103 protein-coding genes, 3 tRNA genes and 2 pseudogenes (2 of these 108 cut by a window edge) are annotated in these 113,294 nt (G+C 64.6%); 34 read left to right on the top strand and 74 right to left on the bottom strand.

Translation table 11 applies throughout. The annotated features are described in order from the left end of the window. The 5 genes from JQ566_RS20615 to JQ566_RS20595 all read left to right on the top strand — a co-directional run. On the top strand, positions 1-468 hold the 3' portion of the coding sequence (locus JQ566_RS20615) for an HAD family hydrolase (RefSeq protein ID WP_212374944.1). It extends 156 nt beyond the left edge of the window; 468 of the gene's 624 nt are visible here — the last part of the coding sequence; the start codon falls outside the window, past its left edge; the stop codon is at positions 466-468. Between the two features lie 165 nt (positions 469-633). After that, the gene (locus JQ566_RS20610; RefSeq protein ID WP_100230741.1) at positions 634-840 is read left to right on the top strand and encodes a hypothetical protein; all 207 of its coding nucleotides are present in this window, start codon (positions 634-636) and stop codon (positions 838-840) included. 214 nt (positions 841-1,054) lie between these two features. Beyond that, a complete protein-coding gene (locus JQ566_RS20605; protein WP_212374942.1) occupies positions 1,055-2,266 on the top strand; it encodes a molybdopterin molybdotransferase MoeA in 1,212 nt (403 codons plus the stop codon). Positions 2,267-2,442: 176 nt separating this feature from the next. Further along, a complete protein-coding gene (gene lexA / locus JQ566_RS20600; RefSeq protein WP_027574383.1) occupies positions 2,443-3,144 on the top strand; it encodes a transcriptional repressor LexA in 702 nt (233 codons plus the stop codon). 561 nt (positions 3,145-3,705) lie between these two features. Then, complete coding sequence (locus JQ566_RS20595) at positions 3,706-4,140, top strand: hypothetical protein (protein WP_212374940.1); 435 nt, start codon at positions 3,706-3,708, stop codon at positions 4,138-4,140. A gap of 124 nt (positions 4,141-4,264) precedes the next feature. Here the strand turns inward: JQ566_RS20595 and JQ566_RS20590 are convergent, their stop codons facing one another. Together JQ566_RS20590 and JQ566_RS20585 are read right to left on the bottom strand one after the other, a co-directional pair. Further along, positions 4,265-6,544, bottom strand: coding sequence for a ComEC/Rec2 family competence protein (locus JQ566_RS20590; RefSeq protein WP_212374938.1), 2,280 nt, complete (start codon positions 6,542-6,544; stop codon positions 4,265-4,267). A gap of 310 nt (positions 6,545-6,854) precedes the next feature. After that, entirely contained in the window at positions 6,855-7,217 is a 363-nt protein-coding gene (locus JQ566_RS20585) for an SPW repeat protein (RefSeq protein ID WP_212374936.1), read from the bottom strand. A 245-nt stretch (positions 7,218-7,462) separates the two neighbouring features. Here JQ566_RS20585 and JQ566_RS20580 point away from each other — a divergent pair, with 245 nt between their 5' ends. Both JQ566_RS20580 and glnA read left to right on the top strand, forming a co-directional pair. Next, positions 7,463-7,645 carry a hypothetical protein gene (locus tag JQ566_RS20580; RefSeq protein ID WP_212374934.1) on the top strand — a complete coding sequence of 61 codons (183 nt, stop codon included), beginning with the start codon at positions 7,463-7,465 and terminating at the stop codon, positions 7,643-7,645. A 126-nt stretch (positions 7,646-7,771) separates the two neighbouring features. Continuing rightward, positions 7,772-9,202, top strand: coding sequence for a type I glutamate--ammonia ligase (glnA, locus tag JQ566_RS20575; RefSeq protein WP_212374932.1), 1,431 nt, complete (start codon positions 7,772-7,774; stop codon positions 9,200-9,202). Between the two features lie 115 nt (positions 9,203-9,317). Here glnA and JQ566_RS20570 read toward each other — a convergent pair whose 3' ends face one another. Then, the gene (locus JQ566_RS20570; RefSeq protein ID WP_349643340.1) at positions 9,318-9,833 is read right to left on the bottom strand and encodes a YbhB/YbcL family Raf kinase inhibitor-like protein; all 516 of its coding nucleotides are present in this window, start codon (positions 9,831-9,833) and stop codon (positions 9,318-9,320) included. 52 nt (positions 9,834-9,885) lie between these two features. On the opposite strand from JQ566_RS20570, the gene JQ566_RS20565 reads away from it, so the two are divergent. The 3 genes from JQ566_RS20565 to JQ566_RS20555 are packed head-to-tail and all read left to right on the top strand — an operon-like array spanning position 9,886 to position 12,114. Beyond that, positions 9,886-10,890, top strand: coding sequence for a ribonuclease Z (locus JQ566_RS20565; RefSeq protein ID WP_212374931.1), 1,005 nt, complete (start codon positions 9,886-9,888; stop codon positions 10,888-10,890). Between the two features lie 21 nt (positions 10,891-10,911). Further along, positions 10,912-11,592: a phosphoribosylanthranilate isomerase gene (locus JQ566_RS20560; RefSeq protein ID WP_212374929.1), complete on the top strand. Its 681-nt coding sequence runs from the start codon at positions 10,912-10,914 to the stop codon at positions 11,590-11,592. Between the two features lie 36 nt (positions 11,593-11,628). Next, positions 11,629-12,114 (top strand): adenosine-specific kinase, encoded by a 486-nt coding sequence (locus tag JQ566_RS20555; RefSeq protein ID WP_183238967.1) that lies wholly within the window; start codon positions 11,629-11,631, stop codon positions 12,112-12,114. Positions 12,115-12,255: 141 nt separating this feature from the next. Here the strand turns inward: JQ566_RS20555 and JQ566_RS20550 are convergent, their stop codons facing one another. Together JQ566_RS20550 and JQ566_RS20545 are read right to left on the bottom strand one after the other, a co-directional pair. Next, positions 12,256-12,642: an SgcJ/EcaC family oxidoreductase gene (locus JQ566_RS20550; RefSeq protein WP_212374927.1), complete on the bottom strand. Its 387-nt coding sequence runs from the start codon at positions 12,640-12,642 to the stop codon at positions 12,256-12,258. Between the two features lie 8 nt (positions 12,643-12,650). Further along, positions 12,651-14,327: a glutamine--tRNA ligase/YqeY domain fusion protein gene (locus tag JQ566_RS20545; RefSeq protein WP_212374925.1), complete on the bottom strand. Its 1,677-nt coding sequence runs from the start codon at positions 14,325-14,327 to the stop codon at positions 12,651-12,653. A gap of 156 nt (positions 14,328-14,483) precedes the next feature. Here JQ566_RS20545 and gltX point away from each other — a divergent pair, with 156 nt between their 5' ends. Beyond that, positions 14,484-15,911 carry a glutamate--tRNA ligase gene (gene gltX / locus JQ566_RS20540; RefSeq protein ID WP_212374923.1) on the top strand — a complete coding sequence of 476 codons (1,428 nt, stop codon included), beginning with the start codon at positions 14,484-14,486 and terminating at the stop codon, positions 15,909-15,911. Between the two features lie 146 nt (positions 15,912-16,057). Further along, on the top strand, positions 16,058-17,362 hold the full coding sequence (gltA, locus tag JQ566_RS20535; RefSeq protein WP_212374921.1) for a citrate synthase: 1,305 nt from the start codon (positions 16,058-16,060) through the stop codon (positions 17,360-17,362). Positions 17,363-17,549: 187 nt separating this feature from the next. Here the strand turns inward: gltA and lpxB are convergent, their stop codons facing one another. The 3 genes from lpxB to lpxA are packed head-to-tail and all read right to left on the bottom strand — an operon-like array spanning position 17,550 to position 20,393. Next, the gene (gene lpxB, locus JQ566_RS20530) at positions 17,550-18,728 is read right to left on the bottom strand and encodes a lipid-A-disaccharide synthase (RefSeq protein WP_212374919.1); all 1,179 of its coding nucleotides are present in this window, start codon (positions 18,726-18,728) and stop codon (positions 17,550-17,552) included. Beyond that, positions 18,725-19,582: an LpxI family protein gene (locus tag JQ566_RS20525; protein WP_212375067.1), complete on the bottom strand. Its 858-nt coding sequence runs from the start codon at positions 19,580-19,582 to the stop codon at positions 18,725-18,727. The genes lpxB and JQ566_RS20525 overlap by 4 nt, the downstream gene beginning before the upstream one ends. A gap of 19 nt (positions 19,583-19,601) precedes the next feature. Continuing rightward, a complete protein-coding gene (lpxA, locus tag JQ566_RS20520) occupies positions 19,602-20,393 on the bottom strand; it encodes an acyl-ACP--UDP-N-acetylglucosamine O-acyltransferase (protein ID WP_212374917.1) in 792 nt (263 codons plus the stop codon). 177 nt (positions 20,394-20,570) lie between these two features. On the opposite strand from lpxA, the gene JQ566_RS20515 reads away from it, so the two are divergent. After that, positions 20,571-20,915, top strand: coding sequence for a KTSC domain-containing protein (locus tag JQ566_RS20515; RefSeq protein ID WP_212375065.1), 345 nt, complete (start codon positions 20,571-20,573; stop codon positions 20,913-20,915). 6 nt (positions 20,916-20,921) lie between these two features. Here JQ566_RS20515 and fabZ read toward each other — a convergent pair whose 3' ends face one another. The 16 genes from fabZ to JQ566_RS20435 form a co-directional block, all read right to left on the bottom strand. Then, on the bottom strand, positions 20,922-21,383 hold the full coding sequence (fabZ, locus tag JQ566_RS20510) for a 3-hydroxyacyl-ACP dehydratase FabZ (RefSeq protein ID WP_024341283.1): 462 nt from the start codon (positions 21,381-21,383) through the stop codon (positions 20,922-20,924). Continuing rightward, complete coding sequence (gene lpxD / locus JQ566_RS20505) at positions 21,380-22,447, bottom strand: UDP-3-O-(3-hydroxymyristoyl)glucosamine N-acyltransferase (protein WP_212374915.1); 1,068 nt, start codon at positions 22,445-22,447, stop codon at positions 21,380-21,382. The genes fabZ and lpxD overlap by 4 nt, the downstream gene beginning before the upstream one ends. 125 nt (positions 22,448-22,572) lie before the next feature. Further along, on the bottom strand, positions 22,573-25,101 hold the full coding sequence (gene bamA / locus JQ566_RS20500; RefSeq protein ID WP_212374913.1) for an outer membrane protein assembly factor BamA: 2,529 nt from the start codon (positions 25,099-25,101) through the stop codon (positions 22,573-22,575). A gap of 176 nt (positions 25,102-25,277) precedes the next feature. After that, entirely contained in the window at positions 25,278-26,429 is a 1,152-nt protein-coding gene (gene rseP, locus JQ566_RS20495; protein ID WP_212374911.1) for an RIP metalloprotease RseP, read from the bottom strand. Between the two features lie 44 nt (positions 26,430-26,473). Next, a complete protein-coding gene (dxr, locus tag JQ566_RS20490; protein WP_212374909.1) occupies positions 26,474-27,697 on the bottom strand; it encodes a 1-deoxy-D-xylulose-5-phosphate reductoisomerase in 1,224 nt (407 codons plus the stop codon). Positions 27,698-27,701: 4 nt separating this feature from the next. Beyond that, on the bottom strand, positions 27,702-28,544 hold the full coding sequence (locus tag JQ566_RS20485) for a phosphatidate cytidylyltransferase (protein WP_212374907.1): 843 nt from the start codon (positions 28,542-28,544) through the stop codon (positions 27,702-27,704). Continuing rightward, positions 28,541-29,299, bottom strand: a complete 759-nt coding sequence (locus tag JQ566_RS20480) for an isoprenyl transferase (RefSeq protein ID WP_212374905.1) — start codon at positions 29,297-29,299, stop codon at positions 28,541-28,543. Before JQ566_RS20480 ends, JQ566_RS20485 begins: the two co-directional genes overlap by 4 nt. A 12-nt stretch (positions 29,300-29,311) precedes the next feature. After that, positions 29,312-29,875 carry a ribosome recycling factor gene (gene frr / locus JQ566_RS20475; RefSeq protein WP_027575609.1) on the bottom strand — a complete coding sequence of 188 codons (564 nt, stop codon included), beginning with the start codon at positions 29,873-29,875 and terminating at the stop codon, positions 29,312-29,314. A gap of 68 nt (positions 29,876-29,943) precedes the next feature. Next, the gene (gene pyrH, locus JQ566_RS20470; protein WP_212374903.1) at positions 29,944-30,660 is read right to left on the bottom strand and encodes a UMP kinase; all 717 of its coding nucleotides are present in this window, start codon (positions 30,658-30,660) and stop codon (positions 29,944-29,946) included. A gap of 61 nt (positions 30,661-30,721) precedes the next feature. Continuing rightward, positions 30,722-31,645, bottom strand: a complete 924-nt coding sequence (gene tsf, locus JQ566_RS20465) for a translation elongation factor Ts (protein WP_212374901.1) — start codon at positions 31,643-31,645, stop codon at positions 30,722-30,724. A gap of 133 nt (positions 31,646-31,778) precedes the next feature. Next, entirely contained in the window at positions 31,779-32,774 is a 996-nt protein-coding gene (locus JQ566_RS20460; protein WP_212374899.1) for a 30S ribosomal protein S2, read from the bottom strand. 213 nt (positions 32,775-32,987) lie between these two features. After that, the gene (locus JQ566_RS20455; RefSeq protein ID WP_212374897.1) at positions 32,988-35,816 is read right to left on the bottom strand and encodes a caspase family protein; all 2,829 of its coding nucleotides are present in this window, start codon (positions 35,814-35,816) and stop codon (positions 32,988-32,990) included. Positions 35,817-35,969: 153 nt separating this feature from the next. Continuing rightward, positions 35,970-36,497, bottom strand: a complete 528-nt coding sequence (locus JQ566_RS20450; RefSeq protein WP_212375063.1) for a DUF2846 domain-containing protein — start codon at positions 36,495-36,497, stop codon at positions 35,970-35,972. Between the two features lie 143 nt (positions 36,498-36,640). Continuing rightward, positions 36,641-37,384 (bottom strand): carbonic anhydrase, encoded by a 744-nt coding sequence (locus tag JQ566_RS20445; RefSeq protein WP_212374895.1) that lies wholly within the window; start codon positions 37,382-37,384, stop codon positions 36,641-36,643. Between the two features lie 130 nt (positions 37,385-37,514). Next, positions 37,515-41,018, bottom strand: coding sequence for a DNA polymerase III subunit alpha (gene dnaE, locus JQ566_RS20440; RefSeq protein ID WP_212374894.1), 3,504 nt, complete (start codon positions 41,016-41,018; stop codon positions 37,515-37,517). Between the two features lie 464 nt (positions 41,019-41,482). After that, a complete protein-coding gene (locus JQ566_RS20435; protein ID WP_212374892.1) occupies positions 41,483-42,205 on the bottom strand; it encodes an outer membrane protein in 723 nt (240 codons plus the stop codon). Positions 42,206-42,458: 253 nt separating this feature from the next. On the opposite strand from JQ566_RS20435, the gene JQ566_RS20430 reads away from it, so the two are divergent. From JQ566_RS20430 to JQ566_RS20420, 3 genes are all read left to right on the top strand, one after another. Then, positions 42,459-42,767: a DUF3551 domain-containing protein gene (locus tag JQ566_RS20430; RefSeq protein ID WP_212375061.1), complete on the top strand. Its 309-nt coding sequence runs from the start codon at positions 42,459-42,461 to the stop codon at positions 42,765-42,767. 1 nt (position 42,768) lies between these two features. After that, the gene (locus tag JQ566_RS20425; protein WP_212374891.1) at positions 42,769-43,041 is read left to right on the top strand and encodes a DUF3551 domain-containing protein; all 273 of its coding nucleotides are present in this window, start codon (positions 42,769-42,771) and stop codon (positions 43,039-43,041) included. A gap of 132 nt (positions 43,042-43,173) precedes the next feature. Beyond that, positions 43,174-44,478 carry an MFS transporter gene (locus tag JQ566_RS20420; RefSeq protein WP_212374889.1) on the top strand — a complete coding sequence of 435 codons (1,305 nt, stop codon included), beginning with the start codon at positions 43,174-43,176 and terminating at the stop codon, positions 44,476-44,478. A gap of 43 nt (positions 44,479-44,521) precedes the next feature. Here the strand turns inward: JQ566_RS20420 and map are convergent, their stop codons facing one another. Both map and JQ566_RS20410 read right to left on the bottom strand, forming a co-directional pair. Then, the gene (gene map / locus JQ566_RS20415) at positions 44,522-45,271 is read right to left on the bottom strand and encodes a type I methionyl aminopeptidase (protein WP_212375059.1); all 750 of its coding nucleotides are present in this window, start codon (positions 45,269-45,271) and stop codon (positions 44,522-44,524) included. A gap of 307 nt (positions 45,272-45,578) precedes the next feature. Then, the gene (locus JQ566_RS20410) at positions 45,579-46,955 is read right to left on the bottom strand and encodes an FAD-binding oxidoreductase (protein WP_212374887.1); all 1,377 of its coding nucleotides are present in this window, start codon (positions 46,953-46,955) and stop codon (positions 45,579-45,581) included. Between the two features lie 108 nt (positions 46,956-47,063). On the opposite strand from JQ566_RS20410, the gene JQ566_RS20405 reads away from it, so the two are divergent. After that, positions 47,064-47,972 (top strand): LysR substrate-binding domain-containing protein, encoded by a 909-nt coding sequence (locus JQ566_RS20405; protein WP_212374885.1) that lies wholly within the window; start codon positions 47,064-47,066, stop codon positions 47,970-47,972. Positions 47,973-48,081: 109 nt separating this feature from the next. Here the strand turns inward: JQ566_RS20405 and JQ566_RS20400 are convergent, their stop codons facing one another. Next, positions 48,082-48,870, bottom strand: a complete 789-nt coding sequence (locus JQ566_RS20400) for a helix-turn-helix transcriptional regulator (protein ID WP_212374883.1) — start codon at positions 48,868-48,870, stop codon at positions 48,082-48,084. Between the two features lie 110 nt (positions 48,871-48,980). Between JQ566_RS20400 and JQ566_RS20395 the strand changes: the two genes are divergently transcribed. After that, positions 48,981-50,060: a zinc-binding dehydrogenase gene (locus JQ566_RS20395; RefSeq protein ID WP_212374881.1), complete on the top strand. Its 1,080-nt coding sequence runs from the start codon at positions 48,981-48,983 to the stop codon at positions 50,058-50,060. Between the two features lie 94 nt (positions 50,061-50,154). Here JQ566_RS20395 and JQ566_RS20390 read toward each other — a convergent pair whose 3' ends face one another. The 8 genes from JQ566_RS20390 to JQ566_RS20355 all read right to left on the bottom strand — a co-directional run bounded on the left by JQ566_RS20390 (position 50,155) and on the right by JQ566_RS20355 (position 58,963). Beyond that, positions 50,155-50,859, bottom strand: coding sequence for an ABC transporter ATP-binding protein (locus JQ566_RS20390; protein ID WP_212374879.1), 705 nt, complete (start codon positions 50,857-50,859; stop codon positions 50,155-50,157). 7 nt (positions 50,860-50,866) lie between these two features. Next, positions 50,867-52,147 carry a lipoprotein-releasing ABC transporter permease subunit gene (locus JQ566_RS20385; protein ID WP_212374877.1) on the bottom strand — a complete coding sequence of 427 codons (1,281 nt, stop codon included), beginning with the start codon at positions 52,145-52,147 and terminating at the stop codon, positions 50,867-50,869. 73 nt (positions 52,148-52,220) lie between these two features. After that, complete coding sequence (proS, locus tag JQ566_RS20380) at positions 52,221-53,540, bottom strand: proline--tRNA ligase (RefSeq protein WP_212374875.1); 1,320 nt, start codon at positions 53,538-53,540, stop codon at positions 52,221-52,223. 246 nt (positions 53,541-53,786) lie between these two features. After that, on the bottom strand, positions 53,787-54,323 hold the full coding sequence (locus JQ566_RS20375) for a copper chaperone PCu(A)C (RefSeq protein WP_212374874.1): 537 nt from the start codon (positions 54,321-54,323) through the stop codon (positions 53,787-53,789). A gap of 29 nt (positions 54,324-54,352) precedes the next feature. Beyond that, a complete protein-coding gene (locus tag JQ566_RS20370) occupies positions 54,353-54,850 on the bottom strand; it encodes a TlpA family protein disulfide reductase (protein ID WP_212374872.1) in 498 nt (165 codons plus the stop codon). Next, complete coding sequence (locus JQ566_RS20365; RefSeq protein ID WP_212374870.1) at positions 54,847-56,058, bottom strand: sialidase family protein; 1,212 nt, start codon at positions 56,056-56,058, stop codon at positions 54,847-54,849. Before JQ566_RS20365 ends, JQ566_RS20370 begins: the two co-directional genes overlap by 4 nt. 26 nt (positions 56,059-56,084) lie before the next feature. After that, entirely contained in the window at positions 56,085-58,493 is a 2,409-nt protein-coding gene (locus JQ566_RS20360) for a TonB-dependent receptor family protein (RefSeq protein WP_212374868.1), read from the bottom strand. Between the two features lie 95 nt (positions 58,494-58,588). Continuing rightward, on the bottom strand, positions 58,589-58,963 hold the full coding sequence (locus tag JQ566_RS20355; protein ID WP_212374867.1) for a DUF2946 domain-containing protein: 375 nt from the start codon (positions 58,961-58,963) through the stop codon (positions 58,589-58,591). A gap of 742 nt (positions 58,964-59,705) precedes the next feature. Here JQ566_RS20355 and JQ566_RS20350 point away from each other — a divergent pair. Genes JQ566_RS20350 through JQ566_RS20340 form a run of 3 tightly spaced genes read left to right on the top strand, consistent with a single transcriptional unit; the run spans position 59,706 to position 63,288 of the window. Then, the gene (locus JQ566_RS20350; protein ID WP_212374865.1) at positions 59,706-60,728 is read left to right on the top strand and encodes a sugar ABC transporter substrate-binding protein; all 1,023 of its coding nucleotides are present in this window, start codon (positions 59,706-59,708) and stop codon (positions 60,726-60,728) included. 20 nt (positions 60,729-60,748) lie between these two features. Further along, entirely contained in the window at positions 60,749-62,251 is a 1,503-nt protein-coding gene (locus JQ566_RS20345) for a sugar ABC transporter ATP-binding protein (RefSeq protein WP_212374863.1), read from the top strand. An 11-nt stretch (positions 62,252-62,262) separates the two neighbouring features. Next, on the top strand, positions 62,263-63,288 hold the full coding sequence (locus tag JQ566_RS20340; RefSeq protein WP_212374861.1) for an ABC transporter permease: 1,026 nt from the start codon (positions 62,263-62,265) through the stop codon (positions 63,286-63,288). Positions 63,289-63,574: 286 nt separating this feature from the next. Here JQ566_RS20340 and JQ566_RS20335 read toward each other — a convergent pair whose 3' ends face one another. Continuing rightward, positions 63,575-64,276 (bottom strand): L-2-amino-thiazoline-4-carboxylic acid hydrolase, encoded by a 702-nt coding sequence (locus JQ566_RS20335; RefSeq protein WP_212374859.1) that lies wholly within the window; start codon positions 64,274-64,276, stop codon positions 63,575-63,577. 45 nt (positions 64,277-64,321) lie between these two features. Beyond that, entirely contained in the window at positions 64,322-64,714 is a 393-nt protein-coding gene (locus tag JQ566_RS20330) for a RidA family protein (RefSeq protein WP_212374857.1), read from the bottom strand. A 130-nt stretch (positions 64,715-64,844) separates the two neighbouring features. Here JQ566_RS20330 and JQ566_RS20325 point away from each other — a divergent pair, with 130 nt between their 5' ends. Continuing rightward, positions 64,845-65,471 carry a LysR family transcriptional regulator gene (locus JQ566_RS20325; protein WP_212375057.1) on the top strand — a complete coding sequence of 209 codons (627 nt, stop codon included), beginning with the start codon at positions 64,845-64,847 and terminating at the stop codon, positions 65,469-65,471. A 53-nt stretch (positions 65,472-65,524) separates the two neighbouring features. On the opposite strand, the gene JQ566_RS20320 is transcribed toward JQ566_RS20325, so the two are convergent. The 30 genes and pseudogenes from JQ566_RS20320 to JQ566_RS20175 form a co-directional block, all read right to left on the bottom strand. Beyond that, positions 65,525-67,285: a B12-binding domain-containing radical SAM protein gene (locus tag JQ566_RS20320; RefSeq protein WP_212374855.1), complete on the bottom strand. Its 1,761-nt coding sequence runs from the start codon at positions 67,283-67,285 to the stop codon at positions 65,525-65,527. Between the two features lie 297 nt (positions 67,286-67,582). Continuing rightward, the gene (locus tag JQ566_RS20315; protein WP_212374852.1) at positions 67,583-68,626 is read right to left on the bottom strand and encodes an ABC transporter ATP-binding protein; all 1,044 of its coding nucleotides are present in this window, start codon (positions 68,624-68,626) and stop codon (positions 67,583-67,585) included. Beyond that, positions 68,619-69,599, bottom strand: a complete 981-nt coding sequence (locus JQ566_RS20310; protein ID WP_212374850.1) for an ABC transporter ATP-binding protein — start codon at positions 69,597-69,599, stop codon at positions 68,619-68,621. Before JQ566_RS20310 ends, JQ566_RS20315 begins: the two co-directional genes overlap by 8 nt. Then, a complete protein-coding gene (locus JQ566_RS20305; protein WP_212374848.1) occupies positions 69,596-70,417 on the bottom strand; it encodes an ABC transporter permease in 822 nt (273 codons plus the stop codon). Before JQ566_RS20305 ends, JQ566_RS20310 begins: the two co-directional genes overlap by 4 nt. Continuing rightward, a complete protein-coding gene (locus tag JQ566_RS20300) occupies positions 70,414-71,337 on the bottom strand; it encodes an ABC transporter permease (protein ID WP_212374846.1) in 924 nt (307 codons plus the stop codon). The genes JQ566_RS20305 and JQ566_RS20300 overlap by 4 nt, the downstream gene beginning before the upstream one ends. A 54-nt stretch (positions 71,338-71,391) precedes the next feature. Further along, the gene (locus tag JQ566_RS20295; protein ID WP_212374844.1) at positions 71,392-72,981 is read right to left on the bottom strand and encodes an ABC transporter substrate-binding protein; all 1,590 of its coding nucleotides are present in this window, start codon (positions 72,979-72,981) and stop codon (positions 71,392-71,394) included. A 256-nt stretch (positions 72,982-73,237) separates the two neighbouring features. Next, on the bottom strand, positions 73,238-74,527 hold the full coding sequence (gene mtnK / locus JQ566_RS20290; protein WP_212374842.1) for an S-methyl-5-thioribose kinase: 1,290 nt from the start codon (positions 74,525-74,527) through the stop codon (positions 73,238-73,240). A 56-nt stretch (positions 74,528-74,583) separates the two neighbouring features. Next, positions 74,584-74,931, bottom strand: a complete 348-nt coding sequence (locus JQ566_RS20285; protein WP_212374841.1) for a hypothetical protein — start codon at positions 74,929-74,931, stop codon at positions 74,584-74,586. Between the two features lie 247 nt (positions 74,932-75,178). Beyond that, on the bottom strand, positions 75,179-75,454 hold the full coding sequence (locus JQ566_RS20280) for a DUF1467 family protein (RefSeq protein ID WP_100232724.1): 276 nt from the start codon (positions 75,452-75,454) through the stop codon (positions 75,179-75,181). Between the two features lie 9 nt (positions 75,455-75,463). Beyond that, positions 75,464-75,868 carry a methylmalonyl-CoA epimerase gene (gene mce, locus JQ566_RS20275; RefSeq protein ID WP_212374839.1) on the bottom strand — a complete coding sequence of 135 codons (405 nt, stop codon included), beginning with the start codon at positions 75,866-75,868 and terminating at the stop codon, positions 75,464-75,466. 42 nt (positions 75,869-75,910) lie between these two features. After that, a complete protein-coding gene (locus JQ566_RS20270; protein WP_212374837.1) occupies positions 75,911-77,581 on the bottom strand; it encodes a ribonuclease J in 1,671 nt (556 codons plus the stop codon). Continuing rightward, complete coding sequence (locus JQ566_RS20265) at positions 77,581-78,387, bottom strand: biotin--[acetyl-CoA-carboxylase] ligase (RefSeq protein WP_212374835.1); 807 nt, start codon at positions 78,385-78,387, stop codon at positions 77,581-77,583. The genes JQ566_RS20270 and JQ566_RS20265 overlap by 1 nt, the downstream gene beginning before the upstream one ends. Before the next feature lies 1 nt (position 78,388). Further along, complete coding sequence (gene nuoN, locus JQ566_RS20260) at positions 78,389-79,825, bottom strand: NADH-quinone oxidoreductase subunit NuoN (protein ID WP_212374833.1); 1,437 nt, start codon at positions 79,823-79,825, stop codon at positions 78,389-78,391. A 22-nt stretch (positions 79,826-79,847) separates the two neighbouring features. After that, positions 79,848-81,353 carry an NADH-quinone oxidoreductase subunit M gene (locus tag JQ566_RS20255; RefSeq protein WP_212374831.1) on the bottom strand — a complete coding sequence of 502 codons (1,506 nt, stop codon included), beginning with the start codon at positions 81,351-81,353 and terminating at the stop codon, positions 79,848-79,850. Continuing rightward, on the bottom strand, positions 81,354-83,447 hold the full coding sequence (gene nuoL / locus JQ566_RS20250) for an NADH-quinone oxidoreductase subunit L (protein WP_212374829.1): 2,094 nt from the start codon (positions 83,445-83,447) through the stop codon (positions 81,354-81,356). A gap of 7 nt (positions 83,448-83,454) precedes the next feature. Beyond that, positions 83,455-83,763 carry an NADH-quinone oxidoreductase subunit NuoK gene (gene nuoK / locus JQ566_RS20245; RefSeq protein WP_008547737.1) on the bottom strand — a complete coding sequence of 103 codons (309 nt, stop codon included), beginning with the start codon at positions 83,761-83,763 and terminating at the stop codon, positions 83,455-83,457. Beyond that, positions 83,760-84,398: an NADH-quinone oxidoreductase subunit J gene (locus JQ566_RS20240; protein ID WP_212374827.1), complete on the bottom strand. Its 639-nt coding sequence runs from the start codon at positions 84,396-84,398 to the stop codon at positions 83,760-83,762. The genes nuoK and JQ566_RS20240 overlap by 4 nt, the downstream gene beginning before the upstream one ends. A 9-nt stretch (positions 84,399-84,407) precedes the next feature. After that, a complete protein-coding gene (nuoI, locus tag JQ566_RS20235; protein ID WP_157283556.1) occupies positions 84,408-84,902 on the bottom strand; it encodes an NADH-quinone oxidoreductase subunit NuoI in 495 nt (164 codons plus the stop codon). Positions 84,903-84,910: 8 nt separating this feature from the next. After that, positions 84,911-85,978 carry an NADH-quinone oxidoreductase subunit NuoH gene (gene nuoH / locus JQ566_RS20230; protein ID WP_212374825.1) on the bottom strand — a complete coding sequence of 356 codons (1,068 nt, stop codon included), beginning with the start codon at positions 85,976-85,978 and terminating at the stop codon, positions 84,911-84,913. 10 nt (positions 85,979-85,988) lie between these two features. After that, entirely contained in the window at positions 85,989-88,064 is a 2,076-nt protein-coding gene (gene nuoG / locus JQ566_RS20225) for an NADH-quinone oxidoreductase subunit NuoG (RefSeq protein WP_212374823.1), read from the bottom strand. A 5-nt stretch (positions 88,065-88,069) separates the two neighbouring features. Then, a complete protein-coding gene (gene nuoF, locus JQ566_RS20220) occupies positions 88,070-89,395 on the bottom strand; it encodes an NADH-quinone oxidoreductase subunit NuoF (RefSeq protein WP_183238902.1) in 1,326 nt (441 codons plus the stop codon). A gap of 15 nt (positions 89,396-89,410) precedes the next feature. Beyond that, the gene (locus JQ566_RS20215) at positions 89,411-89,617 is read right to left on the bottom strand and encodes a hypothetical protein (RefSeq protein ID WP_212374821.1); all 207 of its coding nucleotides are present in this window, start codon (positions 89,615-89,617) and stop codon (positions 89,411-89,413) included. Next, positions 89,617-90,228, bottom strand: a complete 612-nt coding sequence (gene nuoE / locus JQ566_RS20210) for an NADH-quinone oxidoreductase subunit NuoE (RefSeq protein ID WP_061877839.1) — start codon at positions 90,226-90,228, stop codon at positions 89,617-89,619. The genes JQ566_RS20215 and nuoE overlap by 1 nt, the downstream gene beginning before the upstream one ends. 12 nt (positions 90,229-90,240) lie before the next feature. Next, a complete protein-coding gene (locus JQ566_RS20205; protein ID WP_212374819.1) occupies positions 90,241-91,218 on the bottom strand; it encodes an FkbM family methyltransferase in 978 nt (325 codons plus the stop codon). Continuing rightward, a complete protein-coding gene (locus JQ566_RS20200; protein WP_212374817.1) occupies positions 91,218-92,414 on the bottom strand; it encodes an NADH-quinone oxidoreductase subunit D in 1,197 nt (398 codons plus the stop codon). Before JQ566_RS20200 ends, JQ566_RS20205 begins: the two co-directional genes overlap by 1 nt. Positions 92,415-92,416: 2 nt before the next feature. Continuing rightward, positions 92,417-93,028 carry an NADH-quinone oxidoreductase subunit C gene (locus JQ566_RS20195; protein ID WP_212374815.1) on the bottom strand — a complete coding sequence of 204 codons (612 nt, stop codon included), beginning with the start codon at positions 93,026-93,028 and terminating at the stop codon, positions 92,417-92,419. A gap of 11 nt (positions 93,029-93,039) precedes the next feature. Continuing rightward, positions 93,040-93,627, bottom strand: coding sequence for a NuoB/complex I 20 kDa subunit family protein (locus tag JQ566_RS20190; protein ID WP_212374813.1), 588 nt, complete (start codon positions 93,625-93,627; stop codon positions 93,040-93,042). After that, positions 93,618-93,983: an NADH-quinone oxidoreductase subunit A gene (locus tag JQ566_RS20185; RefSeq protein ID WP_008136158.1), complete on the bottom strand. Its 366-nt coding sequence runs from the start codon at positions 93,981-93,983 to the stop codon at positions 93,618-93,620. The genes JQ566_RS20190 and JQ566_RS20185 overlap by 10 nt, the downstream gene beginning before the upstream one ends. A gap of 756 nt (positions 93,984-94,739) precedes the next feature. Then, on the bottom strand, positions 94,740-96,986 hold the full coding sequence (locus JQ566_RS20180) for a TonB-dependent siderophore receptor (RefSeq protein ID WP_212374811.1): 2,247 nt from the start codon (positions 96,984-96,986) through the stop codon (positions 94,740-94,742). A gap of 177 nt (positions 96,987-97,163) precedes the next feature. Continuing rightward, positions 97,164-97,421, bottom strand: a pseudogene (locus JQ566_RS20175) (MarR family winged helix-turn-helix transcriptional regulator); the annotation flags it as partial. A gap of 163 nt (positions 97,422-97,584) precedes the next feature. Here JQ566_RS20175 and JQ566_RS20170 point away from each other — a divergent pair. The 10 genes from JQ566_RS20170 (at position 97,585) to JQ566_RS20125 (ending at position 107,298) form a co-directional block, all read left to right on the top strand. Beyond that, entirely contained in the window at positions 97,585-97,788 is a 204-nt protein-coding gene (locus JQ566_RS20170) for a hypothetical protein (RefSeq protein ID WP_027575321.1), read from the top strand. 160 nt (positions 97,789-97,948) lie between these two features. After that, a tRNA-Asp gene (locus JQ566_RS20165) sits at positions 97,949-98,025 on the top strand. Positions 98,026-98,219: 194 nt separating this feature from the next. Beyond that, complete coding sequence (locus tag JQ566_RS20160) at positions 98,220-98,534, top strand: HU family DNA-binding protein (protein ID WP_212374809.1); 315 nt, start codon at positions 98,220-98,222, stop codon at positions 98,532-98,534. A gap of 117 nt (positions 98,535-98,651) precedes the next feature. Beyond that, positions 98,652-99,902: a peptidase T gene (gene pepT / locus JQ566_RS20155; protein WP_212374807.1), complete on the top strand. Its 1,251-nt coding sequence runs from the start codon at positions 98,652-98,654 to the stop codon at positions 99,900-99,902. A gap of 160 nt (positions 99,903-100,062) precedes the next feature. After that, positions 100,063-100,299, top strand: a complete 237-nt coding sequence (locus tag JQ566_RS20150; RefSeq protein ID WP_212374805.1) for a hypothetical protein — start codon at positions 100,063-100,065, stop codon at positions 100,297-100,299. 120 nt (positions 100,300-100,419) lie between these two features. Further along, positions 100,420-100,782 (top strand): hypothetical protein, encoded by a 363-nt coding sequence (locus JQ566_RS20145; protein WP_212374803.1) that lies wholly within the window; start codon positions 100,420-100,422, stop codon positions 100,780-100,782. A gap of 55 nt (positions 100,783-100,837) precedes the next feature. Continuing rightward, entirely contained in the window at positions 100,838-102,112 is a 1,275-nt protein-coding gene (ihpA, locus tag JQ566_RS20140; RefSeq protein ID WP_212374801.1) for a divalent metal ion exporter subunit IhpA, read from the top strand. Continuing rightward, on the top strand, positions 102,109-103,086 hold the full coding sequence (ihpB, locus tag JQ566_RS20135) for a divalent metal ion exporter adaptor subunit IhpB (protein ID WP_212374799.1): 978 nt from the start codon (positions 102,109-102,111) through the stop codon (positions 103,084-103,086). Before ihpA ends, ihpB begins: the two co-directional genes overlap by 4 nt. Next, a complete protein-coding gene (locus JQ566_RS20130; protein WP_212374797.1) occupies positions 103,079-106,333 on the top strand; it encodes an efflux RND transporter permease subunit in 3,255 nt (1,084 codons plus the stop codon). The genes ihpB and JQ566_RS20130 overlap by 8 nt, the downstream gene beginning before the upstream one ends. 2 nt (positions 106,334-106,335) lie before the next feature. Next, positions 106,336-107,298: a cation diffusion facilitator family transporter gene (locus JQ566_RS20125; RefSeq protein ID WP_212374795.1), complete on the top strand. Its 963-nt coding sequence runs from the start codon at positions 106,336-106,338 to the stop codon at positions 107,296-107,298. 5 nt (positions 107,299-107,303) lie between these two features. On the opposite strand, the gene JQ566_RS20120 is transcribed toward JQ566_RS20125, so the two are convergent. Beyond that, positions 107,304-107,564: a hypothetical protein gene (locus JQ566_RS20120; protein WP_212374793.1), complete on the bottom strand. Its 261-nt coding sequence runs from the start codon at positions 107,562-107,564 to the stop codon at positions 107,304-107,306. A 46-nt stretch (positions 107,565-107,610) separates the two neighbouring features. After that, positions 107,611-108,471: a class I SAM-dependent methyltransferase gene (locus JQ566_RS20115; RefSeq protein WP_212375056.1), complete on the bottom strand. Its 861-nt coding sequence runs from the start codon at positions 108,469-108,471 to the stop codon at positions 107,611-107,613. A 253-nt stretch (positions 108,472-108,724) separates the two neighbouring features. Between JQ566_RS20115 and JQ566_RS20110 the strand changes: the two genes are divergently transcribed. Then, entirely contained in the window at positions 108,725-109,084 is a 360-nt protein-coding gene (locus JQ566_RS20110) for a hypothetical protein (protein WP_212374791.1), read from the top strand. Positions 109,085-109,229: 145 nt separating this feature from the next. Here the strand turns inward: JQ566_RS20110 and JQ566_RS20105 are convergent. Together JQ566_RS20105 and JQ566_RS20100 are read right to left on the bottom strand one after the other, a co-directional pair. Continuing rightward, positions 109,230-109,301 (bottom strand) — tRNA-Val (locus tag JQ566_RS20105). 69 nt (positions 109,302-109,370) lie between these two features. Then, a pseudogene (locus JQ566_RS20100) lies at positions 109,371-109,610 on the bottom strand (methyltransferase domain-containing protein); the annotation flags it as partial. A gap of 64 nt (positions 109,611-109,674) precedes the next feature. Between JQ566_RS20100 and JQ566_RS20095 the strand changes: the two are divergent. After that, positions 109,675-110,769: an acyltransferase family protein gene (locus JQ566_RS20095; protein WP_212374788.1), complete on the top strand. Its 1,095-nt coding sequence runs from the start codon at positions 109,675-109,677 to the stop codon at positions 110,767-110,769. Positions 110,770-110,819: 50 nt separating this feature from the next. Here the strand turns inward: JQ566_RS20095 and JQ566_RS20090 are convergent. From JQ566_RS20090 to lon, 3 genes are all read right to left on the bottom strand, one after another. Beyond that, positions 110,820-110,896, bottom strand: a tRNA-Val gene (locus tag JQ566_RS20090). A 63-nt stretch (positions 110,897-110,959) separates the two neighbouring features. Then, positions 110,960-111,364, bottom strand: coding sequence for a GFA family protein (locus tag JQ566_RS20085; protein ID WP_212374786.1), 405 nt, complete (start codon positions 111,362-111,364; stop codon positions 110,960-110,962). A gap of 68 nt (positions 111,365-111,432) precedes the next feature. Then, positions 111,433-113,294 carry the 3' portion of an endopeptidase La gene (lon, locus tag JQ566_RS20080; protein ID WP_212374784.1) on the bottom strand. 562 nt of this gene lie beyond the right edge of the window, so 1,862 of the gene's 2,424 nt are visible here — the last part of the coding sequence; the start codon falls outside the window, past its right edge; its stop codon occupies positions 111,433-111,435.

The raw sequence follows: 113,294 nt of genomic DNA, 5'->3' as shown, positions 1-113,294 counted from the left end.
TACCGGCTGCACGAGATGGGCAAGATCAGCGACGAGGACTATTTCGCCTCGCTGCGTGCCTCGCTCGGGATCGGCATCTCGGACGCGCAGTTCCTGGAAGGCTGGAATGCGATCTTCGCCGGTGAGATGCCTGATATCGCCGAGTTGCTGCCGCGCGCGGCGAAGCAGATGCCGCTCTACGCGTTCTCCAACACCAATCGGCCGCACGTGGACTATTTCTCGAAGAAATATGCCGATCTGCTCGGCCATTTCCGCGAGCTGTATTTGTCGTCCAGCATCGGCCTGCGCAAACCGGATGCGGAGGCTTTCGACCATGTCGTCGCGGCGATCGGCGTGCCGGCGGAGCGCATTGTATTCTTCGACGACCTCGCCGAGAACATCGAGGGAGCGCGGGCGCGCGGTTTGAATGCCGTGCATGTCACATCGCCGCGCGATGTCGGGAACGCGTTGAAGGCGCTGGGCATCTGAGATTAACCAGCCGCGAGAAGCCCCGCGCGGCGGTTCCCGGAGCTAAATTTTCAAAAAGCCGGGGAACCCAATCACTTTGTGCATTTTTGTACCGAGTTCCGGGGAACGGAAGGCCACCCTTCGGACTCATGAGTCCGTTGGGACTTCTACATCGGGCTAATCGACGTGCTGGGCAAAACCTATCTCACCAAGCAAGCCTCTCTGCTGCTTGAATTCGCCAGAACCACCTCGGATTCTGACCTTTCCGCCAAGCTGATCCGCAAGGCCGCCGACCTGAAATCCCAGGCCGATCCGCTGCCCGACAAGGACCAGGGTCCCAAAGCTCCCGATGTCACGCTGGACGACGGCCCGGACCGACCGAGCGGGAGTTGACCGATGCTGGCCGTGGCGCTCGTTCTTCTCCTGATCGCCATGGCCGTCCTCGTGCCGGTCTGTCTCGCCTTCCGGATCATGCCCCGGCGGACTTGAACTCCTCCGCCACGCGGAGATCACGCAGGATCATCCTGCATGCTGCTTTGCCTCGCGCCTGCACTCGGCTAGAACTCTCGCCGCCCATTTGCCGATGCGCTGAGCAGGAGTTTCCGCCGTGGCCCTGATGCCGGTATCCGACGCGCTTGCCGCCGTGCTCGCCGGCGCAGAGCCGCTGGCCGAAGAGGCGGTCCCCCTCAACGAGGCCTACCATCGCGTTCTCGCGCACGACGTCGCGGCGCGGCGCACGCAGCCGCCGGAGGCCATGTCGGCGATGGACGGCTATGCCGTGCGCGCGGCCGACGCGGCAACGATCGATTCCAGGCTGACGGTGGTCGGTGAGGTCGCGGCGGGCCGGCCATTCGCGGGAACGGTCGGCCCCGGCGAAGCCGTGCGGATCTTCACCGGCGGCGTCGTTCCCGACGGCGCCGACGCAGTCGTGATCCAGGAGGACACGGTCGCAGACGGCAGACACATCACGATCAAGGAAGCCGCGATTCCCGGGCGGCACATCCGCCCCGCCGGCGTCGACTTCCGGGAGGGCGACGAGCTCCTGCGCAAAGGAACCCGTCTCACCGAGCGCGATCTCGCGCTGGCCGCCGCGATGAACCAGCCGCAGCTTGCCGTCTGCCGCCGTCCGAAGGTCGCGATCCTCGCCACCGGCGACGAGCTGGTGATGCCGGGCACCACGCCCGGGCGCGGCCAGATCGTCTATTCCAATGGCTATGCCCTGCACGCGCTCGCCCGCAGCGAGGGGGCAGAGACCGTCGACCTCGGCGTTGCCGCCGATACGCTGGAGGCCACTTCCGCCGGCATCCGCCGCGCCCGCGAGAGCGGTGCCGACATCCTGATCACGACCGGCGGTGCGTCGGTCGGCGATCACGATCTGGTCCAGCAGGCGCTCAGGGGCGAAGGCATCTCGATGGCGTTCTGGAAGATCGCTATTCGGCCCGGCAAGCCGATGATGCACGGACGGCTCGACGCAATGCGCGTGATCGGCCTGCCCGGCAATCCCGTGTCATCATACGTATGCGCCTTCCTGTTCATGGTACCGCTGATTCGCGCCCTGTCGGGCCGTTCGGCGATTCATCATCTCCGCGAGCGCGCCGTGCTGGGCCGCGATCTCGGTGCCAACGACCGGCGCGAGGATTACTTGCGCGCGCGCCTGGAGCTGCGCGGCGACGGCACGCCCGTCGCCGTTCCCGTCAACCATCAGGACTCCTCTCTGCTTGCGAATCTCGCTGCAGCACAGGTACTTCTCGTGCGCGCACCGTTCGCGCCGAAGGCCGAGGCGGGCACGCCTTGCGAGGTGCTGCGCCTCCCCGTCTGAGCCAAGCGGCCACACGCATTCCGCGAGTTTTGCTTTGTTCACCGTAAATTAAGCAGTTGCGGAACACATATCGAACATATAGTGTCCGTTCATGATTTGTTTCGAGGATGTAGCGGCTTATCGCTGAATTCATCGTCTCGGAATCGAACGACATCAACCGGGGGACTTTGGTCGAGATGTTGACGCGCAAACAATACGAGCTTCTGCGGTTCATCAGCGAACGTCTGAAGGAAAGCGGCGTGCCGCCCTCCTTCGACGAGATGAAGGATGCGCTCGACCTGCGCTCGAAGTCAGGCATTCATCGCCTGATCACTGCGCTCGAGGAGCGCGGCTTCATCCGCCGCCTGCCCAACCGCGCCCGTGCCATCGAGGTGATCAAGCTGCCCGAGCTCCAGGCTGCCGCCGGCAATCGCCGCGGCTTCACGCCGAGCGTCATCGAGGGCAATCTCGGCAAGGTGCGCACGAGCTCCAGCCCGCCCGTGGACGAGGGCGAGCGTCCCGTCGCGGTGCCCGTGATGGGCCGCATCGCGGCCGGCACGCCGATCGAGGCGCTGCAGACCCGCAGCCACACCATCAGCGTGCCGCCCGACATGCTCGGCTCGGGCGAGCACTACGCACTCGAAGTGCGCGGCGATTCGATGGTCGAGGCCGGCATCCTCGACGGCGACATGGCGCTGATCCAGCGCAACGAGAGCGCCGATACCGGCGACATCGTGGTGGCACTGATCGACGACGAGGAGGCCACGCTCAAGCGCTTCCGCCGCCGCGGCGCCTCGATCGCGCTCGAGCCCGCCAATGCCGCCTACGAGGTCCGCATTCTTCCGCCGAACCGCGTGAAGATTCAGGGCAAGCTGATCGGGCTTTACCGGAAGTACTGAGCAGTCCTGCGGTCGTTCGACACCTGTTGGAGCGGATCATTTTCCGCTCCGGCCGGGTGATCTTTCCGGTTCTGCTCAGATTATCCGGCCCCTCCTCCGGCGCGACATCCTCGGCACGCCGCGCGAAGCGACATCGCTTCGCGGCCTGAGAGTTCGAGGAGACGCCATGCGCCAGATCGTTTCATGGACAATGATTGCGGCGCTGATCGCAGCATCGGCGTCGCACGCCGGTGCCACACAATCGCACCGCCATGTGTGCAAGCGATCGGCGACCCGCGAGCATATCCGCAACGCGCGGAATGCAATCGCGCCTCTGCAATCGAGCTGGCAATATTCGGGATGGTCGGCACCCGCGGGGCGCTGACATACGCCTACCAAATGCACAGGCGTCGGTTTTGTTCCTATCGAATCCGGGAAAGATAATGTGATCGCGGCTTGTGGAGCCCAGCCGCAGATTTGCCTACAACCAAGCAGAGCGTTGCATACTTTCACCTTGATAGAGGCCTGTGCCTCCAGAGGAGGTGCGGGTCGCTATCTTCATCTTCGCAAGAGGAGCACCCGATGTGTGACTACAGCCTGCATGCCGTCGCGACGCGCCCCGCCGAAGTCGGCGAGACGATCGTCACGACAACCTTCCGCGGCACCTCGACACGCGGCTTCGCCTCCGAAGCCGATCTCTCCGTCGCGGTCTGCCTGCTGCCGGGAACGGAGCTCGCTTTCGCCGACAACGTCCGTTACGACAACCGCTGGATCTGGACGCGCACCGTCAACTCCCGCGTCGGCAAGTTCGGCAAGATCGACCCGCACATTCCCGATCGCCATCATGACGCGATCGAATTTCCCGACGGCAAGTACGTGCTGGTGACACAGCTCGTCGAAGGCCAGCGCGCGACCGTGCTGCAACTGCCGGTGACCCAGCCCCTTGGCGAGCGCGAGCACAAGCCGCAGATCGTCGTCGACACGCGGTCCACGATCACGCGCCTGCCGATCGGCTGATCGTCGTCGCCCCCGGCCGATGGGTCGAGGGCCAGAACTTGAAATGCCATCGCCGGCCGAGGCCGGCGAGAGGGCATGGTTTGCGTCCTACGGAATCCCGTCGGACCGCCCTCCTCCTCTATCCTCAATCGTCAGCCTGCAAGTCGCTCTCCGATGGCGTTGCGTCCCGGTTGCGGGACACGGCCGTCTTCGGCGCAAGGCTGCCATCGAAATCCCCCTCGCCGGCGCCGGCCGGCAGCCAGGGGCGGCTCGTGCCTCTCGCCCTCACCGGCTGCACCGAGAAACCCTTTCCGCTCTGCGTCAGAGCCAGCGCGCCCTGACTGGCAAGACGCGGCCGATCGACCACCATCGCCGCGCAATCGGGCGGCGCGGGCCGCGCCGTTACCACCAACGCGGCGCGGCTGCAATCATCGGCCAGCGCGTCGATGCGCAGGGAAAGCGCGACCAGCCGCCCGTCCGCAAGCGGCGCCACGCAGCCGGACTCGTCGCATGACACACCGCTCGCCAACGAGGCGTTGCCGGCATCGCGCGGATCGGCATCGGCAGCCAACCACTCCCTCAGCAGAAAGCCATCCTTGCTCGCGCGGATCACATGCAGGCGCCCATCGCCGCCCCGGACCCCGACGCTCGCGCCATCCCCGGCAATCAGGATATCGGGCTGCCGCACCGACAGCCCCCAGAGGATCGCTGCAAGCAGCACCAGGCCACCCGACCAGCGCAAGGGCGTGCGCAACAGGCCCATCACGATGACACCGAGGCTGGCCGCGATCAGCGGCGCGATCCCGAACGCCGGAATGCGGCCGACTGCGCCCGGCAGAGCCGCCACCCAGCGCGAGACCGCGACCATCCAGTCAATGCCGATCCCCATCAGCCCCCAGAATACGCCGTCGAGCCCGAAGGGCGCCGCGAGCAGTCCCAACAACCCGGCCGGCATCACCAGGGCCGAGACCACCGGCATCGCGCCGAGATTGGCGAGCACGCCGTATGGCGTCACGCGATGGAAGTGGAAGGCGGCATAGGGCGTGGTCGCAAGCCCCGCGATCAACGAAGCCAGGAACAGCATCGCGATCTCGCGGCCGCCCCACAGCGCGATCCGCGCCGTTGCGGAATGATCGGGTGATGCAAGCAGGTTCGGCATGCCGATCTGCACCAGCGCCACCAGCCCGAGCGTCGCGGCGAAGGACATTTGAAAGCTCGGATGCACCAGCGCCTCGGGCGCGACCGCGAGCACGATCAGCGCGGCCACCGCCAGCGTCCGGAAGGTGATGGCGCGGCGATCGACCATGACGGCGATCAACACCACCGCAGTCATGAAGAACGATCTTTGCGTCGCGACCTCCGCGCCCGACAGCAGCAGGTAGAACGCAGCCGCGACCAGCGCGGCGGCCGCCGACCATTTCTTGATGGCAAAGCCGGCCGCCAGTCCCGGGATCAAGGCCAGCAGCGCGCGCACCGCGAAGAACACGACGCCGGCGACGACCGCCATGTGATAGCCGGAGATCGACAGCACATGGCCGAGCCCCGAGACGAACATGGCGTCGTTGACGGGCGCGGTGATCGCATCGCGCCGCCCTGTGAGCAGCGCGGTCGCAATGGCGCGATTGTCGCCTTCGAGCGTTGAGCGGATGCGCGCGTCGATCGCATCGCGCAGGCCCTGCATGAAGGCGGCGTAGCGCAGCCGCAAGCCGCCGGCATCCGGCGGCACTGAAGCGGTGATCGCGCCCATCACGAAACCGGAGGCACCGATGCCCTGGAAGAACATGTCGCGCGAGAAATCATAGCTGCCGGGGCGCACCGGCGAGATCGGCGGCAACAGCCGCGCCTTCAATTGCACGAAGCTGCCGACCTCCGGCGCCGTGCCCTTGCGCACCGAGAGGCGGACGCGCTCGAGCTTGACGTCGCTGCGCTGCGCCTCCATCGCGCTGACGCGCAGCACGAAGCGATCGGTGCGCTCGCGGATGTCGCGGGTCTCGACGAAGCCCGACAGCGACACCGAATAGAGCGGTTTTGCCAAAACGGTGTGCGCAATGCGCGCCGTCTTCCAGGTCGCCATGGCAAAGCCGGCGGCGACCGCCGCGAGCATGATCGCGGGAGCAAACAGCCGCCTCCGCCGCAACAGCGCGGCGCCGAGCGCGAGAACGGTCGCCGTCGCGGCGACCACCCACAGCACCGGCTCATGATCGGCGGCGAAATAGAGCGCGATGCCGCCGCCGAAGGCGACCGGCACCCACGGCAACAGCCGACCAGGCCCGGCCTCAGCGCGGGCCCATTCGCGCAGCGTTTCGACGATTGCCGGCCAAATGCCAAAACCCGCCGGCGCAAAGCCGCCCGCCGGTGCGGCGCGGCCGACCGGCCACGTCCCGGCAACTCCCTGGGAGCGTACTGGCCGCCCCGGCTCCGCCATTCCCCTGCACCTTACGATACGCGACGGGTGCGGAGGCTACCGGAACGTGCTGATGTGCGAATAGCGGTACAGATCAGGAACAGGCGGCGGAGCGCCCTACTTTTCCTCTTCCATGGTCACGGCCACCGATGCCTTGGCGGACAGCCGGACCGCCGGGCACGATGGGCGACCGTTCCATCTCAGGACGGAGCAGCCCCGGTCACTCAAATCCCCCTCACGCCAAGGCGTCGTCCTCGGCGGGCTCAAGTCGCGCCTCGTCTCCGGCCGCCAGCCGGTAGCGGTCGGCGGAGAGTTTGGCCGACTGCTCTTGTCAGCCGGCCGGGTGATGCCAGCGATCGTGCCACCAGGCGCTGAAGTCACGATCGGTCATCAGCTCCCAGCCAGCGAGCAAGATCACCAGCAGGCCCGACAATACGCTGCTCGCCGTGGCTGCTGCCTGGTCATAGCCAATGGTCCAAGGCACCAGCACCAGCGACAGGCCCAGCAGCATTTCGCCCCACTCTTCCAGGTAGGACGGGATGACAAAGGCCTCTACGGCAAACAGCATGACGCCGAGCCCAAGCGCGATGGTGATCCAGACCGCCGCCCCGGATAAACCCAGAATAAAGGACGACAGGACCAGCCACACACCCACCACCAGGCTGGCAGCGTCTTGCCAATGTTGGATGCGCATAATGCTCACCTCCCCTCTGTTACTTATCTGGGGACGTACCGATGAAAAATCATCCGTCCGGCCTGCGTTGTGTTGCCGCGAGGGCCGGTCCGGGAGCCGACGGCCAAGCCCGACCGCCCCATGCCTGGAGAGGCCCTTGCGAGTGCGGCGCACCCGGATGCAGACTGTCGCCGCTAGACAGGTGTCAATGTCGACCGTTCCCGGTGCCTCGGAAGTTCGCGCCCGGAGCAGAGGGAGATGACGCCATGCGAGAAATGGAAATCCACGACTACGCGCGGCAGTTGCTGGAAGCCCATGGCCCGAAGGCCATTGCGGAAGCCGCTCAAAACGCCGTCGAACTCGAGCAGAAGGGCGAGCTCGAATTGGCAAAAACCTGGCGGCACATCGAAGATGCGATGAAGCTGATGCGCGGGCCACACCAAAGCTGACTGCCGGCGCGCAAAGCTTGCCTGACTGCGGCGACAACGCCGAACGTGGACCACAGTCCGTCGCGAGCCGCGAGGTTGCGGCCGAACGGCTACGCGATCTCGGGACGCTGACCTGGGAGCGAAGCCATGGTTGCGAAATGTACGACAGCCGAAGACCTCGTGAAGGCGATCACGGACGAGAAAGTCCAGATGATCGATTTGCGGTTCACCGACCTGCCGGGGATGTGGCAACATTTTTCCGTGCCGCCGAGCGCGGTGAATGCCGATGCACTCAATGAGGGCATTGGATTCGATGGCTCATCGATCCGTGGCTTCCAGGATATCCATGAAAGCGACATGCTCGTCGTCCCGGATCCGACGACGGCCTTCGTCGACCCCTATAGTCCGGCCAAGACGCTGGTTCTCATCTGCAACATCCGCGACCCCGTGACCGGCCAATCCTATAGCCGGGACGCCCGCTACATCGCCCAGAAGGCCGAAACCTACCTTAAGGGTACCGGGCGTGCCGATACGAGCTATTTCGGCCCGGAGGCCGAGTTCTTCGTCTTCGACGAGGTCCGCTACGGACAGGGCATCAACTTCGCCATGCACGCAATCGACTCCAGCGAAGGCAGCTGGAACACCGGCACGGACGAAGCACCGAATCTCGGCCACAAGCCGCGCGCGAAAGAGGGATACTTTCCCGTTCCTCCGACCGACAGCATGCAGGCGCTACGCACCGAAATGGTGCTGACGATGGAATCTCTGGGGATCCAGATCGAAGCGCATCACCATGAGGTCGCGACCGGCGGCCAGAACGAGATCGACATGCGCTTCACCACGCTGACCCGCATGGCCGACAATTTGATGATCTACAAATACGTGGTCAAGAACACCGCACATCAGCATGGCAAGACCGCGACATTCATGCCGAAGCCGCTGTTCGAGGACAACGCTTCGGGCATGCACGTTCACCAGTCGCTCTGGAAGGGCGAGACCAATTTGTTCTACGACAAGGGCGACTACGCCGAGCTGAGCCAGCTCGCGCGCTACTATATCGGCGGGCTTTTGAGCCACGCCTGGGCGTTGTGCGGGCTCTGCGCCCCCACCACGAACTCCTACCGGCGCTTGGTGCCGGGTTATGAAGCTCCGATCAACCTCGTCTACTCCCAGCGCAATCGCTCCGCCTGCTGCCGGATTCCGATGTATTCGCCGAATCCGCGCGCAAAGCGCGTCGAGTTTCGTTCACCCGATCCGTCCTGTAATCCCTACCTGGCCTTTGCTGCAATGCTGATGGCCGGCCTCGACGGTATCGAAATGCGGATCGACCCCGGCAGCCCGATCGACAAGAATCTTTACGACCTCCCGACTGCGGAGGCGAAGGAGGTGAAGTCCACGCCGGGATCCCTCGACCAGGCGCTCGACGCGCTCGAGCGCGATCACGCATTCTTGCTACGCGGGGATGTCTTCACCGCCGACGTGATCCAAACCTGGCTCGACTACAAGCGCAAGAAGGAGGTCGACCCGATCCGGCTGCGACCGCATCCTTACGAGTTCCATTTGTATTACGACATCTAAAGCATGATCCGAAAAAGTGCGAAGCGGTTTTCCGAAAAGATCATGCGTAAACAAGCAACCTAAGGCGCGATGACGATTCATCCAGATCTCATCGCGCTTTAGGGCATTCTTTCGCCTACCTCTCATACCAACCGACGAGGGTCGCCTCTGCGATCACGTGCTTGCGCGCCTCTCGCTCGATGTCGCTGCAGGATGCATTGGCCTTTGTCGGCAGGCCCTCCATCGAGAGGGCAAGCAGTCGGAAATGATAATGATGAGGCCCATGGCCATGCGGCGGACACGGGCCGCCATAGCCCACCTTCCGAAAATCGTTGACGGCTTGCTTCATTCTGGCGTTCTGCGCGGCGTTGATCGCAAATTCCGTGACCGCCGGCGGAATGTCGTAGACTGCCCAATGATGCCATTTGCCGGCGGGCGCGTCGGGATCGTCGCAGAGCAGGACAAGACTCCGTGCCCCCTCCGGCGCGTCGCTCCATTGCAGAGGTGGCGAAAGATTTTCGCCATCACAGGTAAACCGTCGCGGAATTGCGGCACCATCGGCGAAGGCGCTTGAAACGAGTTTCATGGCTCTCTCCTCGATCCGATTGATGTATTCTAGCTCGATCCTGCCCGGTGCGGAATCCTTCGCCATCCCCTAAGATGAGGGGAGATGCATTTGGAACTGATGCAGCAGAATTGTTGTCATGCGACCGCTTTTCCATCCTAGCCTGGTCAACGGTCGCTACGGCGATCCGACGGTCTATGTCGAAACGCTGTTCGAGAAGCGAAGTCTGCTGTTCGATATTGGAGAGATTGCTTCACTGGCGCCGCGGAGGATTCGACGCGTCGACCAGGTCTTCGTCTCGCATGCGCATATCGATCATTTCGTTGGCTTCGACCATCTGCTGCGTTTGCTCGTCGGGCACGAGAAATCGGTGCAGCTGTTCGGTCCGCCCGGCTTTGCCGAGCACGTCTTCCACAAGCTTCAGGCCTATCGCTGGAACCTGGTCGAAAACTATTCCTGCGATCTTGTTTTCGACGTCAGCGAACTTGGAGCGGAAAATTCCATCTCCACCACGCGGTTCCGGCTGAGGAAAGGCTTCGCGGCAGAGCCATCCGCCTCTCGCAAGACCACTGCGGGCGTACTCTGCGATGAACCGACCCATCGCGTGTCAGCCGCGATCCTCGAGCATGGCACGCCCTGCCTCGCCTTTGCGCTGCAGGAGGCGGCCCATGTCAACGTATGGAAGAATAGGCTGTCGGAGCGTGGACTACCCGTCGGTCCCTGGTTGCTGTCGCTAAAGAAGGCCGTCGTCGAGCGTCGCGCGGATGATCATTTGATCCGCATCGAAGAAGCGGCCAAGTCGGATCGCCTCGTGCCACTCTCAAGCCTGCGCGATCTTGTGACGGTCACTGCCGGCCAGAAAATCGCCTATGTGACCGATGTTGCCGACACGCCGGCCAATCGTGCCGCCATCGTGGCGCTGATTCAGAATGCAGACATCCTCTTCATCGAGGCGGCGTTTGCGGATGCGGACGCCGCAATAGCGAAGGAGCGGGCTCATCTTACCACCACGGCTGCCGGAGAAGTCGCACGGGAAGCCAATGTCCGCCGCGTCGAGCCTTTTCACTTCTCTCCGCGCTATGCGGGAGAGCGGGAGCGGATGCTGGCCGAGGTGATGGCAGCGTTCGAGGCATCTCGCGCCTGAGACTGGGAGAGGTTACGCCCGATGTTGACCCAGATCTATGAAATCTCCACCCCCGAAGAGGCGTCCGCACTTTCAGCCATTGGCGTCGACCATATCGGCGTGCTCGTCGGAGACGGCCAATTTCCGCGCGAACTGCCGATCTCGGCGGCTTCCAAGATCGGCGCGGCAATTGTACCGCCATCGAAATTCTCGGCACTGTTTCTGACCCGCGATCTCTCCTTGATTGCGTCGTGGGCGCGCGAGCTCAACCCCGCGATCGTCCATTTGGGGGCCAGCGCCGAACTGCTTTCCCCGCAAGATGTTGCTTCGCTCAAACGCATGTTGCCCGGGATCGTCGTGATGAGAAGCATACCGGTGTTCTCCGAGGAAAGCGTCGCGATTGCCGAGAGCTACGTTGGCATTGCAGACTTTCTGCTGCTCGACAGCTATCGGTCCACGGACAAGCAGATCGGCGCGCTCGGCGTGACGCATGATTGGAATATCAGTCGCCGCATCGTGGACGTCGTCCGTGTTCCGGTCGTCCTCGCAGGCGGCCTCGGACCGGACAATGTCGCAGGAGCGATCCAAACTGTCCGTCCAGCCGGCGTCGACTCCAAGACGAAGACGGATCAGGACGGTTCGCATGCCAAGGACCTGGAGCGAGTCCGCCGGTTCCACGAAGCGGCTCGGGCGGCGGCTGACAATCGCTTTCCGTCGGCCTAACATGATCGTGTAGCTCTCTCCTGGAGGAGCGCGGCCATGGAACTCACCGTCGTACCCATCGTCAAGCCGGACGCGGCCAACTTCATCTTCGGTCAGTCGCATTTCATCAAGACCGTGGAAGACCTCCACGAGGCGCTCGTTGGCACGGTTCCGGGCATCCGCTTCGGGCTGGCCTTCTGCGAGGCCTCCGGCAAGCGGCTGGTGCGCTGGTCGGGCAATGACGAAGCGGCCCTCACCCACGCCCGCAACAACGCATTGGCCATCGGCGCCGGCCACACTTTTCTGATCTTCCTGGGCGACGGCTTCTTTCCGGTCAACGTCCTAGCTGCCGTGCGCTCGGTGCCGGAGGTCTGCCGCATCTACTGCGCGACGGCCAACCCCACGCAGGTCATCGTCGCGCAAACCGAGCTCGGCCGTGGCGTGCTCGGCGTCGTGGATGGCGCCTCACCGCTGGGTATCGAGACCGACGCCGACATTGCGTGGCGGAAGGACCTGCTGAGGAAGATCGGCTACAAGCTGTAGCGACCGGATGAAGCGGTTGCGATGAAGTACGCCTCCGGCGCTAAAGCGCGATGAGATTAGGTTGAATCGTCATCGCGCTTCAGCTCTTTGTTTGAGCATGATCTTTTCGGAAAACCGCTTCACACTTTTCCGGATCATGCTCTAGATCAGCGCAGCCCTGGAGGACACGTGGTGGCTCGCGATCTTCCAGTCGCCGTCTTCGCGCACGATCACCCAGGTGAGTTTGACCGAGAGCGGCGCGGCCTCTTCGTCGAGGTCGAATGATGCGATCGCGGCCATGTTAATCACATCGGGCACGACCTGAGCCGCAGCCACCTCGGAGAAGCCGACGCTCGGCTGGCGCCATCGCGGCAGGCCATTGAAATAGTCCGCCACCCCGCTCCTGCCCCGATAGAGTTTCGGGTTGGAGCCGAGGAAGAACGCGTTCCTCGCGTACAGCGACGACAGCGCGGCCGCGTCGAGCCTCGCGAAGCCGGCGCACCATTTCGCGATGATGGCGGAAACGATGGCGTCGGCTTCGTTGCCCATGTCCTAGCTCAGGCCTTCGCGACTTCCTTCGCAAACGTGTCGCGCAGGCCGATGGTGCGCGAGAATACCGGCTTGCCCGGCGTCGAGTCCTTGTCGCGCACGAAGTAGCCCTGGCGCTCGAACTGCATCGGCTCGGTCGAATTGCTCTCCGCGACGGAAGCCTCGACCCGCGCATCGGACAGGATCTCCAGCGAGTCCGGATTGAGATCGGCCGCGAAATTCGAGGCGTCCGGGCTCGGATTGGCGAACAGCTGGTTGTAGATGCGGATCTCCGCCGGCTTCGAAGTCGCCGCCGGCAGCCAGTGCATGGTCGCCTTGACCTTGCGGCCGTCGGGTGCGTTGCCGCCCCTGGTCGCGGGGTCGTAGGTGCAGCGCAGCTCCACCACCTCGCCGGCCTCGTTCTTGATCACGCCGGTGCACTTGACGAAGTAGGCATAGCGCAGCCGCACCTCGTTGCCCGGCGACAGACGGAAGAACTTCTTCGGCGGGTTCTCCATGAAGTCGTCCTGCTCGATATAGAGCTCGCGCCCGAACGTGATCTTGCGCGTGCCGGCCGAGGGATCGTCGGGATGATTGATCGCCTCGAGCTCCTCGGTCTGCCCTTCCGGATAGTTCTCGATCACGACTTTCAGCGGCTTCAACACCGCCATGCGCCGCTGCGCCGTGCGGTTCAGCTCCTCGCGGATGCAGAACTCGAGCATGCCGACATCGACCACGCTGTTGGCTTTCGCGACGCCAATGCGCTTGACGAATTCGCGCAGCGCGGCCGGCGGCACGCCGCGGCGGCGCATGCCCGCCATGGTCGGCATGCGCGGATCGTCCCAGCCGGCGACATGGCCGTCGCGGACCAGCTGGGTCAGCACGCGCTTGGACAGCAGCGTGTAGGTCAGGTTCAGCCGCGCGAACTCGTACTGGTGCGGCTCTGACGGCACCGGCAGCTTCTCGATGAACCAGTCATAGAGCGGCCGGTGGTCCTCGAACTCCAGCGTGCAGATCGAATGCGTGATGCCTTCGATGGCGTCCGACTGGCCGTGGGCATAGTCGTAGCTCGGATAGATGCACCATGCGTTGCCGGTGCGCGGATGGTGCGCATGCAGGATGCGGTACAGCACGGGGTCGCGCAGGTTGATGTTGCCCGCGGCCATGTCGATCCTGGCCCGCAGCACGCGCGCCCCGTTGGGGAATTCGCCGGCCTTCATGCGGCGGAACAGGTCGAGATTCTCCTCCACCGTGCGGTCGCGGAACGGCGAGTTCTTGCCGGGCTCGGTCAGCGTGCCGCGCGAGAGGCGGATCTCCTCCTGGGTCTGGTCGTCGACATAGGCGAGCCCGTCGCGGATCAGCTGCTCCGCCCATTCGTACAGGCGATCGAAATAGTCCGAGGCGAAGAACAAGTTCTTGCCCCAGTCGAAGCCGAGCCAGCGCACGTCGGCCTGGATGGAATCGATATATTCCTGCTCTTCCTTGACCGGGTTGGTGTCGTCGAAACGCAGATGGCAGCGGCCCGGAAACTCCTGGGCGATGCCGAAGTTGAGTGCGATCGACTTGGCGTGGCCGATATGCAAATAGCCGTTCGGCTCCGGCGGGAACCGGGTCACGATCTCCTTGTACTTGCCCTGGTCGAGATCGGCCTGGATGATGTCACGAATGAAATCGCGCCCAACCTCAGCTGCCACCGGTTCTGTCATTACGAAAATCCTGTAGGGAAATCAGCGGTCCTTCTGCCAAATTCGCGTGGCCGCGCCAAGGGCTTAAGTACGGCCTCTAGCCGTCTGCCGTCGGGCTTTAGTTATGCTCCGGTCCTGCTATACACCACCGCCTCCAATGCATAGGCCCTGCCAAGAATGACCGATTCCGTCGTCACCCGCTTCGCCCCCTCGCCGACCGGCTTCCTCCATATCGGGGGGGCCCGCACGGCGCTGTTCAACTGGCTCTATGCGAAGAAGCACGGCGGCAAGATGCTGCTCCGGATCGAGGACACCGACCGGGAACGCTCCACGGAGGCGGCGATCGGCGCCATCCTCGACGGATTGAAGTGGCTCGAGCTCGGCTGGGACGGCGAGGTCATCTACCAGTTCGCCCGCGCCGCCCGCCATCGCGAGGTCGCCGAGCAGTTGCTCGCCGACGGCAAGGCCTATCGCTGCTACGCCACGGCGGAGGAGCTCGCCGCCATGCGCGAGAAGGCGCGCGCAGAGGGCCGCACCCGCCTCTATGACGGCATGTGGCGCGACCGCGACCCGGCCACGGCTCCGAGCGACGTCAAGCCCACCATCCGCCTGCGCGCGCCGCAGACCGGCGAGACCGTGATCGAGGACCAGGTCCAGGGCCGCGTGGTCTGGCAAAACGAGAACCTCGACGACCTCGTCCTGCTGCGCGGCGATGGCAACCCGACCTATATGCTCGCGGTGGTCGTCGACGACCACGACATGGGTGTCACCCACGTGATCCGCGGCGACGACCATCTGATCAACGCCGCCCGCCAGAAGCAGATCTACGATGCGATGGGCTGGGCGCTGCCGAGCATGTCCCACATTCCGCTGATCCACGGCCCGGACGGCTCGAAACTGTCCAAGCGGCACGGCGCGCTCGGCGTCGATGCCTACCGCGCGATGGGGTACCTGCCGGCTGCGCTGCGCAACTATCTGGTCCGGCTCGGCTGGAGCCATGGCGACCAGGAGATATTCTCGACCGAGGAGATGATCGCGGCGTTCGACCTCGCCAGCGTCGGCCGCGCCGCCGCCCGCTTCGATTTCGCCAAGCTGGAAAACCTCAACGGCCACTACATCCGCCACGCCGACGATCAATCGCTCGTGAAGATGTTCGAGGACGTGCTCGACCACATCGTGCCGAGCCGTGACGAGATTAAGGCCAAATTAAACGACACGACACGTTCACAACTCCTCAAGGCCATGCCAGCGCTGAAGGAGCGCGCCAAGACGCTGATCGAGCTGATCGATGGCGCCCATTTCATCTTCGCCGACCGGCCCCTGACGCTCGATCCCAAGGCGCAAGGGTTGCTGACACCCGAGAACCGCAAGCTGATCGGCCAGCTTCATTCCGCGCTGGAGAAAGTCGAGACGTGGAGCGGCACCAGCACCGAGGCCGCGCTGCGCGCCTTTGCCGAGGAAAATAGTCTCAAGCTCGGCGCGGTCGCCCAGCCGCTCAGGGCGGCGCTCACCGGGCGGACGACGTCGCCTGGTATATTTGAGGTTTTGGACGTCCTTGGGCGCCAGGAAAGCCTGGGCCGGCTTAAAGATCAGTCTACGACGTAAGTCGACCATGCGTGCGGCGATCTTGCAGCGCACATAGCAATAATATACCCATCTCCCCCGTACATTCTGGAACATCCGGCCTGCCCCCATGATCTCCCTAGGGGCCTCCGGCTCCGGCCCGTTTCACCACACATCGGGGACCTCTGATGGACGCAAAACCAAGCTCAAAGACCGCGACGCTGACGGTCGGAAACAAGAATTACGATCTCCCGATCCTCAGCGGCAGCATCGGACCTGATGTCATCGATATCGGCAAGCTGTACGGCCAGTCCGGCCTGTTCACCTACGATCCGGGCTTCACCTCGACCGCGAGCTGCCAGTCCAAGATCACCTATATCGACGGCGATGCGGGCGTGCTGGAATACCGCGGCTACCCGATCGAGCAGCTCGCCGAGCACGGTGACTTCCTCGAGACCTGCTATCTCCTGCTCTACGGGAACCTGCCGACCGCCGCGCAAAAGAGGGATTTCGACTATCGCGTGACCCATCACACGATGGTGCACGAGCAGATGGCCCGCTTCTTCCAGGGCTTCCGCCGCGATGCCCATCCGATGGCAATCATGGTTGCCGCGGTTGGCGCCCTTGCTGCATTCTATCACGACTCGACCGACATCAACGATCCCAAGCAGCGCATGATTGCCTCCATGCGCATGATCGCCAAGATCCCGACGCTGGCCGCGATGGCCTACAAGTACACCGTCGGCCAGCCCTTCGTGTATCCGAAGAACTCGCTGGGCTTCGCCGAGAACTTCCTGAACATGTGCTTCGCAGTGCCTTGCGAAGACTACAAGGTCAGCCCGGTTCTCGCCGACGCGCTGGAAAAGATCTTCATCCTGCACGCCGACCACGAGCAGAACGCCTCGACCTCGACGGTGCGCATCGCTGGCTCCTCGGGTGCCAACCCGTTCGCCTGCATCGCGGCCGGCATCGCCTGCCTGTGGGGCCCGGCGCACGGCGGCGCCAACGAAGCCGCGCTCAACATGCTCTACGACATCGGCACGGTCGACAAGATCCCCGAGTTCATCGCCAAGGTGAAGGACAAGAACTCTGAAGTCCGCCTGATGGGCTTCGGTCACCGCGTCTACAAGAACTACGATCCGCGCGCCAAAATCATGCAGAAGATGTGTCACGCCGTTCTCAAGGAGACCGGCCATGGCAACGATCCGATGCTGAACGTGGCGATGGAGCTCGAGAAGATCGCGCTCAGCGACCAGTACTTCATCGACCGCAAGCTCTACCCGAACGTCGACTTCTATTCGGGCATCACGCTGAAGGCGATGGGCTTCCCGGTCTCGATGTTCACCGTGCTGTTCGCGGTCGCCCGCACCGTCGGCTGGATCAGCCAGTGGAGCGAGATGATCGAGGATCCGCATCAGAAGATCGGCCGTCCGCGCCAGCTCTACACCGGCGTCGCCAAGCGCGATTACGTGCCGATCGGCGATCGCAAGTAAGTTCGGCCATCACGGCTTTCGAAACGGCGCCATCGAAAGATGGCGCCGTTTTCGTTTGTGGACGTGTAGGGTGCATAAGGCGCAGCACTTGTAGGGTGGGCAAAGCGTAGCGTGCCCGCCACCTCTCCAACATCAAGCTAGAAATGGTGGGCACGCTTTCGCTTTGCCCACCCTACGAGTTCGTCTCTTACCGCCGCCCCTGGCGCATCGTCGCGAGCACGATGTCGGCGGCGAGCACGCTCGGCGATTTGTTGCCGGTCGACATGATCTGGTCGAGCCTGGCGAATGCCTCGACCTGCTCTCGGCGGAGCGGCGAATCCGTCAGCAGCGCGGCGAGCGCAGGTGCCAGCTTCTCCGGCGTGCACTCTTCCTGCAAATACTCCGGAATGACATCCTTGCCGATCACGAGATTCGCGAGAATCACCGAGGAGACGCGGATCGCGCGGCGCAGGATGAAGGCCTCGATCGCACCGACGCGATAGGCCGTCACCATCGGAATGCCGGATAGCGCGAGCTCGAGCGTCACCGTGCCGGATTTGGCCAGCGCGGCGTGGGCGATACGGAAGACGGCCCGCCGCTCCGCCTCACCGATCACGATCTGCGGCTTGACCGGCCAGTTCGCGATGCCTTCGCGGATGGTGGCTTCGAGATGCGGCATGGTCGGCAGCATCAGCTCGAACGCGCGCCCCTCCGCCTGCAACCGGCCGATCGCCGCGCCGAACACCTCGAGGTGATGCCGGATCTCGCTGCGGCGGCTGCCGGGCAGCACCAGGAGTACCGGCGGCTCACTGTTGCGGCGCTTCTGCTCCTCCGCGCCCGGACGCAGCGAGCCCAATTGCTCGATCAGGGGATGGCCGACATAGCTGCATGGCGGCCCGCCGAGCTTGCGATATTCCTCCGGCTCGAACGGCAACAGGCCGAGCACATGATCGACATAGCCGAGCATGGTCCGCGCCCGTCCCGGCCGCCATGCCCAGAGCTGCGGCGAGACGTAGTCGACGATCGGGATCGCCGGACTGCGCGAACGCACGCGGCGGGCGACGCGGTGGGTGAAATCGGGGCTGTCGATGATGACGAGCGCGTCGGGCGCGGCCTCGGTCACGGCGTCGGCCGTCTCGCGGATCAGCCGCAGGATCTTCGGCAGTTGCTGCACCACCGCGGCAAACCCGACGATCGAGAGCTCCTCGATCGGAAACAACGACTCAAGGCCCTCGCGCGCCATGGTGCGGCCGCCGACACCGACGAACTGCACGCCGTCACCGAGGCGCTGGCGCAGCACCTTCATCAAGGCGCTGCCGAGCCTGTCGCCGGATTCCTCCGTCGCGATCAGGAATATCTTGCGCTTGGGATCGCGGTCCTGCATCACGCGGGTAGGCCGATGATGAAGAGATATTTCGCGTCGGCAAGCGCGATCATCGCTTGCGGCTCGGCGGCGATGGTGTTGCCGGCGATGACGGCGACGCCGGCAAGGCCGGCGGCCGCGACGCCCTCGATCGTGCGCGGGCCGATCGTCGGCAGGTCGAAGCGCAGATCCTGGCCGCTCTTCGGCGCCTTCACCAGCACGCCGCGTCCCGTGGCGGCGCGGATGCGGCCCTCCTCACGCAGCCGCGCGACGCGGGCGAGCAGCGCGTCGGTGCCCTCGATGTCCTCGACCGCGACCACATGGCCGTCGATCACGACCGCAGCCTGGCCGATGTCGAACGGACCGAGCGCGGTCAGCACCGCCCGGCCGCGTTCGATATCGGCCTTACTGGTGTCGCTGGGCCAGGCGCGGCTGATGCTGCCCTCGGGCATCAGCAGATCCGGCGCGACATCCTTGATGCCGACCATGCGGAAGCCGTCCTGCTCGAGGATGCGGCCGACCCCCGACAGCAGATGATCGTCGCCGCCGCGGAAGGCGCGGATGACATTGCCGAGCAGGCGCAGCGTCTTGACGTCGAAGCGGATCTCGGACAGCGAAGGCCGCACCAATGTGCCGATGAAGATCAGGTCGCGGCAGCCCTCCTGGCGAAACAGCCGCATCGCGCGGCCGAGCTGGCCGACCGAGATCCAGCGGTGGCGGAACTGCTCCACCCGCGCCGGATCGCAGGCCCCGCGCAGGGGAAACAGCACCGGCGTGATGCCGCGCGCGGCGAGCGACTCGGCGACCGCGAACGGCATGGCGCCGCCGCCGGCGACGATGCCGACCGGTGACGAAACTTGCGAAGCCGCCGATGTCATGCCCGCGGCCATCACAGGATCACTTCGCGATGGCGGGAAGACAGAGCGGGCGCTTGCCCTTGCCGATGAAGTCGAGAATTTCGGCGATCGCGGGGTCTTCGCCTGCCAGCGGCCGCGCCGCCTCCAGCCGCTCGGCGAAGGTGCCGGGCCCGTGGAAGAGTTTCTGATAGAACGCGCGCACGGTCGCGAGCCGCTGCTTGGTGAACTTGCGCCGCTTCATGCCGATCAGGTTGAGACTCTCCAGCACCGCATATTGGCCGTTGACCAGTCCATAGGGGATGACGTCGTCGCGCACGCCGCAGACGCCTCCGACCATGACATAGGGGCCAATGCGTGTGAACTGGTGCACCGCGGACAGGCCGCCGATGTAAACGGCATCGCCGATCTCGCAATGACCGCCGAGCGTCGCTGACGTCGCGAAGATCACGTTGTCGCCGACCATGCAGTCATGGCCGACATGGCTGTTGTTCATGAAGTAGCCGCCGCTGCCGACGCGCGTCAGCCCGCCACCCTTGATCGTGCCGACGTTCATCGTCGCGCCTTCCCGGATGGTGCAGCCAGAACCGATCTCGAGCCGGGTCGGCTCCCCCTTGTAGCTGAGATCCTGCGGGGCGCCGCCGAGCACTGCGAACGGCGAGATCACGCAGCCATCACCGAGCGAGGTGTGGCCGATGACGGTGACTTGTCCGATCAGCTTGCAGTTCGCGCCGATCACGACGTTCGGGCCGATGATGCAATAGGGGCCGATCTCGGTACCCTCGCCGATCACGGCGCCGTCCGCGACCCGTGCGGTGGGATCAATCTTGCTCATCAAGCCAATCTTACTCGTCAAGAAGGTCTGGTTATGTATTGAAGTCGCTTGGTTTTCGGGTGGTTAGCGCGACTATGCCCGATCTGTCCAGTGACGTATCATCTCGACCTGTTTCAAGTGCTGGATGAGGCGGCCTTCCCCGCCCGTCAACAAGTTCATGCGGAGCTTGAGGTTATCGTGGTCAGGACCCTGGCACTTCTGCTCGCACAGCTCGCGACGGCTCCGATCGTGTCCGAGACGGTCGAGACCGGCGAACACCGCCTCGTCGATCTCGGGACATTCGAATGCCGGGACATCACCCGCAGCACGGTGCTTCAGCGGGTCTGTTACGATCGTGCCCGGCAGGACCTGATTGTCGCGAACAATGGCGCCTATGACCGCTATTGCGGCGTGACGGCCGAGACGGTCGAACGCCTGCTGGGCGCGCCGTCCATGGGCCAGTTCTTCAACCGGAATATCAAGCGCGAGACGACCGCCGGGCGCTACGCATGCCCGGCGCGCGAGCCGGTCCAGAAGGGTTGAGTCCGCTCAGTCCGTCAGCATGGCGCCGACGTCGGCCTCCGCAACGACCTGGCCGTTGACCTTGGCATCGCCGTGAAACCACCACATCGCCTTGCGTCGCCCGAGCGAGCGCATGTGATACTCGATGGTGTCGCCGGGCAGTACCGGCTTGCGGAACTTGCACTTGTCGATGGTGAGGAAATAGACCGCGCGCGGCTTCTCGGTGCCTTCGACCGACTTGATGCCGATCACGCCCGCGGTCTGCGCCATCGCCTCGATCATCATGACGCCGGGATAGACCGGGCGCTCGGGGAAATGCCCCTGGAAGGCCGGCTCGTTGAAGGTGACGTTCTTGATGCCGATGCCGCTGTAGTCGGCGCGGATGTTGATCACGCGGTCGATCAGCAGCATCGGAAAGCGGTGCGGCAGGGTCTGGAGGATCGCATTGATATCCACCAGCTCGAATTTAACAGGTGATTCCGCCGTCATTCCCGTCCCTCGTCCTTCGGATCGGCCTTGCTGTCGCGTACCAGGCGCTCCACCGCGATGATCTCCTTGAACCACTGCTTGGTCGGCTTGGCAAAGAAGCCACCCCAGCGACCGTTCGGCGGGATGTCGTCCTTGACCCCGCTCATCGCCGTGACCTGGGCGCCATCGCCGATCTTGAGGTGATTGTTGATGCCAACCTTCGCTCCGAGCGCCACGTTGTCGCCGATGGTCAGGCTGCCGGCGAGGCCGATCTGGGCCGCCAGCAGGCAGTGCCGGCCGATCGTCACATTGTGGCCGATCTGGACCTGATTGTCGATTTTGGTCCCCTCGCCGATCACGGTGTCGCGCAAGGACCCACGGTCGATCGTGGTGTTGGCGCCGACCTCAACGTCGTTCTGGATCAGCACCCGTCCGGTCTGCGGCACCTTCAGATGGCCTTCGGGCCCGAAGAAGATGAAGCCGTAGCCGTCCTGGCCGATCGAGCAGCCCGGATGGATCAGCACGTTGTTGCCGATCAGGGCGCACTGGATCGCGGTGCGGGCGCCGACATTGCAGTCACGGCCGATCTTGACGCCGGGGCCGATCACCGCTCCGACGCCGACCACGGTGCCACTGCCGATCTCGACGTCCGGGCCGATCACGGCCAGGGGATCGACGACCACGCCGTCCTCGAGCCGGGCCGAGGGATCGATGATCGCCGACGGCGCGATACCGTCATTGCTGACCCAGGATTGCGGCCTCAGCGCGTCGCCGTGCCACTCCCGTGCGATCCGGACGAAGGCGCGGAATGGCTGCGCCACCCGCAGCACGGCCACATGCGCGGGCACCTCGGCCTCGAAGCGCGGGCTGACCAGACAAGCACCCGCCTTGGTTGCCCTGAGCTGATCGGCATATTTGAGGTTGTCGAAGAATGCCAGATGCATCGGGCCCGCTTCGTCGAGCGAAGCAAGGCCCGTGATGACGTGGCCGCCCCTCTCGGGGTCGACCAGCTGCGCCTTGGTCAGCGTGGCAATCTCGGCCAACGCTGTGGCAGGCGGCTTTGTGAAGAAGATCGGCTGCGCCATTCCACCCCGTCGCGGTCCGGCTTCGGCATGAAGCGGTCAGGCCGCATCATGCCTCATGTCTTGAATTGGCACGATCCCTTTCGGAAACCGGCTCCAGTGATCCGGATCGTGCCGCGCTGATCGAATTAGAACGTGGTGCCGCCGCCGAACCGGAACTCCTGGGTACGGTCGTACTTGCCCTTGCTGAGCGGCACGGCGTAGTCGAAGCGCAGCGGGCCGAACGGCGACTGCCAGATCAGGCCGACACCGACCGAGGAGCGGACCACCTTGCTGTCGTCATACACGAGGCCGGTACAGGTCCCCGCGCTCGACGGATTGATGGTCGATGGAATACAGCCCGGCACATTGACCTCGTTGGTGGCGGTCCAGCTCGTCGGTCCCTTGTAATCGTAGAGGCCGCCGGCGTCGGCATAGACCGCGCCCTTCAGACCCACTTCCTTGGGCAGGAACCAGAACGGCATCTGCAGTTCGAGCGAAGCGCCCCAGTACTTGGTGCCGCCGAGCGCGTCCTGCGTACCGAAGGGGTTCAAGTCGCGCGGGCCGATACCGTTCGGGGCAAAGCCGCGGACGAGGTTCGGGCCCATCTGGAAGTGGTCGAGCATGCGCAAATCGCTGCCGATCTTGTTCAGCATGCCGCTCTGCAGGCGCACGAGGCCGACGATGTCGGAGACCAGCGGAGTGTAGTACTTCGCATCGATGACCGACTTCAGATAGGAGACGTCGCCGCCGACGCCGGCGAAATCCTGACGGAAGTCGACGAGCAGACCGTCGGTCGGGTTCTTGTTGTTGTCCAGCGTGTTGTAGGTCAGCGTGTAACCGAGCGCCGAGGTCAGGGTCTTGCCGTTGGCAAGCTCCTTGCGCACCGGCAACGAGGCTTCGCCGTCGCTGTAGCAGCCGAGACCGTTGGTCGAGCTCAGGTCGATCGGTGGCGTCTGCGACGCAGCGAAGGCCGGGCTCGGGTTGAACGCCGAGGTGCCCAGGTTGTTGTTACAGTTCGCCAGGTAGTACGGCAGCGTGATTTCCTGCTGGTAGATCGAGTAGCGCACCTGGAGCGCCAGATCTTCACGCAAGGAGAAGCCGAGGCGCGGCGAGAAGCCGAGCGTCTTGGTGCCGTAGGAGATGTAGCTGTTGGCCAGCTGCTGGCGCTGATACAGGTCGAGGCCGAGCGCGACGCGGTAGTCGAGCAGATACGGCTCGACGAACGACAGCGAGTAGCCGCGGGCGTACTGGCCATAGGTCACCGACGCCTTGGCGAACAGGCCGCGGCCGAGCAGGTTGCGCTCGGAGACCGACACTTCGGCCAGCGCGCCGTCGGTGGTGGAGTAACCGCCCGAGATCGAGAAATCGCCGGTCGATTTCTCTTCCATGTCGACGATCAGGATCACGCGGTCGCTCGAGGAGCCCGGCTCGGTCGTGATCTTCACGCTCTTGAAATAGTCGAGGTTCTTCAGGCGCCGCTCGGCACGGTCGACCAGCGCGCGGTTGTAGGCATCGCCTTCCGAGATGTCGAACTCGCGGCGGATCACGTAGTCGCGCGTGCGGGTGTTGCCGCGCAGGTTGATGCGCTCGATATAGGTGCGCGGGCCCTCGTCGATGTTGAACACGACGGACACGGTGTGCGCTTCGAAGTTGCGGTCGCCGCCGGGCCGGACCACCGCGAAGGCATAGCCGCGGCGCGAGGCCTCGATCTGCATCTCCTCGACCGACTTCTCGACCGATTCGACGTTGTAGAGCGAGCCGACATTGACGCGCGAATAGGCGCGCATCGAGGACGGATCGAAGTTCGGAATGCTGGAGCGGAAGTCGACTGCGCCGACGCGGTACTGCGCGCCTTCCTCGATCTTGAAGGTGACGTTGAAGCCCTTCTTCTCCGGATCGTATTCGGTGAGCGCGGCCACCACCTGGACGTCGGCGAAGCCGTTCTTGAGGTAGAAGCGGCGGATCAGGTCGCGGTCGGCTTCGACGCGGTCGGGATCATAGATGTCGCCGCTGGCGAGGAAGCTCAAGAGGTTCGATTCACGCGTCTTGATGACGTCGCGCAGGCGGTAGGACGAGAACGCATTGTTGCCGACGAACTCGATCGACTTGACGCCGGTCTTGGCGCCCTCCTCGATGGTAAAAATGAGATCGACGCGGTTGTTCGGCTGCTCGATGACCTCGGGCGTGACGCGCACGTCATAGCGGCCGGACCGGCGATAGATTTCGGCGATTCGCAGCGTGTCGGACTGCACCATGGCGCGGGAGAAGGTGCCGCGCGCCTTGGACTGGACTTCAGTGGTGAGCTGCTCGTCCTTGATCTTCTTGTTGCCCTCGAAGGCGATCCGGCCGATCACCGGGTTTTCCACCACGGAGACGATGAGCTGGCCGCCGGAACCGCGGTTGATCCTGACGTCCTGGAACAGGCCGGTCTCGATCAACGCCTTGAGGCCGTCGTCGATCGCGCCCTGATCCAGGCGGCCGCCCGGACCCGGCCTGAAATAGGAACGGATCGTCTCCACCTCGACGCGGCGATTTCCTTCGACGGAAATCGACTGAACGGTCTGAGCGAGCGCAGACGAAGACACCAAAACAGCCCCAACCGGGGCAACCACCGGCGCGCCGAACAAGATCAGGGTTGCGATCAAGCCCCCCCGGAGTCGCAGTCCAAACTTCATCGCGCAACGCGCCCTTATCATTCCGTGCCAGACCCAACCCCAACGCCGGTCCGGAGATTCCCCAAGTTCAGGCCGCTTGTAGCCAATTTCACCGACGCCGCAAACGGCCGAAAGCGCCGTAATTTCAAATTCATTCCAAGACGTTGCTCAACAGCAACGCCACAAAAAAGCCTCTATCAGGAAGCGGCCATCCGCAGGATGTCGTTGTAGGTCGCAAACACCATCAACATCAGCACCAAGCCGAGTCCGATTCGGAACCCCATCTCCTGGGTCCGCTCGGACAAGGGCCGGCCCCGGACCACCTCGGCCGCATAGAACATAAGGTGGCCACCATCGAGCAGCGGGATCGGGAACAGGTTCAAAAGGCCGATCGAGACCGACAGCACCGCGCAGAGGTTGATCACGAATTGGAACCCGGCGCTGGCCGCCTGCCCCGACATCTTCGCGATTCCCAGGACGCCGCTGACCTCGTTCGGATTGCCCTGCCCGACGAACAGCGAGCCCAGGAACTTGAAGGTGCTGGTGATGATGAACCAGACCTGCTCGACCCCGATCTTGAGCGCTTCACCGACGCCGACCGGCGTGGTCGAGGCCTCCCCGGCCTGCGACTTGTGCTCGATACCGAGCACCCCGAGACGATGGCTATTGCCGAACGGATCCTTGCGCTCGAGCAGCGCCGGGGTCGCGGTCAGCGAAACGATGGCACCGTCGCGCTTCACCTGGAAGGTAAGCGCCGAACCGGCGTTCATCGCAACGATTCGCTGCATGTCGGCAAAGCTCTCGATCGGCTTGCCGTCGATCTGGACGACGACGTCCCCGACCTTGAAGCCGGCCGTGGCGGCCGCGCCATCGGCGACGACACCATCGACGCGCGCGATCGTGCTCGGCTTGCCGTAATAGAGGGCCATCCCGGCGAAGATCAGCGCGCCCAGGATGAAATTGGCGATCGGTCCGGCCGCGACGATAGCCGCGCGCGGGCCGACCTTCTTGTGGTGGAAGCTGCCGGCGCGCTCCTCGGCCGTCATGGCCGCGAGCGTCTGGGCCGACGGGGTCGAGGCCTCGCTCTCGTCGCCGAAGAACTTGACGTAGCCGCCGAGCGGGATTGCCGAGATCTTCCAGCGGGTGCCATGGCGATCGTTGAAACCAACCAGCTCAGGCCCGAACCCGAGCGAAAAGGTTAACACGCGCACGCCCGCCCAGCGCGCGACCAGGAAATGGCCGAGCTCGTGGAAGAACACGACGATGGTCAGGACGAACAGGAAGGGAACCGCGTAGCCGAGGAGCCCATGGCTCAACGTATTGAAACTATGGACAAAAAAGTCGATCATCGATTTCCCTCACCCAGCGCCGCAAGGCCCTGGTCGCGAACCAACTAGGATGCCTTTAAGGCAATTTGAGGCAATAGGGCGGCAGCCCTATTTCGAGCAACATGGTCAACAGAGATTGCATCGTCGGCGGACGTCAGGGGTGCCTGGTTCCCGCCTTTGATCCAATCGTCAAGGGTCGCTTCGACCAGCCGGGCGATCGCGCCGAACCGGATCTTGCCCGCGATGAAGGCGGCGACCGCGACCTCGTTGGCGGCGTTGTAGACCGTAGTCGCGCCCTTCCCGGTCCGGAGCGAATCGTAGGCCAGCCGAAGTCCGGGGAACCGCTCGAAGTCCGGCGCTTCGAAAGTCAGCTGGCCGATCTTGGCGAGGTCGAGCTTTGCCGCCGGTCCCTTGATGCGATCGGGCCAGCCGAGGCAATGCGCGATCGGCGTCCGCATGTCGGGCGCGCCGAGCTGGGCGACCACCGAACAGTCGGAAAACTCGACCATGCCGTGAATGATGGACTGCGGATGAACGAGGACGTCGATCTCGTCCGGCGAGAGCGCGAACAGATAGGACGCTTCGATCACCTCGAGCCCCTTGTTCATCATCGAGGCGGAATCGATCGTGATCTTCTGGCCCATGCTCCAGTTCGGATGCTTCAGGGCCTGCTCGAGCGTCGCCTGCTCGATGTCGGCAGGCTTCCAGGTCCGGAACGGGCCGCCGGAGGCCGTGATGATGACGCGAACGAGCTCGTCGCGATTGCCTGAGCTCAGCGCCTGGAACAGCGCATTGTGCTCGGAATCGGCCGGCAGGATGCAGGCGCCCGCCTTTGCCGCGCGCTGCATGAAGAAATCGCCGGCGCAGACCAGGCACTCCTTGTTGGCGAGCGCGACATGGGCGCCGCGGTCGACCGCCGCCAGCGCCGGCTTCAGTCCGGCAGCGCCGCTCACGGCCGCCATCACCCAGTCGGCCGGACGCGCGCCTGCCTCGATCACCGCGCTTTCGCCGGCGCCGCATTCGGTGCCGGTGCCCGCGAGCGCGGCCTTGAGCTCGGCGAGCTTGGAGGTGTCGGCGATCGCCACAAAGCGCGCGGAGAATTCCCTGGCGAGCTTGGCCAGCGCTGCGACATTGCCGTTCGCCGTCAGCGCCTCGACACGGTAGCGCTCGGGCGAAGCGCGCAGCAGATCCATCGTGCTGTCGCCGATCGAGCCGGTGGCGCCGAGAACCGTGACGCTGCGGACGTCGGACGCAGCAAGCTTGTTGTTACGCAATGGGACTGCGCTCATATCCTCACCAAACCATAAGTCCGCTGCCGGCGCTATGCACACCATGGCGGACAAAGCCGATAATCCATGCCGCCAGGATGGCGGCGACAAAACCGTCCAGGCGGTCCATAAGCCCGCCATGTCCGGGAATTAAGTGACTGGAATCCTTGACACCGAAGCGCCGCTTCACCGCGGATTCGAAGAGGTCGCCGAGCTGCGAGACCACCGAGAGGACGGCGCTGACGAGCAGCAGTGGAACCGCCTTTCCGATCCCGCCCGCGGCAAAGCCGGCCGCAATCGCAAGGCTCGCCGCAAAGCCGCCGAGCGCTCCGGCCCAGGTCTTTTTCGGGCTCACGCGCGGCCATAATTTCGGACCGCCAATGCTGCGTCCGGCGAAATAGCCGCCGATGTCGGTCGCCCACACCACGAGCAGCACGAACATCAGTGCGGAGAAGCCGTTGACGAGATCCTTCCGCACCAGAATCGAGGCCAGCAGCGCCGCCGATGCATAGGCAAAGCCCGTCGCCGCCCAGACGAACTTGCCTCGCGCAATCAGCATCACCATCACGCCGCCGATGCAGCCAATGATGACGGCAGTCTTCAGCGCACCGAAGGTCACGCAGAATCCCATGGTGGCGATGACGATGGTCCCCGCCCCCGTCAGCGCGACTGAGCTCGCGCCCACCACCGTCAGCCATTCCGCAAACAGCCCGATCGACACCAGGGTGACGAGAAGTGCCCAAAGCCAGCCGCCGGCGTAGGCGAGCGCAATGGCAAGCGGCGCCAGCACCAGAGCTGCGAGGACTCGCAGCACGAGATTGCTCGGGGCAGGCTGAGAGCCCGCCGGTGCGGCGTCGGGTTCGCTCACGAGGCGGTTTTCGCGACCAGGCCGCCGAAACGGCGCTCGCGCCTGGCAAATTCGGCGATCGCGCTTTCCAGCGCCGCCTTGTCGAAGTCGGGCCAGTGGATCGGCACGAACACGAGCTCGCTATAGGCGGCCTGCCACATCAGGAAATTGGACAGGCGCTGCTCGCCGCTGGTGCGGATGATGAGATCGGGATCGGGAATGTCGGGCGCGTCGAGATGCGCGCCCAGAGTCTCGGCGTCGATCGTATCAGGATCGCGCCTGCCCTCCGCGACCTCGAGCGCCAGCTTCTGCGCCGCTTTCGCGATCTCCTGCCGCGAGCCGTAGTTGAAGGCGACGACGAGCGTCAGGCGCGTGTTGTCGCGTGTCAGCTCCTCGGCCTCGTTGAGCAGCGCGCAGATGTCGCTCTCGAGCCCCTCGCGCTCGCCGATGATTCGAACCTTGACGCCGTCGCGATGCAGGCTCGCCAGATCGTTGCGGATAAAGCGCCGCAGCAGGCCGAACAGGTCGCCTATCTCGCTCGCCGGGCGCGACCAGTTCTCCGAAGAGAACGAGAAGATGGTGAGATAGCGAATGCCGAGCTCGTGCGAGGCGCGCACCACGCGGCGCAGCGCGTCCACACCGCGGCGATGTCCTTCCGCACGCGGCAAGCCGCGCGCGGCCGCCCAACGCCCGTTGCCATCCATGATGATGGCGACATGCGCAGGCGCCTCGGACCTATCAGGTCTTTCCGTTGCGGGCGCGGCGGCGTTGGACATGAAGGCGATGCCTTAAACGGTGAGGATTTCTTTTTCCTTGGCGGCCAGCAACTGGTCGATCTCGGCGATGGTGCCGTCGGTCGCCTTCTGCACCTCGTCGGCGTGACGCTTCTGATCGTCCTCCGACATCTCGTGATTCTTCTCGAGTTTCTTGAGCACGTCGAGACCGTCGCGACGGACATGGCGCGCGGCGACCTTGGCGGCTTCGGCATATTTGTGCGCGACCTTCACCAGCTCCTTGCGCCGCTCCTCGTTGAGCTCGGGAATGCGCAGGCGCAGCACCTGCCCCTCGGTCGCCGGCGACAGGCCGAGATTCGAATCGACGATCGCCTTCTCCACCGCCTTGACCATCGACTTGTCCCAGACCTGCACCGAGATCAGCCGGGGCTCCGGCACGCTGACGGTGGCGAGCTGGTTGAGGGGCATGTGACTGCCATAGGCCTCGACCTGCACCGGATCGAGCATCGAGGCGGAGGCGCGCCCCGTCCGCAGGCCGCCGAGCTCGTGCTTGAGGGACTGGACGGCGCCTTGCATGCGGCGCTTCACTTCGTTGAGGTCGAAATTACCCGTGGCCATCACGTTTCTCCTTCAAAATCCCGGCGACCGCTCCGCGCCCTTCCTTTTCGGGCGCGCCAGACGAGCCGTCAGCCGGCGACGATGGTTCCATGGCCGACGCCACGTAGAATCGCGCCGATCGACCCCGGCTCCGCGATCGAGAATACGATGATAGGCAGCGATGTCTCGCGGGCAAGCGCGAAGGCGGTCGCATCCATCACCTTGTAGCCGCCCTCGATCGCCTGCGAATGCGTCAGGCGGTCGAACCGCGTGGCGGTTGGATCCTTCTTCGGGTCGGCCGAGTAGACCCCGTCGACATTGGTCGCCTTCAGGACCACCTGCGCCCCGATCTCGGCGGCCCGCAGCACCGCGGTCGTATCGGTGGTGAAGAACGGATTGCCGGTCCCGCCGCCGAGCAGCACGATCCGGCCTTCGGCGAGGTATTTGTGTGCCGCAGCGCGGGTGAACAGCTCGGATATCTCGGGCATGACGAAGGCCGACAACGTCCGTGCCGGCGTGCCCTTGCGCTCGATCGCCGCTTCCAGCGCGAGGCAATTCATCATGGTGGCGAGCATGCCCATGGTGTCGCCGGTCGTGCGCGACACTCCGCGGGAGGAGACCTCGACACCGCGGACCATGTTGCCGCCGCCGATCACGACCGCGACCTCGGTGCCGAGATGGCGGGCCGCGATCAGGTCGTCCGCAACCCGGTCGACGGTCGGCTGATCGATGCCAAAGCCTTGCTGCCCCGCGAGATATTCGCCGGACAGCTTGATCACGACGCGACGATAGACCGGATCAGTCATGAGCTACTTTCCTTGTCCGGGCGCCGCCTCCGGCGGCACGCCGGAAGGAACGTTCCGGCGCTTACTTCTTGCCGCTGGCCGCGGCGACTTCGGCCGCGAAGTCGCTTTCCTGCTTCTCGATTCCCTCGCCGAGAGCATAGCGCACAAAGCCGGCAATCTTCACAGCGCCGCCGACCTTGCCCTCGGCCTCCTTCACCGCCTGCGCCACCGACTTGCCGGTGTCGTGGATGAAGGCCTGCTCGAGCAGGCAGACTTCCTTGTAGTAGGTCTTCAGGCCGGACTCGACGATCTTCTCGATCACGTTCTCGGGCTTGCCCTGCTGACGGTATTTGTCGGCAAGCACGTCCTTCTCGCGCTTGACCACCGCCGGGTCGAGGCCGGACGGATCGAGCGCCAGCGGGTTGGTGGCCGCGACATGCATCGCGATCTGGCGGCCGAGGGCGGCGAGCTCGTCGGCCTTGCCCGGCGATTCCAGCGCCACGATCACGCCCATCTTGCCGGCACCTTCGATGACGGCCCCGTGGACGTAGTGGGAGACCACGCCCTGGCTCACTTCGAGCTGGGCGGCGCGGCGCAGCGTCATGTTCTCGCCGATGGTGGCAATCGCATCATTGATCGCGGTTTCGATCGTGACGTCGCCGACCTTGGCGGCCTTGATCTTCTCGACATCGGCACCGACGTCGAAGGCGACCTGGGCGATCATCTTGACCAGGCCCTGGAACTGGCCGTTCCGCGCGACGAAGTCGGTCTCGGAGTTGACCTCGACCACGACGCCCTTGGTGCCCTTGGTGAGCGCACCGATCAGGCCTTCGGCCGCGACACGGCCCGACTTCTTGGCGGCCTTGGACAGACCCTTCTTGCGCAGCCAGTCCTGCGCCGCTTCCATGTTGCCGTCGTTCTCGGTCAGAGCGGCCTTGCAGTCCATCATGCCTGCGCCGGTGGACTCGCGCAGGTCCTTGACCATCGCAGCTGTGATCGTTGCCATCGTTGAAAATCCTTTGTGCCTGCCGGTTTGCCGCGGCGTGGCATCCAATCGCCCCGCCGCGGTCCATCTCAGGGATTCGCGTCAACTGAAATGGTGGCCGGATCCTATCCGGCCAACCCATCGCTCTTTTTGACTATTCCGCTTCCGCGGTCAGCGCCTTGGCCTTGGCCACCCAGGCATCCGCGCGGCTCGGCAGACCGACTTCTTCGCCGATCGTGTGAGCGGTGTCGTGGTCGAGCTCGGCGAGCTGCCAGTAGTGGAAGATGCCGAGGTCGTTGAACTTCTTCTCGATCGCGCCCGACACGCCCGGGAGCTTCTTGAGGTCGTCGGCGGTGCCGCGCGGACCGGCCAGGCCCTGGAAGCCGCTCGAGGATGCCGCCGGCAGCTCTTCGGCGGCCGGACGAACCGAGGCGCCGATGTCGATGCCCGAATCGCCCTGGGCGCGCGAGATGCCGTCGATCGCCGCACGCGCGATGAGATCGCAGTACAGCGAAATGGCGCGGCCAGCGTCGTCATTGCCGGGCACCACATAGGTGATGCCCTTCGGGTCCGAATTGGTGTCGACGATCGCGGCGACCGGGATGTTGAGGCGCTGGGCCTCCTGGATCGCGATGTCTTCCTTGTTGGTGTCGATCACGAAGATCAGGTCGGGCAGACCGCCCATGTCCTTGATGCCGCCGAGCGAGCGGTCGAGCTTGTCGCGCTCGCGCTGAAGCGTCAGGCGCTCCTTCTTCGTGTAGGAATTGGCTTCGCCGCCCGAGAGCACGTCGTCGAGGTGACGCAGGCGCTTGATCGAGGCCGAGATCGTCTTCCAGTTGGTCAGCGTGCCGCCGAGCCAGCGCGAATTGACGAAATACTGCGCGCAACGCTTGGCAGCATCGGCAACGCCGTCCTGCGCCTGGCGCTTGGTGCCGACGAACAGGATGCGGCCGCCCTTGGCCACCGTGTCGCTGACGGCCTGGAGGGCCTGGTGCAGCATCGGCACGGTCTGGGCGAGGTCGACGATGTGGATGTTGTTGCGGGTGCCGAAAATGAACGGAGCCATTTTCGGATTCCAGCGATGAGACTGGTGGCCAAAGTGCACGCCAGCTTCAAGCAACTGACGCATGGTGAAATCGGGTAGTGCCATCGTTCTAATTCTCCGGTTGGTTCCTCCGGAAACGTGTGAGCAAAACGGAGCGTTCTCGCCCCGGTTGCCACCGGACGGCCCTTGTGAGCCATGTTTCCGTGTGAGATGGCGCGCTATATAGCGCCATTTCGGCCAGAAGCAAGGAAATACGGGGCCTTTCGGGACGCCTCTAGGCTGCAGTCGCTTCCCAGCGTCCCCTGCCCCTTGAGCCTCCTAGCACTTTGGCTGGCCCGGCGGGCAGCTCTTCGGTGGCGGGCCGGCCGGCCGCGGAGGCGCATGCGGCGCCGGATGCGGCGCTGCGGCCATCGGCGGCGGCGCCGGTCGGGCGACCGGAGGTGGTGGCGGCGGCGGCGCTGGCCGTGCGACAGGCGGCGGTGGTGGTGCCGGCCGCGCCATCGCTGGCGGAGGCGGCGCCGGCCGGGCAACAGGCGGCGGTGGCGCCGGTCGAGCCACGGCCACGGGCGGCGGCGCAGCTCGCGGCGGCGGGGGCGGTGCAACCCGGGGCGGAGGCGGCGGCGTCGGTCTTGCCAGGGCCTGAGGAGGCGGTGGTGGCGCGGCAGGCTTGGCGGCCTGCGGCGGCGGTGGCGCGGGCCGATGATCCTGAGCTCCGGACGGTGCCCGCGCCGCCACTGGCGGCGGTGGAGGTGTCGCGGGTTTGACCGTGGTCGGGACGGCCGGCTTGCCGGTGGCCGCGCTCGGCGGCGGCAAAGCACCCGGCTGGAGCCCGGCCGGCCGGCCGCGCGCGTCAGGCGCCGGCGGGGTCGTTGCTCCCGGCGGCCTGGGCAGGCCCGCGGACGGTGTCGTCGCACTTCCGGGAGCCGGCGGGTGGTTGGGCGCCGTAGCGGTTGCCGCGTTCGGCGGCACCGGCGGGACGTTGCCGGTGGGCGCCGTGGCGGTCGCAGCGGGTTTGCCATGAGACGGGACATTGCCGGGCGCGCGCCCTGCCCCGGCCGGCGGCGGCGGTCCGCCAGGGGTTCCGGGTACCGGCAACGTATTGGCCTGCGGCAGCTTGGTCGGCGCTTGCACTGGCGGGGTCGCAGCTGGAGCGTTGGCGGCAGGGGCCGTCGCGGTCGGACTGGGGGCGCCACTTGGCGTGACAGCACCGGGCGTCGCCCCCGCCCCGGCCGGCGGGCGACCGGGAGCTCCCGGTGCCGGCAACGTATTGGCCTGCGGTAGCTTGGTCGGCGCTTGCGCTGGCGGGGTCGCAGCTGGAGCGTTGGCGGCAGGGGCCGTCGCGGTCGGACTGGGTGTGCCACTCGGCGTGACAGCACCGGGCGCCGCCCCCGCCCCGGCCGGCGGGCGGCCGGGAGCTGCCGGTGCCGGCAACGTATTGGCCTGCGGCAGCCCGGCCGCAGCCGGCGGCTGCGCTGTCGTGCCAGGAGCGACATTGGCCGGAGCCGGTGCCGGGATACCCGGCCTCGCCGTCGGCTGGATCGTTGCGCTCGGCGGCATCGGCACCTTGCCCTGCTGAATCAGGGCGGCGCGTTGCGTGACCGCCTGCGGCACGGCGGGACCTGCCGGCGTGGCGCGGCCGGCAACGGCCGGCGCCAGATTGCCCGGTCCAGGCGCCGGCCCCGTGGCCGGCGGCGGCGCCGGTGGCCGGTTGATCACGGTGTTGATGACCGTCGTGTTGTGGATGTTCTGGTAGATGATGTTGTTCGGCGGCGGCGCGACATAGACCGGCGGCCTGACGAACACCGGGATCGGCACGAACACCGGCTGCGGCAGCACGAACAGGCCGACAACGGGCAGCGGCGGCGGCAGCACCACGAAATCCGGCGGCGGCGGCGGCAGATAGTAGACCGGCGGCGGCGGTGGCGGCGCGAAGCCGAAATCGGGATCGCTGAAATACAGCACCGGGCGATCGACATAGACCACCTCCTCCGGCGGCGGTGGCGGCACGTCGTAGTCGATCATCGCAAAGGTCGGCGGCGGCTCGGCCGGCGCGGTGAGGATCGCAAGGCGGCGCCGCGCATCCGCCGCATGCGGCCCGCGCGGATAGCGGCGCAGATACGACCAATAGGCCTCCGGCGTGTCGGTCCGATAGGTCCGCCGCCAGGTGATGGCTTCGCGGCGGGCGGCGACGATGGCCATGACGCGCTTCGACAGCGGATCGCCTGGATAGGCCGCGAGAAACTCCTCATAGGCCGCCAGCGTGTCGCGCTCGAGCGCGGCGGCATAGGCATCCTGCACCCCGAGATCGCGGATCGGCTTGTTGCGGATCGCGGCGACCTGGTCGGGCGCCGCCTCCGGCGGCGCATCGGGCCCACGTTCGAAGAACGAGAATTGCGCCGATATCTTCTGCTCGTTCCAGGGCACCTGCGCGCCCTTGGAGGCCTCGTTGACGCGCAGGCGAACGCGGTCGAACACCTCGGGCAGCGGCAGGCCGCCGGTGCGGATCATCTCGGCGAGCGACTGTGCATAGATGCCATAAGGCCCCGGCTCCTCCGGCGCCACCGTGCCGGGTGCCGCGTTGAAGGCGATCAGCATGTTCGCCTCGGGCTCGACCAGCGCCAGACCGCTCGCGATCGGCTGACCGCCCTCGATGAAGGGCTGCGCGCGGGCCGCGTCGAGCACGACGATGTTGGCCTTGAGCGGAATGGACGCGAGCTGGCGCGCATAGTCGCTGATGCGCAGGGCCTCGGTCGGTATGTCGGTGTCGCGGGTGATGTTGGAATCGACCGGGATGAAATAGTTCTCGCCGGCAAGCTGCACGCCGTAGCCGGCGAGATAAAGCATCGCGACGGTGCCGGGGCCGGAAGCCTGCGCCTTCTGGATGAAATCGCGCAAGCTCTTGCGCAGCGTGTCGCCGTCGAGATCGCGCGCGCCGACCACGTCGAAGCCGGCCGCCTGGAGCGTCTGCGCGATCAGGCCGGCATCATTGGCCGTCGTTGCCAGCGGCGATTTGGCATAGGCGCCGTTGCCGACCACGAGTGCAATGCGCTTTTCCGGCTGCTGCGCGCGCGCCTGGTCCGGCACGCCGGCGGCAACGGCCACGATCGGCAGCAGAAGGCAGATGAAGGCTCTGAGCGTCCCACGCATGGCTTGCTTGCCCGCTATTGTAGTTGAGGTGCCACCACGCATCAGGCGCGCAGCCGGCTGAACGGCGGTTGAACGAAAAGCTCGGATTGAGGCGTCGGCGTGGCCACGCGGCTGCTGGCGTCAGCTTCAGGTCAGCCTCAAGGCAGCCCTACCTTACTCCACAGCTTGCAGCTCGGCGAGCTTCGTTCGCGCGGTCGCCTCGTCCAGCGCAACGAGTTCGGCCGGCCCGGGATTCGCCTCTCCTGCCGTCGCGATGGAAACGGCTGCAAGCCCGACCAAGCCGCCGAGGACCGCGCCGCCCGTCGCGGCATCGTGCCTGGGACTGCTCTTGATGAGATAGAAATGCGTCCGGCCGGCTTCCATCACGATCTCGCGCTTGGTGTCGCCCGGAAACATCAGCTCCGTCACCAGCAATTCGTGGCGACCCGCGGGACGATCGGCATAGGCATATTTCCCGGCTACGATCTTGCCGAGCGCCGCACCGTCGAGCTTCACCTCGCAGGCGCAGATGGCCATACTGAGGCCGTTCCTCTTGTCCTGGAGCAGGACGACGCGCGAGTGTCCGGCGCGCGGAGGCCCGACCTTTTTTGACACAGAGGCAAAGTCGGTTCCGACCCGATCGCTGACACAGCCCACCAGCACCGCACCTACGGCCAACAACAACGCGCCCCGTCGCAGCATCGCACACCCCAGCCCATTCCCCGGAAGCATGCTAGCTGGAATCAGCGACAGGTTGCAACAACGTCCGGCAACCATTGCGTAGATGGCGAAGTCCGGGCGTCGGAGCTGCAGCACACGACGCCCGATGCTCCAGACGCCGGGCTTTAGCCCTGGGCGAGCAACTCGACCGTCCCGGTCCTCAGCCGATAGAGACCGCCGACCACCTTGAGCTTGCCCTGCTCGACCGCCGCATTGAGGATCGGGGTGGCCGATTTCAGCTTGGCGACGTTGTCGAGGACATTCTGACGGATGGCGTTGTCGAGCGCGTTCCCGCTCTGCTGGGCCGCCGTCTTCACCGCCGGCGCGATCGCGGCGACGAGCAAGGGAATGTGCCCCGGCTGCGGCTTGTCGTCCTTCAACGATTTGATGGTCGCATCGACGGCGCCGCAATTGTCATGGCCGAGCACCAGGATCACGGGCGTGCCGAGCACGGCGACCGTGTACTCCATGCTGGCGACCGTTTCATCGCCTGCGAAATTCCCGGCGACGCGGCACACGAACAGGTCTCCGCGTCCGGTGTCGAAGGCATATTCGGGCGCGATGCGCGAATCGGCGCAGCTCAAGACGGCCGCGTAGGGATTCTGGCCGCCGACCAATGCCTCGCGCTCGTGCTTGAAGTCGTGGCGGCGCGACACGCCCGAGACGTAGCGCGCATTTCCCTCCATCAGCCGCTTCAGCGCCGCATCGGGCGACAGCACGTTCTGCGGCTTCGGCGGCACCTTTGCCTCCTTGGCCGACGCGGCCCCGCCGAACGCCGCCGCCGCAAGCGCCGAGGTGGCAAACAGCATCATGGAGCGCCGGGAGGGAGCAACAGGTTGATGCAGATTTTCAGAGCATTTGTCGCACATGGCTGTTGTTCTTCCTGGCTTCCCGCCGAACGAGGTGGTCGAGGAAACAACTGATAGCTGCGCTCGACCGGCTTCGAAACCAGGTGCGGGCCAAATAGTTAAGCTTTGGTTTGCGGCGGTGCAGGCAACGTCAGAGCTGCTGCACGTCCACCACGCCCGCGACCGCCTTGATCGCGCCGGCGATCTGCGGCGAAACCTTGAAACGGCCGGGCAGCTTCATCTCGACCTCGGTCTCGAGGTCGAGCATCATCACCAGCGAGACCTCGCCGTCGCCGTTGGAGCGCGGCGCAATCGCGGGACTCCCGACCTTTGGCGCGGCACCGTTCGAGGCCGCCATGTCGGGTCCGGCGAGACGCTTGGCGATCGAGTCCAGCGGCTTGGTGTCGCGCAGGAAGATGCGCAGGCCCTTCTGCGTCTTGGCCGCGGCGTCATCGAGCGGCTCGGCATGCAGCACGCGGGCACGGACGTCATCGCCCTGAAGCTCGGCCCCTAACTGCAGCAGCACGGCGGCACCCGGCTCAAGCACGTCGCGATATTGCGCAAGGCCTTCCGAGAACAGCACTGCCTCAAAGTGGCCCGTGGGATCGGAAAGCCCCATGATGCCCATCTTGTTGCCGGTCTTGGTGCGCCGCTCCATGCGCGACACCACGGTCGCGGCGACCTTGCCGGCGGTGGCGCCGGTCTTCACCGCGCGCGAGAACTCCGCCCAGCTCTGCACGCGCAGCCGCTTCAAGACGGTGGCGTAATCGTCGAGCGGATGTCCCGACAGGAAGAAGCCGATCGCGTCGTATTCGCGGCGCAGCCGCTCGGCCGGCAGCCATGGTTCGATCTGCGGCAGCATGATGGTCGGCGCGTCCGCCGACATGCCGAACATGTCGTTCTGGCCGATGGTCTCGGCCTGATGCGCGCGCTGGCAGGCGGCCAGGATCGAGTCCGCGCCGGCGAAGACGCGGGCGCGGTTCGGCTCCAGCGTGTCGAAGGCGCCGGCGGCAGCCAGGCTCTCGATGATGCGCTTGTTGATCGCACGCGGATTGACGCGCGCGGCGAAGTCGGCGAGCGAGGTGAACACCCCGCGCTTGGTACGCTCCTCGATGATCTGCTCGATCGCCTGAATGCCGACGCCTTTGAGGGCGGCGAGCGCGTAGTAAATGGTCTTCTCGCCGACCTCGAAGGTTGCCCCCGACCGGTTGATGTTCGGTGGCTCGACCTTGATGCCGAGGCGCTGCGCCTCGGAGCGGAATTCGGAGAGCTTGTCGGTGTTGTTGAGATCGAGCGTCATCGACGCCGCGATGAACTCCACCGGATAATGCGCCTTCATGTAGGCGGTGTGGTAGGATACCAGCGCGTAGGCCGCCGCGTGGCTCTTGTTGAAGCCGTAGTCGGCGAACTTCGCCAGCAGCTCGAAGATGGTCTCGGCCTGCCCCTTCGGCACGCCGTTCTTCACCGCGCCCGCGACGAAGATGTCGCGCTGCTTGTCCATCTCGGCGCGGATCTTCTTGCCCATGGCGCGGCGCAAGAGGTCGGCGTCGCCGAGCGAATAGCCCGACATCACCTGCGCGATCTGCATCACCTGTTCCTGGTAGATGATGACGCCGAAGGTCTCCTTGAGGATCGGCTCCAGCACGGGGTGCAGATATTCCGGCTCCTCGTCGCCGTGCTTGCGCGCGCAATAGGTCGGGATGTTCGCCATCGGACCCGGGCGATAGAGCGCGACCAGTGCAATGATGTCCTCGAAACGGTCCGGGCGCATGTCGATCAGCGCGCGCCGCATGCCCTGGCTTTCAACCTGGAACACGCCGACCACGTCGCCGCGCGCCAGCATCTGGTAACTCTCGGCATCGTCGATCGGCAGCGTGGCGAGATCGATGTGGATATCGCGCGGCTTGAGCAGCTTCACCGCGACGTCGAGGACGGTGAGCGTCTTCAAGCCGAGGAAGTCGAACTTCACGAGGCCCGCCGGCTCGACCCATTTCATGTTGAACTGGGTCACCGGCATGTCGGATTTGGGATCGCGGTAGAGCGGCACGAGCTCGCTCAGGGGACGATCGCCGATCACGATGCCGGCCGCATGGGTCGAGGCATGGCGGGTCAGGCCTTCGAGGCGCTGGGCGATGTCGAAGGCGCGCGCCACGACGGGATCTTCATCGCGGAATGCCTGGAGCTTCGGCTCGCTCTCGATCGCGGCGGCCAGCGTTACCGGTGCCGCCGGATTCTGCGGCACGAGTTTTGTGAGCTTGTCGACCTGGCCGTAGGGCATCTGCAGGACGCGGCCGACGTCGCGCAGCACGCCGCGCGCCTGCAGCGTACCGAAGGTGATGATCTGCGCAACCTGGTCGCGGCCGTAGCGCTCCTGCACGTACTTGATCACCTCGCCGCGGCGGTCCTGACAGAAGTCGATGTCGAAGTCCGGCATCGAGACGCGTTCCGGATTGAGGAAGCGCTCGAACAGCAGGCCGAACTTGATCGGGTCGAGGTCGGTGATGGTCAGCGCCCAGGCGACCAGCGAGCCTGCGCCCGAGCCGCGGCCCGGCCCGACCGGAATGCCGTGCGCCTTGGCCCATTTGATGAAGTCGGACACGATCAGGAAGTAGCCCGCGTACTTCATGCGCATGATGACGTCGAGCTCGAACGCCAGGCGCTTGTTGTAGTCCTCCTCCGTCGTGCCCTGCGACAGGCCGTGCACGCGCAGGCGGTTGGCGAGCCCCTCCTCCGCCTGCCGCTTCAACTCGGCCGCCTCGACCGCGGCCGCGTCCGAGCTCGCCGCGGCGCCGACCGTGAAGAACGGCAGGATCGGCTTGCGCGTCATCGGCCGGAACGAGCAGCGCTCGGCGATCTCGACCGTCGAGGCCAGCGCCTCCGGAATGTCGGCGAACAGCACCGCCATCTCGGCGCGCGTCTTGAAGCGATGATCCGGCGTGAGCTGCTCGCGTTCGGTCTCGGCGATCAGCCGCCCGCCGGCGATGCAGAGCAGCGCGTCATGCGCTTCGTAATCGTCGGTCGCGGCGAAATACGGCTCGTTGGTCGCAACCAGCGGCAGTCCCTTGGCGTAGGCGATGTCGATCAAGCCGCTTTCGACGCGCCGCTCCTTCTCGGTGTTGTGACGCTGCAACTCGATGTAGAGCCGGTCGCCGAACAGGCCGGCCAGACGCTCGCAGCGCACGCCGGCGAGCTCCGCCATGCCGCCGGCCAGCGCCAGCGAGATCGGCCCGTCCGGTCCGCCCGTCAGCGCGATCAGGCCCTCGGTCTCGCCCTCGAGCCAGTCGAACTTGATGAACGGCGCATGGCTGTCGGGCGATTCCAGGAACGCGCGCGAGTTCAGCCGCATCAGGCTGCGATAGCCGCGCTCCTGCGCGGCCAGCAACACCACGCGCGACGGCCCCATCGCGTTGCGCGCGTTGGGATCCTGATCGCCGAAATCGATCGCCAGCTCGCAGCCGACGATCGGCTGGATGCCGGAGCCCGCCATCTTGTCGGAGAACTCCAGCGCACCGAACAGATTGTCGGTGTCGGTCAGCGCCAGCGCGGGCTGGTGATCTTTCTTCGCAAGCTCGGCAAGCTTGGCGATCTTGATCGAGCCCTTGAGCAGGGAATAGGCCGAGTGAACGTGAAGGTGAACAAATCCGGCGCTCGGCATGGTCGCGTGACGGCCTCTTGCAGATGAGATGGAGCGGTCGCCGGCGCCAGGGGATCATGCACTCGCCATCCGCCCTCTCTTGCCGACTCGCCTCGCAATGGTGGGGTGTCGCGCCGCCAGAGTCCACGCCGGAGCGGACGCCTCGCCGCGTCGTCCCGCTTTTCCCCAGCCAGGCCTGCCTTTGAGCCGCGGAATCAGAGCTGCGGTATGACTTGGGCCCAGATCGCGATCATCCCGACGAACAGCGTGATGGACGCCAGTGCGGCGGCTTCTTCCACGAAAACCCTGAACATGGCCTGCTCCCTTGTTGGAACGTATGAAGAACATTGTTCTTATTTTGTTCTATGGAGTCAAGCCTAGTTGGTGATCTCGCAACGCGATGGTTAACTCGCTGAATTCACGCAATAAAAAAGCCCCGGCCGACGGCCGGGGCTTTCGACAACCGCTCAAAAGAGCGATCGGTATCAGTAACGGCCGATGATCGGGCCGCCGAACTTGTAGTTCAGGCGGACGAGACCCATGTCGACGTCCTGACGGATGCGCTCCGTGCCAGCGAAGCCAGCGAACGTGACGTCCTTGTCGGCCAGGAAGATGTGGTTGTACTCGACGCCAACCGACCAGTTCGGCGCGAAGCCGTACTCGAGACCGGCACCGACCGTACCGCCCCAGCGGGTGTCGCTGGTCGACGCGAGCAGCCCACCACCGAGGTCAAAGATCTCGTACTTGTCGCTGACGACGGCCGCACCGCCCTTCACGTAGACGAGGACGTTGTTCCAGGCATAACCGACCTGGCCGGTGATCAGGCCGAACGCATCGATCTTGGTGCGGTTGCGCGTGGCGAACAGCGCGCTGAGATTGTCACCGGAGAAGTCGGCCCAGTTGCCCTGGCCTTCCACGCCGAACACCCACTGGCCCGACTGCCAGCGATAGCCGATCTGGCCACCGACGGTGCCGCCGGTCGCATCGTGCGAGCCTTCGCGACCAACTCCAACGAAATCCCAGGTCGCGTGCGACGAACCGCCGCCGCCGTTGATGCCGATGTAGAAGCCGCTCCAGTCGTAAACCGCGGCGATGGCTGCCGGCGGAGCCTTGGTATAGGGCCGCGCCGCGAGGTCAGCAGCCAGTGCCGGCGCAGCCGCGCTGAGCGCGACGAGGCTGACAGCGGCAAGCAACAAATTCTTCTTCATTGGATTCCCGTTCCAGTTTCTTCAGAGGCCCCCGGGCCGTGACTGTCGTCATAACAGCGATCGACGGAATTGCTGTAACCACGACGCAACAGTCGGAGCCAAAGGCCCGCGCTTCATTAATGAACGTTTAGCAGCGCGCGCTGGAAACCCTATGAAACAAGGGTTTTCATGAGTTCCAATGTCGACTACACGACATAAACTGCATGCGCGCGTAATGACGTCGCGCGCACATTCGCGTGATTGGAGAATCGAAATGCGCGGTCGAGTTCCTCATCCCATTGTCGCCACACTTTCGCTCGCATTCATCACATTTGCACTCGCATCGACTGCAAGCACGCCCGCACGCGCATTCGGCAAGAACCATCCGTTCTGCCTCACGGGTGATGAATGGCCGGGACTGAGCAATTGCAGGTTCGACAGCTACGCGCAGTGTCAGGCGAGCGCGTCCGGTCGTGCGCTGACCTGCATCGCCAATCCGTATTTCGTCGGACAGAGCGACGATCCATACGCATATCAAAATCGTCCGCGCGCGCAGGCGCCGGGCTATTTCCCGCCGCGCTGAGATGCGCCGCGCCGCAGTGATGCTCGCCCTCACCGGCATGCTCCCGGCAAGCGGAGCTGCGCACGCGCAGACCTATGATCCGAGCTATCCGGTCTGCATGCAGATCTACGGCCCCGTCGGCTATTTCGACTGCCGCTACGGCTCACTTGCGCAGTGCCGATATCTCGCCGTCGGACGTTCAGCGACATGTGTGGTGAACCCGTACTTTCCGCTGAAGAAGCCTCCTCGCCAATCGAGGTCGGCCAACCCCGGTTCGGCACATGCGGGACGCTGATATGCAGTTCGCTCTCCGCCGATGCTCGGGTGTTGACGCGGACTGATCGCGGTTTAAGTACGACAGACAAATCTTGCAGGGGTGGCGACGTTCGCTGGGCTGGTTCCCGTTGACGCCACCAATGCAGGACTCATGACGACTTCGCCTCAAGCGACCTCGCGCCGCGCAAAATCGGCTTCGGCTTCCGCGCCCCCTCACCTTGCCATCGTGCTGTTCTCGCTCGCGATGGGCGGCTTTGCGATCGGAACCACCGAATTCGCATCGATGAGCCTGTTGCCGTTCTTCGCCGCCGATCTCGGCATCGACGAGCCGACCGCAGGCCACGCGATCAGTGCCTATGCGCTCGGTGTGGTGCTGGGGGCACCGCTGATCGCCGTGCTCGGCGCGCGGTTCGCGCGGCGCACGCAGCTCCTGGCACTGATGGCCGTGTTCGCGCTCGGCAATGCGCTCACGGCGCTTGCGCCCGGCTATGGCGCGATGATCGCGGCCCGCTTTCTCTCCGGATTGCCGCACGGCGCCTATTTCGGCATCGCCGCACTGGTCGCGGCCTCGCTGGTTCCCCAACATCGTCGCTCGCAGGCGGTCGGTCAGGTGATGCTCGGCCTGACCTCTGCCACCATCATCGGCGTGCCGCTCGCCAATCTGATTGGGCAGGCAGTCGGCTGGCGCGCGAGCTTCGGCCTCGTCTCGGTGCTGGCGTTGCTCACGGTGTTGCTCTGCGCCTTGTTCGCGCCGCGCAACCAGGCCGGCAAATCCGATCCGTTGCGCGAGCTCGGCGCGCTCAGGAGCGGCCGTGTCTGGATCACGCTCGCGATCGGCGCCATCGGCTTCGGCGGCATGTTCGCGGTCTATACGTATCTTGCGACGACATTGATCGAGGTCACCAAGGTCAGCACCGCGGTCATCCCGTTCTTCCTGGCTGTGTTCGGCATCGGCGCGACACTGGGCAATCTGTTCGTGCCGCGCTTCGCCGACCGTGCCTTGATGCCGACGGCGGGCGTCATCCTGCTGTTTGCCGCAGTCGCGCTGCTGGCATTCCCGCTTGCGGCCGGCAATCCCTGGCTGCTTGCGGCGGACATCTTCGCCATCGGCGCCAGCGTCTCGCTCGGCGCCATCCTGCAGACGCGGCTGATGGATGTTGCGGGAGATGCACAGGCGCTCGCGGCCGCGCTAAATCATTCGGCATTCAACACGGCCAATGCGCTCGGCCCGTTCCTCGGGGGTCTTGCCATTCGCGAGGGATTCGGCTGGACCTCCACCGGTCCTGTCGGCGCCGCGCTCGCACTTCTCGGTCTGCTGATCTGGGCCATCGCCTCCCGCGACGCCGGGCCTGCGCCGGCCGGCATCATCCCGCGACGCGAGGCAGCTCCACTTGCGCCACCGCTGGAGCCGGACCACCGAAGCCGCTCGGCTTCCGCCAGCGATCCGGTGGCATGACATCGGCGCAGGTCAGGCGAGGCATAAGGCGGCCCCGGTCGCCTCAGCCCGCCATCGTCACGATCAAAGGGCCTTGCTTTGTAGCGACAACAGTGTGTTCGTACTGCACCGTCGGCGCTTCGGGACTGCTGTAGAGCGTCCACGGATCGTCACCATCCTGTGCCCACTCGGCGCCCATGGAGAGGAACGGCTCGACGGTGAACACCAGGCCGTCGCTCATGATACGGCGTTCGGAGCGGTCGGGCCATGTTGCGATCTCTGTCGGCTCCTCATGGAGAGACAGGCCGACGCCATGACTGGCAAGATTCCGGACCAGGCTGTAGCCGTTCTTCCGCGCAAAGGTCCCGATCGCCTGGCCGATGCCGGCAATCGGTTTGCCGGCGCCCACCTGCCGCAGCCCTGTCCACATCGCCCGCCGGCCGTCCCTGCAAAGGCGTTCGATCCTGCGGGTGACGGGCGGAACGGCGAACGAGGCTCCCGTATCGGCGAAGAAGCCGTTCTTCTCGGCCGACACATCGATGTTGACGAGATCGCCGCGCGCGATCCGTCGCTCGCCCGGAATGCCATGCGCGATCTCCTCGTTCACGCTGATGCAGGTCGCTCCGGGAAAGTCGTAGGCCAGCTGCGGAGCCGAACGCGCTCCGGCAGCTTCCAGGAGCTTTCGCCCGATCTGGTCGAGTTCGGACGTGGTCATGCCCGGCTCGAGCGCCTTCCCCATCGCCTCCAGCGTATTGGCGACGATGCGCCCGATCTCTTTCAGGCAGGTGAGGTCGTTGTCGTCAGAGATTGTCATATCCGGGCTCTTCTCGAAAGCCGGGGGCATAGCGCCTGCGAAGGTGGCTTGCAAATACCGGCACGGGCCAGGTGCACGCGCGAAGCAAGATCGGTCATCCCGTGACCAAGCTGCGCGATGACGTCGTGTTCAATGCACCTGGATTGAGCTACATGAAACCCGGATCACGCGGGAGGTAGCTGCCCCAATCTCCGAACTGTCGATTCGACATCAGCAGAATCGGGAAGGTCAGACGCATCCCGTTTTCAATAGCGCCTTCCACGGACATCCTGAACGGGATGAGAACGACGAGATCCTCGGCCGCCAATCAGGCCAGCGGCCGGATGTTCTGGTTCATGCGGAAGAAGTTCGCCGGGTCGTATTTCGCTTTGATCCGCTGCAGACGCCGGTAGTTTGGTCCATAGGCGGCAGCGACAGGATCGCCCGTCTCGTCATCATCGAGATAGTTGACATAGCGGCCGGAAGCAAAGAAGGGCCGCATCCTTTCGTAAGTTTCGCGCGCCCAGGAGATGCAGCGGCTCGTATCGCTGGGCTGCATCCACTGCGCGAGAATCAGAAAATTGTAGCCCTCCTGCCGATGCGGAAATGCCGTATCCCCCGGATCGATGCGGGCCGCCGCGCCGTGGATGTGTTCGAGGAGGAACTGCCCCATGGGAGTCGGGCAGCGCGCGAAACAATCGATCATGGTCGAAATCGCACCATCACTCAGCTCCTTCAGGAAGTTCGATTTCCAATAGTTGAAAGCGCCTTTCGGATAGTTGGCGTCGAGCATGCGGTTGAGCTCGCAATAGGGTATCGGCCCGACTGCATCCAGGATCGGTGCCCCGAACTGTTTCAGCGGCCGCATGGCTCCTTTGGCATGCGCCGCCGAACCGCAGTGGCTGGTGACGAGGGCGGCGACCTCCGTGCCGGATCCGTCGGGCGCATGGGTCAGGGATGCGAACAGCATGTGCTCGTCCGTAAGCGAGCGCGTACTGGTCCGGAAAAATTCCAGCACATCACGGGAGCGCTCGATGGGATGGATGATCGGGCCACCCGTGATGATCGGCCCGACGATATGGAGATCATATTCGAGACTGGTGGCGATCCCGAAATTTCCGCCGCCGCCGCGGACGGCCCAGAACAGATCGGGCTCCTCTTGCTTGCTGGCCCGCAAGACTTTGCCGTCAGCGGTGACGAGTTCGACGGCGCGCAAATTGTCCAGCGCCAAGCCGTACTTGCCCATCAACCAGCCCAGACCTCCTCCGAGGGTCAGGCCGGCGATCCCCGTGGTCGAGATCACGCCGCCGGTGACTGCCAGTCCGCGAAGTTGCGTTTCGCGATTGAGCTCGCCCCAGGTGACCCCGCCCTGCGCCCATACGGTCTTGCCGAGGGCGTCGACCCGGACGCCCTTCATGGGTGAGAGGTCGATCATGATCCCGCCGTCGATAGTTGCGCGCCCTGCTACATTATGGCCGCCGCCGCGAACCGCGACCTCAAGACCGAGCTTGGTCGCAAGAGCGAGGGCATCGACGACATCAGCCACGCCGCGGCATCTGGCAATCAATGCTGGCCGTTTGTCGACCAGCCCGTTGTGGACCATTCGCGCCTCATCGTAGCCCTCGTCCGCTGGCTTGAGCAGTTGTCCTCCAAAGGAGGGACCAAGATCGGCGGCGGCGCTGGCGACAGATGCAACGGATGACATGACACGATTTCCTCAGCTTGATCCCACCACATCCTCGGTCGCGGACTGTCTCGGAGCAAATCCGAAGAATTCAGGTGACGATGAACTGATTTCACCTAGACTAGCGGCATGCACAGGCTGCCGCCGCTGATCGAGCTTCGCGCGTTTGAAGCCGCTGCCCGCCATCTCAGCTTCAAGAAGGCTGCGGCAGAACTCGGCGTGACACCAACGGCGATCAGCCATCAGATCGGGCTGCTCGAGCAGTATTGCGGTCGGGCTCTGTTCCGGCGCAGACCACGGCCTCTTTCATTGACCGATGCCGGAGCGCGGCTCTTCCCCGCCATTCGCAGCGGCCTCGAGATGTTTGCCGCGGCCATTGCGGCCGTCAAGCAGGAACGCGATCAGCAGCCCCTCCGGGTGACGACGACCAACGCTTTCGCCAGCCGCTGGCTCGTCCCCCGCCTGCCGCTGTGGCGGAAGTTGCATCCCGACGTGCCGCTGGAAGTCATCGGCACTGACTCAGTACTGGATCTGCAGGCTGGAGACGGCGACGTCGCCATTCGCTATGCAACGAGCCGGGTGCGGCCGGCGGACGGAATCGTCGATGATCTCTTCAGCGATACATTCTGGCCGGTCTGCAGTCCGCGCCTGCTTGCAAACGGGCGGCTGAAGAAACCAGCCGACCTTGCGAACCACGTTCTGATTCACTCCTATTGGTCGCCGGCCGATCGCGAGCCGCCCACGTGGCAGAGATGGCTCGCCACGGCTCAGCGCAGATGGCGCGAGGTGCCTCAATTCAAGGACATGCAGCACTTGAGTTTCCGGGAGGAACTGCACGCGATCGAGGCGGTGATCGCTGGACAGGGGATTGGAGTTTTCAGTGATGTGCTCGCGGCACACGACCTCGCCGCAGGTACGCTCGTGAAGGTGTTCAAATTGAGCTTGCCTGGGTACGCCTTCTATGTGGTCAGCAAGCCAGGCCATCCGCGCGCGCGGATCATCCGGGCCTTTTCGGAGTGGTTGCGGTCAAATCCTTGATCCACTTCTCGGTGCCCTTCGGGATGTCCACTCCGGTTGACCTGCGAGGGCAGAGCCCGGACTAATCGCAACGTGTCCGCTTGCCTCTCGAAAGCAGATGCGCCGGCCACTAGGTCTCCACGCCTTGCACAGGCGTATAGATCACGAGCTTCAGCGCGGGATCGTCGTTGGCCTGGAAGCTGGTGTGCTCGAAGTGCAGCACGCCCTTGGTCGGATGGTTCATGGTCTTCCGGCCCGAGATAGTGCTGCGGATGTCGTGTGCCTCCCACCATTTGACGAATTCCGGACTGCCCTGGCGCAGTCGCGTCAGCAACTCCGTGAAGGCGGGATCGCCGGCCCAGACGTCGTGGGTGGCGCGAAACATCGCCACCATGGCCTTGGCGACGTCCGCCCAGCCGGCGCCGTAGGATTTTCGCGTCTGCCTGTTGGTCATCATCAGGAGCAGCGTGTTGCGGTCCTGCTCCGGCAATCGCCCGAAGCCGAAGACGTCCTCGGCCGCGTCGTTCCAGGCCAGCACGTCCCAGCGCCGGCCGGTGATGTAGGCCGGCTGCGCCAGGCTCTCGATCATCCGCCGAATCGGCGGGGGCACGGTTTCGCGCGTGAACACGCTTCTTGCGCGGTCGCGCGCCAGCGCCTTGAGGTGCGCGTGCTCGGTCTTGCTGAGACGGAGGGCCCGGGCCAGCGCATCGACGGTGGTCACCGACGGGCTGACGGTGCGGCCCTGCTCGAGGCGGATGTACCAGTCGACGCCGATGCCGGCGAGCTGCGCGACTTCTTCGCGGCGCAGCCCCGCAGTGCGCCGCCGGCTACCTGCGGGCAGTCCGACCGTTTTCGGCGTCAGCTTTTCGCGGCGGGACCTCAGGAAGTCACCGAATTCAACGCGGCGTGGATCGGCCATGACGAGCGTCCCTACGATGGAGGGCCAATGGAATACTAGGATAATACCAGGCCTTCTTGGCCCCTCCAAGGCGGCGCATGTCGGCCTCACCCGACTTTGAGGTGAACATCATGAAAGCTGCCGTGCTCAAATCCTTCGGCTCGCCGCTGGCGATCGAGAATGTGCCCGAACCGGTGCTCGGCACCGGCGAGGTCATCGTCGACGTTGTCGCCACACGCGTGCTGTCCTACATGAACGAGGTCCTCGACGGGACGCGCAATTATGCGCTCGATCTGCCGATCATCCCGGGACCCGGCGGCATCGGCAGGGTGCGCGCGATCGGCCCGGACGCGACCAGGCTCGCGATCGGCGACTGGGTGTTCTGTGATCCGACGGTGCGCTCGCGCGATGACGCCGTTGCGCCCGATATCGCCCTGCAGGGGCTGACTGCCGCCAGGCCCGGCGGCATGTCTCTGCAGAAGCACTTTCGCCACGGCTCCTTCGCCGAGCAGATGCGCCTGCCGACCGAAAACGTCAAACGCCTCGGCGCGATCACGCCGGAGCAAGCGACGCAATGGTGCGCGCTGGGTACGCTGCTGGTGCCCTATGGCGGCTTCCTCGCTGCAAACCTTCGTCCTGGCGAGACCGTGCTGGTGAGCGGCGCCACCGGCAATTTCGGCAGCGCCGCCGTCTCTGTTGCGCTGGCGATGGGCGCAGCCTGCGTGGTCACGCCGGGCCGCAACGATCGGGCCCTCGCCGACCTCGCACGCCGCTTCGGCAGCCGTGTCAAACCAGTCAAGCTGACTGGCGATGAGGACCACGACCGCGAGAGCATGAAGCGCGCTGCATCAGGCCCGATCGACTGCGTGCTCGACATCATGCCGCCCTCGGTGAGCCCGACCGTGGTGCGGGCCGCCGTCATGACGGTGCGCGCGTATGGCCGCGTCGTGCTGATGGGCGGCGTCGGCATGGCCGGCGGCGCGGGTCTCGAGCTGCCCTACCCCTGGATCATGCGCAACTGCATCAGCATCCACGGCGTCTGGATGTACCCGCCGGATGCGGCGAGCCGCCTGATCGCGCTGGTACGCGCCGGGTTGCTGCGGCTCGACGAGTACGAGACCACGGTCTTCGACCTCGACCACGCCAACGAGGCGGTGGCGCATGCCGCGGCCAATGCCGGACCGTTCAAATTGACGGTGATCAGGCCTTGAGCCTCGAGGCGGCGGCGGAGCGCCGTCGCCGATTTTTTTCGTTAGTCCGGCCAAGCACTTGGCTACTGTGCATGGGGTTGTTTTCGCAGTTTTGCTAGTCGAGCTCGACGACCTGGCCGTTCGACAGCGACACGCGCCGGTCCATGCGGCCGGCGAGCTCCATGTTGTGGGTCGCGATCAGCATCGAGACCTTGGTCGCCTTGACCAGCTGCATCAGCGCCTGGAACACATGATCGGCCGTGTGCGGATCGAGGTTGCCGGTCGGCTCGTCCGCAAACAGCACGCGCGGCGCATTGGCGACCGCACGGGCGATCGCGACGCGCTGCTGCTCGCCGCCGGACAGCTCGGCCGGGCGATGGGTGATGCGGTCGCCGAGGCCGAGATAGCCCAGGATCTCCTTGGCGCGCTTGACGCTCTCGGACTTCTTCAGGCCGCGGATCATCTGCGGCAGCATCACGTTCTCCAGCGCCGAGAACTCCGGCAGCAGCCGGTGCGACTGATAGACGAAGCCGATATCGGTGCGGCGCAGTTGCGTGCGCTCGATGTCGGGCAGCTGCGAGGTCGGCGCGCCCGAGACATAGACCTCGCCGGAATCGGGCGCCTCCAGAAGGCCCGCGATGTGCAGGAGCGTCGACTTGCCCGAGCCCGACGGCGCCACCAGCGCGACCGACTGTCCCGCCCACAGCGCCAGCTTGGCGCCGTCGAGAATCGTCAGCGGCACCTCGCCCTGCAAGTACTGCCGCTTTATCTCGTGGAGATAAATGACCGGTACATCCTCCGCCCCCTGCTGCTGCTCCATCAGCCCCTCACTCGTACCGGAGCGCTTCGACGGGATCGAGGCGCGCGGCGCGCCACGACGGATAGAGCGTCGCCAGGAACGACAGCGTCAGCGCCATGATGACGACCGCCGTGGTCTCGCCGACGTCGATCTCGGCGGGCAGTTTCGACAGAAAGTAGAGTTCCGGCGAGAACAGCTCGGTGCTGGTCAGCCAGGACAGGAACTGCCTGATCGATTCGATGTTGAGACAGATCACGAGGCCAACGCAGAAGCCGACCAGCGTGCCGACCACGCCGATCGAGGCGCCCGTGATCAGGAAGATCCGCATGATCGAGCCCTGCGAGGCGCCCATGGTGCGCAGGATCGCGATGTCGCTGCCCTTGTCCTTCACCAGCATGATCAGGCCGGAGACGATGTTGAGCGCGGCGACCAGCACGATCATGGTCAGGATCAGGAACATGACGTTGCGCTCGACCTGGAGCGCGTTGAAGAACGTCGAGTTGCGCTGCCGCCAGTCGACCAGGAATACCGGCCGGCCCGCCGCCTCCGTCACCGCCTTGCGGAAGGCGTCGATCTTGTCGGGATTGGTCGTGAACACCTCGATCGAGGTGACGTCGTTGCTGCGGTTGAAATAGGCCTGCGCCTCGGCCAGCGGCATGAACACGAAGCCGAGATCGTATTCGGACATGCCGATCTCGAACACGGCGACGATCTTGTAGGGCTTGATCCGCGGCGTCGTGCCCATCGGCGTGACCGCGCCCTTCGGCGCCACCAGCGTCACGCTGTCGCCGGCATGCAGCGACAGCTGGTCGGCGAGGCGGCGGCCGATCGCGACGCCCTGCCCGTCGTCAAAGCCTTCGAGCGAGCCCTGCTTGATGTTCTTGGCGATCGAGGTGAGGTTGTTGAGATCGTCGGAGCGGATGCCCCGCACCAGGACGCCCGAGGCGTTCCACGGCGATGACGCCAGCGCCTGACCGTCCACGACGGGGGCCGCGAGGCGAATGCCCTCGACCTGGCTGATGCGCTCGGCGACGTCCTTCCAGTCGGTCAGCGGCGATTCCAGCGGCTGAACCAGGATGTGGCCGTTAAGGCCCAGGATCTTGTCGAGCAGCTCTTTGCGGAAGCCGTTCATCACGGCCATGACGATGATCAGCGTCGCAACGCCGAGCATGATGCCGAGAAAGGAGAACCCGGCGATGACCGAGATGAATCCTTCCTTCCGGCGCGCCCGCAAATAGCGCGCCGACAGCATCCACTCGAATGGCGCAAAAGGCGCGGTTTGCACGGTTTCGGTCATGGTCTCATCCATCGCTCGATAATCCCATGATTCGGGGTCAATTGTGGCCGGATTGGCGGCCGCGATCTCGTGCGATGAACAATATTCAGCCGACCAGTCGCGCCACCGCGTCGGCAGGCGACATGGTCTCGCGGGCGCCGTCGCTGCGCCGCTTGATCTCGACCTTGCCGTCGGCGAGCCCCTTCGGCCCGATCATGATCTGCCAGGGGATGCCAATCAGGTCGGCGGCGGCGAATTTGGCGCCGGCGCGCTGATCGGTGTCGTCGTAGAGCACGTCGACACCCCCGGCCGTGAGCTCGGCATAAAGCTTCTCGCAGGCCGCATCGACCGCCGCATCGCCCTGCTTGAGATTGAGAATCGAGACGCGGAACGGCGCGACAGCCTCCGGCCATTTGATTCCAGCATCGTCATGGCAGGCCTCGATGATGGCGCCGAGCAGGCGCGAGACGCCGACGCCGTAGGAGCCGCCATGGATCGGCACATCGACACCGTCGGGGCCCGCCACCAGCGCCTTCATCGGCTCGGAATATTTGGTGCCGAAATAGAAGATCTGCCCGACCTCGATGCCGCGGGTGTTGACCCGCTTGTCCGCGGGCACTTCCCGCTCGAAGCGCGCGGCGTCGTGGACGTCCTCCGTCGCCGCATAGAGCGAGGTCCACTGCTTGATGATCGGCGTCAGATCGCCGTCATAATCGACGTCCTCGCCCGGCACCGGCAGATCCAGCACGTCGCGATTGATGAAGACGCCGGATTCGCCGGTCTCTGCCAGCACGATGAACTCGTGGCTGAGATCGCCGCCGATCGGGCCGGTCTCGGCGCGCATCGGGATCGCCTTCAGCCCCATCCGCGCGAAGGTGCGCAAATAGGCGACGAACATCTTGTTGTAGGCGACGCGTGCCGCGGCCTCGTTGAGGTCGAAGGAATAGGCGTCCTTCATCAGGAACTCGCGGCCACGCATCACGCCGAAGCGCGGACGCTGCTCGTCGCGGAATTTCCATTGGATATGATAGAGATTCAGCGGCAGGTTCTTGTAGGACTTCACGTATGCGCGGAAGATCTCGGTGATCATCTCCTCGTTGGTCGGTCCGTACAGCAGCTCGCGCTTGTGGCGATCGGCGATGCGCAGCATCTCCGGGCCATAGGCATCGTAACGGCCGCTCTCGCGCCAGAGGTCGGCGAGCTGGAGCGTCGGCATCAAGACCTCGATCGCGCCGGACCGGTCCTGCTCCTCGCGCACGATCTGCTCGATCTTCTTGAGCACGCGGAAGCCGAGCGGCAGCCAGGCATAGATGCCGGCGGCCTCCTGCCGGATCATGCCGGCGCGCAACATCAGGCGATGCGAGACGATCTCCGCCTCTTTCGGATTTTCCTTCAGGATGGGCAGAAAGAACCGCGACAACCGCATGGTAACACTCTGGGAATCAGTGATCGCCCGCAGTGAAACCGGATTGGGAGCGAAAACACAAGACCGGGAATGAGGAAAAGCCGCTAACGCGGCGGAATTCCTGTCATTTTTCCGTCGACTTCAGGTTCAGGTTGAGCCGCCGCGACGCTCCTTGCGGCGGCGGCTCAATTGCCTCCAGCGTGACCCGCTCGAAATCGGTCAACAGCCCGTCGATCCGCGCGTGGGCCGCGGCCGGCCGGATTAGTCTCACTTCATCTTCATTCCCGAGTGATCCGGCATTTTCTTCATGTCCATGTGACCCGAGTGTCCGGCATCTCCCGGCGCCTGCGCGCCGACGCCCTGGACGTCGAGGGTGACGGCGACCTTGCCGGCCTTCTCGAATTGCAGCGTCACGGGCACCTTGTCGCCCTGCTTGAACGGGCCTTTCAGCTCCTGGAGCATCAGGTGATAGCCGCCGGGCGCGAACTTCACCGTCTTGCCGGGATCGATCGCCAGTCCCTTGTCGAGCGGGCGCATCTTCATCACGCCGTTGTCCACCGCCATTTCGTGGATCTCGGCTTTGCCTGCGATATCGGCGGACACGCTGACCAGCTTGTCCGCCGCTGTGCCCTTGTTCTCGATAATGAGATAGCCGCCGGCGACCTTCGCACCGCCCGGTGTCGCACGGCTCCACGCCTGTGAGATGACGAGATCGCCGGCCTTGACGTCGTCGGCAACCGCCGGCGCTACGGAGATCGCGAGAGCGAACGCAGCAAGCAGCACGTTTTTCGAGATTGTCTTCATATCGGTATTCCCTTTTGCAGACTTGAACTTCAGTGTTTGGCGAGTTGCTGCGCCGACCATTTTTCCAGATCGGAAATTTCAGCGGAGCCTTCGATCGTCGAGATGATCCCGTCTCGAGAGATGAGCATGGTCCGGGGGATGTCGCCCTGCCAGGCAGGATCGATCTCGAACCGCAAGCGCTCGACGAAGCCGTCATTGAAGATGAAATTCTCGGTCGACGACAGCCCCGCCTTGTCGAGCATCGATTGCGTGGCCGCCGGCAGGTTCGGCACGAGATCGGCGCTGATCGTGACCACGTCGATCTCCGGATGCTCCTTCGCAAACCTCCCGAGCAAGGGCAGCTCGACCTTGCAAGGCCCGCAGGTCACGCCCCAGAAGTGCACGAGCGTCGGACGCCCGGCATGTCCCTTCAGCACGCCTTGCCAGGTGCCGCGTTCGAACGGCTTGAGGCCTGGAGGCGCCCCGAGCGCGGACGCTGACGCGATCAGGATACTCAACCCCAGAATGCCTGCAAATCGACGCCTCATGGTTGACCCTCGATCGCTGTGAGGCGATAGCCATCCGCCTTCGTCATCCATGACAGATACACATGCTGGCCATTGGAGACGAGCAAGGGATGGTCGGAAGTGTCGGTCGTGCTCGATATCGCCTTCGGCGGCGACCAGGTCTCGCCATCGTCGTGAGAGATCGTCATCTGGACCGAGGTCTTCTCGCCATCGAACTCCTTCCACACCATCACCGTCCCCGCCGGGCCCGCGAGCACGAAGGGACGCGTCGGATTGCGATCCGGCCGTCCCAACGCCATTGGCGCAGAGAACGTGCGGCCTTCGTCGCGCGAGTGGGCGTAGAACAATCCTTTCCGAGCCTTCCCGTTCGTGTACCAGGCGACGTGATAGGTTGCGTTCGGCGCGATCGTGAGGCTCGGCCCGTGGTGCGGGCAGGCATTGATCCGCCAGTCGTCGTTGCTGACCCGATGAATCTCGCCTGGCGTCGAAAGGTCGGCGAAGGTCATGACCGCATGATCGCGCACGCCGCCCTCGAAGATGTTCCTGAAGATCACGGCAGGCCGTCCGGGCGCTGCGAACGTCAACGCCAATCGGCAGCACTCGCAGGTGCCGTCACGCGCGAGAGCGGCCTCTGCGTAGGTGGCGCCGCCATCCCGCGACGAGGCAAAGAACAGCGCCGCTCCCTCATACTTCCGCCCCGCCTCTTTCGCCGGGACACGATTGCGCTTGTCGAGCCAGGCCGCAAAGACCGTTCCATCCTGATCGAGCGCCAGCGCCTCAAACCGCTGGCTCTCGTTGCTTGCGGTGATGGGCTTCAGCTCCGCAAAGCTCTTTCCACCATCGGCCGAACGCGTGTAGAGCACCTGGCCGTTGAAGGCCTCATCCCTGAAGATCGAGAACGCGACGGCGATCCCGCCCTTGCGATCAACCACGATCTTCGGCCGCGCATCCGGACCCCAATCGAGGTTCAGCCGCCTCGTCGTGACCTGGGTGGGCGCAGAGAAACTGCGTCCCGCATCCTGCGAACTTGCGACCGAGACCTGCCCTCCCGCCATCCAGACCAGCCACAGCGTCCCGTCCGGACCGAAGGCGGGCGTCGCCTTGGTCGCACAGCGCAGCGTCGGCTCCTCACAGGCCGCTTCGGACGCATGCTGAGCACGCATCTGTCCGAGCGCCGCACCTTGCAGGAATGCGAGAGCGACGATCCCGAGCAAGCCAGTTCGGATCACGGCTCTACTCCCTTCGAACGCCCGGATCATTTGAACGCCACCTTCATACCTGCAACGAACGTGCGCGGCGAGCCCGCATAGATCGATCCTGTGGTGTTTGCGAGCGCACTCGCAGGATCTTGAAGGCCCGCCGCCGTCACCGTGTTCGCGATGTTGTTTGCCGAGGCAACATAGGTGCGGTCGAATACGTTCCTGACCTCGAGAAACAGATTCAGGGATCTGAAGGTGTCGGACACCAGGTCGGTCTTGTAGTGAACATTCACGTTGACCAGCTCATAACCGGGCGCCTTCAGCAAATTCGCATTGTCCATGTAGAAGGAGTCCTTCCACTGGAGTTCGACGAAGCCTCCGAGTCCTGTCAGTGGCCCGGCGAACTCGTCATAGCCAATTCGCGCCGTCAGCTCGTTGGGCGAAATGCCGGGGATCTTGTTGCCGGCACGGTTGAAGCTGAACACCGCGCCATTGGTGATGTTCTCGACATACTCGGTGTAGACCTCGTCGAGATAGGTGTAGGCCGCCATGAACCGCCAACCCGGATAGAACTTCCAGTCGGCGGCAAGCTCGATGCCCCGGTGCTCCGATCGCGGCGCGTTGAACGTATAGGTCGCGTTGCTGGCGCTGGGATTGCTGGCGGCCTGACTGACCAGCTCATTCCGGAAAAATTCGTAGAATGCCGTCGCGCTCAGCTTGACCGCGTTGCTCGGCGTCCAATCGAAGCCGAGATCATAGCCGACATTGGTTTGCGTCTGGAGCTGAGTGTTGTTGCCGAAAGCACCGTTCGGAAGAACGAACAGATTCGACACCTGCGGCGTTCCGTATCCGGTCGCGACCCGTCCGCGAAACTGCCATTCTTGGTTAAGTCTGTAGAGCAGCGCCAATTCGGGCGCCGTGTTCTCAATCGTGCGGTTGACGGCGGTGGGCGGAGGTATCGTCGCGACCGGAACGTTGATCGTGTTGTACTTGTAGAGCGTATTGACGCCCTTCAGAATCGTGGTTTCCCACCCAATTCCGGCGATCGCGGTCAGGTCCGGAGTGAGCTTCAGCTCCTCCCGCGCTCGTATCCCGTAATTGGATGTATCGCTGTAGGTGTTGGCCGAGATCAGTCCCAACGTGGCGTTTCCGCCCGGGATGACGTTGCGCGTATCGCTCGACGCCACGAGCGTATTGTACCAGGCGCCGACCAATGTGGTGGACTCCATGCCGAAGATTTCACCGCGCTTTGTGATGTCGCTCATGTAATTGTACGAGGGGAAATCGCCGATGGCGCTGGTCGCGCCGGTGGGCTGGCTGATGTTCCTGTCGTCGAAGACGAACTGGTTCCGCCACGTCATCGTGTTATCGAAGTCGTGCTCCCATCGTGCTCCGACAATGGTTCGTCGATCGTTTCGCCCGAGACCGGCTTGGGTCGCCGTCTCGATGTCCTTGCCACCGTTAAAGCCGTTCCTGAAGAGAGACACGGTCGGACATCCGGCTGCCGCCGTTGCACCGGTCGTACACCCCTGCTGGAACGGATTGATGTAGAACTGGTTCAGCGACTGGCGAAGCGGAAGCCGCGCGCTGAGGTCGTTGTTGATGATCTTGACCGTGAAACGATCGTCCGGCGTCGCCTTGAGCGTTCCGAGGAAGTTGACGGTCTGAGTATTGTACCAGCTATTGCCGATATAGCCATCGCCCCGCACGTCGCTTGCGAACAGCGAGCCCTCGAAATTACCGACCTTCTTGCCGGCCGCCAGGTAATTGTTGAGGTAGCCGTAACTGCCGCCATCGACGCCATATTCGACGCCATCGATCGTGCCGCCCGGCCGCGTCCGGAAATTGAGCGCGCCCCCGGTCGCATAGTTGCCGTAGAGCGCCGACGAGGGGCCACGGATCACGTCGATCGCACCATAGGCATGGGGATCGATCAGATCACTGCGCGACAGGCCGTCCGGCTGCGTCACCGGGAAGCCATCGTCGAAGATCACGAGATTGCGGATGGCGAAACCGTTGCGGGCATTGGAGCCACGAATCGAGATGCCGAAATCCCGGGGACCGTTGCCCTGCTTGACCGAAATGCCCGGACTATCCCGCAAGACGTCGCTGACCGAGAACGCCGGGCGATTGTCGAACTGGCTGCGATCGATCGTCGTCGCGGTCTGGCCGGCCGGCGATTGATTGAGACCAGCCCGCGCTACGCCGGCAGACGCGGCCAGGTTTTGGGCCGGCGCGCTGGCGGTCGCGTTCTGCGCAACGGGTCTGGCTGCGCGTCCCGCCGACGCTGAGCGCAGTCGCGATGGCCGGGTGGTTGGTTTGGGACGCGAAGGCTGCGGCGCCTCAACCGTCACCGCGGGAAGCGATTCCGAGGCGCCTTGGGCAAGCGCGCCCGAGCCGATCGAAGACACCAGCCCGCAAAGCACGGGCAAGCTCGCGCGGCTGATCGCACGAATGCGTAACATCTGTTGAATTCCTGACATCCGGCACGTCGGCCGGTCCATTGCACACGCCATCGGCACGGCAATGGCGCGCGCCAATGGTTCGGTTTGTCGCTACGTCAGGAAAATTGAGGCGGCGCGCGTGCCTGGGCGCTCGAGCTCTTGTAAGCGGCGAACGCGGACGCGTGTGCCGGATGCCACACCACACGCTCGGCATGGCGGACGGGAATCGCGAGTGCCGTATGCGGCGGCGAATCGAGCGACGCGTTGGCCTGGGCCAGGCAGCACAGGGCACACGCACCGGCATGCGCGGCCGGCCCGCCGGTCCGATCGTTCAGGCCGCTCTGCTCGCTCGCACTGTGGCAGATCACGCCGGCAGACAGTGGGTCGGCAGCGGCCCGGCCGGTCGCCAAACAGGCGGCGATCGGCGCCAGCACCTGCATCACCAAGGCGAGCAGGACCAAGGGTAAGTATTTTTGTAGCCGCGCGCGCATCCGCCGAACCATTCGTTCGTGCGCTAACTAAACACTGCGGTCGGGGCCGAGTCGAGGTCAGTTCCGCCGCCTTCTTGGCCCAGCGCAACTTTCTCGAAAGCTGTGGTCGGCGCGCGCCACGGCCGCCGGTCCGGCATTTGAGGCAGGGAAGCCCACCCCGCTTATCCACAAATTTCTTATATTTGTCATATGGTTATATGGCTAAGAGCCCGATCATTTCGTCAGCTGCTCGAATTTTGAACATTCGTTGCCGAAAATGATGACAAGTGAGAAAAGTTGATCTAGCATCCTCTTGCTCAGGCGCTGACCGCGAGGTCATGGCCTGGTGGTCCAAGTCTCGGGAGGAGCCCCTGGCGCGCAAAACGCAGCGTCGCCCCGTCAATCAAGAGCAAATCTTAAGATCGGGGATAATAGGGTCGACACAATTTTTGAGCGGGGCCAGGGCCCCGCTCTTTTTTTGTCCGCGCGGCTGAACCGTCGATGAACGCTTCTTCCGACCAAATCGAGCAGCCATCGTAGCCGAGCCTCGCGCGCACGATGCATCGCGCTCACGCAAGGATCGATGCGCGCGCTGACAGGCGATGCTCGACCTCGCGGTGACGCGCAGCGGACACTCCCGGCTGATGCGACGCCTGCCTCGCCGTTGATTGCAGATTGAGTGGCAACAACTCTTGTGAGAGACTTTCGGACATCGGTCGCGCAAGCAATGACGCGCCGACGACAAGATACATGGGAGCGAGCGATGTCCGGGACGAAAGATTTCTCGACGACGAGGCGCGATCTTCTTCAGGCGGCAGCGACCGCCGGCGCCGCAACTGCCATCCTCGGCAGCATCGGCATAAATCCAGCACTGGCCGCCGAAGTCGGACGCAGCGAGAAGCCGCTGAAGGCGGCGTTCTCCAACGCCGGCCTCCAGGCCACCTGGTGCGCGCAAGGCAAGCAGGCTGCGGAATTCTGGGGCAAGCTGTTCAATGTCGAGGTCACCTGGTTCGATGGCCAGCTCGACGCGGTGAAGCAACGCGCGGCGATCGACAACATGGCATCCCAGAAATGGGACTTCGTCGCGATCCAGGCCTTCGGCATCGGCACCCTCACCCAGCCGGTGCAGAAGATGATCGACGCCGGCACGCCCGTGATCGACATGGACACGCTGATCGCGCCGCTCGATCAGATCAAGGTCCACTCCTTCCTCGCCCCCGACAACGAGTTCATGGGCGCCTCGGTGACCCAGGCGCTGTGCAACGCGATGGGCGGCAAGGGCAAGATCATCATGACCCAGGGCGCGCTCGGGCATACAGGAGCGCAAGGCCGCGCCAAGGGTTTCAACTCGGTCGTCAAGCAATTCCCCGGCATCGAGGTGCTGGACACCCAGCCGGCCGACTGGGACGTGTCGAAGACCGCCCGTCTCTGGGAAACCTACCTCACGAAGTATCCGCAGATCGATGCGGCGTTCTTCCACAATGACGACATGGCGCTCGCCGCCGCCAACATCATGAAGGCGCGGGGCCGCACCAACATCCTGATCGGCGGCGTCGACGCCATGCCGCCGGCGATCCAGGCGGTGAGCGAAGGCCGCATGTTCGCCACGGTGCGCAATCCCTCCTGCCGCATCCATGGCGGCGCCATCATTGCAGGCGTGTCGGCCGTGGTCGGCGGCGAGAAGAGCGGACAGGGAATCCCGAAGAACGTCGTCACCGATGGCCCGGTCGTAACCAAGGCCAACGCCGCCGGGATGCAGTGGATGCAGGATCACTTCCTGATCTGAGCCTCCAGATCCGAACTTTCATGACTGTGGGACAACAGCCCATCCTGGAACTCCAGGGCATCACGAAGAGCTTCGGCGGCGTCGAAGCGCTTCGTGGTGTCGACTTCGCGCTTTATCCCGGCGAGATCCACGGTCTCGTCGGCGAGAACGGCGCCGGAAAAAGCACGCTGATGAAGATCATCGCCGGCGTGCACAGCGAATTCTCCGGCCGCTTCCTGATCGACGGAAAGGAGATGCATTTCCGCTCGGCGCGCGATGCGCACGCCGCCGGCATCGCCATGGTGCATCAGGAGCTCAGCGTCGCCCCCGACCTCACGGTCGCGGAGAACGTCTTCCTCGGCAACCAGCCGACCAACGCCCTCGGCCTCGTGCAATGGCGGCGGATGGCGCGCGAGGCGGGCGAGCAGCTCGCCCGCTTCGGCATCGACGTCGACCCGATGGCACGGCTTGGCGACCTCCCGATCGGACTGCAGCAGCTGATCGAGATCGCGCGCGTGCTGTTCTCCGGCGCCCGCATCGTCATCCTGGACGAGCCGACCTCCGCCCTCTCCCCACCCGAGGTCGAGCGGCTGTTCGCAACGCTCCGGCGGCTGCGCGAGGAAGGCACTGCAATCGTCTTCATCTCGCATTTCATCGAGGACATCCTGCTTGTGTCCGACACGGTGACCGTGTTCCGCAACGGGCGGAAGGTTGCGGAGACGGCAAGCGCCGCGACCAGCAAGGGCGCGCTGATCGAGGCGATGATCGGTCGCGGCGGCGAGGCGCTCGAGCATAGCTATGCCGACGATCTGATGCTGCCGCAGCCGAGCGACAGCAAGGTCGTTCTCAGGGTCGACCAGCTGTCGCTGTCGCGCAGCCTTCAGGACGTCTCGTTCGAGGCCCGCGCCGGCGAGGTGCTCGGCATCTACGGCTTCATGGGCTGCGGCCAGCAGGAGCTGTCACGCATCCTGTTCGGCAAGCTGAAGCCGGACAGCGGTACGCTCGCCGTGGACGGCACGCGCAAGACCTTTGCCAGCACGGCGGCGGCGCGGCGCGCCGGCGTGGCGCTGGTGCCGGAGAGCCGGCGCGACATGCTGTTTCACCAGGAGCCGGTCTACAAGAACATCTCGATCAGCATTCTCGACCGCATCTCGGCGCTATTGCTCAAGCCGGTGCAGGAGCGCGACATCGCCAAGCGCCAGGTCGATCAGTTGCAGATCCGGCCGCCGGTGGTCGGCCTCGATCTCGGCATGCTCTCGGGCGGCAACCAGCAGAAGGTTGCCCTGGCAAAATGGCTCACCTACCCGCCAAAACTGCTGGTGCTGTGCGAGCCGACCCGCGGCATGGATGTCGGCGCCAAGAACGACGTCATCAACATCGTCCGCGACCTCCGCACAAAAGGGCTCGCGATCATCGTGCTGTCGACCGAGCCGGAAACGGTGCTGTCGCTGGCCGACCGCATCCTCGTGCTCAAGCGCGGCGCCTTGGTGCGGGAATTCAGGAACGAGCCGGTCAGCAAGGACCGCCTGCTGGAAGCGGCGTGACGGAGAAGCACATGAGCAGCGAGACGGCTTTGGCGACAGGACGGCGGGCGCGGGGCCTCGCACCGTTCCTGCGCTCGCAGATGCGCAACATCGCGCCGTTCCTGACGCTGATCTTCCTCTCCGCTTTCTTCGCCTTCGCCAGCCCCTCCTTCGCGACGCTCGACAATCTCGGCAACATTCTGACCCAGGTGTCGGTGACAGGCATCATCGCCGTCGGCCTCACCTTCGTGATCCTCTGCGCCGAGATCGACCTGTCGATCGCCAGCATCGCCAACGTCACGGGCATCGCGGTCGCCTACTTCACGCTGCAGGAATCCTACGTCAACATCGCCAACATCCCCCTGCCCGGCGCGGTCGCGATCATCCTGTCGATCCTGCTCTGCGCCCTGCTCGGTCTCGTCAACGCGCTGGGGCTGACCGTGATCGGCATCCCCTCCTTCATCATGACCCTGGCGATGATGCAGATCGCGGCCGGCATCTCGGCCCTCCTGGTGCGCGGCCAGATCGCCTACAAGGTGCCTGATATGATCACGACGCTCGGCTCGGGCTCGGTCAGTGGCATCCCCTGGATCGTCATCGTCGCCGCCATCATGCTGCTCGGCGGTCATCTGGTGCTGACCTACACGCGCTTCGGCCGCTACGTCTACATGGTCGGGGGCAATCGCGAGGCGGCCGAATATTCCGGCCTCAACGTCAAGCTCATCCTTGGTGCGGTCATGGTGATCTCGGCGGTCTGCTCCGGCATCGGCGGCATGCTGGGAGTAGCCCATTTCGGCAGCGCGCAGCAGAACGAGTTCGACACCTACCTGCTCGACTCCATCGCCGCCGTCGTGGTCGGCGGCACCAGCCTGTTCGGCGGACGCGGCGGCATCGGCAACACCATCGTCGGGCTGTTCGTGCTCGGCGTCCTCAACAACGGGCTCGACCACGTCAACATCGACAGCTTCCTGAAAATCCTGATCCGCGGCCTGATCCTCTTGGCGGCGCTGGTCATCAACGTCTATGCGCAGCGCTTGAGGGAAAAAGCGGCGGAGTAGATGGCCGCCAAAACAAAAAGTGCGAAAACAACCCCATGCACAGTAGCCGGGGTTAGCGGAATCAATGACTTGCCGGCGGCGTCGCGAGATTGCGGATTTAGCGAAGTCGATTTGCTCCGTCGGGCAAAACAGGGGCATGATGTCATCATCGGAAGCCGGCTTCGAAAGGCCGGTGCCCCCCGTCATTGCGAGCGCAGCGAAGCAATCCAGGACTCTCTCCGCGGATGCATTTCTGGATTGCTTCGCTGCGCTCGCAATGACGATGTAGCGGCAGAAGGAATACGGCCTAACGCTCCGCCTTCGCGTTTGATGGTAATCGCGAGAAGCGGAAATTGCAGTGGCTGGCGCCGCCCGCCAGCGTCTGTGTCCGTTCCAGGCGGATGCCTCGCGTGGCGTAAGCGTCGAAGTCGAGGCCGCAGATGTTCGGCAGGATCTCCTTGTCGCCATGGCGCGCCGCGAGCTTGCAGAAGCCGCAGGCCTTGTAGTCGATGCCGAATTCGAAGCCGTCTTGGGGACCCGGCTCGACAAAATCGTAGACGAAATCTTCCGGAAACTCCGCTTGATGAGCCCTTGTAACGCTTCTTGCCGCCTGTTCGCGCATCAAGGCCTGGTTCTCCGGCGACATGAATTGACGACCCGTGGCGAGACGCTCGGCTTCTGGCGTCGTCAGCAGCTGCGCCCTGTAGGTTTCCCGCTCGATCTCGCCGATCACGGGCACCGGCACGCCGTGGCGCCGCAGCACCCGACTGATGGCCATGAAGCCGGTCAGGCGCATGAAGAAGTCGCTCATGCGGCTTGCCGCGCCGCCGACATAGGGCATCTGGGTGAGGACGATCTCGAATTCGTCCATTACCTCCTGCCTTATTGCGTCGATATCAGAGAGATGCGCGCGCTCGCGGAGCATCGCTTCGGCAAGGTCTATTCGCTCGCGCATGGCGGCTTCCATCGCGTGGCGGTGCGTCTGGTAGAACGGATGGATCTCAGCCATTGGACACCCGATATGCTTGGTCATTGCAGCATCGACGACGCCGCCTCATTCCGCGGCGATCGCCTCGATCTCCAGCAGCCATTTGCTGTCGACGGTCTCGACGACCACGACGGTCAGAGCCGGCTGGTGCTCCCCGAGCATCGCACGGCGAATGGCGCGGTTGGTGACGACTTGACTGTGATCGGTCAGGAACGTCGTGACCTTGACCAAGTGCTCGACGCCAAGACCTGCCGCGCCGAGCACCTCCCTGACATTGCGCCAGGCCTGCTCGCATTGTGCCTCGAAGCCGTCAGGCACGGTGCCGTCGGACTTTTGAGGCACCTGGCCGCTGATGAACAGCAGGCGGCGATGCTGCTTCAGCTCGAGTCCCATGCAGTAGCCGCCGGCGGGCGGATGAACCGTTGCGGGATTGTGGCTGGCGATGTGAGCTGGCGGCATGGCGTTTCTCCGGATTTGCGGGCCGACCGTATCCGGCGGCATCCCTGCTGCGCAAAGCATCATTGCTGCGGTTCAGCGCAAGAAAATCTATTGCAAGCCCGCGGCCTATCGGTGTCAAAGTGCAGTTGCGATGACCTACGCCCTTCCCCCGCTCAATGCGCTCCGCGCCTTCGAAGCCGCGGCGCGCCATCTCAGCTTCAAGCTGGCCGCGCACGAGCTGCACGTCACGCCCGCCGCCGTGGGGCAGCAGGTGAAAGCGCTGGAGGCGCGCCTCGGCGTGCAACTGTTCGAGCGGCTGCACAAGCAGTTGATCCTCACAGAGGCCGGCCAAGCCTATCTGCCCGGGATCTCCGAAGGCTTTCGCCACATTGCCGAGGCGACCTCGCAGCTGAAGCCGGAAGGTGCCGTGCTGCTGCAATTGGGGGTCCAGGGCAGTTACGACCTGCGCCGCCTCGAACTTGCGGCGTTTCGCAGTGCACATGCAGAGATCGGTTTGCGCGTGCTGCAGCCCGCCGACCTGCACGAGCTCGTCGAGGGCAAGGTCGACGTGCTGATCGCCCGCGGCGTAAGCCACCATCCGGGCTATCGCTGCGAGCGGATCGATGAGGGATCGAGCCCGGGCGATTGGCTGGTTGCGCCGGAAGGCACGGCGGATTGTCCGGAGATCGTCAGTTTTCGCGCGTGGCTACGCACCCTGCCCGCCGCGAAACCGCTCGCAAATCGCCGCCCGCGTCTGGTCGGCGGCGTCGGGAGTTGAGGGGCACAAGGTTGCGTGCCGAGGCTGAGGGCTGCCGTTCAACTCAACGCCTCCTATCCCCCGGCTAACTTAGGTTTCTGTGCCTCTTCGATATGCCGCCGCTGATCGAGAAACGCCTGGCTGGACCGCGTCTTATACAAATCCAGACTCGCGGTCTCGTCAGCCTGCAGTGTGATCGCCGCATCGAGATAGGCGAGCCGGTGCGGATCCGACTTGACCTTGCGCGCCAGCCGGTGGAGGCGCAGAGCGAGCGAAGCCCATTGTACGGCCTTCACGGCGGTGTCGGCGGCATAGCGAGGATAAAACGACCAGGCCGGCTCGACCGGCAGATGCGGACGGCGCTCGTCGCGGCTCTTCAGCCGCAGCACACCCCCTTCGAGCGGATGGACGCGCTCGATGGGATGGTAGCCTTTGAAATAGAGCGCGTAGGTGCCGATCTTGCCGACATTATTGCCCGTCGCCGCGGCACGCCGCATCAGCGTCTCGATGTGCTCCCAGCTGTAATAGGTGTTCCAGGCGAGCTCGTAGGCCCGCTCCCAGTCCGCCTTGGACATGGCGAGGTGGTCCGTCGTGACGTGGTCCAGGTCGTATTTGTTGAGGTCCACATCCATCGCGACGCCCTTCAAGGAGAGCGTCTTGTGATCTTCCGAGCCCGGCAGCGGCGTCAGGAAGAAGAACTCCAGCATGTCGATCGGCAGCTCATGCTTGATGATCTCGATGTCGCGGACGATCGATTCCGGTGTGTCGTTGGGAAAGCCAATAATGTAGCCGCCGACGGTCATGATCCTGGCCCTCTTCCAGGCCATCATCATCTCGCGATAGTCGGTGATCTTGTTCTGCCGCTTCTTGGCGCCGAGCAGACTGTCCGGGTTAATGTTTTCGAGGCCAATGAAGCATCGCCGGACGCCGGCCTTGGCGCATTTCTCGATGAAGTTAGGCAGCTTGTGGCAGAGCGTGTCGACCTGGATCGTGAAACGGAGGTCCCAGCCCTCCTTCTCGCGCAGCGCGATGATGCGGTCGAGCAAAATCTCCCAATCCTTGTTGCGCGCAAAATTGTCGTCGGTGAGAAAGAAGGCGAAGACGCCCTGAGCGACGTTGGCGCGGATCACGGCCTCGATGTCGTCGGCGCTGCGGCGTCGCGACTTGCGGCCCTGCACGTTAATGATGGTGCAGAACGAGCACTGGAACGGGCAGCCGCGCCCCGCGTCGAAGCTCGTGGTGTGGCCGATGACCCGTCCGATCTGCTGGCGGGGAATGATCGGCAAAGGCTGGCTCTCCAGGTGTGGCAGATCGTCGATGTAGTTGTAGAGAGGCTGCAATCGCCCGGCGACCGCATCCTGCAACAGCTCCTCGAGCCGTCCCTCGGCTTCGCCTGCGAAGACCGACACACCGAGGTCCATCATCTCCTGAACGCCGGGATCGCGTTCCGGCAACATCGAGAGGGTGCCGGATACATGGAAGCCGCCGATCGCAACGTGGATTCCGAGCTTGCGAAACTGTCTCGCCAGATCGAGCGATCGGGGAAACTGGTTGGACTGGACCCCGACCAGCATCACCATGCCGGCCTCCGCGGCCTTGATCGCGCGCGCCAGATCCGCGACACGCACCTTCCAGTTGGTCTCATCGATGGCGTCGATCTCGATGTTGCAATCGGGCCCGAGAACCCCGCGTTCACGACAATCGAGCGCGATGCCGTAAAGGCAGGCTAGTGAATTCGAAGGCAGGCCGCCGCGCCACCATCGAATGACGTAGCCATCGTCGTCGTAATGTGACGGCTTGATCAGAACAAGCCGAAAAGTCTTGTTCTTCCCCATGAGCTACAGGTAGCTCGATCTCGGTCAAAGGCCAACTGGTTTCCGCCTGCTCCTCGCAAAAGACGACGAACTGTGGCACGAAAACATCCGGTCAGCTAACCGCAGACGGCGCTATAGCATGTTCGGCACAAATGGGGCTGCATAGTCGCCAGCTAGTGCGCAAGACGTCCGCTCCGGGTCACGTGCGATAATGCTCTGATTGATCACAAGACTTCCCTATGCCTTCGAAGCTGACATATTCGCCTTTCTGTGAGTACACGCCCTGGTGGAATAGACGCGCCTTCCCCCTTCGGCGCATCAGCCCTCCGCCGAAACTAATGCCGACCGCCCCGCAATCTCCTCACTCCGCCAGCACCGCACCGCATGCCCATCGGCGCGCGTTTCCAGCGTTGGCCCCGGTTCGCTCCGGCACACCGTCTCCGCATGACGGCAGCGCGGGCTGAAGGCGCAGCCGTTCGGCGGATCGAGGGGATTGGGAAGGTCGCCGCCTGTTGTCGCCAGCGGTGCATGGCGCAGGGGATCGGGGATGGCGGCGATCAGGGCTTGCGTGTAGGGGTGCGCCGGCTGTTCGAAGATCTCACGCCAATGGCCGTTCTCGACGATGCGGCCGAGATACATCACGGCGACGCGGTCGCTCATGTGCTCGACGACGCCGAGGTCGTGGCTGATCATGATGTAGGACAGGCCGAGCGTTTCCTTCAGCTCCAGCAGCAGATTGATGATCTGGGCGCGGATCGAGACGTCGAGCGCCGAGACCGGCTCGTCGCAGATGACGATCCTGGGATTGAGGATCAGCGCGCGGGCGATGCCGATACGCTGGCGCTGGCCGCCTGAGAACTCGTGCGGGTAGCGGTCGGCCTGCTCGGGGCGCAGTCCCACATGCCGCAGCATGGTCGTGACGCGGTCCTCGATCTCGCTTTTCGCGGTCACCCCATGCACACGCAGGGGATCTTCGAGCGTGCGACGAACGGTCTGGCGCGGATTGAGCGAGGCGTAGGGATCCTGAAACACCATCTGCACGATGCGGGCCAGCGCCTTGCGATCGCCGGACTGCCTGACGGTCATGACCTGCCCGTCCAGCACGATGCGGCCGCGCGTCGGCGTCAGCAAACCGAGGATCGACAATGCGACCGTCGACTTGCCGGACCCGGACTCGCCGACGAGGCCGAGGCATTCGCCGCGCTTCAGCCTGAGATCGACACCGTCAACCGCTCGCAGCAGCCGCCGGCCGCGGCCCAGCAAGCCGCCTCCCAGCGGGAAATGAACCGCGAGATCCTCGATGCTGAGAATGAGACCGTCGTCCCGCCAGGCTTCACCTCGCATGTCTTGCGGTTCATGCATGGTGGTGACACCTGACCAAGCCGCCCGCCTCCAGCAAATCCGTCTTGGGCGCGGCTGTCCGACAAATGTCGGTCGCCTGCGCGCAACGCGGATTGAACCGGCAGCCATCCGGGAAATTCGTGATCGCCGGCACGACGCCCGCAATCTCCTTCAGCCTGCTGCGGCCGAGCGCAGCGCGGCTGCCCAGCCGCGGCAGGGAGTCGACGAGCCCTTGCGTATAGGGATGCGAGGGCGCGCGGAAGATATCGGCCGAGCCGCGCTCCTCGACGATGCGGCCGGCATACATGACGGCGACGCGGCGGCAGACATTGGCAACGAGGCCGAGATCGTGGCTGATCATCAGGATCGCCGTTCCCCGCTCGGCGCACAGATTCCGCATCAGCTCGATGATCTCCGCCTGCACGGTGACGTCGAGCGCGGTGGTCGGCTCGTCGGCGATCAGGAGGTCCGGACCGCAGGCGAGCGCGATGGCGATCATGACGCGCTGGCGCATGCCGCCGGACAGCTGATGCGGGTAATCCTTCACGCGCCGCTCGGGCGCGGGGACGCGGACGCTCGCGAGCGACTCGACCGCCAGCTGGTTGGCCTCCCGCCAGCTCTTGCCCTTGTGCAGCACGAACATCTCGGCGATCTGTCGTCCCACCGGCGAGACCGGGTTCAGCGCCGTCATCGGCTCCTGGAAGATCATGGCGATGCGGTTGCCGCGCAGCTCCCGTTGCCTGGCGGCGGATAGGTGCTGGATTTCCTTTCCCTCGAACCGGATGACGCCGCCGCCGACCGACAAGGGCGGCCGCAGCAGGCCGATCAAGGCGAGCGCGGTGATGCTCTTGCCGCAGCCGGATTCGCCGACAAGGCCGAACGTCTCGCCACGGTCGATGCGGAATGAAATGCCTTCGGCCGCCGCAACGCGCCTCGATCCGTCGTCGAGATCGATGCGGAGATTCTCGACCTCGATCAGCGGCGCGCCGGTCATGTCCGCCGGGTCCGCGATTGGGGATCGAGGATGTCGCGCAGGCCATCACCGAGAAGATTGAGGCCGAGCACGGTCAGGAAGATGGCAAGGCCGGGAAACACCGAGAGCCACGGCGCCGTCGTGATCTGCTCGCGAGCTTCCGACAACATGCTGCCCCAGCTCGGAAAAGGCGGGCGGACGCCGAGACCGAGGAACGACAATGCAGCTTCGGACAGGACCGCGCTGCCCATGCCGAGCGTGCCGATGACGACGATCGGCCCTAACATGTTCGGCAGCAGCTGCGTGATCATGATGCGCAGATCGCCGTAGCCGAGCACGGTTGCCGCCTGCACATAGCCCTGATTCCGCAGCGACAGCGCCGAGGCGCGCGCGAGCCGGCAGGTGAAGGACCAGTTGGTCAGGCCGAGTGCGATCAAGAGGCTGGTCAGACCGGGACCAAGCACCGCCATGATGGCGAGTGCGAAGATCAGCGAGGGGATCGCGAGCATCAGATTGGTCAGGGCATTGACGACATCGTCCCACCAGCCGCCAAAATAGCCGGCGCTCAGACCGAGTCCCACGCCGATGACGCTGTTGATGAGCTGGGAGACGATGCCGACCGTCAGCGAAATGCGGGCGCCGTAGACGACGCGGGAATAGATGTCGCGGCCCTGCCCGTCGGTGCCGAACCACCAGGTCCAGCTCGGAGGCTCCTCCGCATTCATCAGATTGGCGTCCATGACGGGATCGGTGTGAGCCAGCCAGGGCGCGAGCAGGCCGACGATGATCGCAAGCACGAACAACGATCCGCCGACGACGAGATTGGCGCGGAGCTTCATGCGTATCTGATCCTCGGATCGATCACGCCGTAGAGAACGTCGATCAAGAGATTGATCGCGAGAAAGAACAGCACCACCACGAGAATGGAGCCCTGGACGGCGGGAATGTCGCGCTGGAGCACGCTGTCGACCAGCAGCGAGCCGATGCCAGGCCAGGAGAACAGTTTCTCGACGACGACCGCCTGCCCCATCAGCGCGCCGAATTGCAGGCCCATGGTCGTGAGGATGAGGACGAGCGCGTTGCGCATCACGTGCCATTTCACGACCCTGGTCTCGCTCATGCCCTTCGAGCGCGCGGTGCGGACGAAGTCCGCGGTCATGATCTCGAGGACCGCGGCGCGCGTCGTCCGGGCCAGCAGCGCCATCGGCGAGACGCCGAGCGTCACGGCGGGCAGGATCAGATATTTGAGGCTGCCATCGCCATAGCCGAAACTCGGCAGCCAGCCGAGCCTCAAGGCGAACAGGTACATCAAGAGCAGCCCGAGCCAGAACTTGGCCAATGACAGGCCCGACACCGCCAGGACCATCGAGACGGTGTCGACGAGGCTGCCTGGTCGCAAGGCCGCGACGAAGCCGAGCGGCACGCCGAGCAGAACCGCAAACGCCATCGAGGCGAAGATCAGCTGCAGCGTCGGCCATGCCCGCTTGGCGATCATGGTCGTAACAGGCTCGCGGGTCCGGAACGAGGCCCCCAGATCACCGGTCGCAAGCCTCGCGACATAGGCGCCGAAGCGCATGTAGACGGGCTGGTCGAGGCCGAGCTGCTTCTTCATGCGCAGCTCGACCTGCGGATCGCTGTCGTCGCTCATGGTCGAGACGATGCTGCCGGGAACGACGCTGAACAGCACGAAGACCAGCAGCACGACGGCGAGCACGGTCGGAATGGTCTGCAGAAGGCGACGGATCAGGAACGAGAGCATCTCAACTTTTCCCCGCTCCCTCCCTCGCCTGTGGCGCTGGAGGGAGCGCGCGTGTCACTTCGCGGGCGAGGTCTCGTCGACCCAGAGGTCCTCGACGTTCTGGTGGGTCAGCTCCGTCGCGTTCAGCTGAATTCCCTTCAGCCACGGCTGCACCGCCATGACCGCCTTGTTGTAGTTGAAGAACCAGACCGGCGCCTCCTCGTAGAGCAGCGCATTGGCCTTCTGCAGCAGCTGGCCGCGCTTTGCGGGGTCGTCCACCTGCCCGGCCTCGTCGACCAGCTTGTCGAAATCGGTGTTCCTAAAATTCATGTAGTTGCAGGCCGATTGCGGCGTCGCCGAGTGGAAGCATTTGAGCGCCGCCTGGGGATCCGGGCCGGTCGCCTGGGAATAGATGAAGGCCTGGTAGTCGCCGCTGCGGACCACTTCCGCTAGCACCGCGGTCTCGACCTGCTTGACCTTGGCCTTGATGCCGACCTTGTCGAGCATCGGGATGACGGCCGTGACGATCGGCAGGCCCCAGCTTTCGTTCTGGCTGGTGGTCCATTCGAATTCGAAGCCGTTGGGATAGCCCGCCTCCGCGAGCAGCTGTTTGGCCTTGGCTGGGTCGTAAGCGTAGGGCTTCATGGTCTTGTCGTAGAGCGGCGAGGTCAGCGGCAGCCAGCTGCTGGCGCGATAGGCCTTGCCCTTGACCAGCTTGTTGATGATCAGGTCGGTGTCGATCGCGTAGTTGATCGCCTGCCGGACGCGTTTGTCGGCGAACGGCTTGAACGAGGTGTTCATGCCCATGTAGCGCGTAAACACCTCGGCGACCTCGACGATGGTGCCCTTGAGGTCCGCGTCGGACTGGTAGGCGACGTACTGCGCAGGTCCCAGCACCGAGGTGTCGATCTCCTTGTTGCGGAAGGCGACATCGCGTGCCGCGGCCTCGCCCATGACCGAGACGATGACCTTGTCTGCGTAGGGCCTGCCGGGCCTGTAGAACCGATCCCAGCGCTCCAGGACGATGCGCGATCCCGGCACGTGCTCGACGAACTTGAAGGGTCCAAGACCGATCGGCTTCTGGATAAAGCTCTCCTTGGCCGCCTCGTCGGCAGGATAGATCGAGGTCAGCGCGGTGAAGAAGTAGAAGCCGGGATCGACCTTCTCGGTCAGCTTCATCTCGATGGTGAAGTCGTCGATCTTCTTCAGGCCGGAGATGTCCTTGGCCTGGCCCTTCTCCACCGCAGCGGCGCCCTCGATCACGCGGACGTAACGCGCGCCGGGATAGGCTTTGCTGCCGTCCATGATGCGGTTGTAGGACCAGATGACGTCGTCGGCGGTCATCTTGCGGCCGTTGTGGAAATAGGCATCGTCGCGCAGCTTGAAGGTGTGCACGAGACCTCCGCCCGAGACCACATCCTCCCTGGCGAGTTCCAGCACCGGCTTTCCTTGCGCGGAATTCCAGATGTAGAGCGACCGGTGCAGGGCCTTGGCGTAGATCTCGTCCTGGGCGCGCTGCGTGGTGTGAATGTCCAGGCTGGTGAAGCTCGAGCCATAGGGCGCCGTCATCCGGATGGTTCCGCCCTTGCGCGGTGTCTGGGCCTCCACTGTTCCGGCGAGCGCCAGTCCCAAGCCAGCAACGATCGCGATTGTCCTGAACATCATGTGTTCCCCCAATGCAGCGTGCTCTGATCAGCGAGTTGACCACTCGCAGCATATCGAATGCAAGCGCCTTGAATGGCACGGCGGTCGCATATGCGAGGAGGAGGATGCGGAGTGAGCTCGGCCTGCATGGTTCGAGACGCCCGCTTTGGCGGGCTCCTCACCATGAGGGTCTGCTGCTCGCTGCAAAGCGCGACCTCATCCTGAGGGCCCGCCGCAGGCAGTCGTCTCGAAGGATGGTCGTAGGCAAGGACACGCCCTAGCCTGCCGCCAACTCCGGCAGCCAGTTGCGCAATCTTCGTGCAGCGTTGGTGACGTCGGCGATCGCGGAGAATGCATCCGTCTCCACCATCATCGCCCTCGCCAGCCGCACGGCACGGGCTTCGCTGACCGCCCGCTGCTTGGGGTTATCGATCAGCTCGAAATCGATATTGTGGGCGAGACCGAAGATGCGGCGGATGATTTTTGCGGCTGCGAAGCCGACAGTGTCGGCGAACAGGCGCTGCATGTAGCTTTGTCGCTCGGCTTCCAGCCGCGCCGCACCCTGCTCGCCGGCAAAAAGCGAGACCGGATAGGCGTCGCCAGCCGCGCCGGCCCGCCAGAGGTCGAGGAATTTGCGGGCGAACTCGGTCCAGACTTGCTCGACCGTCTCCAGCATCCAGGCCTCGAACGCTGCCCGTTCTCCCGGTGCGCGCTCGTGGGCGGCGGAGGCGAAATAGGCCATCAAGAGATTGGCCAGCACTGCGGCGACGTCAAATCCCATCGGGCCGTAGAATGCGAATTCCGGGTCGATCACCCGCGTCTGGCTCACCGTCACCATGATCGAACCGGTGTGGAGGTCGCCATGAATCAGCGCTTCCGGACTTGCCATGAACTTCAGCTTCAGCCGGGAGATGGCGACGTGCAGGTCCATGTCGTCGCGCAAGCTCGCAGCCAGCCCGTCGAGATAAGGCGCGGTCCAGCGGTTCTGCTCGGCGATGCGGTAGGGATCGGTGAAGATCAGGTCTTCGGTGATCTTGCAAAGCGCGTGGTTGCCGGCAAAGGCGGCGATGGCCTCCTTCTTCTCGGCCGCCGAGAGCGCGAGGTCGGAGGTGAAGAACAGCGTCCGCGCCATGAAGGTAGTGATGTCGTCCACGAAGCGCGGATATTGCGTTCCCGCGACCAGTCCCTTGCGCATGATGATGTGGGGCTCGAGCAACTCCATCACCGTCAGCGCCAAGGCTTCGTTGTGATGCAGCACGGCCGGGACGAGGCCGGGTGCGAGTTCAGCTTGCCGCATCAGCGCCAGGTATTCGTAATGAGCGCGTGACAGCGGCAGCGGCCAGCTTTCACCGACGAGACGGACATAGGGCAGCGCCTGCTTCACGGCGATGCCGCCGCGCGCGCCCTTGACGATGAAGACGAGGTTGAGGTTGCCGTCGCCGACCTCAGTGATCCGCCAGGAGGCCGCCTCGCCGCCGAGCAACGCCTTCAGGCCTGGCACGCCTGCGAGATAATCCCGCAAGTCGGCCTCATGCAGAATCCGGTAGTCCCCCTGCCCCTGCGCCATGCGATCCCATCCCTATTTGAGCATGATCTTTTCATGCTCCTGTATGGGCCGGATCGTTACTCCCGCTCCAGGAAGCTCGAGCCGATCCCAGCCGTTCTTTTGATCGGATCGTAATCACAATAGACGCTGTCCGCCACCAGCGTGTAGCTGGCGCTGACGGTGTATTTGTCGAGCTTGACCGAGTTCAGGCCGATCACGGAGGTGCTCTTGCCGCCGTTCCATTTGAATGGCGTCGCGCTCTTGGCCTGCTCGCAGGCCAGCACCGCCTCGTTGAAGACATAGCCCTCGACGAACGCCTTCAGCGTCCGGGCCTGAACGGCGATCTTCCATTCGACATAGCCGATGGCCCCAAGACCGGCCACGATCAGCACCAGAAGTGCAATGACGGTACGCTGAAAAGTCATTTCGTTCCCCCAATAAAACAAGCGCAAATTCCAGGCGAGTGACGAAACGATGCAAGCGCACGCCTCGTCCTTCGAGACGACCGCGGAGCCTGTCATCGGGCCGCGCTTTGCGCGGACCCGGTGGCGGTCTCCTCAAGATGAGGCTAACTGACATCGGAGCCCGTTGAAACTGTTGCCGCGCACTCTGCCCTCATCCTGAGGAGCCCGCCAAAGCGGGCGTCTCGAAGGGTGCGCCGCACGAAGAAACCTAGAACGGCATTCCCATCAATTTCGACAGGCGCTCGATCGAGAGATAGCCGGCGTGGTAGGCCGCGACGCCGAGGCCGTAGATCACCGCCGAGATGATCGTGGTCCAGATCAGCTTGCGCCCCATCCGCGTCAGGATCGGCGCGCCGGGGTCGGTGCCGGGTGCGCCGACGCCGTCCTCATGCTGGCTGCGCACGCCGAACGGCAGCGTCAGGAACAGCGCGATCCACCAGATGACGAAGTAGATCGCAAGCGCAGTGGAGATCTGGATGGCCATGGCGCGGCCTTATGCCTGCTCGATCTCGACCAGCGCGCCGGAAAAATCCTTCGGGTGCAGGAACAGCACCGGCTTGCCGTGGGCGCCGATCTTCGGCGTGCCGTCGCCGAGCACCCGCGCGCCTTCCTTCACCAGCGTATCGCGCGAGGCGATGATGTCGACGACCTCGTAGCAGACATGGTGGATGCCGCCGTCGGCATTGCGCTCGAGGAACTTTGCGATCGGCGAGGCGTCGCCGAGCGGCTCGATGAACTCGATCTTGGTGTTGGGCAGGGTCGCGAACACGGTGATGACGCCGTGCTCGGGCAGCGGCACGGCCTCCGAGATCTGGGCGCCAAACGCCGCACCGTAGATCTTGGCGGACTTGACGGCATCCCTGGTCGCGATCGCGACGTGGTTGAGGCGACCCAGCATGTTTCTTCTCCCTCAGAGCGTGATCCGGAGACCACGCCTAATCTACACTGTCAGTACGTGTACCAGACAGGGGGGCTTTTTGCCCCAATGTTCGTTGATCACAGCCCGGACGGCGCGGCGCACCGACTCGGCCAGAGCGTCCGGATCGCGGCGGCGCGCCTTCGGCAGGCCTTCGATGGTGGACATCACGACATCGAAGACGATGTCGTCGAAGAGTTCGCCCGCCCTGTTCTTCTCGGGGACGCCGACCAGATCGACCTCGGGATCGTCGGCCAGCTCGCCCTGCCCGGTCATGGCGATGGCGACGAAGGCGCAGCCGGAAAAGCCCATGCGGCGCCGCTCGACGACGGCGCGGGACTTGGAGTCCTCCAAAATCGTGCCGTCCTTGTAGAGACGGCCCGACGGCACCTCGCCGACGATGCCGGGATCGCCGGGGCCGAGCTTGACGAGATCGCCGTTGCGGCAGACCAGCACGCGCGGCACGCCGGCGGCGCGCGCGAGCTTTGCGTGCTCGTGCAGATGCAGGGCCTCGCCGTGGACCGGGATCAGGAGCTGCGGCTTCACCCAGGAGATCAGCTCGCGCAGCTCGTCGCGGCGAGGATGGCCGGAGACATGGACCAGAGCGTCGCGGTCGGTGATGATCTCGACGCCCTGGAGCACCAGATTGTTGACGATCGAGCTGACAGCCTTCTCGTTGCCCGGAATGGTGCGCGAGGAGAAGATGACGCTGTCGCCGCGGTTCAGCGTGATTTCAGGATGGTCGTCATTGGCGATGCGCGCCAGCGCGGCGCGCGGCTCGCCCTGGCTGCCGGTGCACAGCGCCAGCACCTTGTCCTGCGGCAGGTGGCCGTAGACCTCCGGCGAGCGGAAGTTCTGCACGCCGTCGAGATAACCGGTCTCGCGTGCGACCTGCACCACGCGCTCCATGGCGCGGCCGACCACGACGACCTCGCGGTCCGCGGCCCTGGCGGCGTCGGCGACGGCTTTGACGCGGGCGACGTTGGAGGCAAAGGTCGTGACCGCGACGCGGCCCTTGGCTGATTTGACGAGGTCGATGATGGTTTTGGCGACCTCGGCCTCCGAGGGCGAGCGGCCGTCGCGCACGGCGTTGGTGGAATCGCCGATCAGGGCGAGCACGCCCTGCTCGCCGAGTTCGCGCAGCCGCTTCTCGTCGGTCGGGGCCCCCAGCGTCGGGGTCGGGTCGATCTTCCAGTCGCCGGTGTGCAGCACGATGCCGGCTTCGGTGTGGATCGCCAGCGCGTGCGCTTCCGGAATCGAGTGCGCGACGGGAATGAACTCGACGTTGAACGGGCCGATATCGACGCGGCCGCCCGATGGCACCACCGTGACGGGGATCTCGGGCGCATTGCGCTCGGCGGCGCATTTGGCCTCGAACAGCGCCGCACTGAACTTGGTGGCGTAGATCGGGCATTTCAGCTTCGGCCAGAGATCGATGATGGCGCCGAAATGGTCCTCATGGGCGTGGGTCAGCACGAGGCCCATCAGGTTCTTGCGTTCCTTCTCCAGGAAGCTGATGTCGGGCATGATCAGGTCGATGCCGGGCAGATGCTCCTCGTCGCCGAAGGAGACACCGAGATCGACCGCCAGCCAAGCACGCTGGTGGCGGTTGCCGAGGCCGTAGATCGACAGGTTCATGCCGATCTCGCCGACGCCGCCGAGCGGCGCAAACACCAGTTCGTCGGGCCTTGCCATCACGCAGCTCCCACGGAGGCGACGGGGCCAAAGAAGACTTCACCCGCAGCGATGGGCACCCGCCGTCCCTCCGCGGTGCGGACGATCAGGCAGCCGGTGTCGTCGATGGTGTCAAAAATGCCTTCCAGCGTCATCGCTCCCGTGTGGATTGCCACCCGCTCGCCTAGGCCGGCGGCGCGCTCCAGCCATAGTCTACGGATATCGGCAAAGCCGCGGCCATTGTCCCATATGCCACGGAACTCGACCCAGGTGTCCGACAGGGCCGTAAACAGCTCCTCCGCGCTGATCTGGACGCCGAGATCTGCGAGCGACACGGCGGGCGTCGGCGTCCCCTCGGGCGCCGCGACGACGTTGGTGCCGATACCGACGACGACGGCAAGCCGGTCGCCGACGGCCTCCGCCTCCAGGCCGATGCCGACCAGCTTCTTGCCATTGGCGAGGACGTCATTCGGCCATTTCAGGGCGTATCGGGGACCGTCAGGACCGAGCCGCAGCGCGGCCTCAACACTGACCTTCTCGAGTGCGGCTTGCTCCGCCAGCCCTGCCGCAAACCCGATGGTGGCGGCAACCGCAGGCGCGATGTCCAGGACCTCGAGGACGCTGGCGGCGAGATTGCCCTTCGGGGCGATCCAGGCGCGCTGGCGCCGGCCGCGGCCGGCGGTCTGCTCTGACGTCACGAACCACATCGGGCCGCGTTCGCCGGCGCGGGCGTGCTCGATCGCCTCGGTATTGGTCGAGCCGGTCCGTTCGAAAGCTGCGAGCTTATAGCCCGCGGACTGTGCGCGAGGACCGAGCGCGAAGGCCATCCTAGAACAGCGACTTTGCCGCGGCGGAGGCGACGCTCACCACGGGACCTGCGAACAGCGCAAACAGGATGTTGAACAGGCCCGCGACCGCCAGCACCGTCTTCACCTCGACGCGCACCGGATCGACCTGGCCGGCCGGCTCGTCGAAGTACATCGTCTTGATGATGGCGAGATAGTAGTAGGCGCCGACGACGCTGGTCAGCACGCCGATGACGGCGAGCGTGAACAGGTTGGCCTTGATGGCGGCAACGAAGACGTACCATTTGGCGAAGAAGCCGGCCAGCGGCGGAACGCCCGCCAGCGAGAACAGCAGCATCGCGAAGAAGAAGGCGAGCAGCGGGTTGGTCCGCGACAGGCCGGCGAAATCGCTGATCTGCTCAACGGCCTGGCCGTTGCGCTTCATCGCGAGGATGACCGAGAACGAACCGAGCGTCATCGCGACATAGATCACGATGTACATCAGGACGCCCTGCGCGCCCTCGACCGTGCCGGAGGCCAGGCCGACGAGGGCGAAGCCCATGTGACCGATCGAGGAATAGGCCATCAGGCGCTTGATGTTGCTCTGGCCGATGGCGGCGAAGGCGCCGAGCGCCATCGAGGCGATCGCCACGAACACCAGGATCTGCTGCCACTGCGAGACGATGCCCGGGAATGCCGTCAGCGTGACGCGGGTGAAGACGGCGAGCGCGGCCACCTTCGGCGCCGAGGCGAAGAAGGCGGTGACCGGCGTCGGGGCGCCCTCATAGACGTCAGGCGTCCACATGTGGAACGGCACCACCGAGATCTTGAAGCAGAGGCCGGCGAGCAGGAAGACGAGGCCGAACACCAGGCCGACATTCGCGGCCGTCACGGCGGTAGCGATGCCGGTGAAGCTGACCGTGCCGGTGAAGCCGTAGATCAGCGAGGCGCCGTACAGCAGCATGCCCGAGGACAGCGCGCCGAGCACGAAATACTTCAGGCCGGCTTCGGTCGACTTGGCGTTGTCGCGGTTCGAGGCGGCGACGACGTAGAGCGCCAGCGACATCAGCTCGAGGCCGAGATAGAGCGAGATCAGATCGCCGGCCGAGATCAGCACCATCATGCCGAGCGTCGAGAGCAGCACCAGGATCGAATATTCGAAGATGCGGCGCGACGGGTCGGACAGGAACTCGGTCGACAGGATCAGCGTCACCGCCGAGCCGATCAGGGCCAGGATCTTCATGAAGCGGGCGAAGTCGTCGACGATGAAGCTGCCGCCGAAGGTCACCTGCTTGCCCGCGGGCTGCATGTAGACGAGCGCGCCGACCACGATCAAGAGCACCACCGCCAGCAACGTCACCGTCCTGGTCGTCTCCTGCCCGCGATAGGCTCCCAGCATCAGAAGCGCCATCGCGCCGACCGCGAGCACGAGCTCGGGGAGCACCGGCGCCAGTTGATAACCTGCAGTCTCAAAGCTCATGGCGATATCCTGACCTGCCCTATCACTGGAGCAGTGCGGCGGCCTTCACGGCCGTCACAGCGGTGTTGTAGTTGTTGACGAGTTGCTGGACCGAGGCGGCCGACATGTCGAGCACCGGCTTCGGATAGACGCCGAACAGGATCGTCAGCGCGATCATCGGGAACAGCGTCAGGCACTCCCGGAAGGTGAGATCCTTCATGCTCATCAGCGACGGCTTGACCAGCGCCCCGAACACCACCTTGCGGTAGAGCCACAGCGCATAGGCCGCCGACAGGATCACGCCGAAGCTGGCGAAGAACGCGGTCGGGATCGAGACCTTGAAGGTGCCGAGCAGCGTCATGAACTCGCCGACGAAGCCGCTCGTGCCGGGCAGACCGACATTGGCCATGGTGAAGACCATGAAGGTCATCGCGTAGAGCGGCATCCGGTTGACGAGGCCGCCATAGGCCGCGATCTCGCGGGTGTGCAGGCGGTCGTAGACGATGCCGACGCAGAGGAACAGCGCGCCGGAGACGATGCCGTGCGAGATCATCTGGAACACGCCGCCGGCGACGCCCTGCATGGTGCCGGCGAAGATGCCCATGGTGACGAAGCCCATATGCGCCACCGACGAGTACGCGATCAGCTTCTTCATGTCCTCCTGCATCAGGGCCACCAGCGAGGTGTAGATGATGGCGATGGCCGAGAGCGTGAAGATCAGCGGCGCGAAGTCGTGCGAGGCCAGGGGGAACATCGGCAGCGAGAAGCGCAGGAAGCCGTAGCCGCCCATCTTCAAGAGGATCGCGGCGAGGACCACCGATCCCGCCGTCGGCGCCTCGACATGCGCGTCGGGCAGCCAGGTGTGCACCGGCCACATCGGCATCTTCACCGCGAAGGAGGCGAAGAAGGCAAGCCACGCCCAGGTCTGCAAGGACCGCGGCACGGCGGTGTGCATCAGGGTCGGGATGTCGGTGGTGTTGCCGTTCCAGTACAGCGCCATGATGGCGAGCAGCATCAAGACCGAGCCGAGCAGCGTGTAGAGGAAGAACTTGAACGAGGCGTAGACCCGGCGCGGGCCGCCCCAGACGCCGATGATCAGGAACATCGGGATCAGGCCGCCCTCGAAGAACAGGTAGAACAGCACGAGATCGAGCGCCGAGAAGGTGCCGACCATCAGCGTTTCCAGGATCAGGAACGCCATCATGTATTCGCGCACCCGGCTCGTGACCTTCCAGCTCGCGATGATGCAGAACGGCATCAAGGCGGTGGTCAGGATCACGAAGGGCAGCGATATGCCGTCCACGCCCATGTGGTAGGTGATGCCCGTGGCGAGCCAGCTCGCCTTCTCGACGAACTGGAAGTCGGGGTTTGCGGGATCGAAGCGCATGACCAGGATCACCGACACCGCGAAGGTGATCAGCGTGGTCCAGAGCGCGATCCAGCGCGAATTGCGCCGGGCCGCCTCGTCCTCGCCGCGGCTGAGATAGACGATCAGCGCGCCGACCACCGGCAGGAACGTCGTGACCGAGAGAATGGGCCAGGTTGTCATTTACTGGCCTCCAAGGCCGAACATGAACCAGGTGATCAGGCCGGCGGCGCCGATCAGCATGGCGAATGCGTAGTGATAGAGATAGCCGGTCTGGATCTTCACGACGTTGCGGGTGACGTCCAGCACGCGGGCCGAGACACCGTCGGGGCCGAAGCCGTCGATGATGAAGCCATCGCCCTTCTTCCAGAGCTGATAGCCGATCCACTTCGCCGGGCGGACGAAGATGACGTCGTAGAGCTCGTCGAAGTACCATTTGTTGAGCAGGAACTGGTACAGCATCGGCTGCTCTTTTGCGAGCCGAACGGGGATGTAGGGCCGGCGGATGTAGAACAGGTACGAGACGAGGAAGCCCAGCACCATCATCACCGTCGGCAGGAAGGCGATGGTCTGGGGGATGTGGTGCATCTCCTCGATGATGTGCGGGTTCATCTTCACGGACTCGCGGAAGAACTCCTCGACGCCGTGGCCGGCGAACAGCTCCTTGAACGGAAGACCCGCGACGAACGAGCCGACCGCGAGCACGCCGATCGGGACCAGGATCCAGAGCGGAGCCTCATGCGCAGCCTCGTAATGATGCTCGTCATGCGGCTCGCCGTGGAAGGTCTTGAAGATCAGGCGCCAGGAGTAGAACGAGGTCAGGCCGGCGGCGATGACCGTCATCAGGAAGCCGTACATCCCGAACGGATTGTGCGAGGCGTAGGCGGACTCGATAATCGCGTCCTTGGAGAAATAGCCGGCGGTGAGCGGGAAGCCGGTCAGCGCCAGCGTGCCGACCACCATCACCGCATAGGTGTAGGGGATCTTCTTCCAGAGTCCGCCCATGTTGCGGATGTCCTGCTCGTGGTGCATCGCGTAGATCACCGAGCCGCTCCCTAAGAACAGCAGCGCCTTGAAGAAGGCGTGCGTGAACAAATGGAACATGCCGACCGAATAGGCCCCTGCTCCCATCGCCACGAACATGTAGCCGAGCTGCGAGCAGGTCGAGTAGGCGACGATGCGCTTGATGTCGTTCTGGACGAGGCCGATGGTCGCCGCGAAGAACGCGGTGGTCGCGCCGAAGAACATCACGACGGCCTGCGCATTCGGGGCGAGCTCGAATAGCGGCGACAGGCGCGCCACCATGAACACGCCGGCGGTGACCATGGTCGCGGCATGGATCAGCGCCGACACCGGGGTCGGGCCTTCCATCGCGTCCGGCAACCAGGTGTGCAGCAGGAACTGCGCCGACTTGCCCATCGCGCCCATGAACAAGAGGAGACAGGTCAGGGTCAGCGCGTCGGCATGCCAGCCGAGGAAGTTGATGGTCTTGCCGGTGAGGCTGGGTGCGGCATGGAAGATGGTCTCGAAATCGGTCGAGCCGGCCAGCATGAAGATCGCGAAGATGCCGAGCGCGAAGCCGAAATCGCCGACGCGGTTGACCACGAAGGCCTTGATGGCGGCGGCGTTCGCCGAGGGCCTCTGGTACCAGAAGCCGATCAGCAGATAGCTGGCGAGACCCACCCCTTCCCAGCCGAAGAACAGCTGGACCAGGTTGTCAGCCGTCACCAGCATCAGCATGGCGAAGGTGAACAGCGAGAGATAGCCGAAGAAACGCGGCCGGTTCGGGTCCTCGTCCATGTAGCCGATGGAATAGAGGTGCACGAGCGAGGACACGGTCGTCACCACCACCAGCATCACGGCGGTGAGCGTGTCGACCCGCAGCGTCCACCAGACCTGGAGCTCGCCGGAGAAGATGAAAGGCAGCAGCTGGATGCGGGCGTCATGGTGCATGAAACCGACGTCGACCAGCGTCATCCAGGACAGCGCCGCCGAGACGAACAGCAGCCCCGTGGTGATCAGCTCGGCGCCGCGCGAGCCAGCCGCCGCCGGCTCGTGGTCGTGGTGGCCGGGCTCGTCATGGGTCTCGTGAATAACGCTGCCCTCCTCCTTGATGGAGGCAGCGGAGACATGACCGTTATTCGCACCATTACCGTGCGCCTCGTCGTGATGATCGACGGTGTCGCCTGAGGGGTTGCGCCCATGCGCGCCGACCAGCGAGATCAGGCCGGCAAGAATTGCGCCCAGCAGAGGCAGAAAGACGATTGCCTGAACCATAGCCGGGTTAACCCTTCATCAGATTGACGTCCTCAACCGCGATCGAGCCGCGGTTGCGGAAATAGACCACCAGGATGGCGAGACCGATCGCGGCTTCCGCAGCCGCAACCGTCAGCACCAGCAGCGCGAAGACCTGGCCGACGATGTCGCCGAGGAAGGTCGAGAACGCCACGAGGTTGATATTGACCGAGAGCAGGATCAGCTCGATCGACATCAGGATGACGATGATATTCTTGCGGTTCAGGAAGATGCCGAGGATGCCAAGCGTGAACAGGATCGCGCCGACCGCCAGATAATGTCCGAGCCCGATGGTCATTTCACCCACTCCGCAGCATCGGCGTCCGAGAGCCCCTGCCCCGACGCGACCTTGCGCATCGCCATCGCCATGTCGGGCGTGCGTGCGTTCTGAACGTTGATGTCCTGCCGCTTGACCTTCGCCTTATGCCGCAGCGTCAGCACGATCGCACCGATCATCGCGACCAGCAGCACCATGCCGGCGAGCTGGAAGTAGTGGATGTACTTCGTATAGAGCACGAGACCGAGCGCCTCGGTATTGCTGACATTGGCCGGGATCGCCGCCGTGATCGTCTTGGAGACGCCGGGGTTGATGACCCAGAAGCCGACGGTGAGCAGCAGCTCGAACAGGAAGATGCCGCCGATCACGAGGCCGATCGGCAGGTACTCGATGAAGCCCTCGCGCAGCTCGAGGAAGTCGACGTCGAGCATCATGATCACGAACAGGAACAGCACCGCGACCGCGCCGACATAGACGACGATCAGCATCATGCCGAGGAACTCGGCACCCATCAGCACGAACAGGCCGGAGGCGTTGACGAAGGCCAGGATCAGGTACAGCACGGAGTGCACGGGATTGCGCGAGACAATCACCATCACCGCCGAGGCGACGCAGATGCCGGCGAAGAGATAGAAGAACAGCGCGGGAAGGATCATGCCCTCACCTCACCGGTACGGCGCGTCGAGCTCGATCGCTTTTGCGATCTCGCGTTCCCAGCGATCGCCGTTGGCGAGCAGCTTGGCCTTGTCATAATAGAGCTCCTCGCGGGTCTCGGTCGCGAACTCGAAGTTCGGGCCTTCGACGATGGCATCGACCGGGCAGGCCTCCTGGCAGAGGCCGCAATAGATGCACTTCACCATGTCGATGTCGTAGCGCACGGTGCGGCGGGTGCCGTCGTTGCGGCGCGGGCCGGCCTCGATGGTGATGGCCTGCGCCGGGCAGACCGCCTCGCACAGCTTGCAGGCGATGCAGCGCTCTTCGCCGTTCGGATAGCGGCGCAGCGCGTGCTCGCCGCGGAAGCGCGGCGAGATCGGGCCCTTCTCGAACGGATAGTTCAAGGTCGGCTTCGGCTGGAAGAAATAGCGCATGGCGAGGAAGAACGCCGAGACGAATTCCGACAGCAGAAGCGAGCGTGCAGTGGCGTTGACGTTGATACCCATGACGGCCCTCACTTCGGCGCGATGCCGGCGAAATGCAGCACGCCGGCCACCACGACCACCATCACCAGCGACAGCGGCAGGAACACCTTCCAGCCGAGGCGCATCAGTTGATCGTAGCGGTAGCGCGGCACGATCGCCTTCGCCATCGCGAACAGGAAGAACATGAAGAACAGTTTCAGCGAGAACCAGATGATCCCCGGCACCCAGTTGAAGGGCGGCAGGTCCACCGGCGGCAGCCAGCCCCCGAGGAACAGGATGGTCGCCAGCGCGCACATCGTGACGATCGCGACGTATTCGCCGAGCATGAACAGGAGGTATGGAGTCGAGCCGTATTCCACCATGAAGCCGGCAACCAGCTCGGATTCCGCCTCGACGAGGTCGAAGGGCGGACGGTTGGTTTCCGCCAGCGCCGAGACGTAGAACACCACGAACATCGGGAACAGCGGCCAGACGTACCAGTTCAGGATGGTGAGCTGCGGCAGCCCGATCAGGCTGGCAAGGCCGCGCGCGTGCTGGGCTTCGACCACGGCCGAGAGGTTCAGCGTGCCGGCGCAGAGCAGCACCGTGATGATGACGAAGCCGATCGAGACTTCATAGGACACCATCTGCGCCGCCGAGCGCAGCGCCGCCAGGAACGGGTACTTCGAGTTCGACGACCAGCCGGCCATGATGATGCCGTAGATCGACAGCGACGAGATCGCGAAGATGAAGAGGACGCCGACATTGATGTCGGAGATCACCCAGCCGAGATTGGTCGGGATCACCGCCCAGGCCGCGAGCGCGAGCACGCAGGAGACCAGCGGCGCCAGCAGGAACACGCCCTTGTTGGCGCCGGCCGGGATGATCGGCTCCTTCAGCACGAACTTGAGCAGGTCCGCGAAGGACTGCAGCAGGCCCCACGGGCCAACCACGTTCGGGCCGCGGCGGATCTGCACCGCCGCCCAGATCTTGCGGTCGGCGAGCAGGATGTAGGCGATCGCGACCAGCAGGACGACGAGCACCAGGACGCTCTGCGCGACCATGATGATCAGCGGCCAGAGGAAGCCGGTCCAGAATGCGCTTTCGAAGAATTCCATCAGATCACGCTCACTCCGCTGCGGTCAGCATGTGCCCGGAGGCCAGGCGCGAACATTCCGCCATCACGACGGACGCTCGCGCGATTGGGTTGGTCAGGTAGAAGTCCTCGACCAGGGGCTTGAACGGCGCCTTTTCCGGCGAGCCGCCCTTCCCTGCAAGCTTCTTGATCTGGTCGGCGGAGCCGGCCTCGATCTGGCCGAGACGGATCAGATGCGGCACGGCCTTGAAGATCGCCTGGCGCAGCGCCGCGAGCGAGTCGTAGCCGAGCTTCTTGCCGAGCGCCTCGGAGAGCGCGCGGACGATCGCCCAGTCCTCGCGGGCTTCGCCCGGCGGGAACGCGGCGCGACCGGTCATCTGCACGCGGCCTTCGGTGTTGACGTAGATCGCGGACTTCTCGGTGTAGGCGGCCGCCGGCAGGATCACGTCGGCGCGATGCGCGCCGCGGTCGCCATGGGTGCCGATATAGACGACGAAGGTGCCGTCCGGCGCCTTGATCTCGTCGGCCCCGAGCAGGAACAGCAGGTCCAGCGTGCCGAAGGTCGTCATCTGCGCGGCGTTCAGCCCACCCGCCGCGGCGGAGAAGCCGATATCGAGCGCACCGACGCGCGAGGCAGTCTCGTGCAGCACGCCAAAGCCGTTCCAGCCGTCCTTGACCGCGCCGACATCGAGCGCGAGCTTGGCGGCGGCGGCCAGAACGGCGGCGCCGTCGTGACGGGCGGCCGCACCGGCGCCGACCAGGATGATCGGGTGCTTGGCGTTCTTCAACACGTCCATGAAGGAATGCTTGCCGGCCGCCAGCTCGCCGAGCGTCTCGGTGCCTGCGCCGAGGTGATCGTAATCATAGGTCAGGTCGGCCTTGGCGCCGATCACGCCGACCTTGAAGCCGCCGGCACGCCAGCGCTTGCGGATGCGGGCGTTGAACACGGCCGCCTCTTTCCGCGGATTTGCACCGATGATGAGCAGCGCATCGGCCTGCTCGACACCTGCAAGCGTCGGATTGAAGATGTAGGAGCCGCGGCCGAGTGCGGGATCGAAGGCGTCGCCGCCCTGCACCGCCAGATTGGTCGAGCCGTATTTGGCCAAGAGATCCTTCAGCGCGAACATCTCCTCGACGCCGGCGAGGTCACCGGCGATCGCGCCGATGCGCTTGCCGTCGGTGCGGGCCGCCTTGGCGGCAATGGCGGCGAAGGCCTCGGGCCAGCTCGCGGCACGCAGCTTGCCGGCTTCGCGGATATAGGGCCGGTCGAGGCGCTGGGTGCGCAGGCCGTCGACGACGTGACGGGTCTTGTCGGAGATCCATTCCTCGTTCACGGCCTCGTTGATGCGCGGCAGGATCCGCATCACCTCACGGCCGCGGGTATCGACGCGGATCGCAGATCCCAGGCCGTCCATGACGTCGATCGACTGGGTCTTGCCGAGCTCCCACGGGCGCGCGGCGAAGGCATAGGGCTTGGAGGTCAGCGCGCCGACCGGGCAGATGTCGACGAGGTTGCCCTGCAGTTCCGAGGTCAGCGCATGCTCGAGATAGGTCGTGATCTCCATGTCCTCGCCGCGGCCGGTCGCCCCCATCTCGGGTGCGCCGGCGACTTCCGCCGAGAAGCGGACGCAGCGCGTGCACTGGATGCAACGGTTCATCGAGGTCTTGACCAGCGCGCCGAGATATTTGTCCTCGACCGCGCGCTTGTTCTCAGCGAAGCGGCTGGTATCGACACCATAGCCCATCGCCTGGTCCTGCAGGTCGCACTCGCCGCCCTGGTCGCAGATCGGGCAATCCAGCGGATGGTTGATCAGAAGGAACTCCATCACGCCTTCGCGCGCCTTCTTCACCATCGGCGAACGGGTGGAGATCTCCGGCGGCTCGCCCTTCGGACCCGGACGGCAATCGCGCACGCCCCAGGCGCAGCTCGCGACCGGCTTCGGGCCGCCCTTCACCTCGACGAGGCACATCCGGCAATTGCCGGCGATCGACAGCCGCTCGTGATAGCAGAAGCGCGGAATCTCGGCGCCAGCCGCCTCGCACGCCTGGAGCAGCGTGTATTCGGCGGGGACATCGATCTCTTTGCCGTCGATGATAAGCTTGGTCATGTCTCTTACTCCGCCGCGACCATGTTCACGGGATCGCGGACGCCGATGTCGTCGACATCGGCCTTATGCGAATACTGGTCGATGCGCGCTTCGATCTCGTGACGGAAGTGCGTGATCAGGCCCTGGATCGGCCAGGCCGCCGCGTCGCCGAGCGCGCAGATGGTGTGGCCTTCGACCTGCTTGGTGACTTCCAGCAGCATGTCGATCTCGCGCTTGTGGGCGCGGCCTTCGGCCATGCGGGTCAGGACGCGCCACATCCAGCCTGTGCCCTCGCGGCATGGCGTGCACTGGCCGCAGCTCTCGTGCTTGTAGAAATAGGAGATGCGGGCGATGGCGCGGATCAAATCGGTCGACTTGTCCATCACGATCACGGCCGCGGTGCCGAGGCCCGAGCGCAGCTTGCTCAAGGAATCGAAATCCATCGGCGTGTCGATGATCTGCTCGGCCGGCACCATGCGCACCGACGAGCCGCCGGGGATCACGGCCTTGAGGTTGTCCCAACCGCCGCGGATACCGCCGCAATGCTTGTCGATCAGCTCACGGAACGGGATGCCCATGGCCTCTTCGACGTTGCAGGGCCGCTCGACATGGCCGGAGATGCAGAACAGCTTCGTGCCGACATTGTTCGGACGGCCGATGCCGGCGAACCACGCTGCACCGCGACGCAGAATGTCCGGCGCAACGGCGATCGACTCGACATTATTCACGGTGGTCGGGCAGCCGAACAGACCGACGTTGGCCGGGAATGGCGGCTTCAGGCGCGGCTGGCCCTTCTTGCCTTCGAGGCTTTCGAGCAGCGCGGTCTCCTCGCCGCAGATGTAGGCGCCGGCGCCGTGGGCGACGTAGAGGTCGAACGGCCAGCCGTTGACGTTGTCCTTGCCGATCAGCTTGGCCTCATAGGCCTGGTCGATCGCGGCCTGAAGCCGCTCGCGCTCGCGGATGAATTCGCCGCGGACATAGATGTAGCAGGCATGCGCGTTCATCGCGAAGCTGGCGATCAGGCAGCCCTCGACCAGGAGGTGCGGATCGTGCCGCATGATCTCGCGATCCTTGCAGGTGCCGGGCTCGGACTCGTCGGCGTTGACGACGAGATAGCTCGGCCGGCCGTCGGTCGATTCCTTCGGCATGAAGGACCATTTCAGACCGGTCGGGAAGCCGGCGCCGCCACGGCCGCGCAGCCCCGACGCCTTCATCTCGTTGATGATCCAGTCGCGGCCCTTGTCGATGATATTCTTGGTGCCATCCCAGGCGCCGCGGCGCCGCGCACCCTCGAGCCCCCAATCGTGGAGGCCGTAGAGGTTCTTGAAGATGCGGTCCTTGTCCTCGAGCATATCAGTGCTTTCCGATCAACGATTGGACTGCTTGTAGGCAAGTCCGGCGGCGCAGACGGCGAAGGTCAGCGCCCAGAGCAGACTGGACTCCAGCGACGCGTTCAGGCTGAAACGCTGCAGCAGGAAAATGAACGCCGCAGCCACGACGGCATGCAGCGCGATGAAGCCCCACCTCTTCATGGCACCGCTCCCCTGCGCCGAAGGCTGCGAGAGATCACGCATCAGGTGGTCTCCTTCAGCGTGGTCGGTCCGGTGATCGGCGCCGAGAACTGGCGGCCGTTCTGCGGACCCGGCTTGGGCGGATTGCCCGAAGCAAAACCGTCGAGCACCTTGCCGAAGCTTTCCTTGGTCAGGTCCTCATAGGTGTCCTTGCCGATCAGCACCATCGGCGCGTTCACGCAGGCGCCCAGGCACTCCACCTCTTCCCAGCTGAAATTGCCGTCCTTGGAGAGATGGAAGGGCTCGTGATGGATGCGGTGCTCGCAGACGTGGATCAGATCCTCGGCGCCGCGCAGGCGGCAGGGCGTGGTGCCGCAGACCTGGACATGGGCTTTCTTGCCCACGGGGGCGAGCTGGAACATGGTGTAGAAGGTCGCGACCTCCAGCACGCGGATATAGGGCATGTCGAGCATGTCGGCGATGACGCGGATCGCGGCTTCCGACACCCAGCCCTCGTTCTGCTCCTGCGCCCGCCACAGGATGGCGATGACGGCGGAAGCCTGGCGTCCGGCCGGATATTTCGCGATCTGCTGCCTGGCGAACGCGAGGTTCTCCTCCGTGAACGCGAAGCTCGCGGGCTGGACTTCCTTCGGTGCTAATCGGCGAACGGACATCTCTTCAATCTCTCACTGCATGCGGCGCGCGGTCTTGGTATCCAGGTTCTTGGCGTTCATGGCCTCGATCCTGTCCTGCCAGAATGCGCTTGCGGTGCCGAAAACGTTGTAGCCGACGTGGGTCGAGACCTTGATGCGATCGAGGATCGACAGCTCGGTCACGGTCTCCATCCGGTTGCTGCGCGGATCGAACACGATCAGCTTCAGCGGGGTCTGTTCGAGGATGAAGCGCGACACGGCATGAGAGCGGTCGCTGCCGTGCTCCTCGCACATGATGACGCTGTCGGCCTCGAGCAGCCGGACGCCGCCCTTGATCGCCTCGATCTCGACGCCCTCGACGTCGAGCTTGATCAGATATTTCCCGGTGCCAGCGACCTTGCCGTCGTCGATCAGATCGTCGAGCGCAATGACCGGCACTTCTTCACCTCGCGCCGACGGATCGCCGGCGATGCTGAAGGCCTCGTGCTTGGTGCCGGACAGCCGCGCGGTGCCGCGGGCCGCGCCGATGGCGCATTTCATGGTCTCGAAGCGGCCAGCGTTGACGCGGGCGTTGTTGGCAAGCTTCGGATAGTTCTGGCCCGACGGCTCGATCGCAATCGCCTTGTGCGCGCCGAACGGCTTGCTCGACACCAGCACCGACCAATAGCCGTAATTGGCGCCGCAATCGAGCAGCGTGTAGTCGACGCCGATGGAGTCGGCGAACAGCAGCTCGAGCTCGCCCTCGTAATTATACGAGCGATTGAGCAGCTTGCTCCAATAGCCGTCGCCGTAGGGGAACTCGAACACGGCGTCGGGATTGAGCCTGATCGCAATATTGCGCTCCGGCAGCGTCTTCCGCAGCAGGTTCGCGCAGGCGATGTAGCCCATGTGCGAGAAGTGCGAGGAGATCTTCGATCCCGTCACCAGCGCCAAGGCAGCCGTCCGCTCCCACAGGTTGGCCCCTTCAAGGGCCCCCGAGGCACGGTCAAACTGGATTGGCGCCTGCACCATCACCGATCGACCTCTCCGAACACGATGTCGAGCGAGCCGAGGATCGCCGAGACGTCGGCGAGCAGATGGCCGCGGCAGATGTGATCCATCGCCTGCAGATGGGCGAAGCCCGGCGCGCGGATCTTGCACTTGTAGGGCTTGTTGGTGCCGTCGGAGACCAGATAGACGCCGAACTCGCCCTTGGGCGCCTCGACGGCGGCATAGACTTCGCCGGCCGGCACGTGGACGCCTTCGGTGTAGAGCTTGAAGTGGTGGATCAGCGCTTCCATCGAGCGCTTCATCTCGCCGCGGCGCGGCGGCGCGACCTTGTTGTCGGCGACGACGACGGGGCCCTTGCCGTCAGGCGCGTTCAGCTTCTGGATGCACTGCTTCATGATGCGGATGGACTGCCGCATCTCTTCCATGCGGATCAGGTAGCGGTCGTAGCAGTCGCCGTTCTTGCCGATCGGGATGTCGAAATCCATCTCGGCGTAGCACTCATAGGGCTGCGACTTGCGCAAATCCCAGGCCGCGCCCGAGCCGCGCACCATCACGCCCGAAAATCCCCATTCCCAGGCTTCCTTGAGCGGCACCACGCCGATGTCGACGTTGCGCTGCTTGAAGATGCGGTTGGCGGTGAGCAGCCGGTCGAGATCGTCCACCACCTTCAGGAACGGATCGCACCAGGCCTCGATGTCGTCGACCAACTTCTGCGGCAGGTCCTGATGCACGCCGCCGACGCGGAAGAAGGCAGCGTGCATGCGGCTGCCCGAGGCGCGCTCGTAGAACACCATCAGCTTCTCGCGCTCTTCGAAGCCCCACAGCGGCGGGGTGAGTGCGCCGACGTCCATCGCCTGCGTGGTGACGTTGAGCAGGTGGGAGAGGATGCGGCCGATCTCGCAATAGAGCACGCGGATCAGCTGGCCGCGGCGCGGCACCTCGATGCCGAGCAGCTTTTCGGCGGCGAGGCAGAAGGCATGCTCCTGGTTCATCGGCGCGACGTAGTCGAGCCGGTCGAAATAGGGGATCGCCTGAAGATAGGTCTTCTGCTCGATCAGCTTTTCGGTGCCGCGGTGCAAGAGACCGATATGCGGATCGACGCGCTCGACGACTTCGCCGTCGAGCTCCAGCACGAGACGCAAGACGCCGTGCGCGGCCGGGTGCTGCGGGCCGAAATTGATGGTGAAGTTTCTGAGGTTCTCAGGTTGTTCATTCATGATCAGACCTTCGGCCCCGCCTTTTCGTCGCCAGGCAGCGGATAGTCCGCACCCTCCCAGGGCGACAAGAAATCAAACTTGCGGAATTCCTGGTTGAGCCGGACAGGCTCGTACACCACCCGCTTCTCCTGGTCGTCGTAGCGGACCTCGACGAAGCCGGTGAGCGGGAAATCCTTGCGCAGCGGATGCCCCTCGAAGCCGTAGTCCGTGAGGATGCGGCGCATGTCGGGATGGCCGACGAAGAACACGCCGTAGAGGTCGTAGGCTTCGCGCTCGAACCAGTCGGCGCCGGGGAAGACATCGATCAGCGACGGCACCTGCGTGGTCTCGTCAGCCTGAGCCTTGAGCCGGATCCGCGCGTTCAAGGTTGGCGACAGGAAGTGGTAGATCACGTCGAAGCGCTTCTCGCGATCCGGGTAGTCCACCGCCGTGACGTCGGTGATGTTGACGAAACGGCAGCTCGGGTCATCGCGGAGGTACTTGACCACCTCGACGATCCTGCTGGCCTCGACATCAACCGTGAGTTGATTGAAGGCCACCGAATGACCGGTCGCGGCGCCCGGAAGCGCGCTAACGATCGTCTGCCCCAGGGCGTCGAGCTTGGCGTCGTCCATGACGTAAAACCTTAGCGTTCGATGGTGCCGGTGCGCCGGATCTTCTTCTGCAGCAGCAGCACGCCGTAGAGCAGCGCTTCCGCCGTGGGCGGGCAGCCCGGCACGTAGATGTCGATCGGCACGATACGGTCGCAGCCGCGCACGACCGAGTAGGAATAGTGGTAGTAGCCGCCGCCATTGGCGCAGGAGCCCATCGAGATGACGTAGCGCGGCTCCGGCATCTGGTCGTAGACCTTGCGCAGCGCCGGCGCCATCTTGTTGGTCAGGGTTCCCGCGACGATCATCACGTCGGACTGGCGCGGCGAGGCCCGCGGGGCGAAGCCAAAGCGCTCGACGTCGTAGCGCGGCATCGACACTTGCATCATCTCGACCGCGCAGCAGGCGAGACCGAAGGTCATCCACATCAAGGAGCCGGTGCGCGCCCAGGTGATGAGATCGTCGGTCGCGGCCACGAAGAAGCCCTTGTCGGACAGCTCAGAATTGACCTCGAGGAAGAACGGGTCATTGGCCCCGACCGGCTTGCCGGTCGACGGATCCAGGATGCCCTTCGGAGCCGGCGCGATGACCGGACCGGTGGGCGGTACAGTGTTCAATCCCATTCCAGTGCTCCCTTCTTCCATTCATAGGCGAACCCGACCGTCAGCACGGCGAGGAACACCACCATGGACCAGAAGCCGGTCGCGCCAAGCTTGCCGAACGCCACCGCCCAGGGGAACAGGAACGCCACCTCGAGGTCGAAGATGATGAAGAGGATGGCGACCAGGTAGAAGCGGACGTCGAACTTCATGCGGGCGTCGTCGAAGGCGTTGAAACCGCACTCATAGGCCGACAGCTTTTCCGGGTCCGGCTGCTGGAACGCCACGATGAACGGCGCGATCAGCAGCACGAGACCGATGAGGCCCGCTACGCCTATAAAGACGACGAGTGGAAGATAGTTCTGCAGAATGCCGCTCATTGACGAGCCCTTTTTCCCGCAGCCTCGGGACAGCCACGGATTCGTCCGATTTGGAATTATTCTGAGCCTTAGCGCAGTGCACCAATGGGCGCAAGACACGCTGTTTTCAGGCCCTTTGCCGCTCCCAGAACGGTGAAAATCCCGGAATCACCCCGCGGCTGGTATGGAGCAGATCGCTGGGCCCAGCAAGGGCAGTCACAGTTTTGCAAGGCCTGCAGTTCTGAGTTTGCCGTGCAGGGCCCAAGGCAGCTACAAGGCAGCTATCGGCCGCGCCTTGACCGAGCAAATGTACGGTTTTTCCGGTGCGACGGAGCGTCCAACCCCGGCAACGACCGGCGCAGGCGCCCTCCCGCCGCACCCGTGACATAATTTGCCGAGGGTCCTTTTGCCAGGGGTCCACAGAGCGGAGCAGCCAATGAGTCATTGAGGGCGCCACCGCGATCAGGACAGGTGCAACAAAGCACACCTATCCACAGCTGCGCACGATCACAGAGCCATGCGCCACGAAGGGGCCGGGGTTCGCCCGGCGAATGCGTCGGCGGTCAGCTGCAAACGGACCGCGAGCGCGGCGGCGGCGACTTGCCGGTTGGTCGCTCGCGCCGCGCTCGGATGAGCTTCGGGCTGGGGGGCATAGCCCATGGGCTCATCGATCTCCTGAGGGAAGATCAGTGGCAGTCCGGTCAGGCGAAGCAGATGATCGTCGCGATCGGCCGGCCCCAGAGCCGGTCCGCCGCGAGGTCCTGCCCTCGCCTGTCCTCACCACTTGTAGGAGACGCTGGCGGTGACGCGCCGGCGGTCGCCGTAGAAGCAGGCGGTGGGAGAAGAGCAGCTTCCCACGAAGGTCTTATCAGTGACATTCGACACGTTGAGCGCGTATCGCCAGCCCTGCCATTCGTAGTGAACGGCCGCATCGCCCAAGAGATAGGCCGGGACCTCCAGCGTATTCATGTTGTCGGCGTAGGATTTGCCGACATAGCGGATGCCGCCGCCGAAACCGAGCCCGGCCAGCGGGCCGGATTGGATGGTGTAGTCGGCCCAGCCAGAGGTGAGCTGGCTTGGCGTGTTGGTCGGCGTCTTGCCGATCAGCGCGCTGTTGAGGTCGCGGCTCACGAAGATGTCGAAGACGGTATGCGAGGCGATTACCTTCAGCCCGGGCATAACGTTGGCCACGGCCTCGAGCTCGATGCCGCGCGAGGTTACCTGCCCGGTCTGCACCGACAACAGCGCATTGTTCGGGTCAGTCGTCAGCACGTTGTCGCGCTTCAGGTCGAACAGCGCGACACCGAAATGACCGTCGAAGCCGAGCGGTTGGTACTTCAGGCCGACTTCCGCCTGCCTTGCGGTCTCCGGCAGATAGAGCTGTTTGAGCGTGAAGTTGGTGCCGATGATCGGATTGAAGCTCGTCGCGTAGGAGACGTAAGGAGCAATCCCATTGTCGAAATTATAGATCAGGCCGGCGCGGCCAGAGAACGCACTGTCGTTCCGCCCCATGCTCGCGCCGATATGGTTGTCGTTGTCAGTGTCAACCCAATCGTTGCGACCCGACAGCACCAGCGTCAGCCGGTCAAGCCTGATCTGATCCTGCGCGTAGATGCCGACCTGCTTCTGGGTCAGCGTGGCGTTCTGATACGGGGCACCGTCGAAGCGCGCGGTGGGCATATAGACCGGGTTCAGGAAATTGAGCGGCGTTGCCGCACCAAAGCCCTGCCAATCGTCGATCTTGTAGTGTTTGAGGTCGACGCCGAACAGCGAGGTGTGCTGCAGCGGGCCGGTCGCGAAGCGATACTCCACCTGGTTGTCGAGATTGGCCTGATTTGCGACGCCATGGGTCAGGAAGTTGCCCCGGTTGAGGTTTGCCGCGGCGGGCGTCGTCAGGTAGCCGAGACCGTACAGCGTCGAAAGAGTTACGTCGACATGGGCAAAGCGCGCGTTCTGCCGAACGGTGACGTTGTCGGAGAGGTTGCGCTCGAAACGGTAACCGATCATTTCCTGCTCACGCTGGAAAGTGTCGACGCTCGGATCGCTGGCGAAGAGGCTCGTCGGAATCTTCCCCCAGGGCGCATTCACGACGGTGCCCACATAAGGTAGGAAGTTGAGGCTGCGCGTCTCGTACTTGGATGCCGACGCCAGGACGGTGAAAGACGTGTCCTCATCGGGCTTCCAGGTAAAGGACGGCGCGATGAAGTAGTTGTTGTCCGGCGTGAAATCGACCTGAGTGCCGCCGCCCTTGACCTGCCCGACGACGCGATAGAACAGCTTGCCCGGCTCGGTTGCGGTAGCAACGGGGCCACCGAAATCGAACGACAGATAGCTGTTGCCGAAGTTGTTGACGCCGGCCTCGAGATAGCGGACTGGCTCGGCAGGCGGCATCTTTGAAATGGCATTCACGATGCCGCCCGGATTTGATCCGCCGTACAGAACCGCTGACGGCCCGCGCAGGACCTCGACGCGCTCCAGGTTGAATGGCTGCAGCTTCCAACTGGCGTAAGACGTATAGAAAAGCTGCAGTCCATCGAGGAACAGGCCGACATCCTCGGCTTTGAATCCGCGAATCTGGAACCAATCGTTGCGGTTGTCGGCGCCGTAGGTTTCTCCGTGAATGCCGGGCGAGTAGCGCACGATCTCGTCGAACTTGTTCGGCTTCTGGTCGCGGATCTGCTCCGCACCGACCACCGAGATCGCCTGCGGCGTCTCCATGATCGGCGTGTTGGTCTTGGTGCCCGACGAGCTGCGGTTCGCGACGTAGCCGTTCACCGGACCGCGCGGCGTCTCGACGAAGCCCACCTCGCGCCGCGGCTGCGGCTTGTTGCGGTCGGCGGTCTGCACCGATGACCGTGGCGCGCGGCGCTGCGGGGCCGCAGCAGCACGTCTCCGGGTTTCCGGCGCGGTGACGGTCACCGACGGCAGGTTCTGCGCGCCACTCTGCGCGGAAGATTGTGCGAGCGATGCCTGCGGCATCAAGACCCAAGCGGATGCGGTCGCCAACACGGCCGACCGCAGCATTCCAAGACTGTTCAACGCGCCACCCCAAAGCTGCATGTTCGATGCGTCATGCCGCCTGTCCCGGAACGGCATGCGCTTGAAGGTGACGCTTATGTGAGGGCGCGCGATTTCCCTAATTGAAAGCTTCTTAGAAAGACTCTTAGAAGCGCTCCAATAATTCCATGTGTTGCAGCGAGATCAGCGCAAATTCTTCTCGCTCTCGAGCATCTCGGCGGCGATCGCCGTGAGCTGATCGACCTGCCGCAGCAGTGCATGGAGCTCGGCTTCGCTCAGATGCTCCAGCAGGCGACGGTTGCGCTCCTGCGCGCCGTCGACGATCGCATCATGCGCGGCGAGACCCGTCGCGGTCAGCGAGATCAACACCTCGCGGTTGTCCTTCGGATTGGCCGTTTTCGCGATCAGCTTGCGCGACAACAGGTTTGCCAGAGCACGGCTGTCCCTTGGGCGGCCGCCTAACGCCGCTTCAGGCCACCAGCCCGGCGAAACCAAGCGGGCGTATCAATGAAACCATTTTGCGGAACCCGCGAAACCATCCGGAAACAGATGGTCCTTAGAAGAAGAGCCCATAGACGGCGGCAAAGCCCGTCGGGAGGCTCAGATGAACCACTCTATTCACTCTGCTGATCGTGCGACCCACCTGAAGATCGTGGTGGTGGCGCTGGTGGCCGGCATCGTCGTGGCCGGCTTCGGGATCGCAGCCCGCACCCATGCCGATTACAGCCAGACCGCCCAGTCCACCCATGTGATCAAGGCCGGCAAGCCGGTCGTGGTGACGAGCGCGGGGACGTCGGAGATTCGCTGATACGGCCTCCTCCGGGCTGACCATTGGCCGCCTCCGGGCGGCCTTTTTCGTTTTCCAGAGCAATGCTTAGCCGGGACGCACTGAGGAAGCGCAACGTCCTTGACTTCACCATGTCCCCCCTTTAAGTCCCCCCTCGTTCCGCGCGCGTTCAGCGAACCACGCGGGAGTAGCTCAGTTGGTTAGAGCGCCGGCCTGTCACGCCGGAGGTCGCGGGTTCGAGCCCCGTCTCTCGCGCCATTTTGGCAATCCCTTCATAGCCTTAGCCTGATCTTCTCGACGCCTTTCGCGGCTGTGGGCCACCATCGGCGGCCGTCGGGAACCCGTGGCATAGTCAGCCCGCGTCCGAATCGTCTACGCCTTCCACGATTTAGAGGGATCCCCACGCTTTTCCGGCTTTTCCGGGGTTTCCCCTGCAATTGAGGAGGCCAGACATGGCAAAGAAGGATTCGGCGAAAAAGGCAGCCGCTCCCGCCACCATCACGCTCAAGCACCTCGCCGCCGACATCGCGGAGCGTCAGGACCTGTCGAAAAAGCACGCCGAGGCCGTCCTGACCGAGATGGTCGATCTGATCGCCAAGCACCTGAAGAAGGGCGACCGGGTTCGCATCGTGGGGCTTGGCATCCTCCAGGTCCGCAAGCGCGCCGCCCGCACCGGCCGCAATCCTGCCACCGGCGAAGCGATTCACATCAAGGCCAGCAGGAAGGTCGCGTTCCGTCCGGTGAAGGAACTGAAAGAGGCGATCTAAGGTGATCTTTCGTTAAGCCTGATCCGATCCCGTTCCGCCGCATCGCGGCCCGCTTTTCTGATATACCGCCTGCTTCCCCAAGACCTGCTTCCCGAACACCCGGCGGTTTGACCAGAAATGTCCTCCCTCACCCTTTCGCATACCGTGACCGAGCGCTTCCTGCGCTATGTCACCATCGACACCCAGTCCGATCCGGAATCCCCCAGCTCGCCCTCGACCGAGAAGCAGAAGGATCTCGGCCGCGTGCTCGCCGCCGAGTTGAAGGCCATGGGCGTTGCCGACGCCCATCTCGACGATTACGGCTATGTCTACGGAACGATCCCGGCCAACACCGACAAGAAGGTGCCGGTGATCTGCTTCTGCTCGCACATGGACACCTCGCCCGATGTCACCGGCAAGGACGTCAAGCCGCAGGTCGTGAAGAACTATCGCGGCGGCGATATCGTGCTGCCGGGCGACACCAGCCAGGTGATCCGCTTCGCCGAGCACCCCGCGCTGAAGAACCAGATCGGCAACGACATCATCACCACCGACGGCACCACGCTATTGGGGGCCGACAACAAGGCCGGCGTCGCCGAGATCATGGATGCCGCGCATTTCTTTCTCAACAATCCCGACGTGAAGCACGGCACCATCAAGATCCTGTTCACGCCGGACGAGGAGATCGGCCGCGGCGTCGACAATGTCGACCTGAAGAAGCTGGGTGCCGACTTCGGCTACACCATGGACGGCGAGAGCGCCGGCTGCGTCGAGGACGAGACCTTCTCGGCCGACGGCGCCACCGTCACCATCAATGGCGTCAGCGCCCATCCCGGCTATGCCAAGGGCAAGATGGAGCACGCGATCAAGATCGCGGCCGCCATCGTCGAGCGACTGCCTAGGGAAGGCTGCTCGCCGGAGACGACCTCGGGCAAGCAGGGCTTTCTGCATCCGATCGGGATCGACGGCGCGCTGGAACAGGCGACGCTCTCCTTCATCGTCCGCGACTTCACCGAGGAAGGCTTGAAGGAGAAGGAAGTCCTGCTCGAGACGATCGTGAAGGACGTGATGAAGGACTATCCGCGCTCGACTTACACCTTCGAGGTGAAGGAGCAGTACCGCAACATGAAGCAGGTGATCGACCGTCATCCGCACGTGCTGGAGTACGCCATCGAGGCGATCCGCCGCGCCGGCCTGCGCCCGATGCGCACCGCGATCCGCGGCGGCACCGACGGCTCGCGCCTGTCCTTCATGGGCCTGCCCTGCCCCAACATCTTCGCCGGCGAGCACGCCTTCCACTCGCGCCTCGAATGGGTCAGCCGGCAGGATATGGAAAAGGCAGTCCAGACCATCGTGCATCTGGCGATGATCTGGGAGGAGAAGGCCTGACGCGCGAAGAGAATGTGAGCACATGAGGCCTCAGCCGGTCCGTCCGGCTGGGGCCTTTCCGCGTTCCGGCCAGCTCGCCATCCCTGTCCTATGTTAACGACGCCAGGGCCGGGATCATCAATGATGCGATCGGGCGGGATCTCCAGATCAGGAGAGGCGCGTGGATCGCAGAACGGCATGCCTGCATCAGGCGAACACATTCCGGGAGAAGGCCCTCGCCGATCCCGAGCACCACGACCAATGGATCGACGAAGCCATCAAATGGCTGGAACTGGCGATGGAAGCGAGCCGTCGCGCCGTCATTACCACGGAGGCTGACGACGGCAGCGACGCTCCGGAGCCGGCCCCCACGATCGAAGCCACGGCCCCACATCGGCGCGTCATCATCCGCCAGTGAAAGGCGCCGGCGACATATGCACCGCTGCGGCAATTGTTCCAGGGACGTAACAATGTTGCGGGTCGACACTGTTCCCGCGCCCATGCTAGGCCGGGCACAGACCGCAACCAGAGTGACGTCGTGCTCGCAAACCGCCAGCCCACAGGATCGTGCCGTTCGCGCAACTGGCGCGGGCTGCTGTCCGTGCTGATCGCGGCTGTCTATCTGCTCGCGAGCACGCTGCACGGCTCGCACGACATCGACGTCACCACGCCCGGCGGCGGCTCGGAGATCGCTGCGGTCCTTGATGGCCCCGCGGGCCACAGCGACCACAAAGCCATCGCCAGCCATCATTGCCATGGCTGCTTCTCGCTGGCGGTGACGCAGCCGGCGCCATTGACCGCATCGGTCACGCTCGTGTCCGCAGCGAGCCCGCAACGTGCACCCCGGCTCGCCGGAATTGTCCCGGATACCGACTCCCCGCCTCCCAAACATCTTGCCTGAACGGATTGGTCGGGCGTCCCGCGCCCATTAGGTTCATCCTTCACAGGTCGGTTTCATGTTTTGCAGGGGAATGACCGCGCGCCTGGCGTGCGCGGCGGCGTGCCTGATTGCCGGCGTGGCGCTAGCGCCGTCGCACGCCCAGACTTTGACGATGCGGAGCGCGCTGTCGCGCGCGCTGGCCGCAAGCCCGCGGCTGACGGCGGCGGAGCGCGACGTCGGCATCGCCACGGGCCAGCGCATCCAGGCGGGCGCCCTGCTCAATCCGGAACTGTCCTACGAACAGGACGATTCATTCGGCTCCGGCAAATATCGCGGGACGCGATCGGCGGAGACCACGCTGCAGATCAGCCAGGCCTTCGAGCTGTTCGGCAAGCGCGACGCGCGGATCGCCGCCGGACAGGCCGGCATCGAGGTCGCCGCGGTCCAGCGCAAGGCCGTCAGGCTGGAGGTGCTGTCGGAGACCGCGATCGCCTTCCTCAGCGTGCTCGGCGCGCAGCAACGCATTCAGATCCTCGACGAACAGATTGCCGCCATCGACCGTTTGACGCCGCTGCTGCGCCGCCGCGTCGAGGCCGGTGCCTCCTCGCCGGCCGAGACCGGCCGCGCCGAGGTCGCCTCCGCCCTGGTGAAAGCCGATCGCGAGCGCCTCAAGGCGACGCTGGCCAGCGCCCGGCGCGAGCTTGCTGTGCTGATGGGAGATCCCGCCGCAAAGTTCGGCGAGGTCTCCGGCCGGCTCGACATCACGGGACGCCCGCCCGCGTTCCAGGCCGTGGTCGCCGCCATCGACGCCAATCCGCAACTGGTGCGCTGGACCGCCGTCTACGCGCAGCGCAACGCCGAGCTGCTGCTGGCGCGGCTCAAGCCCTATCCGGACGTGCGGATCGCCGCCGGCTGGCGCCACTACAACGAAACCAATGACGATGCCGTGCGCCTCACGCTCTCGGTGCCGATCCCCGTGTTCGACCAGAACCAGGGCAACATCCTGTCGGCGCAGGAAAGCCTCGCCAAGACCAAGGCCGAGCGCGAGGCCAATCGCAACACGCTGATCGTGATTGCCGGCCGCGCCTACGACTCGCTCCAGGGCTCGCTGCGCGAGCTCGCAGTGCTGCGCGAGACCGCCATTCCCAAGGCCGTCGAAGCATCCGAGGCGATCTCGCAAGGCTACGGCCAGGGCCGCTTCACCCTGCTCGAGGTGCTCGACGCCCAGGCCAGCGTCACCCAGGCGCGGCTGCGCGAGCAGGAGGCGCTGCAGAATTTCCATGCCGGCGTTGCGACCATCGAAGGCCTCGTCGGCAATCCCTTCACGCTGGCGCGGGAGAGCGCACGATGAGGACCTCCTCCGCCGTTCTCATCGCCATCGTTGCCGCCGCGCTCGGCGCCTGCTTCTATGCCCTGCTCGCCCCGGCCAAGCTCGCACATACCGAGCGTGCCGAGCATTCCGAACAGAAGAAGCCGAACGACCATGTCGAGCAGGACGAGCACGGCGCCGACCGCATCCGCATCTCCGACGTGAAGCTGGCCGCTGCCGGCGTGACCCTGGCGGAAGCCGCGAGCGCGACACTGACCGACACCCTCGCCTTCAACGGCATCCTGCGCGCCAACCAGGAAGCCGTGGTTCAGGTGACGCCGCGCTTTCCGGGTCTTGCCAAATCCATCCTGAAGCGCATCGGCGACAAGGTCGCCAAGGACGATCTTCTCGCCGCGATCGAGAGCAACCAGAGCCTCACCGTCTACGAGCTCAAGGCGCCGATCGCCGGCACCATCATCGAGCGGCAGATCTCGCTCGGCGAATATGCCTCCGAGCAGAGGCCGGCCTTTGTCGTTGCCGACCTCTCGTCCATCTGGGTCGATCTGTCGATCTACCGGCAGGACCTCAGGCGCGTCCGTCTCAACGACGAGGTGCTGATCGATCCCGACGACGGCCGCGGCGAGATCAAGGGCACGATCTCCTACATGGCGCCGATCGGCAGCAGCGAGACCCAGACCGCGCTGGCGCGGGTGGTGTTGCCAAATCCGGACGGACGCCTGCGCCCCGGCCTGTTCGTCACGGCGCGGCTGATCCTCGCCGCGCGCAACGTCGCGGTCGCCGTGCGCCGCAGCGCGATCCAGACGCTGGAGAACAAGACCATCGTGTTCGTGCGCGAGGACGGCGACAAGATCGAGGCGCGGCCCGTCGAGCTCGGCGACTCCGATCCGCGCCATGTCGAGATCAAGGCCGGTCTTGCGGCCGGCGAGCACTACGTCGCGGAGAACAGCTTCGTCGTGAAGGCGGAGATGGGCAAGGGCGAGGCCGAGCATGATTGAGCGCCTGATCGCCGTCTCACTGCAGCAGCGCTGGCTGGTCCTGCTGCTCGCGCTCGGCGCCGTCGCCTTCGGCGCCTGGAATTTCCAGCGCCTGCCGATCGACGCCGTGCCTGACATCACCAACGTCCAGGTCCAGATCAACACCCGCGCCCCCGGCTTTTCGCCGCTGGAGACCGAGCAGCGCATCACCTTCCCCGTCGAGACCGCGATGGGCGGCCTGCCCAAGCTCGACTACACCCGCTCGCTGTCGCGCTACGGCCTCAGCCAGGTGACGGTGGTGTTCAAGGACGGCACCGACATCTATTTCGCCCGCCAGCTCGTCGGCGAGCGCATCCAGCAGGTGAAGGACCAGCTTCCGGCAGGCGTCGAGGTGGCGATGGGCCCGGTCTCGACCGGGCTCGGCGAAATCTTCATGTACACCGTCGAGGCCAAGACGGACGACAAGATGGACGACAAGGCGGGCGCCAAGGCCGGCGCGAAGACGCAAGGCGGCCACGACTATTCGCTGACCGATCTGCGCACCGTCCAGGACTGGATCATCCGGCCGCAGCTTCGCAACGTGCCTGGCGTGATCGAGGTCAACACCATCGGCGGCTTCGAGCGTCAGTTCCACGTGCTGCCGGACCCCGGCAAGCTGATGGCCTACCGGCTCGGCTTTCGTGATGTCATGACCGCGCTTGCCGCCAACAACGCCAATGTCGGCGCCGGCTATATCGAGCGCAACGGCGAGCAATACCTCGTTCGCTCGCCGGGCCAGGTCGGCAATGTCAGCGAGATCCAGGACATCGTGATCGGCTCGCGCGGCGGCAATCCCGTCAGGATCAGGGACGTCGCGACAGTTACGGAAGGCCGCGATTTGCGCACGGGAGCAGCGACGCGCAATGGCGAGGAGACCGTGCTCGGCACCGCCATGCTGCTGATCGGCGAGAACAGCCGGACCGTGGCCCGCCGCGTCGCGGCCCGTCTCGAGGACATCGCCAAATCGCTGCCCGAGGGCGTCGTGACGCGGACCGTCTACGACCGCACCGATCTGGTCGAAGCCACCATCCGCACGGTCCAGAACAACCTGCTGGAAGGTGCGGCGCTGGTGGTAGCCGTGCTGTTCCTGATCCTCGGCAACATCCGCGCTGCGCTGGTCACGGCCTGCGTCATTCCTCTCTCCATGGCGATGACGATCACCGGCATGGTCGAGACCAAGGTCAGCGCGAACCTGATGAGCCTGGGCGCGATCGATTTCGGCATCATCGTCGATGGTGCCGTCATCATCGTCGAGAATTGCCTGCGCATGCTGGCGGTGGCCCAGCGCGAGAAGGGCGGCCTGCCGACGACCGCCGAACGGCTGCGCGCGATCCTGCGCGGGTCGAGCGAGGTCATCAAGCCGAGCCTGTTCGGCACGCTGATCATCGCGGTGGTCTACCTGCCCGTGCTGACACTGACCGGCGTCGAAGGCAAGATGTTCACGCCGATGGCGCTGACGGTGCTGATGGCACTCGGCGCGGCCGTGCTGTTCTCCATCACCTTCGTGCCGGCGGCCGTTGCCATTTTCGTCACCGGCAAGGTGTCCGAACATGAGAACCTGTTCATGCGGGCGGCGAAGCGTACCTATCTCCCCCTGCTCCGTTTTGCCATCGACAACCGGGCCGCGGTCGCGATCATGGCCGTCGTCATCGTGGTCGCAAGCGGCATCGCCGCTTCGCGCATGGGCGGCGAGTTCATTCCCAGCCTGGACGAAGGCGACGTCGCGCTGGCTTCGATCCGGATTCCCGGCACCAGCCTCACCCAATCGCTGGACCTTCAGAAGGCGCTGGAAAAGCGCATCATGCAGATCCCCGAGGTGAAGGAGTTCTTCACCCGCATCGGCACCGCGGAGATCGCGACCGATCCGATGTCGCCGGCACAGACCGACGGCTACATCATGCTGAAACCGCGTGCCGAATGGCCCGACCCGGACAAGCCGAAAGCCGAGGTAATCGAGGCCATCGACCATGCTGCTGACGAGATTCCGGGTAGCGCCTACGAAATCTCCCAGCCGATCCAGTTCCGCGTCAACGAGCTGATCTCGGGCGTGCGCACCGATGTCGGGGTCAAGATCTTCGGCGACGATCTCGACATCCTGCAAGGCGCGGCCAAGCAGGTGGAGGCCGCGATCCGCGGCATCCGCGGCGCCAGCGACGTCAAGATCGAGCAGGTCGCGGGCCTGCCGATCCTCACCGTCCGCCTCGATCGCCAGGCGCTCGCCCGCTACGGCCTCAGCGTCGCCGAAGTGCAGGGCATCGTCGAGATCGCGGTCGGCGGCAAGTCGGCCGGCAAGCTGTTCGAGGGCGACCGCCGCTTCGACATCGTCGTTCGCCTGCCCGAGCATCTGCGTGGCAATCTCGAGGCGATCCGGGCCATCCCGATTCCGCTGCCGCCCGGTGAGGACGCGGCAATCGGGGCGGCCGTTCGAACCGCGCTGTCCGCCTCCCCCCTCGCCCAGATGCGCTATGTGCCACTGTCGTCGGTCGCCACCGTCGACGCGACGCCGGGGCCCAACCAGATCAGCCGCGAGAACGGCAAGCGGCGCATCGTCGTCACCGCCAATGTCCGCGCGCGCGATCTCGGCTCCTTCGTCGCAGAGGCCGAGGCGGCGGTGGCCGAGAAGGTCAAGCTGCCGCCGGGGTATTGGATCGGCTGGGGCGGACAGTTCGAGCAGCTCGTCTCCGCCACCAAGCGGCTGACGATCGTGGTGCCGGTGGCGCTGCTGCTGGTGTTCCTGCTGCTGTTCATGGGCATGGGATCGGCAGCGGATGCGGCGCTGGTGTTCTCCGGCGTGCCGCTGGCCCTGACCGGGGGCGTCGCGGCGCTGCTGCTGCGCGACATTCCCTTGTCCATCAGCGCCGGCGTCGGCTTCATCGCGCTGTCGGGCGTCGCCGTGCTCAACGGACTCGTGATCATCGCCTTCATCGAGCGCCTGCGCAGCGAGGGACGATCCGTCGCGGAGGCCGTACGCGAGGGCGCGCTGACGCGGCTGCGCCCGGTGCTGATGACGGCGCTCGTCGCCTCGTTCGGCTTCGTGCCGATGGCGCTCGCCACCGGCGCCGGCGCCGAGGTGCAGCGGCCGCTTGCAACCGTGGTGATCGGCGGCATCATCTCCTCGACGGTGCTGACATTGCTGGTGCTGCCAGCACTCTACGTGCTGTTCCGTCGTGACGCGGCAGGCGAAACGCCTACAATGGCGCCTGATTTGGCGGCGTCCGAGGAGCGCTAGAATTGGGCAGCCATGACCATCACGGTCATCACCACCATGATCATGGCGACCATGGTCATGGTCACGACCACAGCCACGGCCATGTCCATGCCCCCGCGAATTTCGGCAAGGCGTTCGCGCTCGGCATTTCGCTCAACGCCGCGCTGGTCGTGGCCGAGGCGGTCTACGGCTATATCGGCAACTCCACCGCCCTGCTCGCCGATGCCGGCCATAACCTGTCCGACGTGCTCGGCCTGGTCGTGGCCTGGGGTGCATCGATCGCGGCGCGGCGCGCGCCGAGCGGCCGCTTCACCTATGGCCTGCGCGCCTCCACGATTCTGGCGGCACTTGCGAACGCGGCGTTCCTGCTGGTCGCAACCGGCGCGATCGGCTGGGAGGCGATCCTGCGCCTGCGCGAGCCGGAGCCGATTGCCGGCGTGACCGTGATGGTGGTCGCCGGCATCGGTATCCTCATCAACGGCTTTACCGCCATGCTGTTCGCGCGCGGACGCAAGGACGACATCAACATCGAAGGTGCCTATCTGCACATGGCCGCCGACGCCGCGGTCTCGCTCGGCGTCGTGGTCTCGGCGGCGCTGATCGTCTGGACCGGCTGGCTCTGGCTCGATCCCTTAACCAGCCTCGTCATCTGCGCCACCATCCTCTGGAGCACGACCAGCCTCTTGCGCGGCTCCATCGACATGTCGATGGCGGCCGCGCCCAAGGGCACGGATCTTGCCGCGATCAGGGCCTTCCTGCTGGCGCGGCCCGGCGTCTCCGCCATCCACGACCTCCACGTCTGGCCGATCTCGACCACCGAGACGGCGCTGACCTGCCACCTCGTCATGCCCGCAGGCACCGACGACGCATTCCTGATGCAGACGGCGCAACTGCTCAAGACATCCTTCCGCATCGGCCACACCACGCTCCAGGTCGAGACGCATCCGGATAATGGCTGCGCGCTGGCGCCGGATGATGTGGTGTGAACGTGCTATTCAGCAAACCACCGCACGCCAGCAGCTGAAATCTCGAGTATCAAAGCGCGTGACAGCTGCCTCCAGGGCAGCACGCTGTCATCGAACTCCACCAATTCATATTTACGGCCGCAAGTGACCCAGTCGGTGCACGGTGCCGCATTCGGTTCTTCGTTCCAGGGAATCAGAGCTCGTCGCTGCAGCTCCGCGATTGCCTCCTGCCGCGTGCGAAACTCGCCCTGCCACTCCGCGTGCAGCTCGTCCTCAATGACAAACATCGCGAGCTCCCGGAATAATCGCTGCTACCGTAGATTCCGTAGCGGCTTATGAGGCCTTCGCCGTCACGATCCAGATCGCGCCCTGCAACGCAACACTCTGCCCCTTCAGGAAGGGCGCGAGCATCTCGCGGATCGACGCCTTGGCGGCCTCATACGTCTCCGGCGGATGCCCTTGCAGCGCGCGGCTGGCCGGGCCGATCTGAAGCGAGCCATCGACGGCAGCATCGAGGCCGCCGCCGATCGCGATGTCCATCGCCAGATTATGCGGCTGCATTGCCACATCCACGAAGCCTGCACCTTTCAGGATGCGCATCACGCGCTCCTCTGACGCAAAGGCGAACGGGCCCGGCTCCTCCGGCCCGACCGGCGGCATCTTCGGCACGTGCTTATAGACCGCCATCAGCGGCGCCATCATCCAGGGATTTTCCTTCGGCTCGCGCCAGCAGACGAAGGCGAGCCGTCCCGTCGGCTTCAGCGCGCGACGCAGATTGGTGAAGGACGCAATGGGGTCGGCAAAGAACATCACGCCGAAGCGCGAGGCCAGCAGATCGAAGCTCGCCGGCTCGAACGGATGCACCGTCGCATCCGCCAGCACGAAATCGAGCGGCAGGCCCTTTGGCGCCAGCGCGCGCGCCTGCGACAGCATCGGCTCGGAGACGTCGAGGCCGAGCGCGAAACCGTTCGGGGACACCGCCTTAGCGAACGCGACAGTCGTCGCACCGGAACCGCAGCCGACGTCGATGACGCGCTCACCCGGCCTCGGCCTGGCGCGCTCGATCAGGACGTCGGCAATGGGTCCGAGCAGCTTCTCCTGCACCGCGTGGCGATCGGCCCAGCGCTGCCCGCTCGGGCCGTTCCAATAGGCGATCTGGTCGGCGTTTTGCTCATGTCCGCTCGGCTGTTCCATCAGGTCTTTGATCCCTAGCATTGTCGATCCGACGCTCCCGCAATTGCGGGGGTTCACCCAGTGTCGGGTCCCTGCCCGGATCGTAACGCAATTTTCTGCAAGGACCACAGCCGCTGCTGCCGAGAATTGGCTGCGCTTCCGGCGGGAGATGCTCGCATTGTGGCCGCATAGCTTTCACCGAATGGCCGCATCGGAAGCAGACGACAACCAGATTTCGTGGATAGCATTTTAGGGTTGCTCACCTTGGAAAGGCATGACCATGCGCAGCTTCATGGCACCCCTCATTATCGCAACCCTCTCCTTCGGGACGCCAGCTTTCGTGCAGGCGCAGGGAACATCGTCGCAACCGGGAACAGAATCGCCGTCCGCTCAGAGCACCGTCATCCGCCAGATCCAGGTTGTCGACATCAAGGACCTGCAGCCAGCGGTGCGCTCGAAGGTCGATGAAATCGTCGCACAGACAAGCGATGACGATATTCAATCGCTCCGGAAAACGATTGACGCGACTCCCCAGGCGGCATCCGCGCTCAAGGCGAAGGGTCTGACCTCGTCGCAGGTCGTTGCGATCAACATTGCCGAAGGCGTCCTGACACTATTCACCAAGACGGCCTGATACGTCCATCAGGAATGACGACGCGCCACTGTGGGGCACGCGACCGCTCCACGGTGGCTGTTGGCATGCCCGGGCGAGGGTTGCAGGGTGATGTGCCCTTCGAACTCCCGGCATGGCAGCCTGCTTGGCCCCGCAAAGCGAAGGCTGGTGGGCGGTCACGGAACCGCGGACCCTCTCGGTGTAAACGAGATGCTCTAACCAGCTGAGCTAACCGCCCTCGCCGCCTCTTTAGCCGCCCTACGGGCCCCGGACGGGCAAGTACCCCCTACCGGCCCGACCTCAATCCTGCGTCCGCCAGCACGAAATCGAGCGGCAGGCCTTTTGGCGCCAACGCGCGCGCCTGCGACAGCATCGGCTCGGACACGTCGAGGCCGAGCGCAAAGCCATTCGGCGCCACCGCTTTCGCGAACGCGAACGTCGTCGCACCGGAGCCGCAGCCGACGTCGAGGACGCGCTCGCCCGATGTCAAGCCGGCGCGGTCGATCAGCACGTCGGCAATGGGTCCGAGCAGGGGATCGACGCGAGCGACGGGTCCAGAGTTGACACAATACGGCCCCACTGTTCTAACTTGGGAAACGCGAGGAAACCCTTTGAAATCCGAACGATCGGTCGGCATCGATTGCCTGCGCGCCATTTCCATCATCTGGGTGCTGCTCTACCATTTTACGCCGCTTCAAGTCTTCAACCGGGGCACGTTTGGCGTCCTGCTGTTCTTCATCATCAGCGGCTATTGCATCGCATTCAGCGTCGAGACCTCGCAATCGGCCTGGCACTTCTACGCCAAGAGGCTCGGCCGCCTGCTGCCGGCGCTGATCGTCTGCGGACTGCTGACCACACTGTTCAAGCATGTGATGTCCAATCTGGTCGAGCCCGGCCGTGAGGTGACTTGGTTCGACTACGCCTATACGCTGATATCTCTGCCGACTCTCAACGTCCTCCACGTCGATCATCATTTGCCCGACGGCGCCTATTGGTCATTGCAGATCGAATTTCAGTTCTACCTCTTCTGCTTCACGACGTTGGCGCTGGGCCTCAAGCACCGTCTCTTGGCGCTGCTCTGCGCGGTGACCATCTTCCGGACCCTGACCACCAGCTCAGACTTCTACACGTCCAACGATTTCTTCCCGTTCTTCATTGCCGGCATGAGTGTCGCAGCTCTCGTCAGGGGGCGCACCAGGGAGGGGATCATTGGAATCACCGTGGCGTTCTCGATCGAGCTCTATCATCTGAATTTCAACGTCAAGCAGCCGTCGGTCGCGATCGAGATGTACCGATCACTGCTGCTTTGGTCCGGCACCGCTGCCGTCTATCTTGCCGCGCGGTACGACCATGTCCTGCTTCGATCGCTTCGCGCCTTTGCCGTCCCCCTGGCCTTCATTGGCGTCATCAGCTATCCGCTCTACCTGCTTCATCAGGACATCGGGAATATGATCCTGCAGTGGGCTCACATTGGCCGCGACCACAAATCGGCCCTGCTCGTTCGCGCCGTCGTGCTGCCGGGTTTCCTCGCCGCCATGGCCTGGCTGGTCTATGCACTTGTCGAGAGACCCGCGATCAAACCGTTGACAGCATTGCTCGCCAACCCGCTCGCATGGTTTCGGCAATGGCAGCCCTCAGCGGCGAAAAGCCGGTATCAACCCGCAGCGCCCAGCGGGGACGTCGCGCGCCAGGAGCCGGTCGGATAGATCCGGTCCGCGCTGAATCGCAAGCTGCGCAAATGCTCTGACCGGCAGGCTGGTGGGCGGTCACGGATTCGAACCGCGGACCCTCTCGGTGTAAACGAGATGCTCTAACCAGCTGAGCTAACCGCCCTCGCCGTCTCTTTAGCCCTACGGGCCCCGAACCGGCAAGACCCCAGCCCCAACGACTTGAGCCTCAATCTTGCGGCCTTCCCGGCAGCAGCGGCACGGCGTCGATCCACACGGCCGCCGACTGGCACCAGATCTGGCGGCTGGGCCGCAGGGCGTCGCGCTGGCGGATCGAGCCCCAGCGGACGCCCCAATCGTCGGCTTGGTCGCCCTCGCCGCTGGTGAACAGCGGGGAACCGCAATCGGCGCAGAAGTGCTGGAAGCGCATCCGGCCATTGTCGCCGCGCTTGCCGTAGATCCTTGGCGTGCCGCCGGTCAGGCGGACATCGGCTGCGGAACAGATCGCGGTGACCCGGAACGGCGAGCCCGTCAGCGTCTGACAGTCCCGGCAATGGCAGACCGAGACGGCCTCGGGATCGATCTCGGCATCGAAGGTGATCTGCCCGCAATGGCATTGCCCGTCGATGTGCATTGCCTCCTCCCCTTCCCCAAAACAAAAACGGCGCCCGAAGGCGCCGTTTTATCACGTTTTACCGAACCTCAGTGAGCGGTCAGGCCGCCGGCGGCTTCATCGCCGTCCGGCTTCACCGTCACTTTGGTGTCCTCTTCCCAGACGATCGGCACCGGCTTCTTCACCAGCGCCTTGGCGATGACGTCGTCGAGGCGCGAGACCGGGATGATCTCCATGCCGCCCTTGATCGCATCGGAAATCTCCGTGAGATCCTTGGCGTTGTCCTCGGGGATCAGCACCGTCTTGATGCCGCCACGGGCCGCAGCCAGCAGCTTCTCCTTGAGGCCGCCGATCGGCAGCACGCGGCCGCGCAGCGTGATCTCACCGGTCATCGCGACATCGTGGCGGACCGGGATGCCGGTCATGACCGAGATGATCGCAGTGGCCATGGCAACGCCAGCGGACGGACCGTCCTTCGGCGTCGCGCCTTCCGGCACGTGCACGTGGATGTCGCGCCGGTCGAACAGCGGCGGCTCGACGCCGTAATTGATCGCCCGCGAGCGGACATAGGACGCCGCCGCCGAGATCGACTCCTTCATGACGTCACGCAGATTGCCCGTGACCGTCATCTTGCCCTTGCCCGGCATCATGACGCCTTCGATGGTCAGCAGCTCGCCGCCGACATCGGTCCAGGCAAGGCCGGTGACGATGCCGACCTGCGGCTCGCTCTCGATCTCGCCGAAGCGGTACTTCGGCACGCCGAGCAGCTCTTCCAGAGTCTTCTCGGTGACCTTGACCGACTTCTTCTTGGAGATCATCAGCTCCTTCACCGCCTTGCGGGCGAGTGTGGAGAGCTCACGCTCCAGGTTGCGCACGCCAGCTTCGCGGGTGTAGCGGCGGATCAGAAGCAGCAGCGCCTCGTCGTCGATCGAGAACTCCTTGGAGTCCAGGCCGTGCTTGGACACCGCGTTCGGGATCAGGTGCTTGCGCGCGATCTCGACCTTCTCGTTCTCGGTGTAGCCCGCGATCCGGATGATCTCCATGCGGTCCATCAGCGGCCCGGGAATATTGAGCGTATTCGCGGTCGTGATGAACATCACGTTGGACAGATCGTAGTCGACCTCGAGATAGTGGTCGTTGAACGTCCCGTTCTGCTCGGGATCGAGAACCTCCAGCAGCGCCGAGGACGGATCGCCGCGGAAATCGGCGCCCATCTTGTCGATCTCGTCGAGGAGGAACAGCGGATTGGACGACTTGGCCTTCCGCATCGACTGGATGATCTTGCCGGGCATCGAGCCGATATAGGTGCGGCGATGACCGCGGATCTCGGCCTCGTCGCGCACGCCGCCGAGCGACACGCGCACGAACTCACGTCCGGTCGCCTTCGCGATCGACTTGCCGAGCGAGGTCTTGCCGACGCCGGGAGGCCCGACGAGGCACAGGATCGGCCCGGTCAGCTTGTTGGCGCGCGACTGCACCGCGAGATACTCGACGATGCGATCCTTGACCTTCTCGAGCCCGTAGTGATCGGAGTCCAGGATGGCTTGCGCCTGCTCCAGATCCTTCTTCACCTTGGACTTCTTGTTCCACGGGATCGACAGCAGCCAATCCAGATAGTTGCGCACGACGGTCGCTTCCGCGGACATCGGCGACATCTGGCGCAGCTTCTTCAATTCATGCTGCGCCTTCTCGCGCGCTTCCTTGGAGAGCTTGGTCTTGGAGATCTTCTCTTCGAGATCGGCGAGCTCGTCGCGACCGTCGTCGTCGCCGAGTTCCTTCTGGATCGCCTTCATCTGCTCGTTGAGGTAATACTCGCGCTGCGTCTTCTCCATCTGGCGCTTGACGCGCGAGCGGATGCGCTTCTCGACCTGCAGCACCGAGATCTCGCTCTCCATCAGGCCCAGCACCTTCTCCAGGCGCGTGGTGACGGACAGCGTCTCCAGGATGCCCT

Source organism: Bradyrhizobium sp. SZCCT0231, assembly GCF_018130245.1.
Lineage (GTDB): Bacteria > Pseudomonadota > Alphaproteobacteria > Rhizobiales > Xanthobacteraceae > Bradyrhizobium > Bradyrhizobium japonicum_F.
This window is presented reverse-complemented; position numbering and strand designations above follow the sequence as displayed.

Excerpts from the sequence above, each read along its gene's own strand:
- JQ566_RS20085 (WP_212374786.1), bottom strand. The coding sequence starts at position 111,364 with ATGCACATCGACGGGCAATGCCATTGCGGGCAGATCACCTTCGATGCC.
- map (WP_212375059.1), bottom strand. The coding sequence starts at position 45,271 with ATGACAATCTCTGACGACAACGACCTCACCTGCCTGAAAGAGATCGGG.
- JQ566_RS20580 (WP_212374934.1), top strand. The coding sequence starts at position 7,463 with ATGCGAGAAATGGAAATCCACGACTACGCGCGGCAGTTGCTGGAAGCC.
- JQ566_RS20240 (WP_212374827.1), bottom strand. The coding sequence starts at position 84,398 with ATGATCCTTCCCGCGCTGTTCTTCTATCTCTTCGCCGGCATCTGCGTC.
- nuoE (WP_061877839.1), bottom strand. The coding sequence starts at position 90,228 with ATGTCCGTTCGCCGATTAGCACCGAAGGAAGTCCAGCCCGCGAGCTTC.
- JQ566_RS20340 (WP_212374861.1), top strand. The coding sequence starts at position 62,263 with ATGAGCAGCGAGACGGCTTTGGCGACAGGACGGCGGGCGCGGGGCCTC.
- nuoG (WP_212374823.1), bottom strand. The coding sequence starts at position 88,064 with ATGACCAAGCTTATCATCGACGGCAAAGAGATCGATGTCCCCGCCGAA.
- JQ566_RS20130 (WP_212374797.1), top strand. The coding sequence starts at position 103,079 with ATGATTGAGCGCCTGATCGCCGTCTCACTGCAGCAGCGCTGGCTGGTC.
- pepT (WP_212374807.1), top strand. The coding sequence starts at position 98,652 with ATGTCCTCCCTCACCCTTTCGCATACCGTGACCGAGCGCTTCCTGCGC.
- frr (WP_027575609.1), bottom strand. The coding sequence starts at position 29,875 with ATGGCCACGGGTAATTTCGACCTCAACGAAGTGAAGCGCCGCATGCAA.
- JQ566_RS20525 (WP_212375067.1), bottom strand. The coding sequence starts at position 19,582 with ATGACATCGGCGGCTTCGCAAGTTTCGTCACCGGTCGGCATCGTCGCC.
- JQ566_RS20405 (WP_212374885.1), top strand. The coding sequence starts at position 47,064 with ATGCACAGGCTGCCGCCGCTGATCGAGCTTCGCGCGTTTGAAGCCGCT.
- JQ566_RS20110 (WP_212374791.1), top strand. The coding sequence starts at position 108,725 with ATGACCATGCGCAGCTTCATGGCACCCCTCATTATCGCAACCCTCTCC.
- nuoN (WP_212374833.1), bottom strand. The coding sequence starts at position 79,825 with ATGAGCTTTGAGACTGCAGGTTATCAACTGGCGCCGGTGCTCCCCGAG.
- JQ566_RS20385 (WP_212374877.1), bottom strand. The coding sequence starts at position 52,147 with ATGGATGAGACCATGACCGAAACCGTGCAAACCGCGCCTTTTGCGCCA.
- JQ566_RS20305 (WP_212374848.1), bottom strand. The coding sequence starts at position 70,417 with ATGAAGCTCCGCGCCAATCTCGTCGTCGGCGGATCGTTGTTCGTGCTT.
- dnaE (WP_212374894.1), bottom strand. The coding sequence starts at position 41,018 with ATGCCGAGCGCCGGATTTGTTCACCTTCACGTTCACTCGGCCTATTCC.
- JQ566_RS20160 (WP_212374809.1), top strand. The coding sequence starts at position 98,220 with ATGGCAAAGAAGGATTCGGCGAAAAAGGCAGCCGCTCCCGCCACCATC.
- JQ566_RS20280 (WP_100232724.1), bottom strand. The coding sequence starts at position 75,454 with ATGGCCATCCAGATCTCCACTGCGCTTGCGATCTACTTCGTCATCTGG.
- mce (WP_212374839.1), bottom strand. The coding sequence starts at position 75,868 with ATGCTGGGTCGCCTCAACCACGTCGCGATCGCGACCAGGGATGCCGTC.
- tsf (WP_212374901.1), bottom strand. The coding sequence starts at position 31,645 with ATGGCAACGATCACAGCTGCGATGGTCAAGGACCTGCGCGAGTCCACC.
- proS (WP_212374875.1), bottom strand. The coding sequence starts at position 53,540 with ATGCGGTTGTCGCGGTTCTTTCTGCCCATCCTGAAGGAAAATCCGAAA.
- rseP (WP_212374911.1), bottom strand. The coding sequence starts at position 26,429 with ATGATCGACTTTTTTGTCCATAGTTTCAATACGTTGAGCCATGGGCTC.
- JQ566_RS20400 (WP_212374883.1), bottom strand. The coding sequence starts at position 48,870 with ATGGCCGATCCACGCCGCGTTGAATTCGGTGACTTCCTGAGGTCCCGC.
- JQ566_RS20320 (WP_212374855.1), bottom strand. The coding sequence starts at position 67,285 with ATGGGGAAGAACAAGACTTTTCGGCTTGTTCTGATCAAGCCGTCACAT.
- JQ566_RS20595 (WP_212374940.1), top strand. The coding sequence starts at position 3,706 with ATGTGTGACTACAGCCTGCATGCCGTCGCGACGCGCCCCGCCGAAGTC.
- bamA (WP_212374913.1), bottom strand. The coding sequence starts at position 25,101 with ATGAAGTTTGGACTGCGACTCCGGGGGGGCTTGATCGCAACCCTGATC.
- dxr (WP_212374909.1), bottom strand. The coding sequence starts at position 27,697 with ATGAGCGCAGTCCCATTGCGTAACAACAAGCTTGCTGCGTCCGACGTC.
- JQ566_RS20585 (WP_212374936.1), bottom strand. The coding sequence starts at position 7,217 with ATGCGCATCCAACATTGGCAAGACGCTGCCAGCCTGGTGGTGGGTGTG.
- JQ566_RS20205 (WP_212374819.1), bottom strand. The coding sequence starts at position 91,218 with ATGGTGCAGGCGCCAATCCAGTTTGACCGTGCCTCGGGGGCCCTTGAA.
- JQ566_RS20325 (WP_212375057.1), top strand. The coding sequence starts at position 64,845 with ATGACCTACGCCCTTCCCCCGCTCAATGCGCTCCGCGCCTTCGAAGCC.
- JQ566_RS20395 (WP_212374881.1), top strand. The coding sequence starts at position 48,981 with ATGAAAGCTGCCGTGCTCAAATCCTTCGGCTCGCCGCTGGCGATCGAG.
- JQ566_RS20435 (WP_212374892.1), bottom strand. The coding sequence starts at position 42,205 with ATGAAGAAGAATTTGTTGCTTGCCGCTGTCAGCCTCGTCGCGCTCAGC.
- glnA (WP_212374932.1), top strand. The coding sequence starts at position 7,772 with ATGGTTGCGAAATGTACGACAGCCGAAGACCTCGTGAAGGCGATCACG.
- JQ566_RS20450 (WP_212375063.1), bottom strand. The coding sequence starts at position 36,497 with ATGCTGCGACGGGGCGCGTTGTTGTTGGCCGTAGGTGCGGTGCTGGTG.
- fabZ (WP_024341283.1), bottom strand. The coding sequence starts at position 21,383 with ATGACGGCGGAATCACCTGTTAAATTCGAGCTGGTGGATATCAATGCG.
- JQ566_RS20345 (WP_212374863.1), top strand. The coding sequence starts at position 60,749 with ATGACTGTGGGACAACAGCCCATCCTGGAACTCCAGGGCATCACGAAG.
- JQ566_RS20370 (WP_212374872.1), bottom strand. The coding sequence starts at position 54,850 with ATGAGGCGTCGATTTGCAGGCATTCTGGGGTTGAGTATCCTGATCGCG.
- JQ566_RS20375 (WP_212374874.1), bottom strand. The coding sequence starts at position 54,323 with ATGAAGACAATCTCGAAAAACGTGCTGCTTGCTGCGTTCGCTCTCGCG.
- nuoF (WP_183238902.1), bottom strand. The coding sequence starts at position 89,395 with ATGCTCGAGGACAAGGACCGCATCTTCAAGAACCTCTACGGCCTCCAC.
- JQ566_RS20420 (WP_212374889.1), top strand. The coding sequence starts at position 43,174 with ATGACGACTTCGCCTCAAGCGACCTCGCGCCGCGCAAAATCGGCTTCG.
- JQ566_RS20255 (WP_212374831.1), bottom strand. The coding sequence starts at position 81,353 with ATGACAACCTGGCCCATTCTCTCGGTCACGACGTTCCTGCCGGTGGTC.
- JQ566_RS20295 (WP_212374844.1), bottom strand. The coding sequence starts at position 72,981 with ATGATGTTCAGGACAATCGCGATCGTTGCTGGCTTGGGACTGGCGCTC.
- nuoL (WP_212374829.1), bottom strand. The coding sequence starts at position 83,447 with ATGGTTCAGGCAATCGTCTTTCTGCCTCTGCTGGGCGCAATTCTTGCC.
- JQ566_RS20390 (WP_212374879.1), bottom strand. The coding sequence starts at position 50,859 with ATGGAGCAGCAGCAGGGGGCGGAGGATGTACCGGTCATTTATCTCCAC.
- JQ566_RS20200 (WP_212374817.1), bottom strand. The coding sequence starts at position 92,414 with ATGAATGAACAACCTGAGAACCTCAGAAACTTCACCATCAATTTCGGC.
- JQ566_RS20460 (WP_212374899.1), bottom strand. The coding sequence starts at position 32,774 with ATGGCACTACCCGATTTCACCATGCGTCAGTTGCTTGAAGCTGGCGTG.
- JQ566_RS20215 (WP_212374821.1), bottom strand. The coding sequence starts at position 89,617 with ATGCGTGATCTCTCGCAGCCTTCGGCGCAGGGGAGCGGTGCCATGAAG.
- JQ566_RS20335 (WP_212374859.1), bottom strand. The coding sequence starts at position 64,276 with ATGGCTGAGATCCATCCGTTCTACCAGACGCACCGCCACGCGATGGAA.
- JQ566_RS20360 (WP_212374868.1), bottom strand. The coding sequence starts at position 58,493 with ATGTTACGCATTCGTGCGATCAGCCGCGCGAGCTTGCCCGTGCTTTGC.
- JQ566_RS20180 (WP_212374811.1), bottom strand. The coding sequence starts at position 96,986 with ATGCTGCGGTCGGCCGTGTTGGCGACCGCATCCGCTTGGGTCTTGATG.
- JQ566_RS20550 (WP_212374927.1), bottom strand. The coding sequence starts at position 12,642 with ATGGGCAACGAAGCCGACGCCATCGTTTCCGCCATCATCGCGAAATGG.
- JQ566_RS20410 (WP_212374887.1), bottom strand. The coding sequence starts at position 46,955 with ATGTCATCCGTTGCATCTGTCGCCAGCGCCGCCGCCGATCTTGGTCCC.
- JQ566_RS20300 (WP_212374846.1), bottom strand. The coding sequence starts at position 71,337 with ATGCTCTCGTTCCTGATCCGTCGCCTTCTGCAGACCATTCCGACCGTG.
- JQ566_RS20425 (WP_212374891.1), top strand. The coding sequence starts at position 42,769 with ATGCGCCGCGCCGCAGTGATGCTCGCCCTCACCGGCATGCTCCCGGCA.
- JQ566_RS20565 (WP_212374931.1), top strand. The coding sequence starts at position 9,886 with ATGCGACCGCTTTTCCATCCTAGCCTGGTCAACGGTCGCTACGGCGAT.
- JQ566_RS20560 (WP_212374929.1), top strand. The coding sequence starts at position 10,912 with ATGTTGACCCAGATCTATGAAATCTCCACCCCCGAAGAGGCGTCCGCA.
- JQ566_RS20285 (WP_212374841.1), bottom strand. The coding sequence starts at position 74,931 with ATGACTTTTCAGCGTACCGTCATTGCACTTCTGGTGCTGATCGTGGCC.
- JQ566_RS20545 (WP_212374925.1), bottom strand. The coding sequence starts at position 14,327 with ATGACAGAACCGGTGGCAGCTGAGGTTGGGCGCGATTTCATTCGTGAC.
- JQ566_RS20115 (WP_212375056.1), bottom strand. The coding sequence starts at position 108,471 with ATGGAACAGCCGAGCGGACATGAGCAAAACGCCGACCAGATCGCCTAT.
- ihpB (WP_212374799.1), top strand. The coding sequence starts at position 102,109 with ATGAGGACCTCCTCCGCCGTTCTCATCGCCATCGTTGCCGCCGCGCTC.
- JQ566_RS20570 (WP_349643340.1), bottom strand. The coding sequence starts at position 9,833 with ATGGCGAAGGATTCCGCACCGGGCAGGATCGAGCTAGAATACATCAAT.
- gltX (WP_212374923.1), top strand. The coding sequence starts at position 14,484 with ATGACCGATTCCGTCGTCACCCGCTTCGCCCCCTCGCCGACCGGCTTC.
- lexA (WP_027574383.1), top strand. The coding sequence starts at position 2,443 with ATGTTGACGCGCAAACAATACGAGCTTCTGCGGTTCATCAGCGAACGT.
- JQ566_RS20185 (WP_008136158.1), bottom strand. The coding sequence starts at position 93,983 with ATGAGCGGCATTCTGCAGAACTATCTTCCACTCGTCGTCTTTATAGGC.
- gltA (WP_212374921.1), top strand. The coding sequence starts at position 16,058 with ATGGACGCAAAACCAAGCTCAAAGACCGCGACGCTGACGGTCGGAAAC.
- JQ566_RS20350 (WP_212374865.1), top strand. The coding sequence starts at position 59,706 with ATGTCCGGGACGAAAGATTTCTCGACGACGAGGCGCGATCTTCTTCAG.
- JQ566_RS20170 (WP_027575321.1), top strand. The coding sequence starts at position 97,585 with ATGAACCACTCTATTCACTCTGCTGATCGTGCGACCCACCTGAAGATC.
- pyrH (WP_212374903.1), bottom strand. The coding sequence starts at position 30,660 with ATGACTGATCCGGTCTATCGTCGCGTCGTGATCAAGCTGTCCGGCGAA.
- JQ566_RS20480 (WP_212374905.1), bottom strand. The coding sequence starts at position 29,299 with ATGTCCAACGCCGCCGCGCCCGCAACGGAAAGACCTGATAGGTCCGAG.
- JQ566_RS20190 (WP_212374813.1), bottom strand. The coding sequence starts at position 93,627 with ATGGGATTGAACACTGTACCGCCCACCGGTCCGGTCATCGCGCCGGCT.
- JQ566_RS20120 (WP_212374793.1), bottom strand. The coding sequence starts at position 107,564 with ATGTTTGTCATTGAGGACGAGCTGCACGCGGAGTGGCAGGGCGAGTTT.
- JQ566_RS20310 (WP_212374850.1), bottom strand. The coding sequence starts at position 69,599 with ATGACCGGCGCGCCGCTGATCGAGGTCGAGAATCTCCGCATCGATCTC.
- lpxD (WP_212374915.1), bottom strand. The coding sequence starts at position 22,447 with ATGGCGCAGCCGATCTTCTTCACAAAGCCGCCTGCCACAGCGTTGGCC.
- JQ566_RS20590 (WP_212374938.1), bottom strand. The coding sequence starts at position 6,544 with ATGGCGGAGCCGGGGCGGCCAGTACGCTCCCAGGGAGTTGCCGGGACG.
- JQ566_RS20330 (WP_212374857.1), bottom strand. The coding sequence starts at position 64,714 with ATGCCGCCAGCTCACATCGCCAGCCACAATCCCGCAACGGTTCATCCG.
- JQ566_RS20455 (WP_212374897.1), bottom strand. The coding sequence starts at position 35,816 with ATGCGTGGGACGCTCAGAGCCTTCATCTGCCTTCTGCTGCCGATCGTG.
- JQ566_RS20195 (WP_212374815.1), bottom strand. The coding sequence starts at position 93,028 with ATGGACGACGCCAAGCTCGACGCCCTGGGGCAGACGATCGTTAGCGCG.
- nuoH (WP_212374825.1), bottom strand. The coding sequence starts at position 85,978 with ATGGAATTCTTCGAAAGCGCATTCTGGACCGGCTTCCTCTGGCCGCTG.
- ihpA (WP_212374801.1), top strand. The coding sequence starts at position 100,838 with ATGTTTTGCAGGGGAATGACCGCGCGCCTGGCGTGCGCGGCGGCGTGC.
- nuoK (WP_008547737.1), bottom strand. The coding sequence starts at position 83,763 with ATGACCATCGGGCTCGGACATTATCTGGCGGTCGGCGCGATCCTGTTC.
- JQ566_RS20265 (WP_212374835.1), bottom strand. The coding sequence starts at position 78,387 with ATGGCCTTCGCGCTCGGTCCTCGCGCACAGTCCGCGGGCTATAAGCTC.
- JQ566_RS20430 (WP_212375061.1), top strand. The coding sequence starts at position 42,459 with ATGCGCGGTCGAGTTCCTCATCCCATTGTCGCCACACTTTCGCTCGCA.
- nuoI (WP_157283556.1), bottom strand. The coding sequence starts at position 84,902 with ATGGGTATCAACGTCAACGCCACTGCACGCTCGCTTCTGCTGTCGGAA.
- lpxA (WP_212374917.1), bottom strand. The coding sequence starts at position 20,393 with ATGAGCAAGATTGATCCCACCGCACGGGTCGCGGACGGCGCCGTGATC.
- JQ566_RS20355 (WP_212374867.1), bottom strand. The coding sequence starts at position 58,963 with ATGCGCGCGCGGCTACAAAAATACTTACCCTTGGTCCTGCTCGCCTTG.
- JQ566_RS20315 (WP_212374852.1), bottom strand. The coding sequence starts at position 68,626 with ATGCATGAACCGCAAGACATGCGAGGTGAAGCCTGGCGGGACGACGGT.
- mtnK (WP_212374842.1), bottom strand. The coding sequence starts at position 74,527 with ATGGCGCAGGGGCAGGGGGACTACCGGATTCTGCATGAGGCCGACTTG.
- JQ566_RS20445 (WP_212374895.1), bottom strand. The coding sequence starts at position 37,384 with ATGTGCGACAAATGCTCTGAAAATCTGCATCAACCTGTTGCTCCCTCC.
- JQ566_RS20555 (WP_183238967.1), top strand. The coding sequence starts at position 11,629 with ATGGAACTCACCGTCGTACCCATCGTCAAGCCGGACGCGGCCAACTTC.
- JQ566_RS20270 (WP_212374837.1), bottom strand. The coding sequence starts at position 77,581 with ATGGCAAGGCCCGACGAACTGGTGTTTGCGCCGCTCGGCGGCGTCGGC.